At 70.4% G+C, this 107,584-nt stretch carries 135 protein-coding genes and 2 pseudogenes (2 of these 137 running past the window's edge); 43 read left to right on the forward strand and 94 right to left on the reverse strand.

The genetic code is table 11. The features are described from left to right. The 25 genes from AMIS_RS10420 to AMIS_RS42510 all read right to left on the reverse strand — a co-directional run. Positions 1–103: the 5' end (the start) of a hypothetical protein gene (locus AMIS_RS10420; protein WP_157434808.1), read on the reverse strand. The gene continues 734 nt to the left of window position 1, outside the view; the window shows 103 of its 837 coding nt (coding positions 1–103); its start codon is at positions 101–103; the stop codon falls past the left edge of the window. Between the two features lie 190 nt (positions 104–293). After that, on the reverse strand, positions 294–482 hold the full coding sequence (locus tag AMIS_RS10425) for a DUF397 domain-containing protein (RefSeq protein WP_014442216.1): 189 nt from the start codon (positions 480–482) through the stop codon (positions 294–296). An 82-nt stretch (positions 483–564) separates the two neighbouring features. Further along, positions 565–1,170, reverse strand: a complete 606-nt coding sequence (locus AMIS_RS10430) for a hypothetical protein (protein ID WP_014442217.1) — start codon at positions 1,168–1,170, stop codon at positions 565–567. Further along, positions 1,167–1,397 (reverse strand): hypothetical protein, encoded by a 231-nt coding sequence (locus tag AMIS_RS42490; RefSeq protein WP_014442218.1) that lies wholly within the window; start codon positions 1,395–1,397, stop codon positions 1,167–1,169. Before AMIS_RS42490 ends, AMIS_RS10430 begins: the two co-directional genes overlap by 4 nt. Beyond that, positions 1,394–1,585, reverse strand: a complete 192-nt coding sequence (locus tag AMIS_RS10435; RefSeq protein ID WP_014442219.1) for a hypothetical protein — start codon at positions 1,583–1,585, stop codon at positions 1,394–1,396. The genes AMIS_RS42490 and AMIS_RS10435 overlap by 4 nt, the downstream gene beginning before the upstream one ends. Then, positions 1,582–1,812, reverse strand: a complete 231-nt coding sequence (locus tag AMIS_RS42495; protein WP_157434809.1) for a hypothetical protein — start codon at positions 1,810–1,812, stop codon at positions 1,582–1,584. Before AMIS_RS42495 ends, AMIS_RS10435 begins: the two co-directional genes overlap by 4 nt. An 85-nt stretch (positions 1,813–1,897) precedes the next feature. Continuing rightward, entirely contained in the window at positions 1,898–2,689 is a 792-nt protein-coding gene (locus tag AMIS_RS10440; RefSeq protein WP_014442221.1) for a hypothetical protein, read from the reverse strand. After that, entirely contained in the window at positions 2,689–3,999 is a 1,311-nt protein-coding gene (locus tag AMIS_RS10445; protein ID WP_051041895.1) for a replicative DNA helicase, read from the reverse strand. Before AMIS_RS10445 ends, AMIS_RS10440 begins: the two co-directional genes overlap by 1 nt. 71 nt (positions 4,000–4,070) lie before the next feature. Further along, the gene (locus AMIS_RS42500; RefSeq protein ID WP_014442223.1) at positions 4,071–5,096 is read right to left on the reverse strand and encodes a hypothetical protein; all 1,026 of its coding nucleotides are present in this window, start codon (positions 5,094–5,096) and stop codon (positions 4,071–4,073) included. 456 nt (positions 5,097–5,552) lie between these two features. Continuing rightward, positions 5,553–5,930 (reverse strand): hypothetical protein, encoded by a 378-nt coding sequence (locus AMIS_RS10455; protein ID WP_014442225.1) that lies wholly within the window; start codon positions 5,928–5,930, stop codon positions 5,553–5,555. Then, positions 5,927–6,253, reverse strand: a complete 327-nt coding sequence (locus AMIS_RS10460) for a hypothetical protein (RefSeq protein WP_014442226.1) — start codon at positions 6,251–6,253, stop codon at positions 5,927–5,929. The genes AMIS_RS10455 and AMIS_RS10460 overlap by 4 nt, the downstream gene beginning before the upstream one ends. Further along, positions 6,250–6,594, reverse strand: coding sequence for a hypothetical protein (locus tag AMIS_RS10465; protein WP_157434810.1), 345 nt, complete (start codon positions 6,592–6,594; stop codon positions 6,250–6,252). The genes AMIS_RS10460 and AMIS_RS10465 overlap by 4 nt, the downstream gene beginning before the upstream one ends. Positions 6,595–6,629: 35 nt before the next feature. After that, positions 6,630–7,022, reverse strand: coding sequence for a hypothetical protein (locus AMIS_RS10470; RefSeq protein ID WP_041829677.1), 393 nt, complete (start codon positions 7,020–7,022; stop codon positions 6,630–6,632). Positions 7,023–7,081: 59 nt separating this feature from the next. Next, positions 7,082–7,321 carry a response regulator transcription factor gene (locus tag AMIS_RS44030; RefSeq protein WP_014442229.1) on the reverse strand — a complete coding sequence of 80 codons (240 nt, stop codon included), beginning with the start codon at positions 7,319–7,321 and terminating at the stop codon, positions 7,082–7,084. Then, positions 7,318–7,659 carry a hypothetical protein gene (locus AMIS_RS44035; protein ID WP_014442230.1) on the reverse strand — a complete coding sequence of 114 codons (342 nt, stop codon included), beginning with the start codon at positions 7,657–7,659 and terminating at the stop codon, positions 7,318–7,320. The genes AMIS_RS44030 and AMIS_RS44035 overlap by 4 nt, the downstream gene beginning before the upstream one ends. Further along, the gene (locus tag AMIS_RS10485; RefSeq protein WP_157434812.1) at positions 7,656–7,967 is read right to left on the reverse strand and encodes a hypothetical protein; all 312 of its coding nucleotides are present in this window, start codon (positions 7,965–7,967) and stop codon (positions 7,656–7,658) included. Before AMIS_RS10485 ends, AMIS_RS44035 begins: the two co-directional genes overlap by 4 nt. Further along, positions 7,967–8,194 carry a hypothetical protein gene (locus AMIS_RS10490; RefSeq protein WP_014442232.1) on the reverse strand — a complete coding sequence of 76 codons (228 nt, stop codon included), beginning with the start codon at positions 8,192–8,194 and terminating at the stop codon, positions 7,967–7,969. Before AMIS_RS10490 ends, AMIS_RS10485 begins: the two co-directional genes overlap by 1 nt. Then, the gene (locus tag AMIS_RS10495) at positions 8,194–8,517 is read right to left on the reverse strand and encodes a hypothetical protein (protein ID WP_014442233.1); all 324 of its coding nucleotides are present in this window, start codon (positions 8,515–8,517) and stop codon (positions 8,194–8,196) included. Before AMIS_RS10495 ends, AMIS_RS10490 begins: the two co-directional genes overlap by 1 nt. Beyond that, the gene (locus AMIS_RS43630; RefSeq protein ID WP_014442234.1) at positions 8,514–8,927 is read right to left on the reverse strand and encodes a hypothetical protein; all 414 of its coding nucleotides are present in this window, start codon (positions 8,925–8,927) and stop codon (positions 8,514–8,516) included. Before AMIS_RS43630 ends, AMIS_RS10495 begins: the two co-directional genes overlap by 4 nt. Beyond that, positions 8,924–9,115 carry a hypothetical protein gene (locus tag AMIS_RS10505; protein WP_041829678.1) on the reverse strand — a complete coding sequence of 64 codons (192 nt, stop codon included), beginning with the start codon at positions 9,113–9,115 and terminating at the stop codon, positions 8,924–8,926. Before AMIS_RS10505 ends, AMIS_RS43630 begins: the two co-directional genes overlap by 4 nt. Further along, entirely contained in the window at positions 9,115–9,435 is a 321-nt protein-coding gene (locus AMIS_RS10510) for a hypothetical protein (RefSeq protein ID WP_014442236.1), read from the reverse strand. Before AMIS_RS10510 ends, AMIS_RS10505 begins: the two co-directional genes overlap by 1 nt. Further along, a complete protein-coding gene (locus AMIS_RS10515; RefSeq protein WP_014442237.1) occupies positions 9,435–9,632 on the reverse strand; it encodes a hypothetical protein in 198 nt (65 codons plus the stop codon). Before AMIS_RS10515 ends, AMIS_RS10510 begins: the two co-directional genes overlap by 1 nt. Next, positions 9,629–9,877, reverse strand: coding sequence for a hypothetical protein (locus AMIS_RS10520; protein WP_014442238.1), 249 nt, complete (start codon positions 9,875–9,877; stop codon positions 9,629–9,631). Before AMIS_RS10520 ends, AMIS_RS10515 begins: the two co-directional genes overlap by 4 nt. Next, the gene (locus AMIS_RS10525; protein WP_014442239.1) at positions 9,874–10,110 is read right to left on the reverse strand and encodes a hypothetical protein; all 237 of its coding nucleotides are present in this window, start codon (positions 10,108–10,110) and stop codon (positions 9,874–9,876) included. Before AMIS_RS10525 ends, AMIS_RS10520 begins: the two co-directional genes overlap by 4 nt. Then, on the reverse strand, positions 10,110–10,313 hold the full coding sequence (locus AMIS_RS42510; protein WP_014442240.1) for a hypothetical protein: 204 nt from the start codon (positions 10,311–10,313) through the stop codon (positions 10,110–10,112). Before AMIS_RS42510 ends, AMIS_RS10525 begins: the two co-directional genes overlap by 1 nt. A gap of 120 nt (positions 10,314–10,433) precedes the next feature. Here AMIS_RS42510 and AMIS_RS10530 point away from each other — a divergent pair, with 120 nt between their 5' ends. Together AMIS_RS10530 and AMIS_RS44835 are read left to right on the forward strand one after the other, a co-directional pair. After that, positions 10,434–10,670, forward strand: coding sequence for a hypothetical protein (locus AMIS_RS10530; protein ID WP_041830683.1), 237 nt, complete (start codon positions 10,434–10,436; stop codon positions 10,668–10,670). 3 nt (positions 10,671–10,673) lie between these two features. Next, a complete protein-coding gene (locus tag AMIS_RS44835) occupies positions 10,674–11,234 on the forward strand; it encodes a putative regulatory protein (protein WP_014442242.1) in 561 nt (186 codons plus the stop codon). A 2-nt stretch (positions 11,235–11,236) separates the two neighbouring features. Here AMIS_RS44835 and AMIS_RS10540 read toward each other — a convergent pair whose 3' ends face one another. The 16 genes from AMIS_RS10540 to AMIS_RS10610 form a co-directional block, all read right to left on the reverse strand. Next, on the reverse strand, positions 11,237–11,587 hold the full coding sequence (locus AMIS_RS10540) for a hypothetical protein (RefSeq protein WP_014442243.1): 351 nt from the start codon (positions 11,585–11,587) through the stop codon (positions 11,237–11,239). Continuing rightward, positions 11,587–12,018 (reverse strand): helix-turn-helix domain-containing protein, encoded by a 432-nt coding sequence (locus AMIS_RS10545; protein WP_014442244.1) that lies wholly within the window; start codon positions 12,016–12,018, stop codon positions 11,587–11,589. The genes AMIS_RS10540 and AMIS_RS10545 overlap by 1 nt, the downstream gene beginning before the upstream one ends. Further along, positions 12,015–12,260, reverse strand: a complete 246-nt coding sequence (locus AMIS_RS10550) for a LexA family protein (RefSeq protein ID WP_014442245.1) — start codon at positions 12,258–12,260, stop codon at positions 12,015–12,017. The genes AMIS_RS10545 and AMIS_RS10550 overlap by 4 nt, the downstream gene beginning before the upstream one ends. A 55-nt stretch (positions 12,261–12,315) precedes the next feature. Continuing rightward, positions 12,316–12,693, reverse strand: coding sequence for a hypothetical protein (locus AMIS_RS10555; protein ID WP_157434813.1), 378 nt, complete (start codon positions 12,691–12,693; stop codon positions 12,316–12,318). Positions 12,694–12,863: 170 nt separating this feature from the next. Next, a complete protein-coding gene (locus AMIS_RS10560; RefSeq protein ID WP_014442247.1) occupies positions 12,864–13,553 on the reverse strand; it encodes a hypothetical protein in 690 nt (229 codons plus the stop codon). Between the two features lie 190 nt (positions 13,554–13,743). Further along, positions 13,744–14,106 (reverse strand): restriction endonuclease, encoded by a 363-nt coding sequence (locus tag AMIS_RS10565; protein WP_014442248.1) that lies wholly within the window; start codon positions 14,104–14,106, stop codon positions 13,744–13,746. Continuing rightward, a complete protein-coding gene (locus AMIS_RS42515) occupies positions 14,103–14,261 on the reverse strand; it encodes a hypothetical protein (RefSeq protein ID WP_014442249.1) in 159 nt (52 codons plus the stop codon). The genes AMIS_RS10565 and AMIS_RS42515 overlap by 4 nt, the downstream gene beginning before the upstream one ends. After that, complete coding sequence (locus AMIS_RS10570) at positions 14,258–14,470, reverse strand: hypothetical protein (protein WP_014442250.1); 213 nt, start codon at positions 14,468–14,470, stop codon at positions 14,258–14,260. Before AMIS_RS10570 ends, AMIS_RS42515 begins: the two co-directional genes overlap by 4 nt. Then, positions 14,467–14,718, reverse strand: a complete 252-nt coding sequence (locus AMIS_RS10575; RefSeq protein ID WP_041829680.1) for a hypothetical protein — start codon at positions 14,716–14,718, stop codon at positions 14,467–14,469. Before AMIS_RS10575 ends, AMIS_RS10570 begins: the two co-directional genes overlap by 4 nt. After that, positions 14,718–15,200 carry a hypothetical protein gene (locus AMIS_RS42520; protein WP_014442252.1) on the reverse strand — a complete coding sequence of 161 codons (483 nt, stop codon included), beginning with the start codon at positions 15,198–15,200 and terminating at the stop codon, positions 14,718–14,720. Before AMIS_RS42520 ends, AMIS_RS10575 begins: the two co-directional genes overlap by 1 nt. Beyond that, positions 15,197–15,571, reverse strand: coding sequence for a hypothetical protein (locus AMIS_RS10585; RefSeq protein WP_014442253.1), 375 nt, complete (start codon positions 15,569–15,571; stop codon positions 15,197–15,199). Before AMIS_RS10585 ends, AMIS_RS42520 begins: the two co-directional genes overlap by 4 nt. Then, entirely contained in the window at positions 15,568–16,746 is a 1,179-nt protein-coding gene (locus tag AMIS_RS10590) for a recombination directionality factor (protein ID WP_041829681.1), read from the reverse strand. The genes AMIS_RS10585 and AMIS_RS10590 overlap by 4 nt, the downstream gene beginning before the upstream one ends. 11 nt (positions 16,747–16,757) lie before the next feature. Continuing rightward, positions 16,758–17,822, reverse strand: coding sequence for a hypothetical protein (locus AMIS_RS10595; protein WP_014442255.1), 1,065 nt, complete (start codon positions 17,820–17,822; stop codon positions 16,758–16,760). Next, positions 17,809–18,084, reverse strand: coding sequence for a hypothetical protein (locus tag AMIS_RS10600; RefSeq protein ID WP_041829682.1), 276 nt, complete (start codon positions 18,082–18,084; stop codon positions 17,809–17,811). Before AMIS_RS10600 ends, AMIS_RS10595 begins: the two co-directional genes overlap by 14 nt. Continuing rightward, positions 18,078–18,389, reverse strand: a complete 312-nt coding sequence (locus tag AMIS_RS10605) for a hypothetical protein (protein ID WP_014442257.1) — start codon at positions 18,387–18,389, stop codon at positions 18,078–18,080. The genes AMIS_RS10600 and AMIS_RS10605 overlap by 7 nt, the downstream gene beginning before the upstream one ends. After that, the gene (locus tag AMIS_RS10610) at positions 18,386–19,123 is read right to left on the reverse strand and encodes a zinc finger domain-containing protein (RefSeq protein ID WP_014442258.1); all 738 of its coding nucleotides are present in this window, start codon (positions 19,121–19,123) and stop codon (positions 18,386–18,388) included. Before AMIS_RS10610 ends, AMIS_RS10605 begins: the two co-directional genes overlap by 4 nt. Positions 19,124–19,284: 161 nt before the next feature. On the opposite strand from AMIS_RS10610, the gene AMIS_RS10615 reads away from it, so the two are divergent. Beyond that, the gene (locus tag AMIS_RS10615; protein WP_014442259.1) at positions 19,285–19,560 is read left to right on the forward strand and encodes a hypothetical protein; all 276 of its coding nucleotides are present in this window, start codon (positions 19,285–19,287) and stop codon (positions 19,558–19,560) included. A 2-nt stretch (positions 19,561–19,562) separates the two neighbouring features. On the opposite strand, the gene AMIS_RS10620 is transcribed toward AMIS_RS10615, so the two are convergent. From AMIS_RS10620 to AMIS_RS10665, 11 genes are all read right to left on the reverse strand, one after another. Then, positions 19,563–19,859 (reverse strand): hypothetical protein, encoded by a 297-nt coding sequence (locus AMIS_RS10620; protein WP_014442260.1) that lies wholly within the window; start codon positions 19,857–19,859, stop codon positions 19,563–19,565. Next, the gene (locus AMIS_RS10625) at positions 19,856–20,089 is read right to left on the reverse strand and encodes a hypothetical protein (protein WP_014442261.1); all 234 of its coding nucleotides are present in this window, start codon (positions 20,087–20,089) and stop codon (positions 19,856–19,858) included. The genes AMIS_RS10620 and AMIS_RS10625 overlap by 4 nt, the downstream gene beginning before the upstream one ends. After that, positions 20,082–20,618 (reverse strand): hypothetical protein, encoded by a 537-nt coding sequence (locus AMIS_RS10630; RefSeq protein ID WP_014442262.1) that lies wholly within the window; start codon positions 20,616–20,618, stop codon positions 20,082–20,084. Before AMIS_RS10630 ends, AMIS_RS10625 begins: the two co-directional genes overlap by 8 nt. Then, positions 20,615–20,779, reverse strand: coding sequence for a hypothetical protein (locus tag AMIS_RS42525; protein ID WP_014442263.1), 165 nt, complete (start codon positions 20,777–20,779; stop codon positions 20,615–20,617). Before AMIS_RS42525 ends, AMIS_RS10630 begins: the two co-directional genes overlap by 4 nt. A 67-nt stretch (positions 20,780–20,846) precedes the next feature. After that, on the reverse strand, positions 20,847–21,098 hold the full coding sequence (locus tag AMIS_RS10635) for a hypothetical protein (protein WP_014442264.1): 252 nt from the start codon (positions 21,096–21,098) through the stop codon (positions 20,847–20,849). Further along, on the reverse strand, positions 21,095–21,229 hold the full coding sequence (locus tag AMIS_RS44610; protein WP_014442265.1) for a hypothetical protein: 135 nt from the start codon (positions 21,227–21,229) through the stop codon (positions 21,095–21,097). The genes AMIS_RS10635 and AMIS_RS44610 overlap by 4 nt, the downstream gene beginning before the upstream one ends. Continuing rightward, positions 21,226–22,578 (reverse strand): DNA cytosine methyltransferase, encoded by a 1,353-nt coding sequence (locus tag AMIS_RS40385; protein ID WP_014442266.1) that lies wholly within the window; start codon positions 22,576–22,578, stop codon positions 21,226–21,228. Before AMIS_RS40385 ends, AMIS_RS44610 begins: the two co-directional genes overlap by 4 nt. A gap of 281 nt (positions 22,579–22,859) precedes the next feature. Continuing rightward, on the reverse strand, positions 22,860–23,063 hold the full coding sequence (locus AMIS_RS10650) for a hypothetical protein (protein ID WP_014442268.1): 204 nt from the start codon (positions 23,061–23,063) through the stop codon (positions 22,860–22,862). After that, positions 23,060–23,761 carry a helix-turn-helix domain-containing protein gene (locus AMIS_RS40390; RefSeq protein ID WP_014442269.1) on the reverse strand — a complete coding sequence of 234 codons (702 nt, stop codon included), beginning with the start codon at positions 23,759–23,761 and terminating at the stop codon, positions 23,060–23,062. The genes AMIS_RS10650 and AMIS_RS40390 overlap by 4 nt, the downstream gene beginning before the upstream one ends. Continuing rightward, positions 23,758–24,117, reverse strand: a complete 360-nt coding sequence (locus tag AMIS_RS10660) for a hypothetical protein (RefSeq protein ID WP_014442270.1) — start codon at positions 24,115–24,117, stop codon at positions 23,758–23,760. Before AMIS_RS10660 ends, AMIS_RS40390 begins: the two co-directional genes overlap by 4 nt. After that, positions 24,114–24,350: a helix-turn-helix domain-containing protein gene (locus tag AMIS_RS10665; RefSeq protein ID WP_014442271.1), complete on the reverse strand. Its 237-nt coding sequence runs from the start codon at positions 24,348–24,350 to the stop codon at positions 24,114–24,116. The genes AMIS_RS10660 and AMIS_RS10665 overlap by 4 nt, the downstream gene beginning before the upstream one ends. Positions 24,351–24,490: 140 nt before the next feature. Between AMIS_RS10665 and AMIS_RS10670 the strand changes: the two genes are divergently transcribed. Together AMIS_RS10670 and AMIS_RS10675 are read left to right on the forward strand one after the other, a co-directional pair. Beyond that, the gene (locus AMIS_RS10670; protein ID WP_157434814.1) at positions 24,491–25,027 is read left to right on the forward strand and encodes a hypothetical protein; all 537 of its coding nucleotides are present in this window, start codon (positions 24,491–24,493) and stop codon (positions 25,025–25,027) included. A gap of 131 nt (positions 25,028–25,158) precedes the next feature. Further along, complete coding sequence (locus AMIS_RS10675; protein ID WP_014442273.1) at positions 25,159–27,039, forward strand: ABC transporter ATP-binding protein; 1,881 nt, start codon at positions 25,159–25,161, stop codon at positions 27,037–27,039. A 946-nt stretch (positions 27,040–27,985) separates the two neighbouring features. Here the strand turns inward: AMIS_RS10675 and AMIS_RS10680 are convergent. After that, positions 27,986–28,990 carry an alcohol dehydrogenase catalytic domain-containing protein gene (locus AMIS_RS10680; protein ID WP_014442274.1) on the reverse strand — a complete coding sequence of 335 codons (1,005 nt, stop codon included), beginning with the start codon at positions 28,988–28,990 and terminating at the stop codon, positions 27,986–27,988. Positions 28,991–29,069: 79 nt separating this feature from the next. Here AMIS_RS10680 and AMIS_RS10685 point away from each other — a divergent pair, with 79 nt between their 5' ends. The 3 genes from AMIS_RS10685 to AMIS_RS10695 are packed head-to-tail and all read left to right on the forward strand — an operon-like array spanning position 29,070 to position 32,093. Then, positions 29,070–30,197, forward strand: a complete 1,128-nt coding sequence (locus AMIS_RS10685; RefSeq protein WP_014442275.1) for a hypothetical protein — start codon at positions 29,070–29,072, stop codon at positions 30,195–30,197. Between the two features lie 4 nt (positions 30,198–30,201). Continuing rightward, a complete protein-coding gene (locus tag AMIS_RS10690; RefSeq protein ID WP_014442276.1) occupies positions 30,202–30,963 on the forward strand; it encodes an SDR family oxidoreductase in 762 nt (253 codons plus the stop codon). After that, a complete protein-coding gene (locus AMIS_RS10695; RefSeq protein ID WP_051041896.1) occupies positions 30,927–32,093 on the forward strand; it encodes a sulfotransferase family protein in 1,167 nt (388 codons plus the stop codon). The genes AMIS_RS10690 and AMIS_RS10695 overlap by 37 nt, the downstream gene beginning before the upstream one ends. Before the next feature lie 76 nt (positions 32,094–32,169). Here AMIS_RS10695 and AMIS_RS10700 read toward each other — a convergent pair whose 3' ends face one another. The 3 genes and pseudogenes from AMIS_RS10700 to AMIS_RS10710 all read right to left on the reverse strand — a co-directional run bounded on the left by AMIS_RS10700 (position 32,170) and on the right by AMIS_RS10710 (position 34,741). After that, entirely contained in the window at positions 32,170–33,033 is an 864-nt protein-coding gene (locus AMIS_RS10700; protein ID WP_014442278.1) for a TIGR03619 family F420-dependent LLM class oxidoreductase, read from the reverse strand. Beyond that, positions 33,030–33,425 (reverse strand): annotated as a pseudogene (locus AMIS_RS10705) (acyl-CoA dehydrogenase family protein); the annotation flags it as partial. The gene AMIS_RS10700 and the pseudogene AMIS_RS10705, both read right to left, overlap by 4 nt. A 200-nt stretch (positions 33,426–33,625) precedes the next feature. Then, complete coding sequence (locus AMIS_RS10710; protein WP_014442280.1) at positions 33,626–34,741, reverse strand: acyl-CoA dehydrogenase family protein; 1,116 nt, start codon at positions 34,739–34,741, stop codon at positions 33,626–33,628. Between the two features lie 70 nt (positions 34,742–34,811). Here AMIS_RS10710 and AMIS_RS10715 point away from each other — a divergent pair, with 70 nt between their 5' ends. After that, entirely contained in the window at positions 34,812–35,933 is a 1,122-nt protein-coding gene (locus tag AMIS_RS10715) for an acetyl-CoA C-acyltransferase (RefSeq protein WP_014442281.1), read from the forward strand. On the opposite strand, the gene AMIS_RS10720 is transcribed toward AMIS_RS10715, so the two are convergent. From AMIS_RS10720 to AMIS_RS10735, 4 genes are read right to left on the reverse strand one after another with little or no spacing between them, the layout of a single operon-like run. Further along, positions 35,917–36,969, reverse strand: a complete 1,053-nt coding sequence (locus AMIS_RS10720) for an NAD(P)H-dependent flavin oxidoreductase (RefSeq protein WP_014442282.1) — start codon at positions 36,967–36,969, stop codon at positions 35,917–35,919. The genes AMIS_RS10715 and AMIS_RS10720 overlap by 17 nt on opposite strands. Further along, positions 36,966–37,652, reverse strand: coding sequence for a CoA-transferase subunit beta (locus AMIS_RS10725; protein WP_014442283.1), 687 nt, complete (start codon positions 37,650–37,652; stop codon positions 36,966–36,968). Before AMIS_RS10725 ends, AMIS_RS10720 begins: the two co-directional genes overlap by 4 nt. Next, positions 37,649–38,470, reverse strand: a complete 822-nt coding sequence (locus tag AMIS_RS10730; RefSeq protein ID WP_014442284.1) for a CoA transferase subunit A — start codon at positions 38,468–38,470, stop codon at positions 37,649–37,651. The genes AMIS_RS10725 and AMIS_RS10730 overlap by 4 nt, the downstream gene beginning before the upstream one ends. After that, entirely contained in the window at positions 38,467–39,204 is a 738-nt protein-coding gene (locus AMIS_RS10735) for an enoyl-CoA hydratase family protein (RefSeq protein ID WP_014442285.1), read from the reverse strand. Before AMIS_RS10735 ends, AMIS_RS10730 begins: the two co-directional genes overlap by 4 nt. Positions 39,205–39,253: 49 nt before the next feature. Here AMIS_RS10735 and AMIS_RS10740 point away from each other — a divergent pair, with 49 nt between their 5' ends. From AMIS_RS10740 to AMIS_RS10750, 3 genes are read left to right on the forward strand one after another with little or no spacing between them, the layout of a single operon-like run. Beyond that, a complete protein-coding gene (locus AMIS_RS10740) occupies positions 39,254–39,985 on the forward strand; it encodes an SDR family oxidoreductase (protein ID WP_014442286.1) in 732 nt (243 codons plus the stop codon). A gap of 25 nt (positions 39,986–40,010) precedes the next feature. Continuing rightward, positions 40,011–41,519, forward strand: a complete 1,509-nt coding sequence (locus AMIS_RS10745) for an aldehyde dehydrogenase family protein (protein WP_014442287.1) — start codon at positions 40,011–40,013, stop codon at positions 41,517–41,519. Positions 41,520–41,562: 43 nt separating this feature from the next. Further along, positions 41,563–42,567: an MBL fold metallo-hydrolase gene (locus AMIS_RS10750; protein WP_014442288.1), complete on the forward strand. Its 1,005-nt coding sequence runs from the start codon at positions 41,563–41,565 to the stop codon at positions 42,565–42,567. 19 nt (positions 42,568–42,586) lie between these two features. On the opposite strand, the gene AMIS_RS10755 is transcribed toward AMIS_RS10750, so the two are convergent. The 5 genes from AMIS_RS10755 to AMIS_RS10775 all read right to left on the reverse strand — a co-directional run bounded on the left by AMIS_RS10755 (position 42,587) and on the right by AMIS_RS10775 (position 46,503). Beyond that, entirely contained in the window at positions 42,587–43,180 is a 594-nt protein-coding gene (locus tag AMIS_RS10755; RefSeq protein ID WP_014442289.1) for a TetR/AcrR family transcriptional regulator, read from the reverse strand. Between the two features lie 11 nt (positions 43,181–43,191). Further along, positions 43,192–43,647 carry a pyridoxamine 5'-phosphate oxidase family protein gene (locus AMIS_RS10760; protein WP_014442290.1) on the reverse strand — a complete coding sequence of 152 codons (456 nt, stop codon included), beginning with the start codon at positions 43,645–43,647 and terminating at the stop codon, positions 43,192–43,194. Beyond that, complete coding sequence (locus tag AMIS_RS10765) at positions 43,644–44,549, reverse strand: SDR family NAD(P)-dependent oxidoreductase (protein WP_014442291.1); 906 nt, start codon at positions 44,547–44,549, stop codon at positions 43,644–43,646. The genes AMIS_RS10760 and AMIS_RS10765 overlap by 4 nt, the downstream gene beginning before the upstream one ends. Before the next feature lies 1 nt (position 44,550). Continuing rightward, positions 44,551–45,303 (reverse strand): SDR family NAD(P)-dependent oxidoreductase, encoded by a 753-nt coding sequence (locus AMIS_RS10770; protein ID WP_014442292.1) that lies wholly within the window; start codon positions 45,301–45,303, stop codon positions 44,551–44,553. 612 nt (positions 45,304–45,915) lie between these two features. After that, positions 45,916–46,503 (reverse strand): TetR/AcrR family transcriptional regulator, encoded by a 588-nt coding sequence (locus AMIS_RS10775; protein ID WP_014442293.1) that lies wholly within the window; start codon positions 46,501–46,503, stop codon positions 45,916–45,918. A gap of 89 nt (positions 46,504–46,592) precedes the next feature. On the opposite strand from AMIS_RS10775, the gene AMIS_RS10780 reads away from it, so the two are divergent. Next, entirely contained in the window at positions 46,593–47,675 is a 1,083-nt protein-coding gene (locus AMIS_RS10780) for an alcohol dehydrogenase catalytic domain-containing protein (protein ID WP_014442294.1), read from the forward strand. 50 nt (positions 47,676–47,725) lie between these two features. Further along, the gene (locus AMIS_RS10785) at positions 47,726–48,757 is read left to right on the forward strand and encodes an LLM class F420-dependent oxidoreductase (RefSeq protein ID WP_014442295.1); all 1,032 of its coding nucleotides are present in this window, start codon (positions 47,726–47,728) and stop codon (positions 48,755–48,757) included. On the opposite strand, the gene AMIS_RS10790 is transcribed toward AMIS_RS10785, so the two are convergent. Beyond that, a complete protein-coding gene (locus AMIS_RS10790) occupies positions 48,754–49,392 on the reverse strand; it encodes a hypothetical protein (RefSeq protein WP_051041898.1) in 639 nt (212 codons plus the stop codon). The genes AMIS_RS10785 and AMIS_RS10790 overlap by 4 nt on opposite strands. A 112-nt stretch (positions 49,393–49,504) precedes the next feature. Between AMIS_RS10790 and AMIS_RS10795 the strand changes: the two genes are divergently transcribed. The 4 genes from AMIS_RS10795 to AMIS_RS10810 all read left to right on the forward strand — a co-directional run bounded on the left by AMIS_RS10795 (position 49,505) and on the right by AMIS_RS10810 (position 54,802). After that, positions 49,505–50,356, forward strand: a complete 852-nt coding sequence (locus tag AMIS_RS10795) for a hypothetical protein (protein WP_157434815.1) — start codon at positions 49,505–49,507, stop codon at positions 50,354–50,356. Between the two features lie 181 nt (positions 50,357–50,537). Then, positions 50,538–52,694, forward strand: coding sequence for a TerD family protein (locus tag AMIS_RS10800; protein ID WP_014442298.1), 2,157 nt, complete (start codon positions 50,538–50,540; stop codon positions 52,692–52,694). Positions 52,695–53,147: 453 nt separating this feature from the next. Next, a complete protein-coding gene (locus AMIS_RS10805; RefSeq protein WP_014442299.1) occupies positions 53,148–53,783 on the forward strand; it encodes a GntR family transcriptional regulator in 636 nt (211 codons plus the stop codon). An 8-nt stretch (positions 53,784–53,791) separates the two neighbouring features. Beyond that, positions 53,792–54,802, forward strand: coding sequence for a 1-aminocyclopropane-1-carboxylate deaminase (locus AMIS_RS10810; protein ID WP_014442300.1), 1,011 nt, complete (start codon positions 53,792–53,794; stop codon positions 54,800–54,802). 7 nt (positions 54,803–54,809) lie between these two features. Here AMIS_RS10810 and AMIS_RS10815 read toward each other — a convergent pair whose 3' ends face one another. Continuing rightward, the gene (locus AMIS_RS10815; RefSeq protein WP_014442301.1) at positions 54,810–55,187 is read right to left on the reverse strand and encodes a hypothetical protein; all 378 of its coding nucleotides are present in this window, start codon (positions 55,185–55,187) and stop codon (positions 54,810–54,812) included. Positions 55,188–55,393: 206 nt separating this feature from the next. Between AMIS_RS10815 and AMIS_RS10820 the strand changes: the two genes are divergently transcribed. Together AMIS_RS10820 and AMIS_RS10825 are read left to right on the forward strand one after the other, a co-directional pair. Then, positions 55,394–56,389 (forward strand): intradiol ring-cleavage dioxygenase, encoded by a 996-nt coding sequence (locus AMIS_RS10820; RefSeq protein WP_014442302.1) that lies wholly within the window; start codon positions 55,394–55,396, stop codon positions 56,387–56,389. Positions 56,390–56,482: 93 nt separating this feature from the next. Beyond that, positions 56,483–57,832: an SGNH/GDSL hydrolase family protein gene (locus AMIS_RS10825; protein WP_014442303.1), complete on the forward strand. Its 1,350-nt coding sequence runs from the start codon at positions 56,483–56,485 to the stop codon at positions 57,830–57,832. Here AMIS_RS10825 and AMIS_RS44040 read toward each other — a convergent pair. Beyond that, positions 57,829–58,005 carry a VOC family protein gene (locus AMIS_RS44040; RefSeq protein WP_231859272.1) on the reverse strand — a complete coding sequence of 59 codons (177 nt, stop codon included), beginning with the start codon at positions 58,003–58,005 and terminating at the stop codon, positions 57,829–57,831. The two genes, AMIS_RS10825 and AMIS_RS44040, sit on opposite strands and share 4 nt — an antisense overlap. Positions 58,006–58,307: 302 nt before the next feature. Between AMIS_RS44040 and AMIS_RS10835 the strand changes: the two genes are divergently transcribed. Further along, positions 58,308–60,737, forward strand: a complete 2,430-nt coding sequence (locus AMIS_RS10835; RefSeq protein WP_014442305.1) for a GH36-type glycosyl hydrolase domain-containing protein — start codon at positions 58,308–58,310, stop codon at positions 60,735–60,737. Between the two features lie 98 nt (positions 60,738–60,835). On the opposite strand, the gene AMIS_RS10840 is transcribed toward AMIS_RS10835, so the two are convergent. The 5 genes from AMIS_RS10840 to AMIS_RS10860 all read right to left on the reverse strand — a co-directional run bounded on the left by AMIS_RS10840 (position 60,836) and on the right by AMIS_RS10860 (position 65,001). Beyond that, complete coding sequence (locus AMIS_RS10840) at positions 60,836–61,822, reverse strand: aldo/keto reductase (protein ID WP_014442306.1); 987 nt, start codon at positions 61,820–61,822, stop codon at positions 60,836–60,838. Positions 61,823–61,911: 89 nt separating this feature from the next. Beyond that, complete coding sequence (locus AMIS_RS10845) at positions 61,912–62,868, reverse strand: TIGR03885 family FMN-dependent LLM class oxidoreductase (RefSeq protein ID WP_014442307.1); 957 nt, start codon at positions 62,866–62,868, stop codon at positions 61,912–61,914. Between the two features lie 31 nt (positions 62,869–62,899). Continuing rightward, entirely contained in the window at positions 62,900–64,093 is a 1,194-nt protein-coding gene (locus AMIS_RS10850) for a monooxygenase (RefSeq protein ID WP_014442308.1), read from the reverse strand. A gap of 99 nt (positions 64,094–64,192) precedes the next feature. Then, positions 64,193–64,663: an HAAS signaling domain-containing protein gene (locus AMIS_RS40395; protein ID WP_014442309.1), complete on the reverse strand. Its 471-nt coding sequence runs from the start codon at positions 64,661–64,663 to the stop codon at positions 64,193–64,195. After that, entirely contained in the window at positions 64,660–65,001 is a 342-nt protein-coding gene (locus tag AMIS_RS10860) for a PadR family transcriptional regulator (RefSeq protein WP_041830695.1), read from the reverse strand. The genes AMIS_RS40395 and AMIS_RS10860 overlap by 4 nt, the downstream gene beginning before the upstream one ends. A 148-nt stretch (positions 65,002–65,149) precedes the next feature. Between AMIS_RS10860 and AMIS_RS10865 the strand changes: the two genes are divergently transcribed. Beyond that, complete coding sequence (locus AMIS_RS10865; protein WP_014442311.1) at positions 65,150–66,574, forward strand: hypothetical protein; 1,425 nt, start codon at positions 65,150–65,152, stop codon at positions 66,572–66,574. Between the two features lie 135 nt (positions 66,575–66,709). Here AMIS_RS10865 and AMIS_RS10870 read toward each other — a convergent pair whose 3' ends face one another. Continuing rightward, positions 66,710–67,462 (reverse strand): SGNH/GDSL hydrolase family protein, encoded by a 753-nt coding sequence (locus tag AMIS_RS10870; protein WP_014442312.1) that lies wholly within the window; start codon positions 67,460–67,462, stop codon positions 66,710–66,712. Between the two features lie 94 nt (positions 67,463–67,556). Here AMIS_RS10870 and AMIS_RS10875 point away from each other — a divergent pair, with 94 nt between their 5' ends. Continuing rightward, positions 67,557–67,904, forward strand: a complete 348-nt coding sequence (locus tag AMIS_RS10875) for a hypothetical protein (protein WP_014442313.1) — start codon at positions 67,557–67,559, stop codon at positions 67,902–67,904. A gap of 122 nt (positions 67,905–68,026) precedes the next feature. Further along, on the forward strand, positions 68,027–68,719 hold the full coding sequence (locus AMIS_RS44615) for a DivIVA domain-containing protein (protein ID WP_014442314.1): 693 nt from the start codon (positions 68,027–68,029) through the stop codon (positions 68,717–68,719). Positions 68,720–68,764: 45 nt separating this feature from the next. Here the strand turns inward: AMIS_RS44615 and AMIS_RS10885 are convergent, their stop codons facing one another. Further along, positions 68,765–70,465: an acyl-CoA dehydrogenase family protein gene (locus AMIS_RS10885; RefSeq protein WP_014442315.1), complete on the reverse strand. Its 1,701-nt coding sequence runs from the start codon at positions 70,463–70,465 to the stop codon at positions 68,765–68,767. A gap of 11 nt (positions 70,466–70,476) precedes the next feature. Further along, positions 70,477–71,022: a PadR family transcriptional regulator gene (locus AMIS_RS10890; protein WP_014442316.1), complete on the reverse strand. Its 546-nt coding sequence runs from the start codon at positions 71,020–71,022 to the stop codon at positions 70,477–70,479. A gap of 91 nt (positions 71,023–71,113) precedes the next feature. On the opposite strand from AMIS_RS10890, the gene AMIS_RS10895 reads away from it, so the two are divergent. The 4 genes from AMIS_RS10895 to AMIS_RS10910 are packed head-to-tail and all read left to right on the forward strand — an operon-like array spanning position 71,114 to position 75,566. After that, complete coding sequence (locus tag AMIS_RS10895; RefSeq protein ID WP_041830696.1) at positions 71,114–72,601, forward strand: FAD-binding oxidoreductase; 1,488 nt, start codon at positions 71,114–71,116, stop codon at positions 72,599–72,601. Position 72,602: 1 nt separating this feature from the next. Beyond that, the gene (locus AMIS_RS10900; RefSeq protein WP_014442318.1) at positions 72,603–73,424 is read left to right on the forward strand and encodes a carbohydrate kinase family protein; all 822 of its coding nucleotides are present in this window, start codon (positions 72,603–72,605) and stop codon (positions 73,422–73,424) included. 19 nt (positions 73,425–73,443) lie between these two features. Continuing rightward, on the forward strand, positions 73,444–73,938 hold the full coding sequence (locus AMIS_RS10905; protein WP_157434817.1) for a hypothetical protein: 495 nt from the start codon (positions 73,444–73,446) through the stop codon (positions 73,936–73,938). Then, positions 73,893–75,566: a sensor histidine kinase gene (locus tag AMIS_RS10910; protein WP_157434818.1), complete on the forward strand. Its 1,674-nt coding sequence runs from the start codon at positions 73,893–73,895 to the stop codon at positions 75,564–75,566. Before AMIS_RS10905 ends, AMIS_RS10910 begins: the two co-directional genes overlap by 46 nt. A gap of 7 nt (positions 75,567–75,573) precedes the next feature. On the opposite strand, the gene AMIS_RS10915 is transcribed toward AMIS_RS10910, so the two are convergent. Beyond that, positions 75,574–76,227: a response regulator gene (locus tag AMIS_RS10915; protein ID WP_014442321.1), complete on the reverse strand. Its 654-nt coding sequence runs from the start codon at positions 76,225–76,227 to the stop codon at positions 75,574–75,576. 35 nt (positions 76,228–76,262) lie between these two features. Beyond that, positions 76,263–76,682 (reverse strand): nitroreductase family deazaflavin-dependent oxidoreductase, encoded by a 420-nt coding sequence (locus tag AMIS_RS10920; protein ID WP_014442322.1) that lies wholly within the window; start codon positions 76,680–76,682, stop codon positions 76,263–76,265. 158 nt (positions 76,683–76,840) lie between these two features. Between AMIS_RS10920 and AMIS_RS10925 the strand changes: the two genes are divergently transcribed. After that, positions 76,841–78,421 carry an ABC transporter transmembrane domain-containing protein gene (locus AMIS_RS10925; RefSeq protein ID WP_014442323.1) on the forward strand — a complete coding sequence of 527 codons (1,581 nt, stop codon included), beginning with the start codon at positions 76,841–76,843 and terminating at the stop codon, positions 78,419–78,421. Then, positions 78,418–80,151: an ABC transporter ATP-binding protein gene (locus AMIS_RS10930; protein ID WP_014442324.1), complete on the forward strand. Its 1,734-nt coding sequence runs from the start codon at positions 78,418–78,420 to the stop codon at positions 80,149–80,151. The genes AMIS_RS10925 and AMIS_RS10930 overlap by 4 nt, the downstream gene beginning before the upstream one ends. Before the next feature lie 56 nt (positions 80,152–80,207). Here AMIS_RS10930 and AMIS_RS10935 read toward each other — a convergent pair whose 3' ends face one another. Further along, positions 80,208–80,720 (reverse strand): GNAT family N-acetyltransferase, encoded by a 513-nt coding sequence (locus AMIS_RS10935; RefSeq protein WP_014442325.1) that lies wholly within the window; start codon positions 80,718–80,720, stop codon positions 80,208–80,210. Between the two features lie 263 nt (positions 80,721–80,983). On the opposite strand from AMIS_RS10935, the pseudogene AMIS_RS45085 reads away from it, so the two are divergent. Then, positions 80,984–82,436, forward strand: a pseudogene (locus AMIS_RS45085) (transposase). A 406-nt stretch (positions 82,437–82,842) separates the two neighbouring features. Here AMIS_RS45085 and AMIS_RS10945 read toward each other — a convergent pair. The 3 genes from AMIS_RS10945 to AMIS_RS10955 all read right to left on the reverse strand — a co-directional run bounded on the left by AMIS_RS10945 (position 82,843) and on the right by AMIS_RS10955 (position 85,425). After that, positions 82,843–83,829: a permease prefix domain 1-containing protein gene (locus AMIS_RS10945; protein WP_014442327.1), complete on the reverse strand. Its 987-nt coding sequence runs from the start codon at positions 83,827–83,829 to the stop codon at positions 82,843–82,845. Next, the gene (locus AMIS_RS10950; protein WP_014442328.1) at positions 83,826–84,170 is read right to left on the reverse strand and encodes a PadR family transcriptional regulator; all 345 of its coding nucleotides are present in this window, start codon (positions 84,168–84,170) and stop codon (positions 83,826–83,828) included. Before AMIS_RS10950 ends, AMIS_RS10945 begins: the two co-directional genes overlap by 4 nt. 82 nt (positions 84,171–84,252) lie before the next feature. Then, entirely contained in the window at positions 84,253–85,425 is a 1,173-nt protein-coding gene (locus AMIS_RS10955) for a macrolide family glycosyltransferase (RefSeq protein ID WP_014442329.1), read from the reverse strand. Positions 85,426–85,531: 106 nt separating this feature from the next. On the opposite strand from AMIS_RS10955, the gene AMIS_RS10960 reads away from it, so the two are divergent. After that, positions 85,532–86,122 carry a TetR/AcrR family transcriptional regulator gene (locus tag AMIS_RS10960; protein WP_014442330.1) on the forward strand — a complete coding sequence of 197 codons (591 nt, stop codon included), beginning with the start codon at positions 85,532–85,534 and terminating at the stop codon, positions 86,120–86,122. On the opposite strand, the gene AMIS_RS10965 is transcribed toward AMIS_RS10960, so the two are convergent. Beyond that, a complete protein-coding gene (locus tag AMIS_RS10965) occupies positions 86,103–86,786 on the reverse strand; it encodes a carbon-nitrogen hydrolase family protein (RefSeq protein ID WP_041830698.1) in 684 nt (227 codons plus the stop codon). The genes AMIS_RS10960 and AMIS_RS10965 overlap by 20 nt on opposite strands. 87 nt (positions 86,787–86,873) lie before the next feature. Between AMIS_RS10965 and AMIS_RS10970 the strand changes: the two genes are divergently transcribed. The 3 genes from AMIS_RS10970 (at position 86,874) to AMIS_RS42530 (ending at position 90,616) form a co-directional block, all read left to right on the forward strand. Continuing rightward, positions 86,874–87,401, forward strand: a complete 528-nt coding sequence (locus tag AMIS_RS10970) for an RNA polymerase sigma factor (RefSeq protein WP_014442332.1) — start codon at positions 86,874–86,876, stop codon at positions 87,399–87,401. 2 nt (positions 87,402–87,403) lie between these two features. Beyond that, entirely contained in the window at positions 87,404–88,567 is a 1,164-nt protein-coding gene (locus AMIS_RS10975; RefSeq protein WP_014442333.1) for a hypothetical protein, read from the forward strand. An 81-nt stretch (positions 88,568–88,648) separates the two neighbouring features. After that, positions 88,649–90,616: a methyl-accepting chemotaxis protein gene (locus AMIS_RS42530; protein WP_014442334.1), complete on the forward strand. Its 1,968-nt coding sequence runs from the start codon at positions 88,649–88,651 to the stop codon at positions 90,614–90,616. 4 nt (positions 90,617–90,620) lie between these two features. Here the strand turns inward: AMIS_RS42530 and AMIS_RS10985 are convergent, their stop codons facing one another. Next, positions 90,621–92,420 carry a glycoside hydrolase family 15 protein gene (locus AMIS_RS10985; protein WP_014442335.1) on the reverse strand — a complete coding sequence of 600 codons (1,800 nt, stop codon included), beginning with the start codon at positions 92,418–92,420 and terminating at the stop codon, positions 90,621–90,623. A 37-nt stretch (positions 92,421–92,457) separates the two neighbouring features. Here AMIS_RS10985 and AMIS_RS10990 point away from each other — a divergent pair, with 37 nt between their 5' ends. After that, positions 92,458–93,243: an aminotransferase class IV gene (locus AMIS_RS10990; RefSeq protein ID WP_014442336.1), complete on the forward strand. Its 786-nt coding sequence runs from the start codon at positions 92,458–92,460 to the stop codon at positions 93,241–93,243. Positions 93,244–93,311: 68 nt separating this feature from the next. Here AMIS_RS10990 and AMIS_RS10995 read toward each other — a convergent pair whose 3' ends face one another. Continuing rightward, on the reverse strand, positions 93,312–93,734 hold the full coding sequence (locus AMIS_RS10995; protein WP_014442337.1) for a CAP domain-containing protein: 423 nt from the start codon (positions 93,732–93,734) through the stop codon (positions 93,312–93,314). Between the two features lie 228 nt (positions 93,735–93,962). Between AMIS_RS10995 and AMIS_RS11000 the strand changes: the two genes are divergently transcribed. Together AMIS_RS11000 and AMIS_RS11005 are read left to right on the forward strand one after the other, a co-directional pair. Then, the gene (locus AMIS_RS11000; RefSeq protein ID WP_051042444.1) at positions 93,963–94,181 is read left to right on the forward strand and encodes a hypothetical protein; all 219 of its coding nucleotides are present in this window, start codon (positions 93,963–93,965) and stop codon (positions 94,179–94,181) included. 18 nt (positions 94,182–94,199) lie between these two features. Beyond that, complete coding sequence (locus tag AMIS_RS11005) at positions 94,200–95,078, forward strand: cation:proton antiporter domain-containing protein (protein WP_051041907.1); 879 nt, start codon at positions 94,200–94,202, stop codon at positions 95,076–95,078. Here the strand turns inward: AMIS_RS11005 and AMIS_RS11010 are convergent. The 3 genes from AMIS_RS11010 to AMIS_RS43635 all read right to left on the reverse strand — a co-directional run bounded on the left by AMIS_RS11010 (position 95,054) and on the right by AMIS_RS43635 (position 98,063). Further along, positions 95,054–95,662: a TetR/AcrR family transcriptional regulator gene (locus AMIS_RS11010; RefSeq protein WP_014442340.1), complete on the reverse strand. Its 609-nt coding sequence runs from the start codon at positions 95,660–95,662 to the stop codon at positions 95,054–95,056. The two genes, AMIS_RS11005 and AMIS_RS11010, sit on opposite strands and share 25 nt — an antisense overlap. A gap of 11 nt (positions 95,663–95,673) precedes the next feature. Continuing rightward, on the reverse strand, positions 95,674–97,131 hold the full coding sequence (locus tag AMIS_RS11015; protein WP_014442341.1) for an MFS transporter: 1,458 nt from the start codon (positions 97,129–97,131) through the stop codon (positions 95,674–95,676). Positions 97,132–97,199: 68 nt separating this feature from the next. After that, positions 97,200–98,063 carry a LuxR C-terminal-related transcriptional regulator gene (locus AMIS_RS43635; protein WP_231859273.1) on the reverse strand — a complete coding sequence of 288 codons (864 nt, stop codon included), beginning with the start codon at positions 98,061–98,063 and terminating at the stop codon, positions 97,200–97,202. A 373-nt stretch (positions 98,064–98,436) separates the two neighbouring features. Between AMIS_RS43635 and AMIS_RS42535 the strand changes: the two genes are divergently transcribed. From AMIS_RS42535 to AMIS_RS40405, 5 genes are all read left to right on the forward strand, one after another. Continuing rightward, entirely contained in the window at positions 98,437–98,580 is a 144-nt protein-coding gene (locus tag AMIS_RS42535; RefSeq protein ID WP_014442343.1) for a hypothetical protein, read from the forward strand. A gap of 4 nt (positions 98,581–98,584) precedes the next feature. Continuing rightward, complete coding sequence (locus tag AMIS_RS42540) at positions 98,585–98,875, forward strand: hypothetical protein (RefSeq protein WP_014442344.1); 291 nt, start codon at positions 98,585–98,587, stop codon at positions 98,873–98,875. Then, positions 98,872–99,711 (forward strand): DUF4232 domain-containing protein, encoded by an 840-nt coding sequence (locus AMIS_RS11030; RefSeq protein ID WP_014442345.1) that lies wholly within the window; start codon positions 98,872–98,874, stop codon positions 99,709–99,711. Before AMIS_RS42540 ends, AMIS_RS11030 begins: the two co-directional genes overlap by 4 nt. 33 nt (positions 99,712–99,744) lie before the next feature. Continuing rightward, on the forward strand, positions 99,745–101,175 hold the full coding sequence (locus AMIS_RS11035) for a hypothetical protein (RefSeq protein WP_041829689.1): 1,431 nt from the start codon (positions 99,745–99,747) through the stop codon (positions 101,173–101,175). A gap of 68 nt (positions 101,176–101,243) precedes the next feature. After that, positions 101,244–102,953 carry a GH25 family lysozyme gene (locus AMIS_RS40405; RefSeq protein WP_083888797.1) on the forward strand — a complete coding sequence of 570 codons (1,710 nt, stop codon included), beginning with the start codon at positions 101,244–101,246 and terminating at the stop codon, positions 102,951–102,953. Between the two features lies 1 nt (position 102,954). On the opposite strand, the gene AMIS_RS11045 is transcribed toward AMIS_RS40405, so the two are convergent. The 6 genes from AMIS_RS11045 to AMIS_RS11070 form a co-directional block, all read right to left on the reverse strand. After that, on the reverse strand, positions 102,955–103,350 hold the full coding sequence (locus AMIS_RS11045; protein WP_014442348.1) for a hypothetical protein: 396 nt from the start codon (positions 103,348–103,350) through the stop codon (positions 102,955–102,957). A 42-nt stretch (positions 103,351–103,392) separates the two neighbouring features. Next, on the reverse strand, positions 103,393–104,181 hold the full coding sequence (locus AMIS_RS11050; RefSeq protein WP_014442349.1) for an alpha/beta hydrolase: 789 nt from the start codon (positions 104,179–104,181) through the stop codon (positions 103,393–103,395). A gap of 73 nt (positions 104,182–104,254) precedes the next feature. Continuing rightward, positions 104,255–105,073, reverse strand: a complete 819-nt coding sequence (locus AMIS_RS11055; protein ID WP_014442350.1) for an alpha/beta fold hydrolase — start codon at positions 105,071–105,073, stop codon at positions 104,255–104,257. Continuing rightward, a complete protein-coding gene (locus tag AMIS_RS11060) occupies positions 105,070–105,870 on the reverse strand; it encodes an alpha/beta fold hydrolase (protein WP_014442351.1) in 801 nt (266 codons plus the stop codon). Before AMIS_RS11060 ends, AMIS_RS11055 begins: the two co-directional genes overlap by 4 nt. A 102-nt stretch (positions 105,871–105,972) precedes the next feature. Beyond that, positions 105,973–107,265 carry a helix-turn-helix domain-containing protein gene (locus tag AMIS_RS11065; protein ID WP_083888608.1) on the reverse strand — a complete coding sequence of 431 codons (1,293 nt, stop codon included), beginning with the start codon at positions 107,263–107,265 and terminating at the stop codon, positions 105,973–105,975. Between the two features lie 44 nt (positions 107,266–107,309). Next, positions 107,310–107,584: the end of an AAA family ATPase gene (locus AMIS_RS11070; RefSeq protein ID WP_014442353.1), read on the reverse strand. 2,404 nt of this gene lie beyond the right edge of the window; only the last 275 of its 2,679 coding nucleotides appear in the window; the start codon falls outside the window, past its right edge — the gene reads right to left on this strand; it ends in the stop codon at positions 107,310–107,312.

Below are 107,584 nucleotides of genomic sequence, written 5' to 3' on the forward strand. Positions count from 1 at the left end.
TTTCGGCGGCGAGCCGGGTGGCGGGGTTCCAGCCGGGGCAGCGGGCCAGGCTGTGGCAGAAGCCGGCGGTCGGCGTGTCAGCCGACGTCACGGTGTCGTTCATGCGGGTGATCCATTCCGGTCGCTGGTTCAGGTACCGTGCCGGGTGGATCACGTGGTGGTCATCTTCGGGAATGCACGGCACCGGACTTGCCCTCCGGTGCCGTTTCCGTCTCAGGGCCAGACGTCAGCCCATGGGTCGTCGAAGTCGGCGGGGGTTCGGCGCCAGCTGGCGGGCCAGGGTCGGCAGACCATCAGAACCGGAACTCCCCGGCCTCGACACCGGCGGCGAAGGCCCGCCACTCCTCCTCGGTGAACGCGAGCGGCGCCACGTCGGGATTCTTCGAGTCGCGGAGGAGGATCCGGTCGCCGTCGCGGGCCACCTCAACGCAGGTGCTGGTTCCGCAGCGGGATGACTTGAGCCAGGGAAGATCTGGGGTCACGGCGAGAGTGTGACACGAGAATCTGCCAGGTGGCAGGTTGCGACGCCCGAAGGGTGAGCGCGAGGGCGCCCGGGGGTGGACATCACCTTGAGCGGTCCATGGCTTCCGGCGGCGCGGGCGTCCCGCTAACGATACCGATCGGCAGCATGTCGGCACGGCTGAGCGATTCCGGGCCGATCACCATGTCGTCGCGCCACTTCCCGGCCTGCCGGATCGCTTTCACGCAGTGGGCGGTGCCGGCGCTGGTCGGATCCCACACCACGAAGTCGTCCGCGGCGTCGGTCATGAACAGATTCCGGTGAAAGTTGATGTGCAGCCCGTCGACCTTCAGCGCGGTGGTGCCGAGGATCTGCTCCGCCACATACGTCACCTTCCACGCCTGCCCGACTATCTCCCCCGCCTCGGCGAGCCGGTCCCGTTCGAGCAGCGAATTCCGGCCCCAGTAGTGCCGCAGGTAAGACTTCGACGGGATCACGCACCACAGCCGCACACCTTGCCGCAGTGCCACACGCGCCAGGAGCTCATCGAAGCCCTCGGCCATGCCCGACATCACGACCAGCCGGGAACCGTGCTCCAGGACCCGCTGAGCGACCCTCTCGGTGCACAGGTGCATCGCCTCCACCTGCAGGCCACGCGGGGCGGTGCGGAGGCTGCGGGAACCAGTGCCAGCCAGCACGAAGTCGCTCACGCGGCGGCTCCTCGCTGCATCCGGCGTAGGACGGGCGCGAGTTCGCCCCACGCAACATCGGACAGGTACGGCACGCCAGAACACGCGCACGGCCCCGGTGGTGTTCGTGCAGCCTTGCAGGCGGCCACACCGGTGCAGGGATGCCACTCGAACAGGTCGCCAGCCTCGTCACCGCCCGCACGGACCAGGGCCTTCGCGATTTCGATACGCAGTTGCTCGACGGTCACGGCTGTTCCTGGATGCGGTCGCCGTCCTCGGTGTAGCCACACGCCTCGCACCAGGCAGGCAGGCCGTCGCGGCGCTGGACGAGACGGTGCGGGCCAGGGCACTCCTCGGCGAGGGCGTCGGCCAGGTTGTCACGGGCCTCGGCGAACATGGCTCGGGCGGCGGCGATGTTCTCGTGGTCGGCGGTCACCGGATTAACCCCTCAGCGGCATTCATGGCTTGGCGCAGCGACTGGTACAGCGAGCACCCACAGTTCGTGCATGCGCCGAGGGTGCCTTCGAACAGAACGCGATTACCGGGGTCGATGCAGATGGGTCGCACGATCACGGCGTCGTGCCGGTCGGCGGGGCAGCCGCAAGCGCAGGCGCCCCATGTGAGGCGCTTGGGCGGGCTGTTCTGATGGTTGTTGGCTTGCATGTGGCGTTCCTTCCGAGGTTGTGGTGCAGGATGGGCGGCAGGGCAGCGGAGCGTTACCGGCGTTCCGCTGCCCGCCAACGTCAGGTCAACCAGTGGCGATGAACAACTGCGGCAGTTCGGCGAGATCCGCACGAACGTCGCCGTGCCGTTTGCGGCGGGCGGCCTCAGCTTCGACCTCAACCTGCAACTGGGCTTCGGCCTCGGCCAGCGGCGTTGTGGGCAACGTCGTCAGCGCCTTCTCCAACGCATCCTCAAGAAGGGGCACCGCCTCACCGGCCGGAATCCGGCGTGCCGCCGCACGAGCTGCCGCCATCGCCGCAGCCCGGCCGGTCAGCCCGGTACGAGAGTCGCGGCGATCGGCGGGGGCCTGCACCAAGTGGGCCCGACCATGGACGTCGATGTCCCGGCGCACCTCTTCGAGTCGCTGGCGTACCAGCGTGACCATCTGCGCCTCGTGGCTCATCGCCACGCGCACCGGGATGCCGGCAACGGTGCGGAGGAACTCCGCCTTCATCGGCTCCCAGCCGGTCAACGTGCCCGCCGCACCTTCACGGACCTTCGCGTCCAGCCAGGCCGAAGCCGCGTCGGTGTCGATCCACCGCGGGAACGTCGGGTCGAGGTCGACCAACGCCCGGTACAGCACCTTGCCGGCCTGCCAGACCACGTGAAGGTGCTGCTGGTCGGTGCCGCACTTGTCGGGATGGTAGTTGACCCAGCCCCACGGGGTGCCGTTGAGGTGACCGGAGTCGCTGATCAGGTCACGGCTGGGGAGCTGCTTAAACACTGCCTGTGTCACCTGACGGCCGTCGATCGTCAGAGTGCTCAGCTCCACGGTGGCAGTGTGAATCTCCGCGTTGTGGACGTTCAGCACGGACATCAGAAACCCTGGTCCGGGCCGGTGAAGTCAGCGAACCGGGACAGGTGCAACTGGGCTGCCACAGTCACCGTGTCCGTCGGGCCGTTGCGGTGCTTCGCCACGATGAAGTCGGCTTCACCAGCGCGTTCGTGTTCCTTGTCGTAGTAGTCCTCGCGGTGCAGCAGGATCACGATGTCGGCTTCCTGCTCGATTTCGCCCGAATCCCTCATGTCCGACAGCTGCGGCCGCTTGTCGGTGCGGGACTCCGGTCCGCGGTTGAGCTGCGCCGGAACCACCATCGTCGCTTCGAGTTCCTGGCCGAGGGTTTTCAAGTCGGCGGCGTTCCGGCCGACCTCGAGGTCCCGGCGGTCGTGTTTCTGCGTGGACCGCATCCGCTGCAGGTAGTCGACGAACACCACGCCGAGGGATCCGGCCTGCTGCCGGAAGCGGCGGGCGGCGGTGCGGATGTCGTTGACGGTGTTCGACTGGTCGTCGATCAGCAGTGGCCAGCCGGCGACTTCCTTGGATGCCCGCTTGGCTTTGTCCAGCTGGTCCGGGGTCATTCGGCCTGACGTGAACGCGGACAGGTCGATGCCGCCGACAGCGGACAGCAGCCGCCAGGTGAGTTCGCGCCGGGACATCTCCAGGCTGAACACGAGGGCGGGGTTGCCACGGCGGGCGGCGGCGATCGCGAACCCGAGCCCTGCCGTCGATTTGCCCATGCCGGGGCGGCCGGCGGGGATGACGAGCTGGCCGGGCAGGAACCCGCCGATCAGGTCGTCGAGGACTCCGAGGCCGGTGGACATGCCGCGGCGGACTTCACCGTTCATCAGTTTCTCCAGGTGGTCGAGTTCGGCGTCGTGGAAGTCGGCGTAGCGCTGCAGGTTGCCGGGTTTCTGCGAGACGGTTGCCTCATGGATTTCGGCCTGCGCGACGTCGATGACTTCGTCGACGGGCTTGGACAGCGTCTGCGAGGTGTGCACGATGCGCAGGCCGGCTTCGCGAACGCGGCGCCGTTTCGCCCAGTCAGCGACGATCCGGGCGTGGTAGCGGGGGCTGCCGGTCGTGGTGGGGATCTTCTCGGTGAGGGTGTGCAGGTAGGGCACCCCGCCGACATGTTCGAGTTCGTCGTCTTCGTCGAGTTGCCGAGCGACGAGGGTGGGGTCGCTGGGGGTGTTGTCGGCCCACATGAGGATCAGGGTGTGGAACAGGGTGATGTGCCGCGGGTCGGCGAAGTCGCGGGCGGCAACGTGGTCAACCACCTCGTCGATGGCCTTGGCGGAGGTCATCATCATGCCGAGGACGGCCTGTTCGGCGGCGGCATCGGACATGGGGTGCTTTGACCAGTCGACATCCTCGACGGCATGTAGATGACGGCCGGGGGAGGCTTGAGCGGGGATGGTCATGCTGCAGAGTCCGCCTTTCGCGAGATAAGCCCTTCCGACCGGCATGGGCCGCAGGTGGAGGCAGGGAAGCGGGGGTGACGTTCGCAGCGCTCGCCGACGGGAATGGCCTTGGCGCCTGCGGATGGCTCGCGGTTCATGCCGTTCGCAAAGCGTCCGCCCTGCCCGTTGGTCTGGCCGTACCTGGACAGGCGGCGATTGGCCTCCATGATCCAGTTTTGGAAGGTGCGGTACCAGTCGCGTTTCGTGGCGTTCTTGCCGGGTTTGGACAGCCAGTGGTTCATGAACTTCCGAACCTCTTCATCGAGGTTGACGTTCGGGTAGTCCTTGGATGCCCACTCCCGTCCTCGTCGGCATTCCTCCGTCTGGTCCCAGTCTTCGCGGAGTCGGGTGCCGTTTTCTGGCCGCGGCTTCGCTGCGGCGGGCGCTTGCGCCGGGGTATGCGGGTTGTGGGTTGGGGGATCTACTACTAAAGCTTTAGTAACCACAACCCCGTCCGGAGGCGATGCCGCACCGGATAGCCTATTTTCCTGCGGAAACAGCCCGTCGTCAATGTCGTCACAGGATGCGGCGCCCTCCGGTCCGGATAGGCTATCGCCATCCCTATCGCCGACAGCTAGACCATCAGTCGGGAGATCAAGTCGCCGGAATTCGCCAGCCAGCCACTGCCGAAGAAGCTCGGACTCAACCTCACTGGCGGCGCGCAGGATAACCGGGCGCCGCTTGATGTTGCCGTACCCGCCGTCCCATCGGACGAACGATCGGACCAGCAGCTCCTCGGTGTCAGTGTCGAACGCAATGAACCGATGCTCCTGGAGTTCGTTCAGGGCTTCGACAACCTCAGCAGTGGTCGCGCCATGGGTCCGTGTAGACCAGCGCTTGGCGTTCAGCGACAAGACGCCGGCCGCGCTGATGTCTGGCTGGGAGGTCAGTAGCAGGTACATATGCTGGGCCTGCCGGGACAGGTTGCGGAAGCCTTCGTTGCGCCAGATGGCGGTCGAGATGTTCGCGTAGTTGCGGGTCATCAATCCGCCGCCAATAAGGTGATGGCTGGCTCGGCATCGCCGCGCCGGGCGATTGATGCGGCGGTTTTGCCCGTTGTGCCGTAGACTTCAGCCTTAAGCTTCAACATGGCAGGTTCCTTCCGGTCGCTGCGGAACGAATCTTGCAAGCGCGGTCATGGTGTTCCAGCACCTGGCCGCGCGTCTTTTTATTCTAGTCCAGGCGTTCGATTCCACGGCCTTCCCGCGCCTCCTTTCGGGATTGATCCCGAGCATTTTTTATGCGCTGTGGCGGACTAAAAACAGTGCGTTACTGATCGGCAAATTGAGGCAATTTCCGGAGCCCTCGGAACGGCCGGACAACCTCACTGCCGTCCGCCCGACGGATCCACACGTTCCGCGGACCGCCACCCGGACCCCAGCCGCAGATCACCACCACGGGCTCGCCGCGTTCCAGGTAGGTGCGGCCGGCGATCCCGCTCACGACGTCGCCCCGTCCAGCGCCCGCCGCGCCGTGTCGGCGATCGAATCCATTCCGATCACCAGGTCAGCGCGCGGCCCCGCGAACTCGGCGATCACCTCAAGTGCCGTCCGCAGCCGGTCAATGCCGCCATTCGGCGCCTGATACCGGCTGTCGACCACAGCGGTCTTCCCGGCCGCGGTGAGCCGGGCCCGCACGCTGTGCTCCACGATGCCGTTCGTCAGCACCACCAGCCCGGCCTGCTCCAGGGAGCGGAGCGCCGGGCCGGCGCTGGACGGGAACGTCCACCACTGCTCGCCAACCCGGTACCGGGCGGCGAGGACGTCGAGGATCAGGTACTGGGTGGGCGGCAGTCGGTCCACGTCGATCCCGCTCACGAGTCGTCCCCGCTCAGCTCGACCTGTCCGGACTCCTTCGCGGCCCGCCAGGCGAGCGCCGTTGCCACCGCCGTGTCGTGCGCCTGGTCGAACGGCCGGGCCAGGACGCTGTTGGCGTGCCGCGCGCAGCCGCAGGTCCCGTACGGCGGATAGCTCTCGAACTCGACGCCCCGCTTCGCAGCTTCGATCGACAGTTCAGACGATCTGCCGCCCCAGTGGCAGCGGCCCTCCAAGCAGTCGCCGCAGGTGTCGTCGAACCACTCGGCGAGGGCGTCGCCTTCGTCATCGGTGAGGTCCGGCCAGTACGGATGCTTGCCGCTCACTCCGCCCACCACCGCAGGCTGGTCAGTTCGCCGGCCCCGTCGCCGTCGTTGAGCAGGTTGCTGTGCCGCTGCACTGCATCTGCGGCGGCTTCGCGTTCCTCGGTGGTCATGTTGCGGGTCAGCCACCGCCAGTCGCCGTGTAGCCAGACGGAGTGCATGGCGCCGTCGTATGGGTCCGGGCCGAGCTCGCCAGCCCGTGCTTGGGCAACTACCTGGGCGTGGTGCTCTCGGGCGATGCTGAGTCCGTCGGCGATGCCGCGTTCACGGACCGCGCTGATGACGTCGTGGTCGCGCCACAAGGTGTCGGCGCGACTCCGGTGTTCGCGCTCGGCAGCAGTCACGCCCCTCACTAGCGCCCGCCACGGGAACTCGGCCATCACGCCACCGCCCTGCTCGGTGTCCGGAAGTCGCCGGCCCGGTACCGGTCGTCGATGTCGGCCGGGTTGATGCCCAACCGGTCCAGAACCTTGACCAGCCACTCGGTCGGCTCGCCGTTGAGGGCGCCGCCGTCGTAGCTGAGATCCCACAGCACGGTGGTCTGGTCGCCGCCCGCGTACGACAGGGCGACTGCGGCGGAGAGGGACGCGTCGCCGATGAGCGCCAGGTAGCCGAGGTCGGCGCCGCCCTGCCCGGCCTGGTCCCGGAACGCGGCATGCGCGGCGAAGGCCTGGGCGGCGTAGTGCCGGATCCAATCGGCGCGGTCAGCGTCACGGGTGCCAGGGGTGGGTGCGAGTTCGGTGGCCCGGTTGAGCCGGTCGATGGGGGTCATGAAAGCTCCTCGTCTCGTGCAGGGGGTGAACGGCTGGGCCGCGGCGTGGTCTCGCGGCTTCACGTGAGCAGCCCGGCGCGGAAAGCGTTCGCGACAGCGTGTGCACGGTCGCGGGCGCCGAGTTTGCGCATGATCCGCTTTACGTGCGTTCTGACGGTCTCCGAACCGATGTACAGGTGCCGGCCGATCTCAATGTTGGTGCTCCCGGCGGCAACCAGTCGAAGTACCTGAACCTCTCGGGCGGTGAGCGGGCCGTGCAAAACGCTCGGTGCCGGATAGAAGTCGGTCCCGTAGCTCACGCGTCCACCGCCAGCCGGACGCACTCCCGGCACTGGTGCTCGTGGCCCGGCGAGCCCTTCTCGAACGGCAGTGCGCAGGGCGTCGTACCGCAGCACCAGGTGCCGCACGCTCGGGCGTCGAGGTGTGCACCGTCGTCCACCTCGCAGGCGCAGGCGATGCACTGGTTCAGCACCGCTGGCCGGGTGCCTTCCTCATGTCCCTCGTCGCCAGGGAAGGCCACCTGCCGCAGGTAGCGGTGACCGGGCGCGATGACTCGTGTGTCACCGTCATTGGCCCGCCACTGGCAGCTGAAGCAGTAGTGCGGCTTGCGGGCGGTGCGAGCGACTGTCGTGCTCACGAGGTCACCGCCTCGGCGACGGAGAGCGGCACAATCCCGAGCTGCGCAAGGTAGTCCAGCGTCTCGGCCGCACTCATGCCGATCTCGTCGCGGCGGGCGTCACTGTTGCGCGCGGTGAAGTCGGCATCGGTCGAGTCGTGCCCGATCGTCACCGACATGTCCGCGGCCTCGGCCAGCCACGAGTGGACGGTGTAGCCGCGCGGGTTGCCAGGGAGCGGGAACTGGCGGACGGTGTGCTGCACACCGTCCTGGCGGCGAGCCCAGCGCATCGCCGCGCCGGCCTCGCGCCATCCGGGGAAGATGCGCATCATGCCACCGCCGGGTCGTCGTACTGCGCGTCCTGCCAGTCACCGGCGTAACCGTTCGCACCCCACCGGTCCATGCGTTCAGCGACAGCGTTCCAGCCGGCCTCCTCGATGCCGGGGTTGAAGTGGTCGCCGCACACGTTAGGCACGCATTTGGTGCAGCCAGCGGCGGCGGCTTGGTCCAGGGCGGCCCGGACGAGTGTGTCGTGGACGGTCTGGGCTGTCAGCATCACGCCACCGCCGCGAACGGTCCGAGGTCAACGTGGTAGTCACCGAGCACCGTCACCCGTGGGCAGCCGGGGATGCGCGGCTCGTCGTACGCCACGACCAGTTCGATGTCCTCGCGCCGGTTCTGCAGGACGGTGACGATGACGCCCGTCCCGTACCGGTACGCCTGCGGGTACTGCTGGCCGACGTGCCGGATCCGCACACCGGGCGCGAACTCGCGGACGCTGTCCACGGGCTGCCAGCCGCATTCGGCGTAGGCGGCGAGCCGCCGCTGGATCTCGGCGTGGTCATCGTCGGTCAGGGTGTCGAGCGTGATCGCGGTCATCGGGTGGCCTCCGCCGCGCTCAAAGTACAGATGTGCGACAGGGCGATGCACGACCCTTCACCCTCAACCCACACGACAGCGGTGTGCCCGCTCAGCAGCTCGGCCGGCGTCCGCGTGCGAGACACCTTGCCCTCGCCCTGCCGGACGCCGGTCCAGTAGCGGACGGGCGTACCGACCGGCACCGCGTCGTTGAAGTGGCCGACACGGATCCGCTCGCGGTCGTTCTTGATGACCTGCTCGGCCATCTCGTCCGTCATCCCGGCTTCTTGGAGAGTCGCGCACGGCCAGCCCACGTTTTCTTCCGGGAACTCGGCGTCGTCCGGGGTGCAGTGCAGGCAGATGAAGCCGCCGAAGATGAGTTCGTCCCAGTCGTGCAGGGCCAGCAGGGCCGGGCTGATAGCGATGGTCATCGGGCCACCTCCGTGGCGGTCAGGTATTCGGTGATGGCGTCACGTAGCAACGCGAGATCGGCGTTGGTTTCAAGGGTGATGACCTTGTATTTGTCGTCTGTCCGATACGAGATAACGGCGTCGTTGGCACCGGTCACGGCCCGGCGGATACGCCACGGTCCGACGGTGACGAACGCGGAGTCGGTCATCACGCCACCGCCGTCCGCTGCTCGTGCGCAGCAGCTACGTTGAGCAGCAGCCGGGCGAACTCCCGCAACTGCGCCGGGCTAACCTCGCGTTTGACGAAGCCGCGCGCCAGGTCGTCGTCACCGAAATGCGCGCTGATCGTGAGCGGGCTGTGGTCGTCTTCGTGGTCGCACGGCCCGGCGTTGAGGGCGAACCCCCAGCCGATCGCCCAGTGCACGAATTCGGGGAGCGGCTGCTCATCCTCGCCGTACTCGCGGATGATCTCCGGGTCGCTGTGGGCGGGCTTCAACGTCCACGGCGGGGGCCAGGTCGTGTCGGTCATCAGAACGGCTCCTCTCCGTTGCTGCGCAGTTCGTCGGAACGCCGCGCCGCCAGGTATTCGGCGTACTGCCAGGCGGGTACGCCGTTGTCGTGCAGGACGCGCATGGCGGTGGTGATGTCGTGGTCCTGACGCGCTTCAGCAGCGGAGGTGTCGCCATCCCGCAGGGAAGGGCCGGGGTCGAGCGCGTCGAAGTTCATCGGGTCTCCTCCTTCAGTGCGGCGTGGAGTGCATTGCGGGCCACGGCCTCGTCGTACGGGTCGTCGGCGGACTCGATGGCGCGCACGGCAGCCTCGATGCGACGCAGACGCTCCACCTCGGCGAGCAGGGCAGGGACGTCGCCGGCGCTGGCGTGCGCTGAGCAGCAAGGGAAGGCGTGCGGATGATCGTGGGACGCGAGGTATCCGTCGTGGCGGGTGCGGACGGCGTCCAGGTCAAGAATCATCGGTTGTCCCGCTCGATCTCCTCGTCGGTCCACTCCCGGACCCGGACCTGCGTGTCCTGGCCGCCGTGTACCGGGTGGCCCGGTCCGAACGCGCACCAGACGCTCTCGTCGTCGCTGAGCCGGTGGTGGTAGCCGCACCGGGGGTCGGCGATCAGACCGGCGTCACTGGCGCGCTTGGCGGGCTCGAACGGGTGGGCGGGGATCGTGACGATGGCGGGAAGGTTGATGGTCATCAGCTCTCGTCCTCCTCAACCCACACGTCCACGAGCGTGAAGACGTACTCGGTGAGCGCATCGGCTTGCTGGTCGCGCGACATGGCGCGCCATTCACCCCACGTGTAGCCGAGCTCGTCGGCGCCGTTGCGGCTGTTGAACTGGGCGTCGCGGCTGCTGGAGTAGCCAACCTTCACCGGATCACTGTCAGCGTGTTTGGGCACTTGGCCTCCTCGGTTCGGGGATTGGATGCCACACCAGTGTGGCCTACACTGTGTGGCATGACAAGTCAGCTGTTCGTGCCACCGGGTGTAGGCCACCTCCGTGTCTGTCAGAATTTGTCCGTGACGGACAAACAATTGGCCGACGCGCTGCGCTCCTTTAAGCGCGCCGAAAGCGTCCTCGACGAGCGGCGGCAGGAGTTGTTCAAGGCGATCGGCCGCGCCATCGTTGAGAACGGCGAGCGGCAGGCTGCCGTCGTTGAGCAGACCGGCTACACCCGTGAGCACGTCCGGCGCATCTGCGCGGCCTATGTCCGGTGGAAGTCGGGCGAAACCACGACCCTGAAGATTGCGCGGTAGTCGATGTCCGACGGAGATCTGCTCCCCACTGCGGTTTATCGGCTGTTCTCGACCGAAGGTGGGTTGCTCTATGTGGGCATGGGCGACGGCTTCACGCGCATCAAGGCCCATCTCCGCAAGAAGCCCTGGCGTGCCGAGATCGACCCCACGCGCACCCAGGTTGAATGGTTCGGTACGCGCGCCGAAGCGGCCCGGCAAGAAACCCAAGCCATCCGCACAGAAGCGCCCAGGTACAACATCGCTGGCACCTCTCGTGCCCACGCACTGGGCCACACCGCGTATCGACGCAAACATGGCGGCGTTGAGCCGAAACCATTCAAGACGCGGCACTTCGTGGGAGCGGGTGAGATCGGCGACCGACTCGGCGTCTCCCGCCAGCGTGTCCAGCAACTGATCGCCAAACCCGACTTCCCCGCGCCCTACGACGAAATCCAAATGGGCAAGGTCTGGCGCATCGCCGACATCGAAGCCTGGATCCGAGAGCATCGGCCCGCGCTCGCCGACAGTGAGCCTGCGCCCACCGCTACGCCCACCCGCAAAGGACCGCGCAAGCCGCCGAGCTGACCTCACCGCTCACCGTCCGGCAGCTCACCAGCGCCCGAACACGGCGTCTCGGACCGTTCCACCCCGTCCACCGTGCGCACCCACGCCCCGTGCGCCACGATTCGGCCGTCCTCGGTCGCGATGTCACCACCGCACACCGGGCACACGCCATGCAGTCCTGCCAGCAGTGCCACACAGCGGCCGTGGGCCTCGGCAGGCGGGTCGGCCGGCTGAATCACCGGCACAAACCCGTCCTGGCCTTTGCCCGGCGTCAACGGCCAGCCGCACAGCATCAGCCGCGCACCAGCCCGGCGCACACACCACACGTCGCCGCGGGCACCCGGCACCGCCCACTCGAAACCGTCCGGCAGCATCAGGCAGCCACCCCAACCAGAGCGGGCACCAGCACCAGATCACAGCCGACCGCAGCCGCCCAGTCCGCGAGCGCCCGCAGCCCCGGCTGATGCCGGCGCCGCTCCCACAGCGACAGCTGCGGCTGGGTGAACCCGGCCGCCTCAGCGACCTCCGCCTGCGACAGCCTGCGGCGCTGCCGGACCGCCGTGAGCGCCCCCACCGGGTCCACATCCAGGATCGGCAGGCCGGAATGCGGGTGCACGGCCACCACGCTGCGCAGCCCGCCCGCCCACCCCAACAGGCTGTCCATGCCCGGCGCGTACACCCCGGCCTCCCACTGGAGCAGCAGCTGGGTGCGCACACCGATCCGGCCGGCCAGCACCCTGCGGTCGATACCGGCAGCCCGGCGCAGATCGGTCAGCTGCTCCGTGACCGGGTGGGCGTGACTCACCGATCCGTTCCGTCCACCGGATCCAGCACGACCAAGGCGCGCGGCGTGTTCTCCGCCCGGCGAATCCAACCCATCTCGCTCAACCGGCCCACCTGGTACGAGACCGCCGACACCGACAGGCCCGTCGCTTCGGAGATGTCACGGAACGTCGGCGAGAACCCGTTCGCCGTGGCGTACGAGCGGATCGCCTCGAGGACGCGGCGCTGTGTCTTGGTGAGCAGTGATGCGACGGCGGCGGTCATGCCACCTCCTCAGAGTCAGGGTCGGAGACCAGATGCACGGCAGGGTCGGGGCTGGTCATGCGACCCTCCGGTGGGTTGCGCGCCGAGCCCGAGCAGCCATGCGCGCTGGCATTTCACCGCGGGCCATTCGCTGAGCAGCCAAATAGTTGACGCCGAGTCCATTGCTCAGCCGCGAGATCGGAATCCGCCTGGCGCGGGCCGCCTGGAACACCGCGACCAGTTCCGCATCCGTCAAATCGACGCGGTCACCAGCAAGAACCCGCTCCACCACGACCTCGTCCAGGTCGTCACCCGGAGCGACGGGCTCCATGCTGTCGACAACCACAGCCAGGATCTCCGCAGCGGTCGCCCCCGCAAGCCAGCTGCGGTGCCGCAGCCGCTTCAACGTGCTGACGTTCACCCTCGCCGCGGCCGCGATGTCGTCCAGCGTCATCCCAGCGGCCTGAAGGCGAGCGACGTGCTCGCGGACCAGTTGCGGGTCTGCCTTCGGTAGCCAGCTTCCGTCCGCGATAGCAGCCCGGCGCCGACGGTCGTAGACACGCCACACCTGCTGGCAGCCGGCGCATCCGGCAACGCCAGGAGTTTCGTGTCGGGAACAGGCCGTCATGCCGCCGCCCCCGTAGCCCTGCGGAAGGCACTGAACCCCTTCGGCCGTGCCCGCGGGTCGTCAAGGTCGCCGTCGTCGTCCCAGCAGATCGGCGGGGCGTAGCCGAGCGTGCGCGCGTGCACTTGTGCTTTCTCTGACGGGCCGGGCCGGCACTCCAGCTCTCGGTACAAGCGGCAGATGGCTTCGTGATGGCGGTAGGCAATGCGGTCTTGATACCGGTACCGCCACTTACACACCTGCTGCAGGTTCGTGTCTAGCCGGCCGGCGACCGCCGCAGCACTCCACCCGATCGCCATCAACGCCTGCAGTCGCCGTGACACCCCCAGCGAACTGACACGCGTAGCTGCGGACGGCGCGGCGACAACAGCGAGTAAGGCGTGCGCGGTTGCCGCCTGAGCGGAAGCTTGCCGGCCACTGACAACCAGATCGACGGCATTGCGGCTGACGCGGGCGGCGCGGGCGATGTCTCGGCGGCTGAGCCCCGCGTCGAGCAGCGTCTGCAGGTGCCGCCGGATAGGTGTGGCGTCAACGATCCCTTGCCAGGTGCCGTAGGCGACCTGCCGAGTCCGGGCGCGCTTCTGGGTGGCCGCCACCTCCCGGCAGCCTTCGCAGCCCGCAACGTAGCGGGTGTGCCGGCGGCAGATCGTACGAAGCTTCACGGGCTTCGAGGCGAGAGTGCTGGTCACGCGGCCACCTCCGTGCCGGTTCCACGCCGCCAGTAGTTAGGCGAGTCAGGGCACAGCTGGCAGCGCAGCAGGCTCCCCGGCTCCGGGCAAGGCCGGTCAGGAACACCAGCCGCACCCTTGCCCTCGCACTTACTCGGCACATCCGCCGGTGCCTCGGGAGCACGCACAGGGAGCGGGGTCACGGTGGCGGTCACGCTGCCGCTCCAACCTCGTCAAGGAGGAAAGGCTTCACGTCCTGCACCCGCGCCCGCGGCTTCTTCGGCCCGAGCAGCCGGGTGTACTGGATGCCCTGCCCCCGCCCACCTTTTGCGGCGAGAACCGGAATGGCGCCGACCATCGCCGACACCTCGACGAGACGGTCCCATTCGGCCGGGCCGAGCGCCCCGGCGGTGGACTTGCATTGGATGAACAGCAACTGGCCGGGCTTGATGGCGATCAGGTCGACTTTGGCGTCGCCTTTCGACCCGGCGGCCCGGATGACGATGTAGCCGTTGTCGGCGAGGTCGTCACGGCACGCCCACTCGAACCGGCGGCCAGCGGCGTAGTGGCTCACCGAGCACCGTCCCGCTCGTAGTCCGCGTCGTGGTCGCCGTACGCGTCCCGCAGGTCATCCGGGGTCGCCGCCGCAGGCAGGTCGAACGCGCCGTTCAGGAACGCCACCTCGGCTGCGGCATCCCGCTCGTCGAAGTCGGTGGTCAGATCGCTCACGACTGCACCTCCGCCGAGAACTCCGAGGTCAGCTTCCACACGTGCCCGGACGCCTCGTTGATGCCGTCCGCGATCAGGTGGGCACCGGCCAGCGCCGACTCCTCGTCCACGGCGGGGATCGTGAAGAGGAACATGCGCCGGGACTGCCCGGCTGCCATGACGAACGCGACCCGCCACTCGGCGAGAGCCACTGTCTGCAGGGTGCTCACGACGGCACAACCGTGGCGTCCCAGCCGATCGGCTGGCGCTGGGGCGGCAGGGCTTCGATCGCACGGACCAGGTCACGGGCGGCCAGCGCCAGCTGCTCACCCGCGTACTCGGCCGCCGCGTCAGCGTGCCGTTCCTCGTCCCGGTAGTAGTGGCTTGCGGAGATCGAGTCCAGGGCGGCGGACTCCACGCGTTGGCGGGCGCGTGATGCCGCCATCTCAAGGTCGAACAGGTCAGTGGTCGTGGTCATCACGCCTCCTCGGCGGTGGTCTGGTTGGTGGGGGTCACGTCTCCGGCGTCGGTCAGCAGCGACCACACGCCGCGGTACAGCACCGGCACAGAGGTGGGGTCTTCGTGGCTGTGGAGCATCCAGCCGCGCCAGTACGCGGCAGCAGGCATCGCATGGAGCGCCCCCGAATGGCAGCCGCGGCAGGCGTGCAGCAGGTTTGACAGGACGTGATGCCGGGCGGCTGCCGCACCGTGCCGGCCACCCATGCCCGTCGTGATCCGGTGACTCGGGTCCACGGCCCGGCCATCGCAGCCCGGAGCCTGGATTTCGCACACGCCACAGGAACGCTGCTTGAGAGCGGCGCGCACCCGCGCCGGGACTCCCGGCGGCTGGCGCTTCGGCTTCGCCGTCTGCCGGGTGTGCTTCGGTGCCAGCGACGAGGTGCGGGCCAGCGGAGTCCCTGACCGCAGGGGAGTGCGGCGGGCGATCGCGGTGCGCTTCACGACACGCCCGCCAGCGAGAAGGCGCTCTGCACCGATTTACCGAGAGCCATCACGATCATGGACTGGTCGCGGAGCGTCCGCAGGTAGTCCTCGGCGGCCTTCCGGTTCGCCTCCGCCAGATCAAACGTGCGCTCCAGGACGGCGGCCTGCTCAGCAACCCACGCATCCCGCTCCGCCGTCGTGTAGCCGCCGCGGGTCACCTTCGGGCAGTCGTCGGACAGCAGCGCCTTCCGCCGGGCCGACTCGAACGCGTGCTTGGCGTCCACCTCGGCATCGCGGGCCGCGCGAAGACTCGACTGGGCCAGCGTCAGATCGTTGACGAGCCTTCGCAGCTTCGCCTCGATCTGAGCAGGCGTCAGGTCGTCGCTCATGCGACCTCCCCAGCCTTGACCGCGTCAAGGAATCGGGTGAGCTCCAGCCCGTCGGCGACGGTAGACGGCTTGCCCAGGTGCGCGACGACATGCTGCTCAAGCTGCTCGGCGTTCCAGCCGTTCTCGCCGGCCACGCCCTGGATCTGCGCCCACACCTCGTCGGGGTCGGGGATCACCTCGGCGTCCACCACCTCGTCCACGGGCGGCTGCTCCGGTTCGGGCTGCGGTTTGGGCGGGGGAGTTGGCTCGGGTTTCGGCGCGAACTCGGCGGCCTTCGCGTTCAGCGCGGCCTTCACCTCGTCGGTGAGCGCCTCGTCGTCCTTGGCGTCTTTCCACAGTGCCCGCACCTGCTCAACGTTCTTGGTGTCGTCGGCCATCGCGATGTACTCGTCCGCCGTGAACTTGCGTCGGGTCGACTCAACCTTGGCGGCTTCGATGGCGTGCCGCTGCGTCGCCGCCGCGCCGAGCGCTGCCCGCGCCGCCGCGCCGAGTTCACCGCCGAACGCCTGCGCCGGGGTCAGCCAGTCGAAGTGCAGCACCGGCACCATGAACACCTTCGACTCGACCTGCTCGCCGTCACCCTTCGACGGGTCGAAGTCCTTCTTCTCCCGCTTCTGAACCTCCAGCCGGGCCGGGATCGGCTGCGGCGCCGACTCGATCGACGCGGCCAAGGTGGGCAGCTCTGCGGCGGCGTTCCAGCCGTGGCTCTCAAGCTTCCAGGTGCCGAGCGACGGGATATCGGCGAGCATCAGCGCCATCCGCGTCGTCGGCTTGCAGATGTCACGCGGGCCGAACGGACGGCCGGCGAGTTGCGCGGCGGCACAGTGGCACGGCTGCTGACGGATCTTCTCGACGTCGCCGTCACACATGCGGTCCCGGAACCCGTTACCCCAGTGCTCCAGGTTCGGATCGATGCGCTGCGGCGGCACCAGCACCGGGATCTCCTTCGCCCCGGTGATGACCTCCCACTGCACGCCGGTCGGGGAGTCCCACTTCTTCACCTCGCCGCCGTACGCGGCAGCCACCGCGTCGATGAGCGGCTTCGACGGGGACGTGAACCGCAACGTCTCCAGCTTGCTGGGGAACGGCTTGCCACTCTTCTTCGAGATGAGCTGCTGACCGAGCCGGATCACACCGACCTGGGTCAGACGGGCCTGAAGCTGCTTGATGGGCATGGGTGGTCTCCTCACGCTGCCGGGGGAGTGGACTGGGCGGTGGCCTGCTCTTTCGCGGCCTTGCGGGCGCGGGCGGCCAGCGTCTCCGGGAGGACGAAGGTGTGGCTGGACACGGAGGCAGGGCCTTCTTCGGTCAGCCAGCGGTACAGGTTCAGGGCGGGCAGGAACCCGCGCTCGTACACGCCCTGGTCACACAGAACCGGGCGGAGCGCGTACCCGTCGGGACGAAGCTGGATGATGACGCCGCCGTCGACCGGGATCATCGGGGCTTCCTCATCCGAGTTCTTGACCCGGATCGTCGGGAAGTGCCGGTACCCGGACAGCTGTAGCGCGTTCTCTGGGTAGAACTTCGGCTTGTCGTCCTCACGCGTCTTGTAGTCGTCGATCAGGTCGACGGTCAGCTTCCGTTTCGCCGCCTGCTTCCACGACACCGGCTCACCGCGTTTGGTGAGGATCCGCGACACCAGCTTCGCCGCCGCTTCGGTGCGTTCGGCGTGGTAGCGGGTGACGCCGTCGGTCTGCCCGGCCGCACCGATGTCCCGGTGGATGAGCAGTGCTTCGGCAAGGAGGACATCGTCGGGGGTGAGCCCGTAGTCCTCGGTGTATTCGACGAACGACTTCACGTACGGGGCGATGTCGGTGTCGTGGTCGCGGATGACGCCGTGGAACGACCACCACTCGGCGACGTCGTGGACTCGGGTGCCCTCATCGGCGCGTCGCGCGGATTCCCTTTCGTGCCGGTCGGCGAGCCACTTCTGTACGCACAGCCGGCACACCCGGCACGGGCACTTCTCGCACGACTCGTTGCCGTCGTGGTGGCAGCGGGACCAGGTGTTGTCGCACAGCGGGCGCCGTGACGCGGACACCAGCATCGGCAGGTCCGCGAATGCCTGCTCGGCGGTGAGGCCGGCGGCCCACGGGATCAGGCCGCGTTTCGCGATGGCGTTGAACGCGGTGGTGACGGACATGAGCCGCTGGCCGTCGATGATGTACCAGCGGCCGTCGTCGGACTCCTCGACGGAGTGGAACGGCAGGTCCCGGCGGAAGATCTCGGCGGCAGCCTCACTGATCGGCACGGCTCGCCTCCCGCAGCTCGCGGGCGAACCTCACCATTGCGTCGTGGTCGGCGGTGTCTCCGCAGTAGTCGGAACGCTTGCCGAGCTGTTTGCTGAAGTCGGCCATCACCGCGCGGAGCCGTTCGATCTCCTGGACGAGTTCGAGCATCACGGGCCGGTAGTCGCGTTCCGTGCAGACACAGGCGCTCGGTACGCCGAGGTCGCAGGAGCAGCACACCGTCAGGAACTCGGCGCTGATCGCGTTCAGGTCGAGGCTCACCACGAACCGCCCTCCTTGCCGTCGACCGGCTGGAACAGCTCCCGGAACTGGGCGTCCGGGTAGGTGCGGAAGTCGCCGGCGGGGGTCCGGTAGATCCAGTCACCCCAGCTGGCCTTGTTCCGGCCGGTCGGCTCGAACACCGTCAGACCGGTGATCGGCATCGGCTCGCCGTCAGCGGGCGCGGGGCTGAAGAACGGCTTCGAGTCCGCCCACTCGAACACGACGGGCCAGTTGTCCTCAGTGAGCCGGACTGCGGGGACGGTGAGGAAGCCGCGCTTGAACAGCTGGATGTGCTCGTTGATGGTCATGCGGCTTCACCGCCCCGGCGCGCGTCCTGAGCAGCCGAGAACCGCTCCAGGTCGCACAGGTCGCAGCCGGCGGTCACACCGGGCTGGGCACCACATTCCAGGCAGCGCCCGGACTCGGCCCGCGCCACCTGCTCGGCGACCTGCTCATCCGTCAACCGTTTGATGATCAGACGGTGCTGGTGGTACACCTGCCAGCCGAACTCGGTCAGCTTCATCGACCGGCTGTAGCCGTGATCGGCCGTCTCGACGAACTCGACGATGCCTTTCGCTTCGAGCGCGTTCACGGTCTGCCTGTGCGCGGCATCGCCGTGGAAATGGGCGGTCGACACCGAGCCGTAGCCGCCCGACAGCACATACCGTTCGATCTCCTCGGCCTGCGCTTCCGACAGGCGGACGCCCTTCGGCGTGACCGGCTTCGCGGCCGGGACCGGGGCGGCGGCAGCCTCGAACCGGCTCCAATCGGCGGCGGCCCGCGCCTCGTAGGTGGCCCGCAGCCCCGACTTGACGAGGCGGCCGGCCTCAGCGGCGAACGTCTCAGGCCAGTCCTTCACCCGGTCGGTGCGGGCCTTGTGCGTGGGCACGTATGCGAAGTTGCCGCCGCCCGTTGACTGGCATTCGTGGCCGGGCCGGGTCTGGCACTTCGGGCACGTCACGGCGAGCGGGGCACGCAGGACGTCGATCAGGTCGACGGTGTTTGCGGTGGTCAGGGTGGCCTGAATGGTGCTGGAAGTCATGCAGAAACTCCTTCAACGGCGAGAGCCGGAAGCTTGCACCAAGTGTACCTCAGTTCGTGATGTAGCATCACGCTATGAGTTCACGTAGTCAAGTCGCGCCCCAAAAGAGATGTGTGGTCACGAACGCCAGCCGTGATCCAGGACATGCGACAATCCGGCCTATGCCGCGCCGCGCCAGGGCTTACAAAGAGACGCCCACCAGCCAGAAGCTCGACGAAGTCGTCAACCGGTACGACAAAGTTGAGAAGCAACTCGCTGCCCTGAGCGTCGAGCTGAAGACCGTGGTCGTCGAACTCGGCCGCGAAGTGCTGTCCAAAAGCACCAACCTGACGATGGCTGAGATCGGCAGGCGCGTCGGATGGACGCGGGAGTACGTCAGTCGAGTGGTCAGCGAAGCGAATGAACGCGATGGCTGGGTACCGCCCACCGAAAGCTGACTTCACGACGCCTGCCGCCACGACCACGGCATCTCCACCTCACGCCGCGTCCGGCAGGCCACGTGCTGGCAGCCCGACATGCGCACACACGAGCGGCAGTGCGGCAGCTTTGCCATCTCAGCTGCCTGAGCCTGCGAAGCGCCCAGCCATTCCCACGGAGCCCACGGCCGGTGACCGCACGCCGCGACCGCCGAACCCGGCGTCAGCAGATGCCGGCGCTCACCCTCCGGCAGGAACCGCCACACAGGTTCCGCGGTGAGCACGGCCAGCATCGCCGCCACCTCGGCGTGCGCGGTCACCGGTCCTCACCGTCCCGCTGCGTCTCGATGAACTCGGCCCAGAACGGATCCACCGGCTGACGCTGAGCGGGCACCAGACTGGGCACGTGCCGGGCCGTCTCGTCCTCCCACGCGGTCAACACGGCCAGACGCGCCTCCCACGTGCGCCGCCAATGCCGGATCATCAGCCACACCGCAGCCACCACGATCAGGGCGACAACACCGGCGCCGAACAGCTGCCAGTCACTCACCGGGATCACCGCGCTTGATCTCCTGCGTGGTCGCCGCATCCCAGCGGGCCTGACGGGCGGCCTGCGCCTTCAGGAACTGCTCGGTGCTGTCGACAAGCTGCCGACCAAGCTCGGACTGCCGCTGCTCAGTGATCCACTCGGCGTTCGCCTCGTTCGCACGCCGAGAAGCCTCGTCGAAGTAGTCGCCGCGGTTAGCGTTCTTGGTAGGCCAGCGGCTATCGCGCCGCTCGTTCACCGGACGCGCCGGCCGCAGCAGCACGTCCGGGCCGTCCTGCACCACCACACTGCCAGTGGGGTGCTCCTCGGCCACCGCATCGGCGATCGCGGCCAGGTCGGCGTCGTCGTCGGCGGGCACCACCTCATCGTCGCGCATCCAGGACAGCGCCCACGCGATTACGGCGAACAGCGCCAGCCAGCCCAGCATCGAGCCGACCGCCAGGAGCAGGTCACCCCACTCATGCCGGGCCAGGCTGATCAGATCAGCGGTCGTCATCGTCTCCGGGGCATCCCAGAACACGGCCGCGCTCACCGTGGACCCACCATGACCACGCGGGCTGGGGTCCACGGCAGCACGATCCGCCGCGTCTCGGTGTGGAAGTCGGCGAGCGTGTGCGCCCGCAGATCAGCGGTGTCCTCACCGTGCAGGCGGTGCCGGCCGATGTACGGCCGATCCTCGATCTCAGAAGGCATTGCAGCTCCTCAGGTAGGGAGCGGATAAGGACGCGGGGAGTGGGGGAGGGGAGACCGGCAGTGGCGGTCAGTGCGTGATGTGGAAGACCGGGCGGTCGAGCGGCTTCGGCTCACGTGCGGCCTTGCGATCCGGAGATCGGCGGCGCTTCCTGTCCGGCACCGTTGCGGGATTCCGGCCAGCAGGAACCGGCTGATACCAGCCATGCGTAAGCTCGGCCTGCCGTTGGCCCGCCAGCAACCCGCGGCGGTACGCCCAGCGGGTACGGATCAGGAACGACAGCAGCAGCCCAGCCCACAGGGCCAGCAGCACGGCGATCACCGGTCGGCCCTCGCCGCCCGCATCTCACGCAGCTCGTCCAGCCACGCCGACATCACCGGCGCCGGGTACGGCTGCACATCACGGTCGGCCTTACGGATCCGGCGGGCACGACGCCACGCGCGCAGATTCATGCGGCCACCTGCACTTCGGCCGTCAGCTCACGAACAGCGGCCCGGAACGTCGGCAGCAGCTGCAGGGCGTACGCGCACTGCCGGGGGTTCACGCCGTTACCGGCCAGCTTCAGGGCGTCCTTGCGCTCAACGACATCCGTGAGCCAGCCAGGCGGCAAGCCTTGCATGAACTCCGGGAATGCGGGGGAGAGGCGCGGCTTGCCGTTCCGGCCGGGCTCCGTCGGATCAGGGGCCGACAAGCCGTAGGCGAGCTCGTGCCGGCGGACCGCTGCGGCGTACTTCCCGAAGCGTTCCGGCTGCACCGCCGCCGGAAGCATCACGTCACCGGACGAGCCGCGCTGGTTCGGGCCACCCTTCTCGCCGTCGGATGCGCGAGGGGTCGGCAGCATCGGTGCCAGGGCATCGAGTGAGGGTCGTATCGCCGCACCCTGCGAGGGGGACTGGTTGTTGCCGTACGGGGTGGCGGTTGGCGTGGGCAGCATGGCGACGGCGGTCCTGATCTCAGGACCGCCGTCGCCATGCTGCCCGGCCCCGTTCGTGTCCGACACCCGCGGTGTCGGAAGCAGGTTCAACAGCACCTCCGACAGCGGCGGACGCCACCCCTCCGAAGCGCGCCGGCCAGGCGTGCCCGTGTCGGAAGCCTTCGGCGTCGGCAGGATGTGGTCGTTAGCGCCGCACGTATCGGCGGGCATCTCCCATGCCGTGCCGCCCTGCGTGAACCCGGCAGCGGGCCAGCGCAGCGCCTCGAAATCACCGAACAGCACGTCCTGCGCGGGAGCCCAGCCACCCGACAGCGCACCGGGACGGCGGTGCGCGACCGGGTCCGACATCGGCCGGCGCGCCTCGGCCAGGGTGGCGGCGATGAAAACCCTGTGCCGATGGTGACACGCACCCACCTTGCAGGCACCCACCGTCGTCCACGACACCGTGTAGCCCAGCTTGTCCAGGTCGGCGAGGATGGACCCGAACACCTGGCCCTGCTCGATCGTCAGCAGGCCCTGCACGTTCTCGAAGACAGCCAGCGGCGGCATTAGGTCCCTGACAGCGGGCAGCACGCCGGTCGGCCACAAATGCCGCTCGTCCTCCGAGCCACGACGTCGGCCGGCGTGACTGAAGCCTTGACAGGGGAAGCCCGAGGTGAAGATGTCCACCGGCTCGGCTGTCGCCCAGTCGTACGCGGTGATGTCGCCGTGGTTCGGCACATCTGGGTAGTGGTGGGCGAGCACCTTCGATGCACCAGGATCGACCTCGGCGTACCAGGCGTGCTCAACCGGCAGCAGCTCCGACAGGGCCAGGAATATGCCGGCGTAACCCTCGCATTGGCCACCGATTTTCAGCGGGGCCATCATGCGACCGCTTGACCGTTGGCGAGGACCCACCGGGGACGCTTCAGCGCGATCTCACGCCATCCGGTTTCGGAGCCCGCCCAGTCCCGGTAGCAGTCGAGCGTGCCGGGGCAGGCCGGGTCGGAGCAGTACGCGCAGCCGGGCGCGGCGAGTGTGCCAGTATTGCCGGGTTTACTGCCCGCAACCACTGGCGGGCGGATAGTATCGACAGTCATAACGCCTCATCTCGGAGTGAGGTGCAGAAAGCGGACGGCTCCCAGGGCATTGGGGGCCGTTTTCGTGTCTCAGGAACTGGTGAGCGCCGGGCTCGTCGCGACGACCACGACCGGGGTAGGCGCGAACGCCTCCACCTCGACCCGCTCCACCGGAATGCCACGGCGATCCGCCTCCGCCAGGGCGGCGAACACGTCGTCGAATGTGTGCTCGATACCGCGCCACACGAACAGCGCCTGACCGCCAGGCAGTGGGGTGATCGTGGCCGGGCTCATGGGGTCACCCCTGTGAGGTCGGCCTCGGCGAGGTAGCCGAGCGCGATCACGGCCTCCAGCAGGGGAATGCCGAGGTACAGGCACAGGACGCGGACCTGCTCACTGCCGGGGTTATCGGTTTTCCCGTTCTCCCAGCGCGTCAACGACGCCCGCGACACCCCGGTTGCCTGTGCAACTTGATCCTGCGACAGGCCTCTGGCGGTTCTGGCATCGGCGATGAGCCGACCGAATTGGCTGGGCGAGCCGGTTGGTCGCGAAGCTGGCAGGGCGGGTTCCTCGTGGCGCACCACCTGATATCCCGCGGTTCGCCGGCGAAGACCGTTCGCGCGGAGACTGTTAACAAACGGGCCGGTGCCTTCACCGAGTTCAAGTTCACCGCAGAGCTCGACGAGCTTTGCAAAGTCGACGCCCTCGAAATATTCGTGCGTCTTCTTCATTGCCCGGCCAGTAGGCGACAGGGCCTGAGCGAGGGCAATCACCGCACGTTCGGTGAACTGGTAGCCGGAGTGCGCTGGCGACAGCCACCAGTCGGTGAGGGCGACGCCGAACCGGGAGCTGTTGTAGACGTGCACGGTAAGGCGGGTCTTCGGCGACGTCGTCATCCCGACCTTGATCGTGCTGTTGGAGAAGGCGAGGACGTACACGTAGCCGGTGCCGTCCGTGAGAGTTGGAGGGCAGTCCTGCGGCGAGAACATCATGCCGCGGCCTTCTTCGTGCCGCGCCGGCTTTGAGCCTTCGCGGAGGACTCGCGGGCGGCGGCCATCTCATCGACCTCGGGCGTGACGGCCGGGCTGCCGAGTTCGCCGCCGCGGCTGTACTGGGTGAGGAACTTGGAGACCTGCAGCGGGGTCATGCACCGGGCCGTGCCGTAGTTGACGTGCTCCACCTTGTCGGCCCGGCAGTCCCGCAGCAGGCTGATGGAGGAGACTCCGCAGCGCTCGGCGACCTTGTCGATGGGGGTGGCCCCGTCGGGGGTGGCTCCGCTGATGCGCAGGTTGGACAGCATGAGGGCGTAGAAGTCGGTGACCTCGTCGAACGTCCAGGTCTCTTTCATGCGGCGACCTTCGACACGGTGTTCCGGGGTGCCTGGAAGGTGATGCGGGTGAGCGGAACGTTGAGGACGCGGGCCATAGCGAGCCGCGTGGCAGGGGACCCGTTCGCGAGGCCGTTCTCGATGCGCGATACGTAGCCGCGGTCTTTACCGACGCGTTCGGCGAACTGGGTCAGGTTGAGGCCCTGCTCCTCACGGAGGCGGCGGATGGTGTCGCCGTCGGAGTAAGTAGGCATGTCGGCAACAGTAGGCGCGGATTGGCAAGTTTTCAAGCACTGTTCGGCATCTTCGTGCCTAAGTTGCCGAAGTTCGCCCCGCCGGACGTCGTTCATCGACTAACGTCGAGATGTCGCCGTTCTGTTGGGGGAGTGATGACATGACCAGGCCCTTGCTCGATGTTGCCGATCCGTGCCTGTTTAATGAGGGCATGCCCGCCGACTGGGAACAACTCGCACACCACGTCATCCGCCGACGTATCCAACTCGGCTACCCCACACGGCAGGCCTTCCTCACCGTCACCCGGCTCAAAGCCCGCACCCTCGGCGACATCGAAACCGCCCGCAAGACCGGCTACCACGCCGCCACCCTCAACGCCCTTGAACACGACCTGCAGTGGGCGGCCGGCAGCATCGCCGCCATCCTCGACGGCGGCGAACCCCGCATCGCAGCCAGTACACCGCCAGCTGAGCAGGCCGCCCGCGCCACCGATGACGATCTGCCCGACGACCCGATCCTGCGACTCATCGGCGCCAACCTTCCCGAAGACCGCAAGAAGGCTCTCGTCAGGCAGCTGCTCGACGAGCAGCAGCGCTTCGCCCAGCGGCGCGCCGACGAACTGCTGCGCGAGGCGTACGGGCATCACCAGGCGACCCCTTTCGGGGGCGGTGAAACGCCCACCGGAACAGGCCGGTGACCCCACGGTGACCCCAAAGCCAAACGGAGATCAATAAGCGGTGATTTCCCGGCTCCGGTTGATACGACACTGAAAACGCCTTGACCTCTACCTACGTTCAGGTGCAAACCTCCCTGTGAGGGGGAGGCGACATGAGCATGGAGATGGCGGCGTGGAACTCGATGTACCACGCCATGCATCGGCAGGACGACAAGCGGCCGTTCTCGCGGGCCACGCTGCGGCGGATCGCGGGATTCGCGCGGCCGCACCGGCGCGCACTGGCCGGATTCCTTTTAGTGAGCGTGGTGACGGCGGTGCTCGCCGTTGCCACTCCGGTGCTTGCCGGGCGGGTGGTGGACGCGATTGTCGACGGCGAGAACGTCGATCTCGTCATCGGTCTGGCGGTGGCGATCGGCGTGTGCGCGCTTGCCGAATCGGGACTGGGGCTGGTGCAGCGGTGGCTTTCCGCGGGGATCGGTGAGGGGCTGATTCTCGACCTGCGCACGGCCGTTTTCGATCACGTGCAGAAGATGCCGGTGGCGTTTTTCACCCGGACCCGCACGGGCGCGCTGGTGAGCCGGCTCAACAATGACGTGATCGGGGCGCAGCGGGCGTTCAGCGACACGCTTTCCGGCGTGGTCGGCAATCTGGTCGGGCTGATTCTGACGCTGATCGTGATGCTCGGCATCTCCTGGCAGATCACGCTGTTGTCGCTGGTGCTGCTGCCGATTTTCGTGCTGCCGGCCCGGCGGATGGGACGGCGGCTCGCCGGTCTGGAACGGGAGGCGGCCACGCACAACGCCGCCATGAACACGCAGATGACCGAGCGTTTCTCGGCGCCCGGCGCGACGCTGGTGAAACTGTACGGGCGGCCCGGCGCGGAATCCGCGGAATTCGCCGCCCGGGCCCGCCGGGTCCGTGACATCGGGGTGCGCACGGCGATGGCGCAGTGGGTGTTCCTGACCGCGCTGGTCTCGGTCTCCGGGGTGGCGATCGCGCTGGTCTACGGCCTGGGCGGCTTCTACGCGCTGCGCGGCCGGCTGGAACCGGGCGCGGTGGTGGCGCTCGCCATCCTGCTGACCAGGCTCTACGCGCCGCTCACCTCGCTGGCGAGCGCGAGGGTCGAGATGATGAGCGCGCTGGTCAGCTTCGAGCGGGTGTTCGAGGTGCTGGACCTGAAGCCGCTGATCGAGGAGAAGCCCGACGCCCGATCAGTTCCAGACGGGCCAGTGTCGGTGGAATTCGACAACGTGCGGTTCGCGTACCCGTCCGCCGACAAGGTCTCGCTCGCCTCGCTGGAGGAGGTGGCGACGCTCGACACCCGCGGTGGGGTGGAGGTGCTGCACGAGGTGTCGTTCCGGGCCGAACCGGGTCAGATGGTCGCTCTGGTCGGCTCGTCCGGCGCCGGGAAGTCCACGATGGCGTCGCTGCTGCCCCGGCTCTACGACGCCGGTTACGGCGCGGTCCGGCTGGCCGGCGTGGACGTGAAGGATCTGACCGCGGCGTCGCTGCGCGAGACGCTCGGCATGGTCACCCAGGACGGTCACCTGTTCCACGAGTCGGTGCGCGCCAATCTGCTGCTGGCCCGCCCGGAGGCGACCGAGGACGAGTTGTGGGACGCGCTGCGCCGGGCCCGCATCGACGACCTGGTGCGATCGCTGCCGGACGGCCTGGACACGGTGGTCGGTGAACGCGGCTACCGGCTCTCCGGCGGGGAGCGTCAGCGTCTCACCATCGCGCGGCTGCTGCTGGCGAAACCCCGGGTGGTGGTGCTGGACGAGGCGACCGCGCACCTCGACTCGACGTCCGAGCTGGCGGTGCAGGAGGCGCTCGGCGAGGCGCTCGACGGCCGGACCGCGGTGGTGATCGCGCACCGGTTGTCCACGGTCCGCGCCGCCGACCAGATCCTGGTGATCGAAGACGGTCGCGTGATCGAACGCGGCACGCACACCGAGCTGCTCGCGGCCGGCGGTCGCTACCAGGAACTGCACAACACCCAATTCAGCGAGACCGTCAGGACAGCAGCTTCCTGATCACCGGGATCGGTTCCATGAGGGTGGCGAATGCCCGCCGCCACGGATGCCCTGAACAGTTGTCATCCGCGGATCGGACAAATTTCCGATGACGTGCTGCTTCGTTTGACGGAGTGGAGCGGCGTGGATGAGGTCACACGCAACGACTGCGTGGCGTTTCATCAAGGCCAGGGCGGGATGGAAGCACACGAACCGTTTCGGTGCGACCTCATCGCGGCCAGCGTGAATGTCGGTGCGCCGCCACCCCACGCACGGGCCCACCGTGAGTCGCCGCCCGTGCACGGGCCCACCGTGAGTCGCCGCCCGTGCACGGGCCCACCGTGAGTCGCCGCCCGTGCACGGGCCCACCGTGAGTCGCCGCCCGTGCACGGGCCCACCGTGAGTCGCCGCCCGTGCACGGGCCCACCGTGAGCCGCCACCCACGCACGGGCCCACCGTGAGCCACCCTGCCGCTCACCACCTGAACGGGAGATCAACGTGGCCCGAGTGGCGTTCCGCGAGTGCCAGCCGTAGCCGGCGCAGGATTCGCGGCCGTTGTGCCTGCGCCGGCCAGCCACCGTCACAGGCTGACCGAATCCCGCACCCCGCGACGAACAGCCGGAGCTCACCCCGGTCGTCAACTCAAGCTGAGTGGCACTGCACGGGTGGTGGTCGCGTCGCGAGCGACCACCACCCTCTTTCCGACGCGTCGCACGCCCGGCGGGCAGCGCCCAGTGTGAACGCGACCCTCATGTTCTCGGACCCGGTGCCGCTGACGGCAGACTGCGGGTCCGTCGCCTCTCCCGGCCTCCGCAGCGGCGTGCTGCGCTCTTCCTCCCAGGCCTGGCCCGCCTCGCCAAGGATGACCGGACCGCGATCCTGACGGCCGTGCCGGAACAGCGACGCGCCTCGATCGAGACGAAGTTCAACCCAGCGCTGCGGGAGCTACCTCTCTACGGCCCTCCGGTCAGTCCACGGTGACCACGGCCCGGCCGGCCAGGGTGCCGCCGGCGAGCCGCTCGTAGGCCGTGCCGATCTCGTCGAAGCCGAACTCCTCGACCTCGTTACGGATCAGACCGGCCCGGGCCAGCGCGATCACCTCCCGGGCGTCGGCGATCGTGGAGCCCTGGAACGTGAAGACCTCGCCGTCGCGGGGCAGGTTGCCGAACCACGGGCGGCGCAACGTGCCGCCGGCCGAGCCGATCAGGCCGTAGGCGCCGCCGGGCCGGACGGCCGCCACACCCGCGGTGATCGTCTCGTCGGTGCCGGCGAAATCGAGGACCGCGTCCGCGGCGAGCCGGGGCGTCGACACCTCGGCCGCGTGTGCGCCGACCGACGTGGCGTAGGCGCGCCGGGCCGGCAGCGGGTCGACCGCGATCACCGAGGCGGCGGTGAGCGCCCGCAGGAACTGCACGGCGAACGCGCCGAGACCGCCGGCGCCGATCACCACGACGGTTCCGCCCGGGCTGATCCGGGGCAGCGCCCGGCGGACGGCGTGGTAGGCGGTGGCGCCCGCGTCGGTGAGCGGGCCGGCCGTGCGCGGGTCGAGGTCGCCGAGCCGCAAGAGGTCACGGCGACCGGGAACGAGCACGAACGAGGCCAGGCCGCCGTCACGCCCGTACCCCCGGCCGGTCAGCCCGGCGGCGCAGTCGCTGTCCCGGCCGCGCACGCAGAAGTCGCAGGTGCCGCAGGACGTGGGGGAGACCAGCGCGACTGCCTCGCCCACCGTGAAGCCCTCCGCGCCGGCGCCCAGCGCGGCGACGTGCCCGGCTGTCTCGTGTCCGAGAGTGAACGGCATCTGCCAGCCCATCGCCGTGCCCGCGGACTGCGGGATCCGGCGCATCGTGAGGTCCGAACGGCACAGTCCGCAGCCGGCCACCCTGATCAGAATCTGCCCGGGGCCGGGCGCGGGGACCGGGACGGTGGTCGTCTGCGGGGGCTCACCCCAGCCGGTCATCCGATAGGCGCGCATCGAGTCCACGTGGAACACGTTATCGCAGAATGAACTGCGTACATTGCCAGAAGTTAGAACGAGTTCTAGTGTCGAGCACGTGTTGACGAAGCCGTTGGCGGACGCGATCCGCACCGCCGAGCAGATCATCACCAGCGCGCCGCACGTGAGCGGCGAGCGCGACCTCGCCGAGGGCTACGACTATCTGGCCGGCAGCATCCGGGGTGCGCTGCAGATGGCCTGGGCCTACGAGCGGGACCATCCCTATTTCGTACGGTCGACGGGTCCCTACACGAAAATGGGCCTCGACAACCCGGACACCCTCTATTTCCACGCGTGGCTGCGCGACGACGCCGAATACGTCGTCACCGGCGTGCGCGGGTCCACAGCCGACCTCAGTTTCCAGATCCTCGACGGCGACTATTCACCGGTTGACGTGCCCGGCAGCCTGGCCGCATTCGACGACCGGGAACTGGAGATCGGCGCCGACGGGTCGTACACGTTGCGGCTCGCCCCGGCGCCGAAAGCGGCGATGCTGGTGGTCCGCGAAGTCTTCAGCGACTGGTCCACCGAACGACCCGGAACGCTGCGCATCGCCCGAGCCGACCGGGTCGGTTCCGCGCCGCCGCCGGTCACCCTCGACAGGGTCACCAAACGGTACGGGGTAGCCGGCAAGATCCTGATCAGCCGGTTGCGCACCTTCCTCGCTTTCGCCGAACGTTTCTACCTGGGACTGCCGGTGAACACGCTCACCACGCCGCGGTCCACTCCGGGCGGGCTTTCCACGCAGTTCTCGTCGGTGGGGCATTACGACCTGGACGATTCGCAGGCCATGGTGGTGACGGTTCCCGCCTCGGATGCCCCCTATCAGGGAATTCAGCTGGGCAGCATGTGGTACGTGTCGCTGGACTACGTCAACCACCAGACCAGCCTCACCCGGGACCAGGCGCGGATCGACCCGGACGGCATGATGCGATTCGTCATCAGCGAACGCGATCCGGGCGTGGCGAACTGGCTGGAACGGACCGGGCACCGGCGCGGATACGTGCAATTGCGCTGGCAGCGATTGTCCCGGCCGCTGACCGCCGAGGACGGGCCCCGCGTCGACATCATCGCCGTCGACGACCTCGCCGAACAGTTGCCCTATTTCGAGCCGATCAGCGCCGGGGAATGGCGGGCGCGGATCGCCGCCCGGCAGGCCGCCACCGCCGAGCGCATGCTGGGGTGACGTCGTGCTCGCCGGAAAGGTCGTGGTGGTCGCCGGAGTCGGTCCGGGACTGGGTCAGGAGATCGCGCTGCGGGCCGCCGGATACGGCGCCGAGGTGGTGCTGGCGGCCCGCACCGCCTCGTTTCTGAAAGAGGTGGCGGAAAAGATCGGGCGGGCTCTCGTCGTCCCGGTCGACCTCGGCGATTCCGTGGACACGGAACGGCTGGCCGCCGCGGCGACCGACGAGTTCGGCAGGGTCGACGTGCTGGTGCACAACGCGTTCTCGATGCCGCCGATGCGCAGCCTCACGCACGTGGACCTGCCGGACCTGTCCGCGTCGTTCGACGCCAACGTGGTGGCGGCGCTGCGCACGATCCGCGCGTTCACGCCGTCCCTCGCCGCATCCCGCGGCTCGATCGTGGTGGTCAATTCGGCGGTGCTGCGGCACTCCCGGAAACCGTTCGGGCCGTACAAAATCGCGAAGGCCGCCCTGCTCGCCGCCACCCAGAATCTGGCGAGTGAACTCGGGCCGGCGGGGGTGCGGGTCAATTCGGTGGCGCCCGGCTGGATCTGGGCGGACACGTTGCGGGCCTGGTTCGACTATCTCGCCGCGCAACGGGAGGTGCCGGCTCAGCAGATCTACGACGAGACGGCGGCGATGACCGATCTGCGGCGATTGCCGGAGCCGGGCGAGGTCGCCGACGCGGCTCTCTTTCTCGCGTCGGATCTGGCCCGTGGCATCACCGGGCAATGCCTCGACGTGAACTGCGGGGAGTTTCACCATTGACTGACACCGATCGCACTGATGTCGGCACCATGGACGATCTGCATGCGTCCGCGACCCGGATGACCGGACTCGACGACTTCGGCGAGCCGTCCTATCGGGAAGGCCTGGGGAGGCTGCTTTCCGCGTACCGGGAAGAAGCGGGTCTGACGCCCGCCGGAAGCAAACAGACCCGGCGGTTGTTGCGCGGTGCCCTGGTCTCCCGGCTCCTCAGCGAGGCGGCGTGGCGGCGATATCCGGCGGCGGCGCCGGTGACCCGGCCGATATTCGTGACCGGCCTGCCGCGCACCGGAACCACGGCATTGCACCGGCTGCTCGCCGCCGACCCGGACCATCAGGGCCTCGAACTGTGGCTGACCGAGGTCCCGCAACCGCGCCCGCCGCGGAAGACGTGGGATGCGCATCCGGTCTACGCCATGCTGCGCGACGCCTATCGGGCCCATTCCGCATTCGACGGTGTGCACCATCTCGGGCCGGACGAGGTGGAGGAATGCTGGCGGTTGCTCTGCCAGTCGATGACCTCGGTGTCGTTCGAGTGCACGGCGCACATCCCGTCGTATTCGTCCTGGCTGGCCGCGACCGACTGGACCGGCGCCTATCGCCGTCACCGCCGCAATCTGGAACTGATCGGCGGAAACGACCCGGGCCGGCGCTGGGTGCTGAAGAATCCGAGCCATCTGTTCGCGCTGGACGCGCTGCTCGCCGTCTATCCGGACGCCACGATAATCCAGACCCATCGCGACCCGCGCAGCGTGATCGCCTCGGTCTGCAGCCTCAACGCGGTCGCCTCCGACGGCTGGTCGACGGTCTTCTCCGGGCGGGTCCTCGGAACGGATCAGCTCACCCTGTGGTCCCGCGGCCTGCACCGTTTCGCGGCCTCCCGCAAATGCCACGACCCGTCCCGTTTCATCGACGTCCGTTACGAGGATTTCGTCCGCGCCCCGCTCGACACGGTCGACGCGATCTACGCGCGCCTCGGCCTGGAGCTGAGCGGCGCGGCCCGGGCGGCCATGCGGGCTTCCCACGCGGAGAGCCTGCGGGGTACGCGGAGACCGGCGCACGTCTACGACCTGAAGACCTACGGCCTGACCCCGGACGAGGTGGACCGCGCTTTCGAGCCGAGCACGCAGTAGCCGGCGCAGGGGCCGCCCGGCTCGCGTTACCCACATCGAGGCGGCGAGCGCACGCGAACGGAAACCCGGTGGGTGGTCACAGCTTGCTGATCACCTCGTCGGCGAAGCGGCGCAGCGCGTCCTGCTTGACCCGCAGGGGAGCGTCGAAGCCCGCCGAGACCCACGGGACCACTATCGCGTCGGTGACGCCGGCTTCGGCCTGCCGGCGATAGCCCGCCAGCCCGAACTGGTCGACGCAGACGGCCTGGATCTCGAAGGGGCGGTCGGCGCGGCCGGCTGCGGCGCGCAGGGTCGCGAGCCGGTCGATCACCGTGGTCAGTTCGGAGAGGCGCATCATCGCTGACGACCAGCCGTCGCCGACCCGGGCGGCGCGGCGCAGCGCCGGCTCGGTGTGCCCGCCCACGTAGATCGGCACGGGTGCGCTCGGCGCCGGGCTCATCTGCAGTTTCTCGAACGAGAAATGCTTCCCGTGGTACGACACCATGCCGCCCCCGAGGATCAGTTTGAGCACGTCGATCGCCTCGTCGGCGCGGGCGCCCCGGTCGCGGAACGGCGCGCCGCACCAGTGTGACTCCTCCGGCGACCAGCCGAGCCCGACTCCCAGCCCGAAGCGGTTGCCGGTCAGGTTCGCCACCGATCCGACCTGCCGGGCCAGCAGCACCGGGTTACGCGGATCGAGTTTCAGCACCTGGGTGTAGAAGTGGATCCGGCTGGTGACGGCGCCCATCGCGGCCGCGGCGATCAGCGGGTCGGCCCACGGTGTGTCGGCGTCCCAGAAACGGCGGCCGTCCGGCGTGTACGGGTACGACCCCTCGGTCTGCTCGGAGTAGAAGATCGAGTCGGGCAGCGCGATCGACGAGAACCCGCACTCCTCGGCGGTGGCGGCCAGTGCGGTGAGCTGGTCGATCGGGCTCAGGGCGACGCCGAGCGTGAACTTCATGTCAGAACCGTCCCCAGGGTGAGCAGGTGCGCGGTCGCCCCGCCGGATCGGAACTCGTGCTGCTCGGCGGCGAGGAAGTACCGGTGCAGTGGATAGTCGAGGTCGAGTCCGGTCCCGCCGTGCACGTGCACCGCGGTGTGCAGCACGCGATGGCCGGCCTCGGCCGCCCAGAACGCGGCGGTGGCGATCTCAGCGGTCGCCGGCGGGTCGTTCGCGGAGCACCAGACGGCCTGCCAGAGCGCCACCCGGAGCGCCTCGACGTCGATGTACGCGTCGGCGAGCCGCTGCGAGACGGCCTGGAACGAGCCGATCGGCCGGCCGAACTGCACCCGCTCACGGGCGTGGGCGGCGGTCATCTCGAGGGCCTTCTCGACGACGCCGAGCTGGTAGGCGCCCGCGCTGAGGGGGTCGGCGGGAATCGGGACGTCGGCGGCCTGACGACCGAGTTCGATCAGAATGGCGGTGCGCTCGATCACCCCGTACCCGGCGTCGTGGGCCTCTTTGAGAAGATCGCGGCCGGAGGTCGCGAGATCGTGGGCGAGCGCCGCGGCCTCGCGGGCCGAGTCGGGAAGCGTGAAGTCCATCGATGCTCCTATCGCCGGACCGGCAGGCCGAGGGCGGCGGCCGCGATGATGTCGCGCTGCACCTCGTTGGCGCCGCCGCCGAACGTCAGGATCAGGGACGAGCGGCACATGCGCTCGATGCGCCCGGTCACGGCCTCGTCGGGCACGGTCCCCGCCGCGCTCACCACTTCCCGGAGCAGGCGGTATGCCTCGATGGCGAGCTCGGTGCCGTAGACCTTGCCGGCCGACGCGTCGACCGGGGAGAGCGTCCCGGACGCCACCCGCCAGTTGAAGAGCTTCAGCACCTCGACCTTGGCGTGCACCCGCGCGAGGTGCAGCCGGACCCACTCCCTTTCGGTCACGCCGTTCGCTTTCGCCCAGGCCAGAACCTCCGCCAGTGAGCGTTGCAGCGGTGCCGCGGAGGTCAGCGCGACCCGTTCGTGGTTGAGCTGGTCGGTGATCAGCCGCCAGCCCTGGTTCTCCTCGCCGACCAGCGCGGATGCCGGAACCCGCACGTCCGAGTAGTAGGTGGCGCTGGTGGTCGGCCCGGCCACCGTCCGGACCGGCGTCCAGGAGAAGCCGGGCGCGTCGGTGGGCACGATCAGAATCGACAGGCCGCGGTGGCGGGGCGCGTCCGGGTCGGTGCGGCAGGCGAGCCAGACGTAGTCGGCGTAGCGGATCAGGCTGGTCCACATCTTCTGTCCGTTGATCACGTAGGAGTCGCCGTTCCGGACCGCCCGGGTGCGCAGCGACGCCAGATCGGTGCCGGCCTCGGGCTCGGAGTACCCGATCGAGAAGTGCGCCTCACCTGCCGCGATCCGGGGCAGAAGATCTTCCTTCTGTACGGCGGTGCCGTGCCGCGCGATGGTCGGCGCCACGGTGTAGAGCGTCAGGAACGGCACCGGGACCCCGGCCAGCGCCGCCTCGTCGGTGAAGATCAGCTGCTCCATCCGGGACAGCCTGTCCAGCGAGAGCCAGCCGTCGCGGCCCAGTTGCCGGACCACCTCCCGGTAGGCGGCGCCGTCGCCGTACTCGCCTTCCGGGTCGTCGAGCGACTGCCGCAGCGAGGGCGTCATGAGTTCGGCGAAGTAGGACCGTAACGAGAGGCGGAGCTTCTCCTGCTCCGGTGTGTATCCGACGTGCACGAGCCACCCCGCAACCGCTAGATTAGAACGCGTTCTACCAGTAGACCCAGCGAGTGGGGAGGCGTCAACAGTGGACGCGTTTCTGGTCGGGGCGGTGCGCAGCCCGGTCGGCAGGCGTGGCGGCATCCTCGCCGCGGCGCACCCCGCTGACCTGGCGGGTTCGGTCATCACGGCGCTGCTCGAGCGGTCCGGCGCGGATCCGGCAGCGGTCGACGACGTGATCCTCGGCTGTGTCGACACGCTGGGTCCGCAGTCCGGTGACATCGCGCGGACGGCGTGGCTCGCGGCCGGTCTCCCGGAACACGTTCCCGGTGTCACGGTGGACCGGCAGTGCGGGTCGGGCCAGCAGGCGGTGCACTTCGCGGCGCAGGCGGTCGCCAGCGGGAGCGCGGACCTGGTGGTGGCGGGCGGGGTGCAGAGCATGAGCCGGGTGCCGATCGGCAGCGCGATGGGCGCGGACGGTCCCTACCGGGGGTCGGCGGGCTGGGCGGAGCGGTACGGGACGGCGGAGATCTCCCAGTTCCGCAGCGCGGACGAGATCGCCGCGAAGTGGGGTTTGACCCGGTCGGAGCTGGAGGAGTACGCGCTGAAGAGCCATCATCGGGCGATCACCGCGATCGACAGCGGCCGTTTCAAAAATGAAATCGCGGACACCCGCGACGACGAGTGCCCGCGACGGGACACGGATCGAGCCGGGATGGCCGGGTTGAAACCGCTCCGGGACGGCGGCGTCACCACGGCGGCCACCTCCAGCCAGATCGCGGACGGTGCGGCAGCGCTGCTGGTCGCCAGCGCGCGGGGAATGGCAGAGCACGGATTGCGGCCGCGAGCCCGGATCAAGCACCTCTCCGCGCGCGGCGACGATCCGGTGCTCATGCTGACCGCGCCGATCGCGGCGACCGCCCACGCGCTCCGGCGGGCCCGGCTCGACATATCAGACATCTCGGTGTTCGAGGTCAACGAGGCGTTCGCCAGCGTCGCGCTCGCCTGGCTGCGCGAGACAGGCGCCGATCCGGACCGGGTCAACGTCAACGGCGGGGCGATCGCTCTCGGACACCCGCTCGGCGCGACGGGGGCGCGGCTGCTGGTCGGCGTCCTGCACGAACTGGAGCGCCGGGACGGCCGCTACGGACTCGTCACGATGTGCGAGGGCGGCGGCCAGGCCAACGTGACAATCATCGAGCGTCTCTAGGGAGACGGTTCAGGACGGTCTCCGCCTCGGTCATGATCCGGGTGATCAGGGCTGCGCAGGACGGCAGGTCGTCGATCACTCCGGTCACCTGGCCGGCGGACATCACCCCGTACTCGGGATGGCCTTCGACCATCGCGGTGCGCAGGAGGACCGGTGTGCTCGCGGCCCGCAGGGTTTGCGCCCAGCCCATCTCGCGCCCGTGCCGAGCACTGCGGCCCGCCCTGATCAGTTCCGGCCAGCTGAGCCCTGCGAGGCGGCGGAACGCGACCGCGTGCCTGGTCGCGCGCAGCAGCGCGCTCACCCTCCCCGATCTTTCCAGCCCTCGGATGTACGGGGTGAGCAGCACCCGATGCGGCACCCCGTCCACCTCGGTGGTGACGACCGTGTCCGTCACGCCGGCGTCCAGATAGAGCTGTTTCACCGCGAGGTCGACCGGGCTGTCCGTGGTGAGCAGGAACCGGGTGCCCATCGCGATGCCGGCCGCGCCGTAGGCGAGTGCCGCGACCAGCCCGCGACCGTCGAAGAAGCCGCCGGCCGCCACGACCGGGATGTCCACCGCGTCGACGACCTGCGGCAACAGCAGCGTGGTCGGCACCGGACCGGTGTGGCCGCCGCCCTCGCCGCCCTGCACGAGCACCGCGTCGGCGCCCCAGGCGGCCACCTTCTCGGCGTGCCGGCGGGCGCCGACCGAGGGCATGGTCAGCACCCCGTTGTCGGCGCAGCGGCGGATCAGGTCGCGGTCGGGCGCGAGGGCGAACGAGGCGAGACGCACCTTCTCGCTGATCAGCAGGTCGATCCGGTCTCTCGCGTCGGGGGCGTCCGACCGTACGTTGACCCCGAAGGGCGCATCGGAGCGTGCGCGGATCTCCCGGATGGTGTCCCGCAGGGTTTCCAGGGCCATGGTCGCGGAGGCGACGATGCCGAAACCGCCGGCGTTGCCGACCGCCGAGACCAGCCCGGCCCCGGCGACGTATCCCATCCCGGTCTGCACGATCGGGTGCCGGCAGCCGAGCAGATCGGTGAGCGCGGTCCTCATCGGTCCCGCCGGCCGTCGGGGTCGAGGTGGTCGCGGATCAGAGCGAGCTCCTCGGCCGTGGGCATCCGGGTCTGCGGCACCTGACCGGAAACGACCAGGGGGAAGCCTGTCGCGTCGACGACCTGCCGGACGGTGACGCCAGGGTGGGTGGAGCGCAGCCGCATCGTGTGATCCGGCGTGGCGAAGTCGAGGACGGCGAGGTCGGTGACGACGACGCGGATCTCGTGCGCGCCCCGGTCCCCACCGATGCCGGAGACCATGTCGACGTGTTCGACGAAGACGCGGGGGCTGTGCCGGGGCACCCAGTAACTGGTGGTGTGACCGATCGTGTTGCCGGGCGCGCCGCGCACGCCGAGGAGCTGGCGCTTCGGTCGCTCCCAGTCGCCGATGCAGGAGATGTTGGAGTTGCCGTGCCGGTCCAGCTGGCTGGCGCCCATCATGACGTGCCGGGTTCCGGCCGCGACCATGGCGAAGACCTGCCGGTACGGCAGCCAGCCCTCGACCGCGTCGTCCCGCAGCAGCGTCGCCTCCCCGTCGGTGACCAGCAGGTCGGGGGCGAACGTGAGCTGAGCGAGGCGGGCGCCGAGCCCGGGGACGGTCCCGGCGAAGCTCGCCAGGATCGCGCCGTCGCCCCGCCAGGCCTCCGCGCAGGCGGTCACGCAGATCTCCGCACGGGTGGTCATCGGCGGATCGCCTTCTGGTAGTCGCTCTCGTCACCGTCGAGGTAGCGGGCCCGGAACGTGTCCCAGTCGGTGGTCGCGTACTCGCGCTGGAACTCCTCGTCCCGCCCGTAGTCGGGGACGCAGCTGGTGAAGTGCGCGCCGTGCGGGGTCTCGGCCACAGCGTCGATCATGGAACGGTTGGTGAGGAGGGTCTGCGGGGGACCGGCACCGACCAGTTCCGTGGTGGGGACGATGCGCTCGCAGGTGAGGAAGCGGCGTTTCGCCGCTTGGCAGAAGAGGTCGTCGAAATAGGGGTCGGGGCCCAGGTAGCGTCCGTTGCCGCCGTCGTCCGCGAGGTTGAGGTGGATCATGGCGACATCCAGGTCGAGAGCGGGCATCGCGACGAGCAGATCGTCTCCGTAGGGGGATCGGACCGTGCGAAGCTGCGGATTCACTCGCATCACGTCGGAGCCGAGCCCGGCGCGGATGGGCAGGAACGGGAGCCGGTTGGCGGCCGCCAGCAGGCCCCAGTAGAGCATCCCCTCGTCATATTCGGTCAGGGCGACATTCCCGTTCTGGCGGGCGTGGGCGAAATGTGGTTCCAGGGGGATGCTGTCGAGCGAGACGAAACCCGTGACGATCCGGCGCGCACACCCCGACGCCGTCAGCAGGCCCACGTCCGGCCCGCCGTAGGTGACGACCGTGAGATCGCGCCGCCCGGCCCGGAGCAGCGCCCGGACCAGCGCCATCGGCTTGCGCCGCGACCCCCACCCGCCGATCCCGACGGTCATCCCGTCCCGGATCTCGTCCACCATCTCGGTCAGCGTCGCGACGCTCATCTGCCCTCCACGAACCGCTGCCGCGCCCGGTCGCCGGCGCCGTTCAGATTCAGCTCGAAGGTGAAGCCCTGCTCGAACCGGTAGGACCGCTTCACGTCCATCGGATCGATCCCGTTGAGCGACGCCTTGGCCGCCCTGATCACGACCGGGTCCTTGGCCGCGATCTCCGCCGCCACCCGCCGCGCCGCCGCGCGCAGCCCTCTGTCCGGCACCACCTCCAGCACCGTCCCGAACCGCACCAGGTCCCGCGCCGGCACCGTCCGGCACGTGTAGACCATGGTCCGCATCAGCTGGTGCGGGACGAGCCGGGCCAGATGGGTGGCCGCGCCGAGCGCGCCCCGATCGACTTCGGGCAGGCCGAACACCGCGTCGTCGGAGGCGATCACCAGGTCGGCGTTGCCGGCCAGGCCCACCCCGCCGCCGAGGCAGAACCCGTGCACCGCCGCGATGACCGGAACCGGGCACTCGTAGACGGCGGCGAACGCTGCCGCGCACCCCCGGTTCGCCGCGAGCAGCGCCTCGTGACCCTCGGTGCGCTGCATCTCCTTGATGTCGACGCCCGCGCAGAAGCCACGCCCGTCGGCCGCGAGCACCACGGCCCGGGTCCGGGGATCGGCGGCGGCCGTGCCGAGCGCGCGGGCGAGCGTGTGCCAGCCCTCCGCCGGCAGCGCGTTGACCGGTGGGAACTCGATGATCACCTCAGCGACAGCGCCGCTGTGCAGCCGCACGCCCATGGCGGCGAGCGTAACCTAGCGCTTGCTCGGGTAGCTAGGATCGATCCTCATGGACGCCCTCGATTTCACCGGCCGCTCGGTGGTCGTCACCGGCGGCACCCGCGGCCTCGGCGCCGCCATCGCCCGCGCGTTCCGTGCCGCCGGCGCGCGGGTCCTGGTCTGCGGCCGCGCCCAGCCGGACGCGACCGAGGACTTCTTCCGGGCCGACGTGCGCGACCCCTATCAGGCGGCCGCGCTGATCGCCGAGGCGGTGCGTCGGCACGGGCGGCTCGACGTGGTCGTCAACAACGCCGGTGGCAGCCCGCAGGTCTTCGCCGACGTCGCCTCGCCCCGGCTGCACGCCGCGGTCATCGATCTGAACCTGGTCGCGCCGCTGCACGTGGCGCAGGCGGCGAACACGGCGATGCGCGGCCAGCCCGGTGGTGGGGTGATCCTGATGATCAGCAGCGTGAGCGGGATCCGGCCCTCTCCGGGGACCGCCGCCTACGGCGCCGCCAAAGCCGGTCTGCTCCATCTTGCCGCGTCGCTCGCGGTCGAGTGGGGTCCGAGGGTACGGGTGAACAGCCTCATCGTCGGTCCGGTCGGGGACGACGCCACGGCCGCCGGGACGATCCCGCTGGGCCGGGCCGCCGCGCCCGAGGACGTGGCCGGCGCCTGTCTGCTGCTGGCGTCGCCGCTGGCCGGTTACGTGAGCGGGGCGGCGCTCGCGGTGCACGGCGGTGGCGAGTGGCCGGCGTATCTGGCGGAGCTGCGGCCCGGGGCGTACATTCCCGAGAAATAGAACACGTTCCAGTTAGGGGTGCGCGGTGGTTCTCTCGATCAAGTCCAAGCGCGACGAACTCGGCATCTCCACGGGCGAGCTGCTGATCGGCGGAGCCTGGCGCCCGGCCGCCGACGGGCGCACCTGGGTCCACCCGCATCCGGCCACCGGCGAGGAGGTCGGCGCGTTCGCGGTGGCCACCGCCGGGGACGTGGACGCGGCGGTCCGGGCGGCGCGCCGCGCCTTCGACGAGGGGCCGTGGCCGCGTACCCGTGCGAAGGAACGCATCCGGGTGCTGCGCCGGATCGCCGACGCGATCCGCGCCGACGCCGTCGGCCTGCAGTCGACGCAGTCGCTGGACAACGGGGTGCCGATCAGCTTCGGCGAGACCTACGCGATGTCGATCGAGTGCGTGGCGGACGTCTTCGAGCACCACGCCGGCTGGGTCGACAAGCTCGGCGGCGAGACGCTCCCCGGCTATCAGGGCGGCGACCACCTGGTGCTCACCCTGCGCGAGCCGGTCGGCGTGGTGGCCGCGGTCATCCCGTGGAACGGCCCGCTGCTGCTGGCCGCCCAGAAGCTCGCCCCGGCTCTCGCGGCCGGCTGCACGGTGGTGCTCAAGCCGAGTGAGTACGCGACGTTCGCCGCCCTGCGCCTGGCCCGGATCGTCGAGGCGGCCGGCCTGCCGGAGGGTGTGCTCAACGTGGTGACCGGGCCCGGCGAGCCGACCGGCGACGCCCTGATCAACCACCCGCTGGTCGACAAGATCACCTTCACCGGCAGCCGGGCCGTCGGGCAGCGGGTGCTAGCCGCCGCGTCGACCGGGATGAAGCGGACCAGCCTGGAGCTGGGCGGCAAGAGCCCGTCGCTGGTCTTCCCGGACGCCGACGTCTACGCGGCCGCGGCCACCACGATGGGCACGGTGACCCTGGGCCTCTCCGGTCAGGCGTGCGTGGCGCACACCCGCGCGCTGGTCCACCGTGACGTCTACGACGACTTCCTGGCGGTCACCGAGGGGATGGCCGCGCTGGTCAACTACGGCGACCCGTTCCATCCGGAGACCACCGCGTCCCCGCTGATCAACGAGCGGCAGATGAACCGGGTCCTCGGCTACATCGAGCGGGGACAGGCCGAGGGCGGCCGGCTCGTGGTCGGCGGCGGGCGGCCGGACGGGGAGCTGGCGGCCGGCAACTTCGTGATGCCGACGGTGTTCGCCGATGTCAGCAACGACGCCACGATCGCGCGCGAGGAGATCTTCGGGCCGGTGCTGGCGGTCGTGCCGTTCACCGACGAGGAGGAGGCCGTGCGGCTGGCGAACGACACGACGTACGGGCTGGCCGCCACGGTCTGGACCGGTGACGTGAAGCGGGCGATGCGGCTGGCCAAGGCGGTGCGCGCCGGAACCGTCGGGATCAACGGATACCAGCTGGAGCCGCATGTGGCCTTCGGCGGATTCGGGCAGTCCGGGCTGGGCCGGGAGGGCGGGCGCACGTCGATCGAGGCGTACACCGAGCTCAAGACCGTGCTGATCCCGACGACCGACGAGATGATGTAACCTCACCTTCCTAGACGACAGTCGTCTAGGAAGGTGGGTTGACGTGGAGAAGCTGCCCGGTGGGCTCGTGTCGGTGGCCGTCCCGATCCCGGACAACCCGCTGCGCTACACGCTGTCGTACCTGGTCCCCGGCGACCACGGCCTGGTCGTGGTCGACCCGGGCTGGGACAGCGACACCGGCTGGGACGCCCTGGTCGCCGGGCTGGAGTTCGCCGGCGCCACACCCGCCGACGTGACGGGCGTGGTGCTCACCCACGTCCACCCGGACCACCACGGGCTGACCGCCCGGCTGCGCGACGCGTCCGGCGCCTGGGTGGCCATGCACCCGGCCGAGCAGGCCTCGATGCTGCGCAACCGGGAGACCGCGCCGAGCCGCGCCCTCGGCGGGTGGATGCGCGCCTTCAACGTGCCGGAGGCCGAGGCGGGCCGGCTGCTCAGCACGTTCGGCAGCGAGGCCGACCGGCACTTCGCCGGGTTCGCCGATGCCGACGTCCTGCTGGAGGACGGCGACCTGATCCCGCTGCCCGGCCGCACACTGCGGGCGATCTGGACGCCCGGGCACACCCCCGGCCACCTCTGCCTGCTGGAACCGGACGCGCAGCTGCTGCTCACCGGCGACCACGTGCTGCCCCGGATCAGCCCCAACATCGGGCTGACGTTCAGCGATTCCGACCCGCTGGGGCAATACCTGGACTCGCTCGCCAAGGTGTCCGCCTTCGACGACTGCGAGGCGCTGCCCGGTCACGAGCACCGGTTCCGGGGAATCGCGGACCGCTGCGCCGCGCTGACCGCACACCACCACGAGCGGTGCGAGGAGATCGTGGCGACCGTGCGGCGGCTCGGCGCGCCGACGATCTGGGAGGTGGCCGCGGCGCTGACCTGGTCCCGGCCCTGGGAGCGGATCGGGCCGATGAAGGTGGGCGCGGTGGCGGAGACCGCGGCGCACGTGGAGCTGCTGGTGTCCACCGGGCGGCTGACCCGCTCGGCGGACGGTCACGTCACTGATCCGAGCCCTCAGGCGGCCGATCTGAGCCCTCAGCTCAGGTAGCCGGATCTGAGCTCTCAGCTCAGGTAACCGATCTGAGCACGAAGTCGACGAGTTCCTCGGCGTACCTGTCGGCGCCGGCCGCCACCTGATCGCGCAGCCGGGCCGGCGCCACCAGAGCGTGGTTGAGCGCGCCCCCGCTGATCGTGTCGAGCAGCAGGGTCACGCTGGTGTCCGGGCCGAGCTGGCCGCGCTCGATGCCACGGCGCACGATCGCGCGCGCCGCGGCGGCCTGCGACTGCAGGAACCGGTCCAGATGCTCCTGACCGGCCGGGACGCTCGCCGCCTCGACGGTCAGCCGCAGCAGCGCGCCGCCGTCCTCGCCGAGGAACGCGTTCAGCACCTGGCGGGCCAGGGCCACCAGGTCGTCACGGACCGAACCGGTGTCGATGTCCTTCACCCCGGACAGGCGGCCGGCCAGGGCCGCGACCAGCAGCGCCTCCTTGTTCGGCCAGCGCAGATAGATCGAGGCCTTGCCGACGCCGGCGCGCCGGGCCACCGCGTCTACCGAGAAGCCCGACCAGCCGTGCGCGCCGAACAGCTCGGCGGCGGCCCGGGTGATCCGCTCGTCGACCTCCGGGTCGCGCGGCCGCCCGGCCTGGGTTCCAGCAGACATGGGAGATCAGGTTAGTCGAGCAGCTTGCGATGGTCCCAGCTGACGACCCGGAGCGGTTCCACGACGTAGGCGGCACGCTTGCGGGCCGCATGCGCCACGTACGCGTCGAGCGCGTCCCGTGGCACATCCGGCATCCGATCCGCGATCAGCCGGCCGACCTCGGTCACCCCCGGCAGGTCGTCGATCCGGCGCACCACCCCGGACACCTGCACGCCGCGCAGCTCGAAGTAGTCCTCACCGTCCTCGACCAGGCACGTCACGCGCGGATCGCGGGCCAGGTTCAGCGCCTTCTGCGACGACCGGTAGGTCCAGAACGCGATCCCGCCGTCGCCGGCCAGCCCGAAGAACATCGTGACGAGGTGCGGTGTCCCGTCCGGGTTGATTGTGGCGAGCTGCATCTTCCGTGCCCGCGACAGCAGCCCGGTCACCTCGTCGCCGCTCATCGTCACCGTCTCGCGCTGCTTCACCGGGACTCCTCACCGAAGGTCGTATCGGCCAACGGTAATGTCTCCTCGCACACGAAGCCCGGCTGCGGCGGGTCCGCCGTGAAGACCGTGCTGAGCGCGGCGTCCAACTCGTGCGCGGTCCAGTCGCCGGTCGCGGCGTGGAAGCTGGCCCGCACGGTCGGCGGCCCGAGCACCGCGACCACGTCACCGTGCACCACGAACACCTCACCGGTGATCCGCTCACCGGCCGGACCGGCCAGGTGCAGCACCAGCGGGGTGACGTGTCCCGGGTCGAGCGGATCGGGGCCCTCCGGCGGCGGGCCCATCAGCTCGCTCGTCATCGCGGTGCGCGCGCGGGGGCAGATGACGTTCGCCCGGACGCCGTAGCGCGCGCATCCCCGCGCGGTGGCGAGCGTCAGAGCGACGATCCCGCCCTTGGCCGCCGCGTAGTTGGCCTGCCCCGCCGAGCCGAGAAGGAAGGCCTCCGACGCGGTGTTGACGATCCGGGCGTACGCGGGGAAGCCGTTCTTCTTGGTTTTTTCTCGCCAGTACGCGGTGGCGAGCCGGGTCGTCACGAAGTGCCCGCGGAGGTGCACCCGGATCACCGTGTCCCACTCCTGCTCGCTCATCGCGAAGACCATCCGGTCGCGGAGCACGCCGGCGTTGTTGACCAGCACGTCGAGCCCGCCGAACCGCTCGACCGCGGTCGTCACCAGGGACTCGGCGGTCGACCACTCGGCGACGTCGCCGGGACAGGCGACCGCCTCGCCCCCGCTGTCCCGGATCCGCTCCACCGTCGCGTCCAGCGCCGGTCCCGGCAGGTCGTTGAGCACCACGCGATAGCCGGCCGCGGCGAGAGCCGTCGCCTCGGCCGCGCCGAGCCCCTGCCCGGCGCCCGTCACGATGGCCGTCCTGGTGGTCATCTCAGTACCCCGGCCCGCTGAGCAGCCCGCCGTCCGCCAGGAACTCCGCGCCGGTGGTGTAGGACGCGTCGTCCGAGGCGAGGAACGCGACGAGCCGGGAGATCTCCACCGGCTCCGCGAACCGGGCGATCGGCAGCGCCTTGAGGAACCCGCTGCCGTCCACACCGGTCATGGTCTGCGCGGCCGCGAGAGCCATCGACGTCATCACGCCGCCCGGGTGCACCGAATTGACCCGGATGCCGACCGGCCCGAGCTCCTGCGCCGCCGACCGGGTCAGCCCGCGCACCCCGAACTTGCTGGCGCTGTACGCGGAGAGGCCGGCCGCCCCGGCGATCCCCTCGATCGACGAGATGTTCACGATCGAGCCGCCGCCGGCGTCGCGCATCACCGGGACGACCGCGCGGATCCCCAGCCAGGAGCCGACCAGGTTAACGTCGAGCACGTGCCGGAACTCGTCCGGATCCATCTCGGTGACCGGGGCGTGCCGGAGGATCCCGGCGTTGTTGACCAGCACGTCGATCCGGCCGTAGGCGCTGGTCGCGGCGGCGACCGCGGCCGCCCAGTCGTCGGCGCTGGTCACGTCGTGCCGCACGAAGACGCCGCCGATCTCCGCGGCGACGCGCTGTCCCTTCTCCTCCAGGACGTCGCCGATCACGACGCGGGCGCCCTCGGTGGTGAAGTGCCGGGCGTGCGCCTTGCCCATGCCCCGCGCCCCGCCGGTGATCAGCGCAACCTTGCCGTCGAGCCGCCCCATCGCGCCTCCCGAAGGTGAAGTGACCAAACGCTTGCTTGGTTCATACCCTAGCCGGGCAGTCAAGGCGCTCACAGGGCGTCGCGCTGGGCGCTCACGGGCGTCTCGCTGGGCTCTGGCAGGGCGGGCTCGCGGGGCGCGAGGAGGCGTCGGAGCTCTGGCGACCGGCCGGTCCGGCTGGTCGTGAGTGCTGTGCCGGCTGGCGCTCAGTGCTCTTCCGCGCCCGTCCCGGCGACACTGAGCGCCAGCCGGCACCGAACGCTCCAAGATCCGCGGCGGGTGGGGATTCGTGACGAGAGGGGTTCGCGACGGCACGCGGTGGGCGGGAGTTCGGGACGGGCAGCGGTGGGCGGGGGTTCGCGACGGCAGCCGGTGGGCGGGGGTTCACGACGGGCAGCGGTGGGCGGGGTTCGCGACGGGAGTGGGTTGGCCGTGAGCGGGGGTTCGCGACGGCGGCGTGGCAGGAGGGGTCGGGGACGGAAGAGCGTTCGTAGCGGGTCGAGGTGCGGCGCCCGGAGTGAGTTCGGCGACCGGAGGCGGGCGCGCCGCCCGGCAACTGAGGACCGGTCTCACGGCGACGCGACCGTCAGCGCTCCGGGAACCCCGGGAAACCTTCTAACGCGCGGTGATGCCGTCGAAGAGTAGCCGCAGCAGGCCGTCGACTATCTGGTCGTCGGTCCAGGCGTTCTTGGACTGGGCCCATGACGTGGGGATCCAGAGGATGTCGCGGAGCAGGCGGTAGGTCAGCCGGGTGTCCAGGTCGGCTCGGAACAGGCCGCTTTCCCGGCCCCGGTCGAGCTGGTCGATCCAGGTCTGTTCGATCTCCTTCATGGCGGTCCGCAGGTAGGCGAAGCGGGGCTGGGCGCTGAAGTACGTCCAGTCGTTCTGCAGCATGGTCAGTGCCGCCCGGTGGCGGCTCAGGGTGGCGGTGCTGGAGCGCACGATCTGTTCGATGGCGCGTCGCGGGTCCGGTTCGGCGGCGGCCGCGCGGTAGCCGGCCAGGACGTCGTCGAGGAACGCGCTGAGCAGCTCGTCGCCGATCGACTCCTTGGAGTCGAAGTGGTGGTAGAGGCTGCCGGAGAGGATGCCCGCCGCGTCCGCGATCTCCCGGACGGTGGTGGCCCGGAAGCCCTTCTCGGCGAACAGGTCGCCGGCGAGCTGGACCAGGTGTGTCCGCCGCTCGGAATTTCTCGGAGTCGTCACCGGGCCATTATGCGTGCTGCCCAAACGCTTGCTTGGTACACCCCGTATGGTTAGCGTAGAACGCGTTCTCATTTTGAGGGGGTGCCGGGATGCGCGCGGCGGTTCTGCACACGATCGGGGACGAGAAGCTCGACATCCGCGACGACGTGGCGGTCGTCGGGCCCGGCCCCGGTGAGGTGCGCCTGCGGGTGCGCGCCTCCGGCGTCTGCCACTCCGACCTGTCCGCGTTGAACGGCACGCTGCCGCAGCCGGTGCCGGCCGTGCTCGGGCACGAGGCGGCCGGTGACGTCCTCGAGGTCGGCGACGGGGTGGACGACCTGGCGCCCGGCGACCGGGTCGCGGTGAACTGGCTGCCCTCCTGCGGTGTTTGTTCGCACTGCCGGCGCGGCGAGACCTATCTCTGCATGACACACGTGATGGCCGGCTACGTGATGCCCCGCTTCACCGCCGGGGAGCTGCCGATCTTCGGGATGGCCGGTTGCGGCGCGTTCGCCGAGGAGATGGTGGTGCCGCGGGCCGGCGCCGTGCGGATCGGCGATGACGTGCCCTACGAGGTGGCCGCGCTGATCGGCTGCGGTGTCACGACGGGCGTCGGCGCGGTGATCAACACGGCGCGGGTGCGGCCCGGCGACACCGTCGTGGTGATCGGGTGCGGGGGAGTCGGCATCGCCGCGGTGCAGGGCGCGCGGGTGGCCGGCGCGGCCGTGATCGTCGCGGTGGACACGGTGGCCGCGCGGCACGAGACGGCCCGGCGGTTCGGCGCCACCCACAGCTGCGGCCCGGACGGCCTCTCCGATCTGTCCACCGAGGTCACCGGCGGCGAGGGCTTCGACTACGCGTTCGACGTGGTGGCCGTGCCGCAGACGCTGCGCACCGCGTGGACGGCCTGCCGCCGGGGCGGTTCGGTGGTCGTGGTCGGTGCCGGGCGGGCCGACCAGTTCATCGAGCTCAGCCCGTTCGAGCTCCTCTTCGAGGGCAAGACCATCATTCCTTCCCTGTACGGGTCGGCGGACCCGCCCCACGACTTCGGGCGGCTGCTGGCGCTGTGGCGGGCCGGTCGTCTCGACATCGAGGGCATGATCAGCAGGCGGCTGCGGCTCGATCAGGTGGGTGACGCACTGGCGTCGCTCGGCAGCGGCGAGCTGATCCGCCAAGTGATCGTCCACGACTGATGCGACCGGACTTCTGATGCGACTGGACTTCTGATGCGACTGGACTTCTGATGCGACTGGGCATCCAGATCGGCTACAGCGGACAGGGGTTCGCCGACGCGGTCGACGAGGTCGTCGAGTGCGAGGAGGCCGGGGCCGAGCTGGTCGTGGTTCCCGAGGCGTACAGCTTCGACGCGGTCAGCCAGCTGGGCTTTCTGGCGGCCCGGACACGGCGCATGGGGCTCGCCTCCGGGGTGATGCAGCTCTACACGCGGACCCCGACGCTCACGGCGATGACCGCGGCCGGCATCGACTACGTCTCCGGCGGGCGGTTCGCGCTCGGACTGGGTGCGTCAGGTCCCCAAGTGATCGAGGGATTTCACGGGGTACGGTATGACGCTCCGATCGCCCGTACCAGGGAAGTCGTTGAAATCTGTCGCCGGGTGTGGCGGCGGGAGACGCTGGTCTTCGAGGGCGACCACTATCGGGTGCCGCTGCCGGGGGAGTTCGGCAAACCGCTCAAGCTGATCAACCGGCCGGTGCGGCCGAGGATCCCGGTGCTGCTGGCCGCGATGGGGCCGCGCAACGTGGCGCTGGCCGCGGAGATCGCCGAGGGGTGGCAGGCGCTCTTCTTCGATCCGCGCGCGGCCGGCCGGGTGTTCGGCGACGCGCTCGCCGACGGACTCGCGCGGCGTGACCCCTCGCTGGGGCCACTGGACGTCTCCGTCCCCGTACCCTTTGCTCTCGCGGAAGCGACACCCGCGCTGCTCAGCGCGCACCGCGCATCGCTCGCGCTCTATCTCGGCGGGATGGGTGCCCGGGGGCGCAACTTCTCCAACGACCTCATCAAACGGTACGGGTACGCGCGTGAGGCGTCGCTGATCCAGGAGCTGTTCCTGAGCGGACGGAAGGCGGAGGCGGCGGCCGCGGTGCCGGACGATCTCGTGGCGGCGACGTCGCTGGTGGGGCGCCCGGACGAGGTGCGGCGCCGGATCGACGAGCTGGCGGCCGCCGGAGTGACGACGTTGCTGGTGTCGCCGCTGGCCGCGACCCGGGCCGAGCGGGTGAAGGACGTCGCCGCGCTGCGCGCCCTGATCACCTAGAAGAAGTCCCCGTCGAACATCTCCGGGCCCGGGCCGCCGTGGTGGTGTCCGAGAGAGAACAGCGAGTCGAGCAGCAGCATGCCGCCGATCGTGCCCGCGCCCGCCGCCAGCGCCGTCTTCCACCAGGGTGTCGAGTACCAGCCGGCCGGCATGGGACGGCCGTTCTGATAGCCGCCGGGGTAGTAGTAGGGCGTGGCCGACGACGGGCGCGGCCCGACCCGGTACCCGCCGAGCTCGTGCTCCTCGGTGATCGCCCCGGCGCCCGCCGCCGACTCCGGCCGGGGCAGCTCCGGGCCGGGGTCCAGGCCGAGGGCGACCCGGGCGGCCCGCACGTAGGCGAGGCCCTCCAGGGCGCTCTCCCGGGCCAGGCGGTACTGGGTCACCGTCCGGGCCTGGCTGAGCTGGGCGCCGGCGGCCTGGTGCCGTTCGGTCGCGTCGACGAGCGCCTGCCGGGCCAGGTGCCCGTCGTCGCGCAGGTTGAGCAGCTGGCCGCCGAGTCGTTCGTACCAGCGGTAGGCGTCGGCGCGGCCGTCGGCGAGGACCTCGTCCCCGCGCGCCGCGCCGCCACGGCGGTTGCCCGCGATCAGGGCCCCGATGCCGGCGCCCACCAGAAGCAGAAGCAGCAGAATCACCATGTCATCGATGGTGGGGCGCGGTTCTGGGCGGCTCTTGTCGGTTCCCTGTGCGGCGCCCATGAGCCTGCGGATTCTCCGGAATGCCGGGAAACGCCCGCTTAGGGTGAGGCCCATGAGAATTCTGAAGAACAGGACGAAACGGGTTGCCGTGGCCGCGTCGCTCGCCGCCGGTCTCGCCGCGCCGATGACCGCGCCCTTGACGAGCCCGGCGGCTGCCGCGCCGCCGCCGTCGGTCGCCGTGCCGGTGCCGGCCGTCGCGGTTCCGCCACCGCCGGATCCGGCGGCCGCGCACCTCGCCGAGGCGCTGCTGACCGAGAAGGATCTGGGGAAGGGGTGGGCCGCCTTCGACGGGGATCTGATGGACGACGCGCTGCCGGGGGCGCTGGAGCCGGGTACGAAGGGCGGGGATCCGTGCACGATGCCGGAGTCGCCGCCGCTCAAGGACGTGGCCGGCCCGCCGAAGGGCAAGCCCGATCCGGCCGGCCCGCCCCCTGTCAAAGGCCAGCCGCCGGTGAAGGACCAGCCGCCGGTGAAGGGTCAGCCGCCGGTCGGTGGCCGGGCCGGGGGCGAGGTCAGCCTCGAGTACGCGGCGTTCATCCAGGACGCCGAAGGAGCGATGCTCCTGCAGACCATCGCGGGCACCGGCGGGAAGAGGGCCCGCGGGCTCGTCGACGACACCCGGGACATGCTGAAACGCTGCCCCACGATCACCACCACGTCGCTGACGCTGACGATGTCGCCGCTGAAGAAGTTCCCGAAGCTGGGCGACGACTCCCAGGCGATCGACTTCGTGGCCACGGTCAAGGACGGTTCGGTGGAGATCTCCGTACCCGGGAAGATGGCCGTGGTCGCGGCCGACGAGGTCTATCTGACGGTGACCCTGGTCGGCGCGGAGGAGCCCGAGCGCGACGACCTGAAGAAGTTCACCAAGCGTGCCCTGCGCAAGATCGACAAAGTCCTCTGACCGAGCCGCCACCGGCGGGAAATGGGGATGCCCCGTCCAGATCGGATCCGTAGTCTCTGGTGCAGAGGCCTAGCCCGGGCATACTTCGACACTCACTCTCAATGAAAACGCCCGGGCACTTCCCTCATTGTCGGCGTCGCATCGCGGCGCCGATTTCCATTCTTTGCGAGCGGGGGTGCACATGGACGCGCTGGAACGTATCGGATTCGACCGCCTGGGACTGGTCGTGACGCCGAGGGGCGTCACCACCCCCGCGGTCTCCGCGCCGCTGCTCGCCGAGTTCGCGCACGCCGGCGTGCGGTTCGCCAACCCGGAGGAGATCACCGACGGGCTGGCCGGGCCGCACCGCGAGCTGATTGCGCACATCCGGGCCAAGCGCGGCGACAAGGGTACGTACGCCCCGCTGTTCCGTGGCTTCCCGGAGCGGCTGCCGCAGTTCGACGACGCGGCGTTCCGCTTCGTCATGGCGCGGGTCCGTCTCCGCACCGGCGACGAAGACTGGGAGGACGCCCTCGACTTCAGCCGTTTCGGCTGGTGGCCGGCCTCCTCGATCCCGCAGGACGAGGCCCGGGCCGAGGCTGACCGGCGTGCGCAGGCGATGCTGCCCCGGGACAGCCGCATCGAGTGGATCACCGTACGCCTGGTCGAGCGACCGGAGCTGGAGGAGCGGCTGACCACCTGGATGCGGGACTGCTTCACCAGCGCGGCGTCGCTGCGCGAGGACGTGCGCAACGACCTCGGCGTGCTGGTGAACCTGCTCGGCGCGGACGGCATCGAGGTCGGCGACGTCCGGTTCCGGGAGAACCGCACGCTGCTGTTCGAGCTGCTCTGGGCGCTCGACCGGCCGCGGCTGCCGTACACCGGCGCCACGCCGGACGACCTGCTGCGCCTGTTCGCGGCGCTGACCGGCGGCGACGTCAGCCTGGCCGAGCCGATCACGTTCCCGCGCCTGACCCGCGCGGACCGCCGCGTCGTGATCAACACGCTCGAGGCGAGCGACCGGCTCGGTGACGTCTTCCGCCGTCGCGGCCTGTGGCTGGCGATCGACCGTGGGCTGCACGTCGGTGAGTTCCGCGCGCCTCGGGTGCGTGACACGTTCGCGCTGCTGCGGGAGACCCGCCACGACTACACGGCGTTCCCGTCCCGGTTCGAGCGGACGCTTGCCCGTGACCACGCGGCCGCGGTGCGTCTCGCCGCTGCCGAGGCGCCCGGTCTGCTCGGCCGGAGCCTGCGCCGGCTGGCCTCCCTGGCGGAGGACGAGGCCGAACGGGCCGCGCTTGTCGACGCGATCGCCGAAGCCGGCGAGCGGATCCCGCTGCGGGTCCTGCTGGCCGCCCGGGCCCAGCTGGCTGACAACGGACGCACGTACCCCCGTGTGGTTTTCGGCAAGGACGGCTCGGCACTGCCGATCGTGCGCGAGCCGGGCCACCTCGCCGTGCCGAAGGACTTCCGCGCGGCGCTGCTCGCGGCGATCGACGGCACGGTGGACGCGCGGGTCGTGGCGAAGGGCGACTGGTCCGGCGAGACCGTCTGGATCGAGCCGGGCCTGGACCGGCTGCTGCTGCCGGACCAGCTACGGGCCACCGCGCAGGGCCTGGTCCAGGTGGAGCGCGGCAGCCGGCTGCCGGTCGGTGACGCCGCGGTGGTGCGGCTGTTCGTGCACTGGCGCGAAGCGGGCGAGCGCAGCGACCTGGACCTGTCGTGCGTGGCGCTGGACGAGCGGTTCCAGATCGTCGACCAGGTCTCCTGGACGAACCTCGGCAACGGGGTGATGACGCACTCCGGTGACCTCACGTCCGCTGAGAACGGGGCCGAGGAGTTCCTCGACATCGACATGTCCCGGGCGATCGGGATCGGTCGCAAGCGCGGCTGGCGCTACCTCGTGCCGGTGATCTTCCGTTATGCCGGTCCGACGTTCGAGGCGCTCGCCGAGGCGTACACCGGGTGGATGCTGCGCAACGACGCGACCAGCCGCAACCGGGTGTTCGACCCGGCGACGGTGGCGAACGCGTTCCCGCTGACCGGCCGGAAGCGCTACGCCGTGCCGATGCTGCTCGACCTGGAGAGTGGCGAGGTGCTCTATGTGGACGTCTACCTGAACTCGGCGCCGCGCGCCCGGGTCGAGCAGGACGGCCGGGACGTGGCGCTGCTGGTCGCGGCGGTCGCGGGCCGCCGCCGGACGAAGGTGACGATCGCGGAGCTGGCGCTGACCCACGTGTATTCGCGCGGGGCGACGCTTGTCGACGACCCGGCAAAAGCAACGATCACTTTCGGTACGGGGGAGGGGCGCACCTATGACGCGCTGCGCCCCGAGAAGCTGCTGGCCGACTTGCTCTGAGCAGCAGCCGGTCCCGGGCCGCGGCTTGTCCCGGGCGGCGGCCGGTCCCGAGCAGCTGCGGCTCGGACTGCGGCCTGTCCCGGGCGGCAGCGTGTTCCGGGCGGCAGCGTGTTCCGGGCGGCGGCGGGTTCCGGGCGGCGGCGGGTTCCGGGCATCAACCTAGATTCCTAGGACGCTAAGGCCGACGGGGCTGCGGTAACTGCCGCTCGGCTACACCCCAACTCCACACGCTGCGCGGGCATGCGTGCCCGGCCGTGGATCGTGGAACTTCGCGGGCCGGCTGGCGCTGAGCGCGACCACACTGACGACCGGCCGGACCGGCCGGCGTTCAGTGCTGGTCTCGCGTGCAGAACCCGGGCACGGCAGTAACCGCTTGCGCTGGCGAAGCGGGCCCGGGCTCCGCACGCCTGGAGGGTTGCCCCGATCGCACGCTGGTATCTAACATTTCAATTTGTGGAGAGTGTGGGACGGCATCTGCTGCGGGACGCGGCCTACGGGCGTCTGCGCGGCGCCATCGTCGACGGGACGCTGGCGCCCGGCCTCGCGCTGAAACCCGACGACCTCGCCGAGCAACTGGGGCTGTCGCGGGCGCCGATCCGGGACGCGCTGGCCCGGCTCGCCGCGGACGGGCTGGTCGAGACGAAGCCGCAGAGCTACACCCGGGTCACCGAGGTGGTGCCCAAGGAGGTCGAGGACGCGGCCGCCGTGGTCGGGGCGATGCACGCTCTCGCCGTACAGTCAATCGCTCGAAGAATGACCACTGACCAGCTGGAACGGATGCGCGAAGCCAACGCGCGGTTCGCCGCGGCGGTGGCCGCGGGTGATGTGGAGGCGGCTCTGGCGGCCGACGACGACGTGCACGCGATCCCGCTGCACGGTTGCGGCAATGCGGCGGCCGCGGCCACCGCCGAGCGTTACACCCCGCTGGTACGCCGTGCCGAGCGTCTCCTCTTCACCTCTCCGCAAGCGTCCCGTTCGGTGCGTCTGCACGACGAGCTGATCGACGCCCTGGCCGCGCGTGACGCGGCACGGGCGATCGCGGTCAACGCCGAGATCTGGGGTCACCTGCACCACAGCGTCAACCTTTAGGAGTCGTCTTGCCTCTCGCCGATTTTCCCCGTCGTCCGCTGCTGTTCGGCCCGTCGCCGGTGCACCGCCTGGATCGGTTGACCGCGCACCTCGGCGGCGCCGCCGTCTGGGCGAAGCGGGAGGACTGCAACTCCGGCATCGCCTACGGCGGCAACAAGACCCGCAAACTGGAATATCTGGTGGCGGACGCGCTCGCGCAGGGCGCCGACACGCTCGTCTCGATCGGCGGCGTGCAGTCGAACCACACCCGGCAGGTCGCGGCGGTCGCGGCCGCCACCGGGCTGAAGTGTGTGCTGGTGCAGGAGAGCTGGGTGGACTGGCCGGACAGCGTCTACGACAAGGTCGGCAACATCCTGATCAGCCGGCTCGCCGGCGCGGACGTCCGGCTGGTGCGGGCCGGGTTCGGCATCGGCTTCAAGGAGAGCTGGGACGCGGCGATCGCCGACGTCAAGGCCTCCGGGGGTACGCCGTACGCGATCCCGGCCGGCGCGTCGGATCACCGGCTCGGCGGGCTGGGGTTCGCGAACTGGGCCTACGAGGTGATCGAGCAGGAGCGTGAGCTGGGCGTCTTCTTCGACACGATCGTCGTGTGCTCGGTGACCGGGAGCACGCAGGCCGGCATGATCGCCGGGTTCGCGGCGGCCGGTGGGCGTCCGCGCCGGGTGATCGGGATCGATGGGTCGGCGAAACCGGCGGAGACCCGGGAGCAGGTGGCCCGGATCGCCCGGGCGACGGCGTCGCTGATCGGGGTGGAGCGGGAGCTGACCGAGGACGAGATCGTTCTGGACGAGCGGTACCACGCCGGGGTGTACGGGATTCCGGACGACACGACACTGGACGCGATGCGGCTGGCGGCCCGGACCGAGGGGATGGTGACCGATCCGGTCTATGAGGGCAAGTCGATGGCGGGTCTGATCGATCTGGTCGGCCGGGGTGAGATCGGCCGGGATTCCACCGTGCTCTACGCGCACCTGGGCGGGCAGCCGGCGCTCAACGCGTACGCCGGCCTGGCCCTGTGATCTGTGGTCATTCGATCCAGACGACTTCGATGTTGGTGGGGTCGTCGTGGTCGGTGACGCAGCGGAACGTGGCGCCGGGGTGGACGGCGGCGGCCTGCGCGGAGGTGAGCGTGTCGCGCACTGTCGCGTCGTAGCCGGGTGAGCCGTCGTCGGGCTGCACGTGCAGGTCGACCTGGTAGACGTTGTCGTTGTCGAAGGTCACGTTGGTGACCGTGACTGATCGGACTGTCGCGGTGCAGGGCCGGCCGGCCGTGATGTGGCCGTCGCCGATCTCCTCGGCGTCGACGAGCCGGCTCGTCAGCCACGCGATGCCCCCGACGACGCCCAGGGTGAGGGCGAGGATGCTCGCGGGCAGCAGCCAGCTCAGGTAACGCCGTCGCCTCATGCGTCATCTCCCCGTTCGTGCCAGGTTCGTCGCAGCCTTCCACCCGCCGTCGCAGGCGTGTCCGGGGCTCGCAGGTCGGAGCGTAATGGGGTTTCCTGGAGGAAAGCTGCGCCTCCTCTCATGCCGGTCCGACACGGGCGGCACAGGGCATTCATAGACTCCGCTGTTTGCATGGTGCCAGGCAATCGGCACATTGCGGAGGAAACGTGAGTTCAACGTATCAGGGGCGTCGTCTTCCGAATCCGGACGAGGAGGTGTTCGACCAGGGCCTCGGCTTCGACCTCGGCACGCTGCTGGGTCGCCGGCAGGTCCTGCGCGCGTTCGGTGTCGGCGCGGCTGCCTTCGGGCTCGCGGCGTGCGGCACCGAGTCGTCGGATTCCGCCTCTCCGGCGTCGTCGTCGAGCACCTCGTCCGGGGAGATCCCGGACGAGACGGCCGGGCCGTACCCCGGCGACGGGTCGAACGGGCCGGACGTCCTGGAGCAGAGCGGAATCGTCCGCAGTGACATCCGGTCCAGCTTCGGCGATTCGACGACCACTGCCGAAGGCGTACCGATGACCCTCGAGCTGCAGATCAAGGACCTGGCGAACGGCGGGCCGGCGTTCGCCGGGGTGGCCGTCTACGTGTGGCACTGTGACCGGTCCGGCGGGTACTCGATGTACTCCGACGGGCTCACCGGGGAGAACTATCTGCGCGGCGTGCAGGTCGCCGACGACTCCGGGAAGGTGACGTTCACCAGCATCTTCCCGGCCTGCTACACCGGCCGGTGGCCGCACGTGCACTTCGAGGTCTACCCGGGTCAGGCGGACATCACCGACTCGACGAAGGCCATCGCGACCTCGCAGGTGGCGCTGCCGAAGGACACCTGCGACACGGTCTACAAGCAGTCCGGGTACGAGGCGTCGGTCACGAACCTGGCGCAGGTCACGCTGGACAGCGACAACGTGTTCGGCGACGACAACGGCAAGAGTCAGCTGGGAACCGTGACCGGGGACGTGAGCAGCGGTTACACGGTGTCCCTGTCGGTGGGCGTGGACACCCGGACGACGCCTGCCGCGGGCGCGGCGCCGGCCGCTGGCGGCGGTCCCGGCGGTGGCGGGACCCCGCCGTCGGGTGGCCCGGGTGGCACGCCGCCCTCGGGGGCACCGGGTGGCGACGGTCCGGGTGGGACGCCGCCGAGCGGTGCGCCGCCGGCGGCCTGACCCGTCCGTTTCTGACCATCACAGCGCCGCGCGGAGCCGACGCCGCGCGGCGCTGATGTATTGACAATCGTCGCTGAAAACGATCCTCTGGCGGTGGTCATCCACGTCTTGGAGGTGGGCTCGATGCGGCGGCTCAGCACCCTGCTCGTTGCTGCGGTGGTCACGACGGCGGCCCTCACCGGCCCGGCCGGCGCGGGCGGTGGCGGCGCCGGCGGGAGCGGCTCGGCCTGGGTGGGCACCTGGGGCACTGCGGTGACCGGGCCGGCGCTGCCGCCGCAGCCCGCGACCGTCTTCCAGGATCAGACGCTGCGGCAGATCGTGCGCGTCAGCACCGCCGGCAGCGAGCTGCGGGTCCGGCTGTCGAACGAGTACGGCGCCGCGCCGCTCGTGGTCGGCGAGGCGCGGGTCGCCCGCCGCCCGGCCGGGGCCACCGGCTCGGAGATCGTGCCGGGCACCGACCGGGCGCTGAGTTTCGGCGGCCGGTCGTCGGTCTCGATCCCGCCCGGCGCGCCCGCGGTGAGCGACCCGGTGCGCCTCCGGGTGCCGGCGCTCTCCGACCTGGTGATCAGCATCTACCTGCCCGGCCGCACGCCCGCGTCGACGGTGCACGGCTCGGCGTACCAGCGCAACTTCGTCGCCGCCGGCAACGTCACCCGGGCGGCCGCGCTGACCGGGGCGACCGAGACGACGTCCTGGCACTTCCTGTCCGGGGTGAGCGTGGCGGCTCCGGCCCGGTCCGGCGCGGTGGTGGCGTTCGGTGACTCGATCACCGACGGCGCGATCACCACGGTGGACGCGAACCACCGCTGGCCGGACTTGCTGGCGCGGCGGCTGCAGGCCGACCGGTCGCTGCGGCACCTCGGCGTGCTGAACAAGGGCATCGGCGGCAACCGGATCCTGCACGACGGCAACACGCTGCCGGACACCTCGTTCGCCGGGATCGGCCCGCTCTTCGGCGACAGCGCGCTGAGCCGGTTCGACCGGGACGTGGCGGCGCAGCCGGGCGTCCGGTACGTGGTGGTGCTGCTCGGCATCAACGACATCGGCCAGCCCGGATCGACGTCGCCGGTCTCCGAGGCGGTCACCGTCGAGGAGCTGATCGGCGGGTACCGGCAGATGATCGCCCGGGCGCACGAGCGGGGCCTGCTGATCTACGGCGCGACGCTGACGCCGTTCGCGGACACCACGATCCCCGGCTACTACAGCGCCGCGAACGAGGCGAAGCGCCAGGCGGTGAACAGGTGGATCCGGTCCGGCGGCGAGTGGGACGCGGTGATCGACTTCGACCGGGCGGTGCGGGATCCGGCGCAGCCGCTGCGGATGCTGCCGGCCTTCGACAGCGGCGATCACCTGCACCCGAACGACGCCGGGATGCAGGCGATGGCCGAGGCGATCCCGCTGCGGCTCTTCACCCGCGGCGTGACCGCGGTGCGCGCTTCCTAGAGGACCTTCGTGCCGTACATCTCGCCGAGGGGGTCCGCGATCAGCTCGATGCGGGCCCCGTCGGGGTCGGTGAAGTAGACCGAGACGCCGCTGTGGACGGCGTGCTCCACCCCGGCCTCGGCGAGTCGTGCCACCAGTTCGTCCCAGCGGGCGGGGTCGACCGAGATGGCCATGTGGTGCAGGCCGCCGAGCACCTCCGCGTATGGGCCGAGGTCCAGGCCGGGCAGGTCGAAGAAGGCCAGCAGGTTGCCGTTGCCGATGTCGAAGAAGAAGTGTGGCGATCCGCTTCGAGCTTCGCGAGGTCGGTGCCGCTCATGGGTACGAGCTTGCCCTGCTGGGGCCGGTGGACGGAAGCTTTCCCGCCGGGCCGCGACCGTTATCGATGAAGCGCGTTCTCCAAAGGGTTACAGCACGGTAAAATGAGCGGGCTGGGAGCGCTCCCACAACTTCCGACCCGACTCCGCAGGAGGACCTGTTGCGTTACGGGCACTTCGACGACGACCAGCGCGAATACGTGATCGACCGGCCGGACACGCCATTGCCGTGGATCAATTACCTCGGCACCGATGCCTACTTCGGCATCATCTCCAACACCGCCGGTGGGTACTCGTTCTATCGCGACGCCAAACTGCGCCGGCTCACCCGCTACCGGTACAACAACGCTCCACTGGACGTCGGCGGCCGCTACGTCTACGTCCGTGACGACGAGACCGGCGACTACTGGTCACCGTCCTGGCAGCCCACCCCCGAGCGGGAACTGACCGGGTACGAGTGCCGGCACGGCCTGTCCTACACGAAGATCGCCTCGAGCCGGGGCGGGATCCGCGCCGAGACCCTCTACTTCGCGCCGCTGGGGGAGACCCTCGAGGTGTGGCGGGTGCGGGTGACCAACGACCGCGACACCGCGGCCGCGCTGTCGCTCTTCTCTTCGGTGGAGTTCTGCCTCTGGGACGCGCAGGACGACGCCACGAACTTCCAGCGCAACTACTCGATCGGCCAGGTCGAGGTGGCCGACGGCGTGATCTACCACAAGACCGAGTACCGGGAGCGGCGCGACCACTTCGCCTACTTCGCCTGCTCCGAGGAGCTCGCCGGGTTCGACACGTCGCGCGACGCGTTCCTCGGCGCCTACCGGGGGTACGACCGGCCGGCGGCCGTGGAGAACGGCGTGGCCGGCGACTCGATCGCGCACGGCTGGCAGCCGATCGGCAGCCACCACGTGCGGCTGGCCCTCGCACCCGGCGAGACCCGGGAAGTGAACTTCGTGCTGGGTTACGCGGAGAACCCGAAGGACGCGAAGTTCGACCCGCCCGGCTCGCAGACGCTGAACAAGACCGGGGTACGGCCGGTGATCGAGCGGTGGCTGCGGCCGGAGACGGTCGAGCAGGGATTCGCCGGGCTGCGCGCGTACTGGGACGACCTGCTCGAGAAGATCCAGGTACGGACCCCGGACGGGGACACCGATCGGATGGTGAACGTCTGGAACGCGTACCAGTGCCTGGTCACCTTCAACATGAGCCGGTCCGCGTCGCTCTACGAGTCCGGCATCGGCCGCGGCATGGGGTTCCGCGACTCCAACCAGGACCTGCTCGGTTTCGTGCACATGGTCCCGGAGCGCGCCCGGCAGCGGATCCTGGACATCGCCGCGACCCAGAAGGAGACCGGCGGGGCGTACCACCAGTACCAGCCGCTCACCAAGCGCGGCAACAACGACATCGGCGAGGGCTTCAACGACGACCCGCTGTGGCTGGTCCTCGGCGTCGGCGCGTACCTGAAGGAGACCGGTGACACGGCCATCCTCGACCAGCCGGTGCCGTTCGACAACGCGCCGGGCAGCGAGGTCCCGCTCGTCGAGCACCTGCGCCGGTCGTTGCGGTACACCCTGGACCGGCTCGGCCCGCACGGGCTGCCGCTGATCGGCCGGGCCGACTGGAACGACTGCCTCAACCTGAACTGCTTCTCCGACACCCCGGGCGAGCCGTTCCAGACCACCGAGAACGCGCACGGCGGGGTCGCCGAGTCGGTCTTCATCGGCGGGCTGTTCGTGCTGGCCGCCAAGGAGATGGCCGGGATCGCGGCGCTGCACGGCGGGGACGGCGAGAAGTACCGGGTGGCCGCCGAGAAGATGGCGGGCACGGTCGCCGAGCACGGGTGGGACGGCGCCTGGTTCCGGCGCGCGTACGACTTCCACGGCAACGTGATCGGCTCCGGCGAGAACGACGAGGGGCAGATCTTCATCGAGCCGCAGGGCATCTGCGTGCTCGGCGGCGTCGGCCTGGACGACGGCCTGGCGGTGAAGGCCCTGGACAGCGTGGCGGAACGGCTCGCCACGCCGCACGGGATCGTGCTGCAGCAGCCCGCGTACTCGGGGTATCGCATCGAGCTCGGGGAGATCTCCTCGTATCCGCCCGGGTACAAGGAGAACGCCGGCATCTTCTGCCACACCAACCCGTGGATCATGATCGCCGAGGCGATGACCGGCAACGGCGACCGCGCGTTCGACTACTACCGGCGGCTCAACCCGTCGGCGCGGGAGGCGATCAGCGAGGTGCACCGCTGCGAGCCGTACGTCTACGCCCAGATGATCGCCGGCAAGGACGCGCCGACGCACGGTGAGGCCAAGAACTCCTGGCTCTCCGGCACCGCCGCCTGGAACTTCGTGGCTATCACCCAGTGGATCCTGGGCATCCGGCCCGAGTTCACCGGACTGCGGGTCGACCCGGTGCTGCCCGAGGGCTGGACGGGTTTCGAGGCGACCCGGCGGTTCCGTGGCACGACGTACCAGATCAGGGTGGTGGGGGCGGGGCGCGTCACCCACCTGGAGATCGACGGCGCTCGCGTGGAGGGCAACGTGATCCCCCTGGCCGAGCCGGGAGCCGTGGTACGGGTGACCGCTTTCGCCTAGCCCTTGACGACGCTGCTCTGCCTGCCGAGGCCGGCGATTTCGATCTTTACGACGTCGCCGGCCTCGAGGTGGGGGCGTTCGCGGCCGGGCGGCCCCGGTCAGGGGACGGGGATTTCCGGGTCGAGCAGCCAGGCGTCGGACAGGTCGCGCCAGAGGGCGCCGGGGATCGGCAGCCGCGCCATCGCCACCGCGTCCGACGCCTCCGCGGCCGAGCGCATCCCGACCAGCACCGACGCGACCGCCGGGTGGGCGAGCGGGAACTGCAGGGCGGCCGCGCGCAGGGGCACGCCGTGCCGGTTGCAGAGCCGGGCCATCGCCCGGGCGCGGGCCACCACCCGCGACGAGGCGGGCCGGTAGTCGTACGTCGTCCGGCCCCAGGGGTCGGCGAGCACCCCGGAGTTGTAGACGCCGCCGACGATCACCGAGATGCCGCGCCGTTCGCACTCCGGCAGCAGATCGGCGAGGCCGGACTGGTCGAGCAGCGAGTAGCGGCCCGCCAGCAGGACGCTGTCGAGAAGGCCGGTCCGGGCCAGATCGGTCAGCATCCGGGACTGGTTCATGCCCGCGGAGACCGCTCCGACGGCGCCCTCCCGGCGCAGTTCGGCGAGTTCCGGGAGCGCGCAGCTCACCGCCTCGGCATGGTGGTCGTCCGGGTCGTGCAGGTGAAGGACGTCGGTCCGGTCCAGGCCGAGCCTTTCCAGGCTTTCCCGGTACGAGGACCGGATCCCCGCACGGGAGAAGTCGAACTCCACGCCGTCGCCGGTCGGCTCGGCCCAGATGCCGGGCTGCCCGCCGGGCTCGCCGGCGCGGATCCGCCGTCCCGCCTTGGTGGCGATCGTGTACTTGGCCCGCTCCCGCTTGCGCAGGGCGGCGCCGGCCCGCCGTTCGGAGAGGCCGGCGCCGTACAGCGGCGCGGTGTCGAAGAACCGCACACCGAGCCGCCACGCCTCGTCGATCGCCGCGACCGCCGCCTCGTCGCCGACCGGGGCGAAGAGCCCGCCGATCGGGGCCAGACCCATGCCGAGCCGGGTGACCGTGACGCCGGTGGCGCCGAGTTCCACATTCTCGAACGGGTCCACCCGCATTGTTTAACGGTGATCGATGTCCTGGTCAACCGTTTCGGGGCGTTTTCCCGACGCAGAGTGCGCGTCCTGTTGCTCAGGGTCGCCGGGAATCAGCGCAGCCGGGGCAGCACCTTTGCGCCGAAGGTCTCCACGAACGGGCCCAGATCCTGCCCGACGTGGTGCAGGTAGATCCGGTCGAAGCCCAGGTCAGCGTAGCCGTGCAGCCACGCGACGTGCCGCTCCAGGTCCGCCGAGATGTTCACGACCTGGCGCACCTGCTCGACCGTCACCTCGGCCGACACCACGTCGAACTCCTCGGCGGTGGCCATGTCCCAGCAGACCGGCGGCGTGAAGATGTTGCTGCGCCACTGGTCGTGGGCGATCTCCTCGGCCTCCGCCTCGGTCGGCGCCCAGGAGAGGTGCACCTGCAGGCAGACCGGCCCGCGGCCACCGGCGTCCCGGTACGCCGAGATCATCTCCCGCAGCCGCTCCTCCGGGGCGTTCACCGTGACCAGGCCGTCCGCCCAGGACGCGCACCACCGGGCGGTCTCCACGCTGACCGCCGCGCCGATCAGCGGCGGCGGCGTCTGCGGGCGGGTCCACAGCCGCGCCCGGTCCACGGTGATCAGGCCGTCCCGGGACACCTCCTCGCCGGCCAGCAGGTCGCGGATCACGCCGACGCTCTCCAGCAGCCGGGCGTTGCGGACGTCCTTGCGGGGCCAGGCGCCGCCGACGACGTGCTCGTTGCTGTACTCCCCGCTGCCCAGCGCGGCCCAGAACCGCCCCGGATACATCGAGGCGAGCGTGCCGATCGCCTGCGCGATGATCGCCGGGTGGTAGCGGTGCCCGGGCGCGTTCACCACCCCGAACGACAGGTTCGTGGCCTGCAGCGCGGCGCCCAGCCAGGACCAGGCGAAACCGGACTGGCCCTGGCGGGCGCTCCACGGGGAGAAATGGTCGGAGCACATCGCGGCGTCGAAGCCGGCCCGCTCGGCGGCGATCACCGCCTGCAGGAGGTCACCGGGCGGAATCTGCTCGTGGGAGGCGTGGATGCCGTACTCGGTCATGATTTTCATGTACCCACTTCGGCGGCGGATCCTAACCCGGTGCCATCACCATGATGCCGAGGCACATCTCGTCGCTGGTCCCCTCGCCCCACACCACATACCGCGACGGCAGCGTCTTGAGCTGCGGCAGCTGCCTGCGCAGCTGCGCGTCGTGCGTGCAGGTCACCCGGACCACGTCACCCTTGGCGACCTTCATCGGCTCCTTCAGGGGTACGAGGGCCTGGTTGTCGAAGTCGTAGGCGGGAACGTCAAGCACGGTCCGCGCCTTCGCGGTGCCCGGGTTGAGCTCGACCTTGATCGATCGGCCGAGCAGGTGCATGTGCCCGGCGGCCATGTAGATCGTGCCGGCCTGCTCGACCGGCTGGTCGCAGTGCTGGGTGTTGCCCGCCTTGGGCGCGGCCCCGCCGTTGCACCACTGGTTGAGCATCCGGACCATCTCGGCCGACTCCGCGCCGAACCGTTTCGCCACGTCGGCGACCGCGGCGTCCCGGTCGCAGAGCGGACCGCTCGCGCCGGGCTCGCACGGCAGCTCGATCGGCGCCTGCGCCAGCGCCGTCTCCAGCGGCTTGAGCCCCGCGTCACCGCCGGCCAGCCGCATCTGCATGCCGGACTGATCGCTCCCGCTGGTGTTGAGCAGGTTGTAGTGCACCTGCATGATCAATTTGCTGCCCGGCGGCATCGTGAACCCGAAACCGTCCGGCATCAGCGTCTCGCCCGCGCCGGGCGCCCAGTGCGCCACCCACGCGGTCTGCCCCTGCACGCCGGAGTCGCCGAAGCAGGTCCAGCCCTCGCCGTCGGCCGCGGCGTCCACCTTCGCCGCCTCCCCGGCCTGCTCCGGGTCGACCCGGTAGAAGATCGCGTGGTGCACGATCGCCGCGTTCTGCGGCAGGAAGCGGCTGCCGGTCAGATAGGCGGTCTCGGTCAGCTGCGGGTCCACCAGGAAGCACCGGTACTCGTCGGTGCCGCCGTTCGGCGCGGCCGGCGTGTACGGCGTGGCCAGCCCGACGTCGACGAACCGCTCACCCTGCCGCAGCGGCGACGGGGGCGGGGCCGCGGCGCCCGCGCTGTGCCCGGCGTGTGAGGCGGCGCCCGGCACGGTGACGGGTGTGGCGGACCCGGCCGGTGGCGCGGCGGCGGGCTCGGTGGCCGGGCCGGCGCCGCACGCCGCCGTGGCGAGCAGCAGACCGGCCGCCGCGACGGCGAGCGCAGGACGGATGGATCTCATGACGGGCCTCCCCGGGGCCGAGTGCCGAGACCCGTCAATTCTCCCCAGCGCCCGGGTGCCGTGGATCCGTGACAAACCCGGAAAGAGGCCGCCATATGATCATCCGAACGGTGTGGTCTGGACCGGGGCGGGCGCTTCGGCCGGGGCCGGCCCGCTGTCGCTGCGGGCCAGGAAGAGGGCGCTCCCGGCGCAGACCAGCAGGACGAGCACGACCAGCGACCCGGCGAGGACCCAGACCCAGGTGTTCCCCCTACGGGTCGGTGCCGGGCGCGCGGCGGCATGTCCGTGGACGGCATGTCCATAGGCGGCATGGCCCGGAGTGGGGGAGCCGGGGACCGGGATGCTGCCGGTGGGTGTGTCGGCCGCCGCGGCGATCGCCTCCGGGTCGCCGAGGCGCTCCAGCACCGTACGCACATGGGTCTCGGAATCGTCGCCGCTCTCGGCGCGCTCGACGGCGATGTGCTCCCGCAGGTCGCGCAGCAGCTCCTCCCGGCGGTCCGGCCGCAGGCCGGCGGCGGCACGCTCCACCCGAGCGAGATAGTCGGCGACGAGGTTGTCGGTCTGCGTCATGGCTGCTCCGTTCCGAGGATGCGATCGACGCCGGTGCGGAAGCTGACCCACTCGGTGCGGAAGTGGGCGAGGGCGGCCTCGCCGTCGGGGGTGAGGGTGTAGTAGCGCCGTGGCGGGCCGGCCGGGGCCTCACGCCAGGTGGTGGCGATCCGGCCGGCCCGCCGCAGGCGGGAGAGCAACGGGTACATCGTGCCCTCGCTCGTGGTCATGCCCAGCCCGGCGCTGAGCTGCCGCACCAGCTCGACGCCGTAGAGCTCGCGCTTGTCGAGCAGGGCGAGCACACAGAACTCGATGGTGCCCCGGCGCAGGGCGGTGGTCAGTGCCGCATCGTCGCTCACGTCCACAAGGTACCTTGCGCTGCAAGGGTCTGTCGAGCCGTTTGCTTTCCCGAGCGTGATCGGTAAGGTCGTCGTGCGCATTTCCGGCGATTGCCGAGCGCATTTTTTAAGTTTTGATTATGGGCGTCTTAAAAAGGCAAGGAAAAACATGCAAAGGTACGGTCGGAGCCGCCGCCTGATCGCGTCGGCGGTTGCCCTGCTGGCGTTGGGAGCGTGCTCCACGAGTGGCCCGCAGGCGTCCGGCACGGTCGCGCCGGAGACCTCGGCCGATCCAGCGCTGGCGGCTGTGGCCAGCGCGAACGCGTCACCGGGCGGTTCCGTCGCGCCGGGTCTGCCCACCGCGTCGGGCGCCGCCGCGAGCGCGTCGGCCGGCACCAGCCCGTCGGCGACCCCCGGGGCGTCCGCCGCCGTGGCAGCAGGGAAATGCGCACGCCCGGCCGGCAGCGCCCCCAAAGCGAAGGTGACCGAGGTGAAATTGCCGAACGCGGTCATCGGATACGGCTCCGAGGGCGACACCGAAAAGCTGCCGATGGCGATTGCCGCCCGGCCCGACGGCACCTCGTGGATCGCCTGGACGGGCACCAACGGCAAGATCAACCTCGGCCGGCTGGGCTGCGACGACAAACTGACCGGCACACCCACCAGCTTCACCGGCATCGACCTGCAGGACGTGGCCGCCGACGCCACCGGCGGCGTGCTGCTGCTGACCCGCAAGGGCACCTGCGGCGACGGCCCGCTCTGCGGCGGCGAGTCCAGTCCGTGCAACACCATGCACATGGTCCGGTTCGACAACTCCGGCAAGCTGGTCTGGGAACGGCAGGTCACCAACCTGACCGGCGGCCGGCAGGGGTACGACGACGGCGCCCGCTTCATCTGGTGGTACCAGCACCACGGCCGGCTCGCCACCGACGGCACGAACTGGGCGGCGTACTTCGGCGTCGCGATCACGGTCAAGAACGGCAGCTGCGTCGACGTGCACGAGGGCGACCGGATGCAGGTGGTGAGCGCCGGCGGCAAGCTGGTCGGCGGGCACAAGGACGCGTTCGCGGTCGGGTGCAGCCACGCGTGGACGTCCCGGATCGTCTGGGACCCGCGGGCGAAGAAGTTCGTGACGGTCTGCGCCACCGACAACGAGTGCCGGATCGCGCAGCCGGACCCGTACCGGACGGTCGCGGCCGGGACCTGCGACGGCAGCCTCTTCAACGGGGACGTGGTGCTCGCGAAGAACAAGGGGTACTGGGCGGCGTGGAGCCAGGGCGGCTCGGTGCGGCTGGAGAAGTTCACCACCGGCAAGGCGACCAGCACGGTCAAGCCGGGGGTGTCGGCGGCGCATCCGCATCTGGTCGGTTACGGCAGCGGGAAAATGCTGCTGGTCTGGCAGTCCGGGTCGGGGATGGCGGTGCGGGCGTTCGACTCGGGTAGTGGCAAGGCGCTCGGCGGCACGGTGAGCGTGGCGGTGAAGGATCACGCCTATCAGGCCTTCAAGGGGTACGCCGACGGCAGCGCCGCGTATCCGGCCGCCGGCGGTTCGAGCACCAAGGTGAAGATCGCCCGGATCCTCCCGATGGCGTGACGTGACGCCCGCGCGGCTCTCGTGTCGCGCGGGCCCTCGGTGATCCAGCCCCAGCAGAGCCGAGCCGTAGCCGGCGCAGGTCAAAGCGCTTGATCACGTGTCTGGGCTACGGCTCGGTGGGGCCGGGAGTGGGGTTCAGGCGGGGAACGGGGTCCAGGTGACGTATTTGCCGGTTCGGTTGTCGCCGGAGGACTGGCCCCGCAGGCGGCGGTTGATCCACGGCAGGACGTGCTCGCGGTAGTACCGGACCTCGGCCGCGAGGCTCTTCGTGCCGGCCGGGTCGGGGGCGACCACGTGGGCCTCGGTCGGGAAGCCCAGCGCGTCGAGCACCACGCTCGCCACCCGGCGGTGGCCGTTGGCGTTGAGGTGGAGCCGGTCCACCGACCAGTAGTGCGGCTTCTGGATCTCCTGGTCGTGGAACATGTCCACGAACGTGAGGTCGTACTTCTGCGCGAACGGGGCCACCGCCGTGGTCAGCGCCTCGCCCTTGGGTCGCATCCGGCTGCCGAACGGCAGGTGGCCGGAGGGGTCGGCGCCGCTGAGCAGCAGCACCCGCACCCCGGCGTCGAGGCAGCGCCGGACCGCCTGCTCGGTCAGGTCGACGAGCCGTTTCAGGTCGCCGCCCGGACGCATCATGTCGTTGCCGCCGCCGTTGAGCGACAGCAGCGTCGGCAGCGGGTCCAGCGACAGGGCCGCGTCGAGCTGCTGGGTGACGATCGGCTCCAGCAGCCGGCCACGGATCGCCAGGTTGGCGTACGAGATCGGTTTGCCCTCGCCCGCCGCGATGCCGGCGGCGACCAGATCGGCCCAGCCCCGTTCGCTGCCGTCGGGCAGCGTGTCGCCCAGCCCCTCGGTGAAGCTGTCGCCGATCGCGACGTATCTCGTCATTGCCGTTCTCCTACAGTTGTTGATCAGCTCTGACGCTACCGGGCGGGGGACCCGGGGTGATCGGCCAGGACCTGTCCTGGCAAGCTTGGCGGCCGTGGAAGCACTCCGGTTGGTTCTCCTCTTCATTCACCTCGTCGGTTTCGCGCTGCTGCTCGGCGGCGCCGTGGCCCAGCTGGTCTCCGGCACGTACCGGATCAGCAAGCCGGTGCTCTGGGGCGCGATCATCCAGCTGGTCAGCGGCCTGGGACTCGCGGCGCCGCTGCGTGGTGGCGGCGACAACGAGCCGGACCCGATCAAGCTCGGCGTCAAGCTGCTGATCGCGGTGCTCATCTTCATCATGGTCTTCATCCCGCGGAAGCGGGAGCAGGTCAACAAGGGTCACTTCATGGGCATCATCACACTGACAGTGGTGAATGCGGCGGTTGCCGTCTTCTGGCGCTGAGCGCACAGGGGAGGGCAACACCGGCCGGTGGCGCGTACGCTCGATCGCGCAGCCGGCGACCTCGCGTGATCACGTAGGATTTCGGGCCGCACGACCGCAACTGATGGGAGCCAAGGAGCACGATGCCGCTCACTCCAGCTGATATTCACAATGTCGCCTTCAAGAAGCCGCCGATCGGCAAGCGGGGCTACGACGAGGAGGAGGTTGACGCGTTCCTGGACGAGGTGGAGCAGGAGCTGATCCGCCTGCTCGAGGAGAACGGCGCACTGCGTGACCAGGCTCAGCGTGGCGGCGGCGCCCCACCCAGCGCGGCCTCGACGATGGTGCTCAACAACGAGTTCGCCGAGCTGGCCGCCCAGCTCGAGCGTCTGCAGGAGGCGCGGGCCCGCGCCGAGCAGAACGCGCGCAGCATGCAGTCGCAGCTGGAGCGCGCCCGCGCCGAGGCGTCCAGCCAGAGCCAGGCGCTGGTTCCGGCCGGTGACGACGATCGCAATTCGCGGGTGCTGATGATGGCGCAGCGCACCGCCGACGAGCACATGCGCGACGCGCAGCGCGAGTCCGACACGCTGCTGACGAACGCGCAGAACAAGGCCGAGCAGCTGATGAGCGACGCTCAGCTGAAGGCCAGCACGATCGAGAGCGACGCCCGGCGCAACCACGCCGAGGCGATGGACGGGATCGCCGAGAAGCGGTCCGCCCTGCTCGACGAGATCGACCGGCTGGCGCAGCTCGCCCAGAGCTACCAGGAAGCGCTGACCAACCACGTCCAGCAGCAGCTGATGGACCTGACCAGCGCGCCGGACGGCCAGGTCTGAGACGGTGCCCGGGGCCATCCGAGCCCCGGGCGCCACGTCTTTTCTTTAGGGCTTCATCTCGTACGCGCCGACGAGCGCCACCACCTGATCCCAGACCCGCTCGGTGCGGGCGGGGTCGGTGACCGGGCGGAGCACCTGGGACAGCGCCCAGGCGGCCTGCTCCTCGGTGGTCGCCGACTTGCCGTGCAGCTCGGTCGCGTACCCGGAGAAGTCCCGGACCAGGATCCCGAAGATCTCGTCGATGATGTCGGTGCCGGCCTCGGTGAGGCCGGCCTGCTCGAGGATGAGCTGGCCGTAGACGACGAGCGCGAACAGCTGCCCGACGGCGAGCAGGAAGTCCAGGTCGCCCTGCTGGTCGGCGTCGGGCGCGTGCTCGCGCAGCAGGTCGCAGAGGCCGTCGGCCTGCTGCCGGAACCGGGCCACGTTGGGGATCTCCGCGTGCGCGTCGTAGACCTGCCGCCAGTCGTGGAACCGGATCTGCCCGAGGCCGCGCGCCGGGCCCTGCCGGAACAGGAACTCGTCGTCGGCGGCGTCCAGCCGGGTCGGCACCGGTGCGAACGAGGCCGGGTTGAACAGGTAGTTCGGCATGAACTTGAGGATCAGCGCGAGGTTCACGTGGACCGTGCCCTCGAGCTTCGGGAGTCCCCGGATGTCCTTGGCGGCCTTGTCGAAATAGGTGTCCGCCTCGAAGCCCTTCGCGGCGATCACGTCCCAGAGCAGGTCGATGACCTTCTCGCCCTCGGTGGTGACCTTCATCTTGGTCATCGGGTTGAAGAGCAGGTAACGGCGGTCGTCCGGGCCGGCCGAGCGGAAGTAGTCGACGGACCGGTCGGCGAAGAGCTTCATCGCGACGAGCCGGGCGTACGCGTCGGTCAGCTCCCGTCGCACGTGCGGGAACGCGGTGACCGGCTTGCCGTACAGGATCCGCTGGTGTGCGTGGGTGACCGCCTCGTACATGGCGTGTTCGCTGATGCCGATGGCGGCGGTGCACAGGTTGAACTTGCCGACGTTGACCGTGTTGAGCGCGGCGTCGAACGCGGCCTTGCCGGTGTGCAGCACGTCCTGCGGCCGCACCGGATAGTCCTCCAGGCGGAACTCGCTGACGAACATCTGCGAGTTCACCACGTTCTTGACCAGGTGATAGTTCGGGTGGCGGCTGTCGGCGGCGAAGAACACGTACCCCTCGGGGCCCTCGACGTCGGCCCGGCGGCCGAAGACGGAGACCAGCCCGGCGACGTTGCCGTTGCCGATGTAGTACTTGCTGCCGCTCGCCCGGAAGCCGCCGTCGCCGTCCGGGGTGAGGATCATGTCGGTGGCGTAGATGTCCGCGCCGTGGCTGCGCTCGGAGAGCCCGAACGCCATCACGTGCCCCTCGTCGAGCAGCTCGGCGGCGCGCTTGCGGGCGTCGGCGTTGGCGCTCTGCCAGACCGGGCCGAGACCGAGAACGGTCACCTGCCACGTGTACCAGTAGTTGAGGCCGTAGAAGCCGAGGATCTCGCTGAGGGCCACGTTGCGGGCGGTGTCCCACCGGGTGTCGTCGCCATCGGTGGCCGGGGTCAGGAACGTCGCGAAAAGTCCCGTCTCGGCCGAGAACTCCAGGAAATCGGCATACCAGGCCCGATCGATGTACGTGTCGAGCAGCGCCTTCTTGCCGCGCTCCTCGAAGAAGTCGATGGTGGCGCGCAACAGGCGCCGGGTCTCCGGGTCGAAGTGCGCCGGGTCATAGGTGTGCGGGTTGAACAGCACGGTTTCCCTCTCTACAGATGGCGCAGTGTCGTGAGGACGTCGTCGAGCCAGTCGAGCAGCATCCGCTCGTAGGCGATCCCGCCCCGCAGCACCACGTGTTGCAGTCGTTGCCCGGTGTCGAGCGCGGTCTCGTCCGGGAAGTCGCGTCTCTCGCCGGTCAGGTACCGGTTCAGCGTGGTCTCGTGCTCGATCCGGTACCGCACGACCTCGGCGATCAGCGCGGTCCGCCCGGCCTCGTCGTCGAACGCCGCGCCCCGGATCTTGACGGCGAGGTCGTGCCGGACGGCCTCCGGCTGCACCGGCTCGCGGAGCCAGTCGACGAGCGTCGAGCGCCCGATCGCAGTGACCGAATAAGCCCGCTTGTCGGGCCGCCCGTCCTGCCCGATCTCCTCGGCGTCGACGAGGCCGTCCGACTCCATCCGCTTGAGGACGCGATAGATCTGCTGGTGGGTGGCGGTCCAGAACCGCCCGATCGACCGCTCGAACCGCCGGGCCAGCTCATAGCCGGACCCGGGCTGTTCGAGCAGCGAGACGAGAATCGCGTGCTCCAATGCCACGTCCCCATCCTGCTATGCAATTCGTTGCATAACAAGCGCCGTGTGACACGAAATGCCTGGGGTATTTAGCGGCATATGGCACCATATGGCGATGCTGTCACGCCGAGCAGTTCTCGGGGCCGGGGCCGCTGCCCTCACCGGATCCGCCATCGCCGCGGCCGGATCCGACTCAGCCTCGGCTCGCCCCCGGGTCACACCCACGATCGGACGCCGGGCCACACCGAACTGGACGGCGCTCGCCGCCTCGCTCGACGGCACGGTCGCGCTGCCCGGCACCGCCGGATACGACAGCGCCCGGCAACTGGCCGACCCGCGGTTCGACCGCATCCGGCCGCCGGCCGTGGCCCGCTGCGCGCACGCCGCCGACGTCGCCGAGGTGATCCGTTTCGCCCGGCGCGAGCACGTCCCGGTGGTGACCCGGGGCGGCGGGCACTCCTACGTCGGGGCGTCCACCGCCTCCGCCGGGATCGTGCTGGACCTGCGCGGCCTCGCCGGGATCCGGTACGACTGGGGCAGCCAGACCGCCGCGATCGGCGGCGGCGCGCGGCTCATCGACGTCTACAACCGGCTCGGCGCGGCGGGCCGGGCGATCCCGTCCGGCTCGTGCGGGTCGGTCGGGATCAGCGGGATCACGCTGGGCGGCGGGATCGGCATGGCGTCCGGCAGGTACGGGCTGACCTGCGACGCGGTCACCGCGGCGGAGGTGGTGACCGCGGACGGCAGCCGCCGGACCGTGGACGCCGAGCGGGACCGGGATCTGTTCTGGGCGCTGCGCGGCGGCGGGGGCGGTCAGTTCGGGGTGGTCACCGGCTGGCGGATGCGTACCCACCGGGCCACCTCGGTCGGGTCGTTCGTGCTGACCTATCCGTGGCGGGACGCGGCACGTGTCGCGGCCGGCTGGCAGGCACGCCTCTCGGTCGCGCCCGACGAGACCTGGTCGACCTGCCAGTTCGCCTCGGACGCGCGGGGGCGACTGAGCGTACGCATCTCCGGGGTCGTCCTGGAGGGCGACCCGGCCGCCGAGGCCGCGGAGATCGCCCGGGCCACCGGGATCGAGCCCGCCGACGCGAAACTGGAGCGGCGCCCGCACCTCGACGTGGTGCACGACCGGGCCGGGTGCGCGGACGGCGCGGGGTGCGCCGAGCGGTCCACCCAGCTGGCCGGCAGCGAGATCTTCCGTTCCGTGCTGCCCGGTCCGGCGATCACGGCCCTGCTCGCCATCGTCGAGCGCCGGGCGCGTGAGCGTAAACCGGGCATCGCCAAGTTCAAGCGGCTGACCGGCGCGCCGGCCCGGGTCGCGCCGGAGGCCACCGCGTTCCCCTGGCGGGGCGCGCACACCATGCTGCAGTGGCTGGTGCTGCCGGCGGAGAGCGGGAGCGGCAGCGAGAGCGACGGTTACGCCTGGATCGAATCCGGTCACCGGGCGATGAGCCGCTGGTCCGCCGGACGCTACGTCAACTATCTGGAGCCCAGCCCGGCGAGCCTGCCCCGCTATTACGGCGCGAACTTCTCCCGGCTCCGCTGGATCCGGGCGACGGTCGATCCCCAGGCGCTTTTCCGGTCACCGTACGCTCTCTGAGATGCAGCGTGTCCTGATTGCCGGCCCGGTCTCCTGGAACCTGATGATCCACGTGGCGAGCCTGCCGCGCCCGGAGCCGCACACCGTCTTCGCGGAGTGGCACCACGAGGCGGTCGGCGGCACCTCGGCGGGGAAGGCGCTGAACCTGACCCGGCTCGGCGTGCCGGTGACGCTGGCGACGGTGCTCGGCGACGACGAGGCCGGCCGTCGCATCAGGACGGCCCTGGCGGGCGTCGACCTGGTGGTCACGGCGAGCGCCGGCGGCTCCGAGCGGCACACCAACCTGATGGACGGAACCGGTCAGCGGCTGTCGATCTACCTGAACCTGCCGTCGCCCGCCGGGCCGATGACCGTGCCGCCGCTGACGGACGTGGACGTGGTCGTCGCCGACCTGGCCGAATTCAGTCGCCCGGTCCTGCGCGCGGCCCGCGAGGCGGGGAAGCAGATCTGGTGCGACCTGCACGACTGGGACGGTGAGAGCGAGTTCCAGCGTGAGTTCGCCGACACCGCCGACGTGATCTTCGCGAGCGGCGACCGCCTGCCCGACCCGGTGGTCTTCATGCGCGAGCGGATCGACGCCGGCGCCCGCCTGGTGGTCTGCACGTTCGGCGCGGAGGGCGCGATGGCGCTGACCCCGGGCGGCGATCCGGTGCACGTCCCGGCCGAACGGGTCGACGAGATCGTGGACACCAACGGCGCCGGGGACGCGTTCTTCGCCGGCGTCCTCGCCGGTCATCTGCGCGGCGCCGGCCTGGACGAGTCCCTGCGGCTCGGCGCGTCCGCGGGCGCCGCGGCGGTGCGCTCCCGCGAGCTCGCTGGCTGAGGCCTCCTACACTCGCGCCGTGCGATGCGATCGACGCGCGTGGCGCACCGCCGTCGCGGTGGTCACGGCAGGCTGCCTGCTCACGCTTGCCACCATCACGGGGGTACGGTGGCTGGCCGCCGGCGACTCCGTCGTGATCGTCCCGCCCGCCGGGGCGACCGAGCGGCTGCCCGAGGGCGGTTACGAGTCCGTCGTCGACAACGAGACCGCCGACGTCTACCGCATCCTGGACAGTGACCGGGGCAAGCCGGCGGTCGGCGTCTACGCGATGCCGCCGGCCACCACGCCGGACCAGGTGGTCGCGGTGGTGGCCGGTCAGCTCGACGGCTGGCGGCAGCGCGGTGACTGCGCCGACACCGGCAAGCGCGTGATCAGCTGCCGCTGGGAGGAGCAGGCCCGCTGGTGGCCACGGACCGTGCGGGTCGAGCTCATGCGCCCACCCCCCACCGACCTGCAGGAGAACTACCCGTGGCCGGACATCACAGTGCTGATCATCGGCTCCGGGCGGGGCTGAGCACGGTCTGGCGGGCCCTCGCCGGGCGGGGCCGGTGGGTTCTCGGCCGGCGGCTCGCGGTGGCCGCCGCGATGCTGCCGGTGGCCGTCGTCTTCGCGGGCACGCCGCTCACCGCCGCCGGGATCGTGCTGGCGGCCGTGGTGCTGCTGACCCGCTACGCGTACCCGATCGCCTCGCTGGCAATCGGCGCGGCGCTCGGCGTCGCGGCCTCCTTCGCGCCCGGCCCGGCCCTGCTCGTGCTGCCCTGGCCGGTCAGCGTGCTGCTTGCTTACACCGCCGGGCGGCAGGTGCGCGACACCCGCCGGGCCGGCGCCGCGCTGGCCACGGCGGGACTCGTGCAGATCGTGGCGAGTCTGGCGGCGCTGCTCGGGCAGGACCGGTTCACCCCCGCCGGCGCGGCGGTCGAGTTCCTCGCGATCGCCCTCGCGGCCGGCCTGCCGGGCGTCACAGGCATGTTCCACGGGCAGCGGGACCGGACCGTGGAGGCCCTGCACGAGCGCAACCGGTTGCTGGAACGGGCGAACCTGCTCGGCGAGTCCCGGGCCCGGATGCGCGAGCGCGCCCGGATCGCCGGCGAGATGCACGATCTGCTCGGGCACCGGCTCAGCCTGATCGTCCTGCACGCGGGCGCGCTGGAGGTGCGGACCCGGCAGTCGGCGCCGGAGGTCAGCGAACAGGCCGATCTGCTGCGGGTCACGTCGCGAACCGCCCTCGACGAGTTGCGTGCCGTCCTCGGCATCCTGCGGCTGGACGGCAGCGCTGCGCCCGACGGCACGGACTCCGGCGTGGGCACCCGTGTGGACGTGACGCGCCTGGTCGGCGAATCCCGCGACGCCGGCGTGCCGATCTCCCTGAGCTGGGCGGGTGACGATCTCGCGGAGGCGGATCCGGGCGTACGCCGTGCCGTGCACCGGATCGTCCGGGAGGCCCTGGCGAACGTGCACAAGCACGCGCCGGGCGCGACCACGACGGTGACCGTGACGGCCGGCCCGGACCGGGTCGGCCTCGAGGTCCGTAACGACCTGCGCCCACCGGCCGTGCCCGTCCCCGGCAGCGGGCTCGGCCTCACCGGTCTGCGGGAACGGGTCCGGCTGGCCGGCGGCACGCTCACCGCGGGCGCCGACACCGACGCCGATGTCTTCCTGGTCGGCGTCACGCTGCCGCGACACCCCGGACCGGCGGCCCCGGACCCGACGATCGACCGGGTGGCTCTGGAAGATCGGCAGATGCCCGGCGCCGCACCGGGCACGGAAGCTGGGTGCTCACCGGAGGCAGCACGAAGGAGCACACCACCCATGTCGAAAACCACCACGAAGGTCGCCCTCGTCGCCGCCGGGGCCGGCGTCGTGCTCTGCGGCGGCCTCGGGCTGGGCGTCTACCACCTCTTCCAGCGGACCATCACGGCGCAGACCTATCAGGACATCCGGCCCGGCGACCCGCAGGACCAGGTCCGTGAGCTGACCGGCGGTGACACCATGGTCGCCCGCGAGGCGGTCGAGGGACACGGCCCGGACGTGCCCGGCGGCGCGACGTGCGATCACGTGCTGGCAGCCGGGTTCGAGAGCGTCTACCGGTTCTGCTTCACGGACGGCACGCTGCTGCGCAAGGACACGATCGCCGTGCCGTGACCGCCGATCACGCCGGGCGCAGCAGGCCCGCCTCGTGCGCGAGGATCGCGGCCTGCACCCGGTTGGCGCAGCCCAGGCCGGTCAGGATCCGGCTGACGTGCGCTTTCGCGGTGCCCTCGCTGATCATCAGGGCCCTGGCGATGTCCGCGTTCGACGAGCCGTCGCCGAGCAGCGCGAGCACCTCCCGCTCGCGGGCGGTCAGCGTGGCGACCCGGCGGCGGGCGTCGCCGGCGGGATCCCGGTGGTCCACCACGTACGTCTCGATCACGTGCCGGGTGATCCGCGGCGACAGGATCGCCTCGCCGGCGGCGGCGCCCCGGACCGCGCGGATCAAGTCGTCCGGCGGGGTGTCCTTGAGCAGGAAACCCGTCACGCCGCCGCGCAGGGCGCGCGCGACGTACTCCTGCTCGCCGAACGTGGTCAGCACGATGGCCCTGGTCCGGCCGGCCGCGGCGATCCGCTCGGCGGCGGCCAGGCCGTCCATCACCGGCATCCGGATGTCCAGCAACGCCACGTCGACGAGGTGCCGGCGCGTCCGCTCGACGGCGTCCGCGCCGTTCGCCACCTCGGCGACGACCTCGATGTCGCCGGCCGTCTCGAGGACCATCCGGACACCGGCGCGGATCAGCGCCTCGTCGTCGGCGATCAACACCCGGATCACACCGGCACCCTACCAACGGCGCCCGGGGGGTGATCTCAGGCGCGTTCCAGGACCACGACCGGGATCTCCCGGTCGGTCTTCTTCTGGTACTCGTCGTAGTCGGGCCAGACCTCGGTCATCTTCGCCCACATCTCCGGTTTCTCCGCACTCGTGGCGACCCGGGCGGTGGCCCGGAACCGCTCGCCCTTGATCTGGACCTCGACCGACGGGTCGGCCTGCAGGTTCACGAACCAGGCCGGCGGCGCGTCGGTGCCGCCCTTCGACGCCACCACCAGGTACGCGTTGCCGTGCTCGCGGAAGATCAGGGCGTGCGAACGCTCCTCGCCGGACTTACGTCCCGTGGTGAAGAGAATCAGGATCGTGGTGCCGTTGCGCCAGTAGAACCCGTCCTCCCCGTCGGTCTCCAGGTACCGCGCGACATGCGGCGCGCCGTGCAGATCGGTCGCAGAAGTCATGCTCCCGACCCTACCCACGCTGCGACGCGACCCACACAAAATGGGGTGACAGGCCCCAGGGGCCGTGTAGCAGCATCATTGTCGTGGATGCGCGCGGACCGGGACGATATCTCTGGTGGCTGGCGAGACGATGCCGCAGACGTGTCGCGCTCGGGGCGATGTACGGGTCGGTCTGGTTCGCCACGCTGGCGCTCACCCCGTACCTCATCTCGCAGGCCGTGGATCGCGGCCTCGCGCCGCGCAGCCTGAGCGCGCTGATCGGTTGGGTCGCGGCGGTCCTGGTCCTGGGTCTGGCCACGGCCGGGCTCGGCATCATGCGGCACCGGACGATGACCAAGCTGCGGCTGCAGGCCGCGCTGATCACCGCGGACCTGGTGCTGGAGCACGCGACCCGGCTCGGTTCGGCGTTGCCGCGCCGGGTCACCGCGGGCGAGGTGGTGACGATCGGCATCTCCGACGTGTGGACGATCGGCCGGGCGATGAACGTCGGCGGGGTCGGGGTGGCCGCGACGGTGGCGTTCCTGACCGTGGCGACGCTGCTCTTCGGCACGTCACCGACGCTGGCCGTGGTGGTGCTCGTCGGGATGCCGGTGCTCGTGGTGGTCGTCGGGCCGCTGCTCGGACGCACCCAGCGGGCCGGGTCGCGGTACCGGCTCGCCCAGGGCGAGCTGACCGCGCGGCTCGTCGACGTCCTCGGTGGCCTGCGGATCCTCAACGGCCTCGGCGGGAAGGACACCCATCTCGACCGCTACCGGCGGGAGTCGGCGCGGGTCCGGGACCTGGGGTACCGGGTGGGGCGGCCGGCCGGATGGATCGGCGCGCTCGGCGACGGCCTCCCGCTGATCTTCCTGGGGGTGGTGACGTGGCTGGCCGCGCGGCTCACGGCCATGGGCGAGCTCACCGTGGGTGAGCTGATCGCGGTGTACGGGTACACGGCGATGCTGGCCGTGCCGGTGAACGTCCTGATCTTCTGTGGATTCGACGTCACGCACGGGCTGGTGGCCGCGCGGCGGGTCACCGAGTTCCTGCGGCTGCCCGTGGACGACCCGGCCGGCGCGCCGCTGACCGCCGCGGACGTGCTGCACGACCCGGAGTCCGGCGTGTCCGCCGAGCCCGGGCGGCTCACCGCGCTGGTGGCCGACCGGCCGTCCGACGCGATCGCCGTGATCGACCGTCTGGGCCGGTACGGGACGACCCGGGCGACCTGCGGGGACCGCCGTCTCGACACGTTCGCGCTGCCGTCGGTGCGCTCCCGTCTCCTGGTCGCCGAGAACGACGCGAGCCTCTTCGCCGGCTCCCTGCGGACGGTCGTGGCCGGCCCGTCCGAGCCGGACGACACGCGGGTCCGGGCCGCGATCGCCGCGGCGGCCGCCACCGACATCGCCGGCGACCTCGGCCGGGAGGTGGAGTGGGACGGGCGCAACCTCTCCGGCGGCCAGCGGCAGCGGCTGCGGCTGGCCCGCGCGCTGCACGCCGACCCGGAGATGCTTCTCGCGGTCGAGCCCACGTCGGCGGTCGACGCGCACACCGAGGCGGCGATCGCGGAACGGCTCACCGCCGCCCGGTCCGGCCGGGGTACGGTGCTCGCCACCACCTCGCCGGTGCTGCTCGACCGCGCCGACCGGGTGCACTACCTGGTCGGCGGGCGGGTCGAGGCCAGCGGCACGCATCAGCAGCTGCTCACCGGGTCACCGGGGTACCGGGCGCTCGTCACGCGGGCCTTCGGGGAGGCGCTGTGAGCACGGTGCTGCCGATCGCCGGGAACCGCGAAGTGGGCCGGGCCGCGCTGCGGCTGCTCGCCGCCGACCGTCCCGCGGTCGCCGCGCTGATCTCGTTCAGCTCGCTGGCGGCCCTCGCCGGGCTGGGCGCGCCGTGGCTGCTCGGCCGGGTGATCGACACCGTCTCGGCGGGTGGTGGCGTCGCGGCGGTGGACCGGCTCGCCCTTGGTGTGCTGGCCTGCGCGGTCCTGCAGACGCTGCTGGCCCGGGTCGCGCTCGGCATCGGCTACCGGTTCGGGGAGCGCACCGCGGCCCGGATCCGGGAGGGATTCCTGCGGCGGGCACTCGACCTGCCCGCGTCCGTCGTCGAGCGGGTCCCGTCCGGCGACCTGGCCGCCCGCGGCAGCACCGACGTCGACGCGGTCGCCACCACGCTGCGCGACGTCCTGCCGAAGGTGTTCATCGGCTTCGTCCAGGTGGTGTTCATCCTGGTCGCGGTGCTGGCGATCGACCCGCTGCTGGGGTTCTCCGGCCTGCTCGGGCTCTCCGGCATCTGGTTCTGCGTGCGGTGGTACCTGAGCCGGGCACGGGACGCGTACCTCGCCGAGGGCGCGGCGAACTCCCGGCTGGCCGAGGAGCTGTCGGCCACCACCTCGGGGGCCCGGACCGTCGAGGCGTTCGGCCTGGCGCGCCAGCGCCTCGACGCGGGCGCCGCCGCGATCACCGAGACCCGCCGCACCCGGCTCGCCACGCTCGCCCTGCGCACCGTCTTCTTTCCGCTGGTCGAGGCGTCGTACGTGGTGCCGACCGTGCTGACGCTGCTGATCGGCGGCCTGTTCTACATCGACGGGCGGGTCACGCTGGGTGTGGTCGCGGCCACCGTGCTCTATCTGCGGCAGCTGGTGAACCCGCTGGACACCATCCTGCTCTGGGTCGAACAGTTGCAGAGCAGCATCGCGTCGTTCGCCAGGATCGAAGGATTGGGGTCGATCCCCGCTCCGCAGACGGGCGCACCCGTTGCCGTCATGCCGCCCCGCGATGACCGGATCGAGGTCCGTGGGGTGCGATACGCCTACGAGACCGGCCGGGACGTGCTGCACGACGTCGACCTCACCGTGCGGCCCGGCGAGCGGCTCGCCGTCGTCGGACTCTCCGGCGCCGGCAAATCCACCCTGGGCCGGCTGCTGGCCGGGGTCGACCGGCCGTCCGCCGGCTCGGTGACGGTCGGCGGGGTGCCGATCGCCGATCTGCCGCCCGACCAGCTGCGCCGCCAGGTCGTCCTGGTCACCCAGGAGCACCACGTCTTCCGCGAGTCGCTGCGCGCCAACCTGATGGTGGCCGCCCCCGACGACCGGTTGCGGCAGGCGCTCGCCACCGTCGGCGCGGACTGGGCCGACGACCTCGACCGGGACCTGGGGGAGCACCCGCTCGACGGCGCGCAGGCGCAGCAGCTGGCCCTGGCCCGGGTGCTGCTGGCCGACCCGCACACGGTGATCCTCGACGAGGCCACCGCGCTGCTCGACCCGACCGCCGCGCGGACCGCGGAACGGGCCCTGGCGGCGGTGTTGCACGAGCGTACGGTGATCGCGATCGCCCACCGTTTGCAGACCGCGCATGACGCCGACCGGGTAGCGGTGATGGACGACGGCCGGATCATCGAGCTCGGCACCCATGACGAGCTGGTCGCGGCGGGCGGGCCGTACGCCGCGCTGTGGCGCTCCTGGCACCACACCCCGTCGGTACGCGGGTGACGAAGGGTCACGTCGCTTCCCGTCAGTGCGCGGGATACGTGGCTGCGGGGAGCCGGTCAGTGCGCGGGTGACGGGCTCACGTAGACCCAGAGGTGCAGCATCGTGTCGTCGTCGAGCGGTTCGTGCAGCTCACCGACGCGATCCCAGCCCTCGGCCTCGTAGAGCGCCACCGCCGAACGCAGCTCCTGCCCCACGTCGAGCACCGCCCGGCGGTCCCGCGCGGGTGCGTGGGCGGCGGCGTGCCGCAGCAGTCGCCGGCCCAGCCCGGAGCGGCGCAGCTCCGGCGCGACGAACAGCCGGGCCACCAGCGCGAGCCGCTCCACGGGAAGACCGGTGGCCCGCGACGCCACCGTGAGGGTCGGATCCTCCGGCGGGCAGTGCAGGGCGACGTGCCCGACGATCCGACCGGCGTCCTCGGCGACCCAGGCGGCGACCGGGTGCCCGGAGCGGAGAAAGCCCGGCACGGCGTCGGGGGTGATCCTCATGGGGTAGCCGTCGCGGGCGTGCACCCGGAGGAGCAGCTCAAGCGTGGCGTCGTAGTCGGCGTCGGTCTTCTCCCGGATCAGCACGCCCGGATGGTAGGGGATCCCTCCCGTTCCGGGCCTCCCATTTCCGGTTGGTCACCCGCGGGTCTGCTTGTTTCTTGCGGTTCCCGGGTTGCGTCCGGTGGTCCCGGGGTTGCGTCTGGCGGTTCCGGAGCTCGCAGATCTTGGAATCGCCGAGGCCGGCTGGTGCTCAGTGCGGACAATCCGGGCGGCCGGCAGCACTGACCCTGATGGCTTATTCGGTGGGCGTGCCCGTTACCTATGGCCGTCGATGGAGTTATGTGGTCATGTCGATGCAGCCAAGGCCGTGGCCTGAGGTTCCGAAGCAGACTGCGCGGATGGCGCGGGCGGCGTTTCGGAAGGGGAATCTGGCGACGCGGATCCGTGATGAGTTGGGTCAGGTGTATGAGGACGGCCGGTTCACGGCTGTGTTCGGGGTGCGGGGACGGCCGGGGATTTCTCCGGCGCAGTTGATGATCGTCAGTGTGTTGCAGTTCGCGGAGGATCTCACCGATCGGCAGGCCGCTGAGGCGGTCCGGGACCGGATCACCTGGAAATACGCGCTGGGTTTGGAGTTGGACGATCCGGGGTTCGATGCCAGTGTGCTCAGTGAGTTCCGGGCGAGGCTGGTCGATGGTGAGCTGAGCAGTCTGGCGCTGGACGCGTTGTTGCAGCGGCTGGCCGCGTTGAAGCTGGTCAAGGCCGCCGGTCGGCAGCGCACCGATTCCACGCATGTGCTCGCGGCGATCCGCCGGCTCAACCGTCTGGAGCTGGCCGGGGAAACGGTGCGGGCCGCGTTGGAAGCGTTGTCCGCCGCGGCGCCGGACTGGCTGACCACGGTGATCGACGCGTCCTGGCTCGACGTTTACGGCGCCCGGATCGACAATCTGCGGCTACCGGCCAGCCAGACCCGACGCGACGAACTGCTGCTGCAGTACGGCCGCGACGGCTATCACCTGCTCGATGCCGTGCACCAGCCGGACGCCCCGCCCTGGCTGGCCGAGATCCCCGCGGTCCAGGCGTTACGCCGGATCTGGATCCAGCAGTTCTGCGGCGACACCGACAGCAGCGGCCGGCGGGAGGTGCGACGGCGGGACCCCGCCCCCAGCGGGGACGGTGTCCCGCCGGCCAGAGACCGGATCGCCTCGCCGTATGAACACGACGCCCGTTACGCCACCAAACGCGGTAAGGCCTGGACCGGATACAAAGTCCACCTCACCGAAACCTGCGACCCACCCGAACCCCGCACCGCCAGCGGCAGCACCGGACGCGGGGACCACCCGAACCTGATCACCAACGTGGTCACCACCGCAGCCAGCACCGCCGACAACGCGATGACCGCCACCATCCACCAGCAACTCGCCGACAAGAACCTGACCCCCGCCGAACACCTGGTCGACTCCGGCTACCCGTCCGCGCACCAGCGACCGCCGCAAAATCGGCCTGCAACCCCGCGACCTGCACGAAGCCGCCACCACCCACCGCACCCAGCAGAACACCAGCGAATGGAAAACCCGCTACCACACCCGCGCCGGCATCGAAGGCACCATCCGCCAAACCACCCACGTCACCGGCATCCGCACCGCCCGCTACCGCGGCCTGCCCAAAACCACCCTCGAACACACCCTCGCCGCCACCGCCATCAACATCATCCGCCTCGACCACTACTGGACCGGCAAACCCCTCAACCGCACCCGCACCACCCACCTCCAACGCCTCAACTTCACCCTCGCCGCCTAACCACCGAATAAACCAGCAGGGTCAGCACTGTGAACCAGCCGGGCGAGATGAGCTGGTTACCAGTGCTGTCAGCGGTGTCTCGTACAGCACTGTGGACCGGCCGGACCGGCCGGTCCACACTGTCGGCGCGGTGGCAGGGCTCACGGTGGGGCGGTGCGGTGGTGCGGGCTCACGGTGGGGCGGCACGGTGGTGCGGGCTCACGGTGGGCCGGGGCGGTGGTGCGGGCTCACGGTGGGGCGCGGCGATGGGAGCTCACCGTGAGCCCGCACAGTGGTGCGGGCTCACGATGAGCCACCGCGGCGGCCAGGGCTCACCGTGGGCCGCTGTCAGGGCGGCACGCGCGGACGACGGACACGCCGCAGCGCCCGCCCCCACCAGGGGACGGGCGCTCCGACGCGATCAGAATCAGATCGGATTGGTGTACTCAGCCCCGGTGCCCGGGACCCGCGTCGGGACGCCCCGGCGGCTGCGCTGCGCCCGGATCGCCACGTCGATCACGTCGTACACCGAGCCGATCACCGCGATCGCGATCGCGATGCCGGTCAGCCACGACCCCGGGTCCGACACCGAGCCCATATCCAATGTGGACAGCCACTCCGGGTTGAAGAAGCGGTCGGTGCTCAGCAGCCACACCACCGGTGCCGTGAACAGGACCGCGAGCAGCGCGTTCACCAGCGTGACCAGGTGGTTCCAGGTCTCCTTGCGGAACAGCCACACCGCGTACAGCGCCTCGAGGATCAAGACCACGATCAGGTACGGCCACCAGAAGCTCCAGTTGTCCGGGTTGAGGACGGGCACCTCGGTGAATGTGAACTGCTGCAGGACCAGGGCGACGATCAGCAGGACCGGCCACGCGATGCCGGCCGCGAGTTCGCTGATCGTGGTGGCCCGCGGCTCGTACTTCGGGAGGTCGCCGAGGTTCCATTCGCGGCGCGGCAGCTCGGAGCGGCCCAGGCCGGTGCGCTCCATGATCGCGAAGACCAGGGTGACCCAGAAGGCCATGTGCGCGCCGACGGTGATCACGGTGGTGACCGCTGTGCCGATCGCTGTGCCGATCGACGCGTCCTCCAGGAGCTTGATCGTGGTGGTGACCGCGACGACGATCGGCAGCACCGTCGCCAGCAGCACGGTGAGCAGCCTGCGCCACACGTCGAAGAACTCCGGTCCGATCAGGTACTGCCGGCGGTCCGCGTACCCATCGGCGAGCCGGTCGGGATCGCCGAGCTCGAGCAGCGTCTGCTCGACCGCCGCCTCCGGCAGCGAACCACCGGCCACCCGGGCCTCGACCGCGTCCTCGATGGATGTGCGCAGTTCACGGTCGATGTCGGTGCGCTGCTGCTCCGGGACGCGGCGCAGGACGGTGAAGACGTAACGGTCGATGAGCGTGGTCACTGGTGGCTCCCGGGGGTTTCGAGATCGGTCACTGCCTTGTCGAGCCGCGCCCACTCGTCGCGCAGCGCGGACGCGATGGCGTCGCCCTGCTCGGTGGTGCGGTAGAACTTGCGCGGGCGGGCTTCGTCGGTGTTCCACGAACTGGTCAGCAGGCCCTGGGACTCCAGGCGCCGCAGCAGGGGGTAGAGCGTGTTCGCCTCCACCTCGAAACCGGCCGCGCTCAGTGTTTCGAGCAGCGAGTACCCGTATCCCGGCTCCCGGAGGACGGTGAGGCTCGCGACGACGACCGTGCCGCGGCGCAACTCCTGCAGGTGAGTGGAGAGCGTCGCATCCATTGTCATGGCTGAAACGATAGTGTGTGCCACACACTATGGCAAGCCGCACTACATTGGCTCAGCTCATCTGGTGAACCTCGCGAAACGGTCAGATCGCCGCCTCGATCAGGGTTGCTGCCCGGATGGCGCCACCGTTGGCCCGTACCTCGGCCTTGATCTCCGCACTCCGCGCCGGCGCCGGACCGCTGACCAGGGCAAGCAGGGCGGCTCGCAGTTCGCCGGCGGTGACCGTGGCCGAGTCGATGACGGTGGCGACGCCGATGGCGGCGAGCTGTTCGGCGTTCGCGAACTGGTCGGCGGCCTGCGGCGCGGCGATCATCGGGGTCCCGGCCCAGAGTCCCTCGCTGCTGCCGCCCATCCCGGCGTGGGTGAGGAAGACGTCCGCCTGCTCCAGGATCGCCAGCTGTGGCACCCACGGGTGCACCTCGATGCTCTCCGGCACCGCGCCGAGAACCGCCGGGTCGACGTGCTTGCCGATCTGCAGCACGGTGTGCCAGCCGGGCAGGTCGCCGAAGGCCGTGACGCAGCGCCGGTAGAACTCCGGGTGCTCGGTGAACGCGGAGCCCAGCGAGACGAGCAGGACCTTCTTGCCGAGCGCGGCGGCGGGACGGGTCCAGCCGCCCTGGTGCGCGCGGTCGCCGAAGATCGGGCCGACGAAGTCGTAGACCGTCGGGTCCACCCGGTCGGCGTTCGGCTGCAGGGCACGCGGGATGAGGGCGAGGCCGCGCGCCGGCCGGCCCTGCCACGCCATGCTGTCGGTCACCGCCGAGCCGTTCGCGGTGAGCCACTCGGTGAACCGCCGGTAGTAGGCGGCGCCCCGCGGGTCGGCCCGCATCGTCTCGACGACCGGCGCCATCTCCGCCTCGTAGCCGTCCCAGGCGACGAACGTGGGGGAGAGCTGGATCGCCGGGATGCCCCACTCCTCGGCGAGCAGCCGGGCCGGCGCGCCGGCGATGTCGTAGAGGAACAGGTCGGGGCGGTCGTCGTCGTACGCGGCGCGCAGTTGCGGGAGCATCGCGATCGCGTCGTCCAGGAAGATCGTGAGCTGCTCGATCGGATCGCCGCTCCAGGACTCCTCGGTGGTGGGCAGGGTGGATTCGTAGGGCTTCAGGGTGGCCCCGGTGGACTCGATGACCTCGGCGAACGAGGGGGCGTTGGCGTACGTGACCCGGTGACCCCGCTCGACCAGGGTGCGGACGATCTCCAGGCTCGGGTTGACGTGACCGTGTGCCGGGATGCTGACGACGGCGATGTGCGGCAAGGCGTTCTCCTCAGTGGCGCTCGAACTGGCGAGACGAACCGTATCGTCTCGTAACAACGAAAGCAAGACGAGACGTTGCGTCTCGTTCTGCTGTACGATGCCACCCATGACCGCAGACCCCGCCCGCCGCAACGAGCGCTCCCGCCGGGCCATCCTCACCGCCGCCCTCGACCTGCTGGGCGAAACCGGCTACGCCGACCTCACGATCGAGGCCATCGCGGCCCGCGCGGGCGTCGGCAAGCAGACCATCTACCGCTGGTGGCGGAAGAAGGGCGCGATCATCCTGGAAGCGCTGGTCGACGCGATGGCGGCGGCCGAGGCGGTCGCCCTGCCGGACACCGGCGATCTGGCGGCCGACCTGCGCACGGTCATGCGGGCGACGGTCGCCGAGTTCGCCGACCCGAAACTCTCCGCCACCACCCGGGCGATCACCATCGAGACGCTCGGCGACGAGAGCCTCGGCGTCCAGGTCCGCGACCAGCTGCTGCGCCCGCAGCTGGACGCGGTCAAGGATCGGTTACGCGCCGGCCGGGACGCCGGTCAGGTCCGCGACGGCGTCGACCTCGATCAGGCGGTGGAGCTGCTCTTCGGCCCGCTCTACCACCGCTGGCTGCTGCGCACCGGCCCGCTCACCGACGATTACGCCGACGGCATCGTGGAGCTCGCCGTCGCCGCGATCAGACCCGATCGAAAGTGAAGACCGCGACGTCGTCCGGGTCGGGTCCCGCCGCGGCGACGAGTTCCCCCCGAGCGTCCCAAATTCCCGACCTTCCCGACGTACGGTCGAAGCCCCCGCCCGTGGCTCCCGCGAAAGCGGCGGTCACCACCCACACCCCGTGCTCCGCCGCGACCCGCCGGGCCCGCTCACCGTGCACGTGTGCCTCGTGGTCCTGGTGGACCACGCCCGCCACGTACCCGTCGATGCCCAGCTTCGCGGTCCGCGCCGCGTGCTCCGGGATCCCGGTGTCCCGGCAGACCGCGACCCCGAGCCGCCACCCGTCGACCTCGACCACGGCGGGCTCGCCCGGCGCGAACCGGTCCGCCTCGGTGCCGTGCAGATAGGTCTTGCCGTAGGCGATCCGCGCGCCCGAGCCGTCGATCGCGAGCACGCCGATCCACGGGCCGGGGGTGGGCGCGCCGACCAGGGCGAGCGTGCCGGTCGCGGCGCACGCCTCGACGATCGGGGCCAGGCGCGGGTCGTCCGGGGCGATCAGGGGCGCGGTCAGCTCGTACCCGGTCAGTGACATCTCCGGGAAGACCACGACCCGGGCGTTCGCGGCCCGGATCGACGCCGCGTGCGCCACCGCGTTGCCTGCCACGTCGAACGCCGCCGTCGCCGGCTGGGCGGCCGCGATCGTCAGGCCCGGGCTCGTCGAGTTCTGCAAGGATGCATCCACACCCGCGAAAATACCCGGGAACCGTTCCGCCGGGTCGCGCGTGTATCGAGCATGACGGCTTCGACGGGAGCAGCGATCGACGGGGTGACGGTCACGCGGGACGGCGGACCGCCCGCGGAGGACTTCGAGGCGTTCTACCGCGCCAATGTGGACCGCATCTACCGCGCTCTCGCGGTGACCCTGCGGCGGGACGACCTGGCCGGCGAGGCGGTCGCCGAGGCGATGGCCCGCGCCTACACCCGCTGGCCGACGGTGGGCGCCCTGGAGAACCCGGCCGGCTGGGTCTTCCGGGTCGGCCTCAACTGGGCCACCTCATGGTGGCGCAAGGTGCGCCGGGAGCGGCCGCCGTCGGAACGGCCGGAGCCGGCGCAGGGCGGCGTCGCGGAGAACGCGGTGCTGGCCCGCGAGGCGCTGGACCGGCTGCCGCGCCCGCAGCGGGCCGTGGTGACCTGCCGGATCCTGCTGGACCTGAGCACCGCCGAGACCGCCGAGGCGCTGCGGCTCACCGAGGGAACCGTGAAGAGCCGGCTGTCCCGCGCGCTCGCCGACCTGCGCCGCGACCTGACCGAGGAGGCCTGACCATGGACCGGACGGACCGCATCCCGCAGGACGTCGACACGCTGGTCCGCGAGGCGGCCGGGGCCATGCCCGGTTACGGTGGCGACTTCGCCGACCTGCCCCGCATCGCCCGCCGGCAGCGCCGCCGCCGGACGGCCGGCACGTTCGCCGCGGCGGTGGCCGTGCTCGCGGTCGCCGGGATCGGGGTGACGGTGGACCGCGGCCCGGACCGTACGGTGAGCCCGCCGGCCGCGACCACCTCACCGGATCAGCCGCCGACCGTGGCGCCCGGCCCGGCCGGTGCGCAGCGGCTGATGCTGGACGGCGCGAACGGCACCTACCAGACCTTCGAGACCAGCAACACCGACACCACGCTCACCGACACCACGCTCAGCGGCGCCACCCGGGTCGGTGAGATGACCGTGGACGGCACCTGGCGGCTGATCACCCACGAGGTCGCCGACGCCGACGGGTGGGATCGGTTCGTCGGGCTCGCCGACGGCAGGATCGTGGCCCTCGGGCCGGACGACACCCTGCCCGGCGTGCAGCGCGAGGACGGACCGGACGTCGAAGGTCTCAAGATCAATCTGGTGGTGACCGGCCCGGACGGGCGGGTGCTGCAGAGCCGGGACGTCCGCAAGCCGGGCGAGCCGGTCGCGCTTCTCAGCGCCACCGAGCGGTACGCGTACCTGTGGCGTCCCGCCGGTCTGGTGGAACACGACTTGGCGACCGGCGCGGAGCAGGTGCGCGTGACGCCGGGGCAGCTGGGCGTCACCGGTCTCTTCGACGGCCGGATCGCGGCCGCCGACCTGGTCGGCAACCGGCTCGTGATCGTCCGGCAGGAGAGCCCGTGCGTCCTCTTCGTCTTCGACGTCGCGACCGGCGCCGAGCTGACCGGGCACGACCTGGCCGGGAACGCGACATGTGCGCGGATCGTCGGGCTGCGGCTGTCCCCCGACACGTCGGAGATCGCCGTGAGTTACCGCGACGGCGACTCGTTGCAGGTCACCGTCATGAACGCCGCGGACGGCGTGCTCTCCGACAGCACCGGCGTGGACGTGAGCCCCGATCTCAAGCAGGAACCGGCGATCGCGGTGAGCTGGGTCGACGAGCGGACGCTGCGGGGCGCCGCCTACGGGACCGGGGGCGGTCCGACCGTGCTCATCCCGTTCACGCTGACGCGATGAGGACCTGGTCCCTCAGCCGGAGTCGTCGCGTGCCGATCAGGCTGGTGTAGTGGGTTTCGCACCATCGGAGGGGGCTCGTCGGTGCGCTATTCGCAGATCACCATCAAGGTCCGTGTCATCGCCGCGATGGTGCTGATGCTGGTGCTGTCGATGCTGGTGGTGGTCACCTACATCACCAGCCGCAACGCGAGCGAGGCGCGGGAATCCGGGTTCGCCTACGCGGACGAGGTCGCGCTGGAGAGCGGCGCCCAGATCCAGGAGGTGCTGCTCGCCGGGCTCGGCACCGCCCGCGACATGGCACAGGCGATGAGCGCGGCGGCGGAGAACGACGCCACCCGGCAGCTCGCCAACGCCGAGCTGCGCGCGATCCTGGAAGGCCACGAGGACTATCTGGCCACGTGGGTGGGGTTCGAGGCGAACGGGTTCGACGGGCGGGACCGGCGGTACCGCAACGCGACGGCCAGCGGGCACGACGCGACCGGGCGGTTCGTGCCGTACTGGTACCGCGACGGCTCCACGATCAAGGTGACCGCGCTGACCGGGTACACCCAGGCGGGCGCCGGTGACTACTACGTGATCGCCAAGCAGACCGGCAAGGAGAAGGTGGTCGAGCCGTACCTCTACGACGTGGGCGGCGTGCAGACTCTGATCACCTCGGTCGCCGCGCCGGTCGAGGTGGACGGCGCCGTCCAGGGCGTCGCCGGCATCGACATGTCGCTGGCCACGCTCCAGGAGCTGGTCGGCGGGATCACCCCGTTCGGCACCGGGAAGGCGACTCTGATCAGCACCGGTGGGCTGCTGGTCGCAGGCGGCGGCGGCGAGGCCGGCGCGGCCGCGCCGGACGACCTGACCGCGCTCGCCACCGCCGCGACCCAGGCCGGCGCCACCAGCCGGAGCGTCACCGAGGTCGACGGCGAGGAGACCCTGCGGATCGCCGCCCCGCTCGCCATCGGCGACAGCGACACCTGGTCGCTGGTGGTGTCCGTGCCGACCGCGACGGTGCTGTCCGCTGCCAACACCACCAAGTGGATCAGCATCGCGCTGGCCTGCGCGGCGGTGCTGATCGCCGGGATCGTCGCGTCCGTCCTGGCCCGCAACATCGTCCGGCCGATCGATCGCCTCCGGGACCGGATGGCCGAGATCGCCGACGGCGACGGCGACCTGACCCAGCGGGTCACCGCGGCTCGCGACGACGAGGCCGGGCAGCTCGCGAACGCGTTCAACAGATTCGTGGAGAAGGTCGCCACCACGATCCGGGGCATCGCCGGGTCCACCGGCACGCTCTCCACCGCGGCACAGGAGCTCACCGACGTCAGCGCCCGCCTGGAGACCGGCGCCACCAACGCGTCCCACCAGGCGGTCGCCGCCAGCGACGCCAGCCATCAGGTCAATTCCGGCGTGCAGGCCCTCGCCGCGGGCGCCGAGGAGATGAGCGCCTCGATCGCCGAGATCTCCAGCAACGCCACCCAGGCCGCGCAGGTCGCGGCGCAGGCCGTCTCGATCGCCGAGCGCACCAACAGCCAGGTCGCCGAGCTGGGCGTGGCGAGCACCGAGATCGGTGAGGTGGTCCAGCTGATCACGTCCATCGCCGAGCAGACGAACCTGCTCGCGCTGAACGCCACGATCGAGGCGGCCCGCGCCGGTGAGCTGGGCAAGGGCTTCGCGGTGGTGGCCGGTGAGGTGAAGGAGCTCGCACAGCAGACCGCGTCGGCCACCGAGCAGATCACCGCGCGGATCACCGCGATCCAGGCCTCCAGCGGGTCGGCGGCCACCGCGATCAGCGAGATCGCCGAGGTGATCGCGCAGATCGGGGACTACACGACGACCATCGCCTCGGCGGTCGAGGAGCAGACGGCGACGACCGCGGAGATGAGCCGGACCGTCACCGACGCGGCGGCCAGCAGCGGTGAGGTGGCGCAGACCATCAACGGGGTGGCGTCGGTGGCGGCGTCCACGGCGGAGGGCGCGCGCACCACCCAGCAGGCCGCCGCCAACCTGTCCCGCCTGGCCGACGAGCTGACCGGCCTGGTCGGGGCGTTCCGCTACTGACCTCTCAGCGCAGGCCCTCTTTCACCCGGGCCTCGGTCGGCGCCGTCGCGCTGGTCAGCGTGCGGGCGGTGTCGATCAGCGGCACGTGACTGAACGCCTGCGGGAAGTTGCCGACCAGCCGGCCCGCCTCGGTGTCGTACTCCTCGGAGAGCAGGCCCACGTCGTTGCGCAGCGCCAGCAGCCGCGCGAACGTCTCCCGGGCCTCGTCGTGCCGGCCCATCAGCGCGTAGTTGTCCGCCAGCCAGAACGTGCAGGCCAGGAACGCGCCCTCGCCCGGTGGCAGGCCGTCCACGTCGGACTCCGGATGCTGGGTGTACCGCTGTACGAAACCGTCGACCAGCAGGTTCTCCTCGATGGCGGCGACCGTGCCGGCCACCCGCTCGTCGTCGGCCGGCAGGAACCCGACCAGCGGCACCATCAGCAGCGCGGCGTCCAGCTCGTCCGACCCGTAGAACTGGGTGAACGTCTTGCGCCGCGTGTCGTACCCCTTCTCCAGGATGTCGGCGCGGATCTCCTCGCGCAGCCGCGTCCACCTGTCGGCCGGACCGTCCAGATCGAACTCCTCGACCGCCTTGACCGCGCGGTCGGCCGCCACCCAGGCCATCAGTTTCGAGTGCACGAACTGCCGGGGACCGCCGCGGACCTCCCAGATTCCCTCGTCCGGATCACGCCAGTGCTCCTCGACGAACTCCATCAGCTTCACCTGCAGGCCCCAGGCCGGGTCGTCGGCCTTCAGACCGGCACGGCGGCCCTGATGCAGGGCGTCCATCACCTCGCCGTAGACGTCGAGCTGGAACTGCTCGGCTGCCGCGTTGCCGATCCGGACCGGGTTGCCGTCGTATCCGGTCAGCCAGGTCGCCTGGTACTCGTCGAGGCGGCGCTCGCCGGCTACCCCGTACATGATCTGAAGCTCTGCGGGGTTGCCGGCGATCGCCCGGAGCAGCCATTTGCGCCAGGCCGTCGCCTCGCTCTGGAATCCTGAGTAGAGCAGCGACTGCAGGGTGATCGTGGCATCGCGCAGCCAGCAGAACCGGTAGTCCCAGTTGCGCACCCCGCCGAGTTTCTCCGGAAGGCTGGTGGTCGCGGCGGCGACGATGCCGCCGGTGGGAGCGTAGGTGAGGGCTTTCAACGTCAGCAGTGAGCGTACGACGGCGTCGCGCCACTCGCCCTCGTAGGTGCACGCCGACACCCAGCCACGCCAGTACCCCTCGGTGACACCGAGCTGGTGGACCGGGTCGACCGGTTCCGGCATCGGCAGGTGGGACGGCCGCCAGGTCAGGGTGAACGGGATGCGGTCGCCGGCCCGTACCGTGAAATCGGCTTTCGTTGCCAGGTTCTCACCGTGCGTCGGCACCGGGGTGTGCAGCCAGGCCGCGTCCGGGCCGGCGACCGCGACCAGGTGGTCCCGCTCGCGATAGACCCACGGCACCACGTGGCCGTAATCGAAGCGCAGCCGCAGCAGCATGCTCATCGCGACCTCGCCGCGCACACCCTCCACGATCCGCACCACGGACGGCGACTCCGTGCGCGGCGGCATGAAGTCGATCAGCCGGACCACGCCGCCGTCCGTCTCGAACTCGGTCTCCAGCACCAGCGTGTCGTCGCGATAGCGCCGGGTCACCCCGCACTCGCCGGCCGGCGCGATGGTCCAGTGCCCGTTCTCCGGCTCGCCGAGCAGGGCCGCGAAGATGGCGCCCGAGTCGAACCGCGGCACGCACAGCCAGTCGATCGACCCGTTGCGTCCCACCAGGGCGGACGTGTGAGTGTCCGCGATGATCGCGTAGTCCTCGATGGGTAGTGCCATGACCAGTGTCTTTACCCCATGGTGCCAGGATGACACGGTGACGATTGTGGAGACTGACGGCGGCCCGGCCGACCTGGAGGTCGTGCACCGGGCAGCGACCTGGAACTACGGCCACTACACCTCGATGCAGGTCCGTGGCGGCGCCGTCGCCGGACTGGCGTTCCACCTGAGCCGGCTGCGGTCCGGATCGGACACTCTTTTCCCGTCGGCACCCTTCGATGCGACCCGGGTGCCGGGTCTGATCAGCCACGCGATGTCCGGGCGCCCCGACGCTTCCGCGCGGGTCGCGGTTCTGCCGCACCGGGATTTCGGCGGTACGCACGTGATGGTCTCGATCTCCGACCCGGTGCCGGATGCCGCCCGTCCACCGTTGCGCGTCCGGTCGACGGTCTACGAGCGGGAGCTGCCGCACGTCAAGCACATGGCGACGATGGGGTTGACGTACCACCTGCGGGCCGCGCAGCGGGACGGCTTCGACGACGTGGTCTTCGCGAGCCGCGACGGCCGGATCCTGGAGGGCTCGGTATGGAACGCGGTCTTCCTCGACGGGGACACGGTGGTGTGGCCGGCCGGACCGAAACTCGACGGGATCACGCAGCAGGTGCTGCGACTCGCGCTGCGGGACCTGGGGATCCGGTCCGAGGAACGCGACCTGACCCGCGGTGACCTGGCGGGTCTGCGGGGTGCGGCCGCCACCAACTCACACTGCCCGGGGCAGCCGATCGCGTCGATCGACGACGCCGTCTTCCCCGGCACCGACGAGCTGGTGGGGTTGCTGCGGCGCGCGTGGGACACGGTCGTCTGGGACGCGTTGCCCGGGTGAGAACGGCGATGCCCCAGCCGCAGGGGGAGCGGCTGGGACATCGCTGGTCTGTTCGATTCAGTTGGTCCTCAGTAACCGAAGTCCTGGGTGTAGTAGGGGGTGCCGTTGTCGCTGTAGACGGCGCCGACGCCGACGGTCTTGGACGTGCAGTTGAGGATGTTGGTGCGGTGGCCGGGGGAGTGCATCCAGCCGTTGACGACCTGGGCGGCGGTGCGGTAGCCGTAGGCGATGTTCTCGGCGGAGGGTTTGGTGTAGCCGGCGGCCTTGGTGCGGGCGACGAAGTTCGAGCCGGATTTGCCGGTGTGCGAGAAGCTGCCGGTGCGGGCCATCCAGGCGCTGTGGGCGCGGGCGGCGGTGGTGAGCTTCGCGTCGACGGTGAGGGCGTCGCAGCCGTGGTCGGTGCGCTCGATGTTGATGAGGCGGTTGATTTCGGTTTGCAGGGCGGTCTCGGACGTCTTCGCCGGTGCGGCTTCGGCGGGTCCGGCGATCATCGTGGCGGCGCCGATGGCGGCCGGGGCGAGGACGACGGCCAGGGCGAAGCGGCGAAGAACGGTGCGCAAGAGCGGTCCCTTTCGTAGGTGTTTCGCGGTTGCGCTGTTCTGTTCGGCCCGGCGCGGGCGGGCCGGATCACCGGGCCGGTGCGCATCGGTTACCACTCGGTTGCCGCCACCACGGCGGTCCGCTGGACGATCCGGCGAGCCAACTGCGATGGTGAACTCATGTCGGCGGAGCGGCGGGAGCGCGGTGAGGAAGTCGTCCGGGCCGGCGGCCCTGGAGCGCGCGTCATCCCGGTGCGCCGGATGAACCGCACCGCCGTCGCCTCTCTGGCAGGCCAGCTCGACCTGACCGTTGACTGGGACTCTCCGCAGACGAACGCCCAGATCAGCGCCGACTTCGAGGCCGCTGGTGACTCGCGACGCGTCGATCGCGCTTCATGAGATGCAGCTTCTGAAGGTGTGACGAGGACGGCCGGGATCGTTCGGCGGCCGGTGGTCACCCTGCGGGGGTGGTTCGGCGGGGTCGGGAACGTGGTCGGATCGGCTGTGGTCTTCGGCGCGCTTGTCCTGGTCACCGCCGCGGTGTTCGCGTGGGGTGTGTTCTCCGGGCGCCTGGAGCGGCTCTCGGTGACCGCGCCGATGGTTTTCGTGGCGGTCGGTGTCGTGCTCGGGACGGTTGCCGCGCCGGGACTGCGGCCCGCGACGGCCACCGTCACCGCGCTCACCGAGGCCACGCTGGCGTGGGTGCTCTTCTCCGACGCGTCCCGGGTGGGGCTGCGAGAGCTGCGCCACGACGCGGGCGTGTTCGGGCGGCTGCTCGGGGTGGGACTGCCGCTGACGGTGGCGGCGGGCGGGTTCGCGGCGTGGTGGCTGCTCGGTCTGCCGGACCCGTGGCTGGCGTTGCTGGTGGGGGCCGCGCTGGCGCCCACTGACGCGGCGCTCGGCGCGGTGGTGGTCACCAATCCGGTGGTGCCGGCGCGGATCCGGCGGGTCCTGAACGTGGAGAGCGGCCTGAACGACGGCATCGTCACGCCGGTGGTGATGCTCGCGCTGGCCGGCGCGGCGGCCGCCGAGGGGCACAGCGGCAGCGAGCTGGGTGCGCTGGTGCAGCTGGTGGGCGGCACGGCGGTGGGTGCGGCCGCGGGAGCCGGCGGCGGCATCCTTCTGCGTACGGCGGGACGCCGCGGCTGGGCACAGGAGAGTTTCGCCGGGCCGGCCGTGCTGGCGCTGGCGCTCCTCGCCTACGCGGGTGCGCTGGCCGTCCTGCTCAGCGTGGTCGCGCACGGCCTCACCGCGGGCCCGCTGGCCACCCGTTACGGGCGGCGGGAGGTGGCCTGATCCGGCCAGGGGACGGACTGCCACAGCTCCGGCCACCGGGTCAGCTGGATCAGGCGTTTCTCCAGCTCACGGTGCTCGGGGGTGGCGATCGGGCCGCCCCACATCGGCGCGACGCTCACCCCGTCGGCTGCGGCGGTGACGAGCGTGAGCACGTCCGCCGGGAGCCCGTCGGCGGCGAGCTCGGCGTTGAGCTCGGCGGTGTCCGCCGCCACCAGCTCCGCCACGGCCGGAACCGTGGAGAGCTGGCTGGTCAGGGCCATCTCCCGGCGTGCCGCCACCTCGTCCTCGATCGGGGCGAGCAGCGCGCGGATGTAGGCCCGGGTGAACCGGCCCGGCGCGTCGTCGGCCGGGTCGAGGCGGGCCGCGAGGTGGTCGCGGAAGCGGGCCAGCAGGGTGCGGGCGAGCGCGAGCACCAACTCGTCCTTGCTGGCGAAGTGGTAGATCAGGCCGCCCTTGGAGACGCCGGCGTGCCGGGCGATGTCGTCGAGCGAGGCGTTCAACCCCCGGGTACGGATGACCTCGCCCGCCGATTCGAGGATCACCCGCCGGGTGTCCTCGGGTGACCGGCCCGCTGTTCGACCCATGAGGCCAGAGCCTAACGGGACGGGATCAGACGCCACGCCACCACGGCCGCGACCGCGGTGAACCCGGCCGCGACGAGCGACGTCGTCTGCATCGCCGTCACGAACGCGTCCTTCGCGACCTGGGCGAGCGACGGATCGAGCACCCGCAGGGCCGTGCCGAGCGAGTCGGAGGCCTCCGGCGGCGCCGACGCGGGCAGCGCCAGCGTGGACCGGTAGACCGAGGTGAGCAGCGAGCCCAGCACCGCGATGCCGAGCACCACGCCGAGCTCGTTCGCCGTCTCGGTGACCGCGGAGACGGAACCCGCCTTCCGCGGCGGCGCGGCCGAGATGATCGCGTCGCCGGCGAGGGTCATCGACAGGCCCACCCCGAGTCCCACCGGCACGAGGCAGAGCGCTAGCCACCCGTACCAGGGGGAGCTCGCCGCAGGCGCGACGAGAGCGAGACCCGCGGCAGCGACCGCGAGGGAGACGGCGATCGCGCGGCCCCGGCCGAGGCGGGTGATCGCGACGCCGACCAGCGCGACCACCACGATCGAGGCGATCGTCGCGGGCAGTTCGGCGAGGCCGGCCTGCAGCGGGGTGAAGCCGCGGGCGAACTGGAGGTACTGCGAGAAGAAGAAGAGCAGGCCGACCAGCGCGAAGATGGAGATGACGTTGGCCGCGACCGCGCCGGAGAACGCCGGGCTGCGGAACAGGGCGACGTCGATCATCGGGTTGTCCAGGGTGCGCTGGCGACGCACGAAGAGCCAGCCGGCGAGCAGGCCGACGGCCGCGACCGGCAGCGAGGACACGGACATGTGGGTGATCGCGTAGACGATCGGCGCCATCGTCAGCATCGACAGCAGCGCGGACGGCCAGTCGAACCGCCCGGGACTGGGGTCCTTGGACTCGGGAAGCAGCCAGAGACCGGAAACGACCACCACGACCATGACCGGCACGTTGATCAGGAAGACCGAACCCCACCAGAAGTGCTCCAGCAGGAAACCGCCGATCATCGGGCCGGCCGCGGAGCCGGCGCCGAACGCGGCCGACCAGACGGCGATCGCCCGGGTGCGCTCGGAGGCGTCGGTGAACAGGTTGCGGATCAGCGAGAGCGTGGACGGCATCAGCGTGGCGCCGGCGACGCCGAGCACCAGGCGGGCGGCGATCAGCTGTTCCGCGCTCGTCGCGAACGCGGCGAGCAGCGAGACCAGGCCGAACAGTACCGAACCGGTGAGCAGGATGCGTTTGCGGCCGATCCGGTCGGCGAGGTTGCCCATCAGCGCGAGCAGGCCGGCCAGGGCCAGCGAGTAGATGTCGCCGATCCAGATGATCTGCTCGGCGGTGGGGGAGAGGCTCTCGGTCAGGGACGGCACCGCGAGCGCGAGCACCGTCCCGTCGATCGAGAGCAGCAGGACCGCCGCGGAGAGCACGCCCAGGGCGGACCAGCGGCGAGCCTTCGAATAGGTAGGCGCGGCGGTCAGTGTCATGCCGAAACTGTACCGACTGGTCGGTTAAGTATCCCGTGGATGAGGTGGCCATCACTGACCGATGCTGATTACAGCCAGCCGCGCTGGGCGGCCTTCAACCCCGCCTCGAAGCGGCTGCGGGCGTCCAGGCGTTCCATCAGGTCGGCCATCATCCGCCGGGCGGTCCGGTGGGAGACGCCGAGCCGGGTGGCCGCGGCCTCGTCGGTGAGGCCCTGGGCGAGCAGTTGCAGCAGCGCCCGCTCCTGTGCGCTCAGGCCCTCGCGATCCGGGTCGCGCGCGGCGCCCAGCGGTGTGGCGATGTCCCACACCTGCTCGAACAGGGCGAGCATGGCGGCGATCAGCCCGGAGCCGCTGACGAGGAGCGCGCCCTTGCGGGTGTCCGTCGCATCGATCGGCACCAGCGCGGCGCGACGGTCGACGAGGATCATCCGGGGAGGCAGGACCGCCGAGGTACGGAACTCGGCCCCGCTGTCGGTGAGGAAGCGGGCGTGGGCCATCGTGCCCGGGTCGTTGCGGATGCTGTCCAGCCCGATGGTCCGGATCCGCACCTGCCGCTCGAGCAGGCGGCCGTCGTTGCGCCGGGCCCGCTCCAGCGCGGCGGGCGACTGGGCGCCACCGGGCATCAGCGTCAGGACCTCGAACGCCGTCTCGCGGGACAGCCGTTCCAGGCGGTCCTGCACGGCCTCGATGCCGAGCAGCTCGGTCGTGCTGGTGGAGCTCTGCCGCCGGCTCTGGCTGAAGTCGTCGATCAGCCGGGCGAGTGCCGCCTGGTTCTCGGCGACCTCCTGCTGGCGGCGGGCCACCTCGGCCTGCTGTTTGGCGAGCGCCTGCCCCAGGGCGACATCCGGATCCACCACGTGGATCCCGCCCGGATCGTCCGTCGACTCACGGAGAAGGGCGAGGTCGAACAGGCAGTCCAGGGCCTCGCGCACGTCCGCTTCGGTGATGCCGAGGTGGCCGGCCAGATCGGCGACTCCCCAGCCCGTCTCTAGAAGGAGACACCGGTAAACCGACTCCGATGTCGCTGTCAAGCCCAATGTGGCCAGCATCAGATCGAGCCCCCGCAGCGACCTAGATGAGGTAGTTCGAGGATGCTCCCACAGCCGAATCCGATCCCGCAATGACCTTGGTGGATCCGCCGGCGGGGGCTGCCGGTGGCCGGATCGGTCCATGGACGGTTCCGGCCAGGCGCTGACCCTTCCGCCCGCTCCCGGTGGCTCGCAGAATGATTCCAGAACGCCACACCGGACGACACAACGGTACGGCATTCGAAATCTCACCAGTCATTGTAAACGGGGGTCCACCATGTCTGCTCGTGTTCTGATTTCTGCTCTCGCGGCGATTCTCTTCTCCGTCGGAATTGCTTCGCAGAACGACGCCGGATCGTCGAGCGCCGCCGAGAAATCCCCGGTCAGCGTGGACTCCAAGGGGAGCCTCATCTGGGACTGAACCGATGCGGCTGACGCTGGCGAGCATTGCCGCCGCAGGCGAGGCCATCACCGGAAACGATGCGGAAGAAATGATTAGTTCGATTCGGGCGGCATTTGCCGCAGAGTCGGAGATCGAACACGTCTCGGTGCGGATCCGAACGGGCTTCATCGCTGTCGGAATATTCACCGTGGCTGCGGAAACCGCGCGAACGAACAGCTGCATCCGGGGCGTGCTGGAACGCCTGGGATTCGCCAACTACTCCATTCGCAATGTCCCCCTGCCCGAAGTGGTCCTCGAGGAGAACTCTCGGTGAAGAACCTGCGCGCCACTGTGGCGACCATCATTCTGACGGCCGGTGTCCTGGCCGGATGCGGAGCGCCGGACGACCTCGGCGAGGCGGCGCTGCCGGTCGCCGCGCCGGCCGGCCAGGCCGGCGCCCCGGTCGGCGGGGCCGCCCCGGTCCCGGACGCGGCCGGCGCTGGTCAAGCCGGCGTTGCTCAGGCCGGCGCTGGTCAGGCCGGCGCCCCGCAAGCCGGCGCTGGTCAGGCCGGTGTTGCTCCGGGCGGCGCTGGTCAGGCCGCAGCGGTCCCGCCCGGCACGGCCGGTGGCACCGGTGGCTCAGCGACCGACAAAAACGATAAATCCGATGGTGCCGCGCCGGCGAGCACCACGCCCGCCGCGACGACGAAGCCCAAGCCCGCCACCGAGGGGGCCGACCCGGCCACCGCGCCGTGCTCCGGCATCTCCCTCACCGCGCAGCTGCGCACCACGGCGCCGGCCAAGGGCAAGCGCACCGCGTACCTGAGCGTCGTCAACAAGTCCAGCCAGCCGTGCGCCCTCAACGGCCACCCCGACCTGCAGCTGCTCGACGGCGCCGACGACCCGGTCTCCACCGGGACCGAGCGCCTCGGCACGAAGAAGCCGCTGACCCTCACACCCGGCGCCGCCGCCTGGTCGACCCTCGTCTGGAGCACCGTGGCCGGTCCCGACGAGCCCACGACCGGTGACTGCCAGCGCGCGGCCACGATCCTCACCGTCTACGCGCCGCCGGACAACGTCGGCATCGAGATCCCGTACTCCGCCGGACCGGTCTGTCAGTTCGGCCAGATCAACGCAACGCCCTTCAGCGCCACGGCGCCGACCGCCTGACGCGAGCACACCCCTCTTATGACAAGGAGTTCCATGCGCACCAAACTCGGACTCGTCGCATCGATGGCCTTCGCCCTGACGGCGGGCACGGTCGTCGCCGGCGCCCAGCCCGCGGCAGCGGCCAGCGAGCTCGGCGGCACGATCAGCCGTGCCGAGGTGCTCGCCCGGGCCAAGTACTGGTACGACCGCGGCGACACCTGGTACAGCCAGAATCAGTCGGACGCGATCTCGGACGGGGACGGTCACTCGTACCGTCCGGACTGCTCCGGCTTCGTCTCCATGGCGTGGCACCTGAAGAAGAAGTCGGACGGGTGGGACTTCAACACCGGTGACTTCGCGGACACCAGCCTGAAGACGAACATCGCGCTGACGGCGCTGAAGCCGGGCGACGCCATCCTCAAGTCCGGCCACATCGAGCTGTTCGCGAAGTGGGAGAACACCGGCGACCCGACCGCCGGTGTCTGGAACTACGCCGAGCGCGACTACGGACGCAAGACCGAGTACAGCCGGCTGAGCTGGTCGTACGTGACCGAGAACTTCAGCGGCATCCGATACAAGAACATCGTCGACAGCGCCGCGGAGCGGGAGGACACGCGGGGTGATTTTGATGGTGATGGTAAGGCGGATCTGGCGTTGTATCGGACGACGAACGGGTTCTGGAATGTCAAGGGTTTGACGGCGACGACGCAGATTTTGGCGAGTCATCCGTATGGTGGTGATCCGAGTGATGTTCCGGTGTCGACTGATTTGAATGGTGATGGTGTCGCGGAGGTCGGTGTTTATCGTAAGGGTGTCGGTCAGTGGCATGTCTTCGATCAGAAGAACAAGAAGCAGTTGCTGGCGCAGTATTCGTACGGTGGTGACCCGAGTGACATCCCGGTGACCGGTGATTTCGACGGTGACGGGTACGGCGATTTCGGTGTGTACCGCAAGGGTAATGGTCAGTGGCACATCGCGAGTTACGCGAAGAACACGCAGATCCTGGCGAGTTTTGCTTACGGTGGTGACCCGAGTGACGAGCCGGTGGTGACTGATCTCAACGGTGATGGTGTTGATGAGATCGGTGTTTACCGTAAGGGTGCCGGTCAGTGGCACGTGTACGACCCGAAGAACAAGAAGCAGTTGCTGGCGCAGTATTCGTACGGTGGTGACCCGAGTGACATCCCGGTGACCGGTGATTTCGACGGTGACGGGTACGGCGATTTCGGTGTGTATCGCAAGGGTAATGGTCAGTGGCACATCGCGAGTTATGCCAAGGGGACGCAGATCCTGGCGAGTCACGCGTATGGCGGTGACCCGAGTGACATTCCGGCGCCGGCTGACTACGACGGTGACGGTGCGGCTGACATCGCGGTGTTCCGTAAGGGCAACGGTCAGTGGCACGTGAAGAGCGTGAAGACCGGTAAGCAGCTCGTCGGCAGCCACCAGTACGGCGGCGGCAACGACATCCCCGTCCTGGGCTGACCCCCGTTCCGGCGCCGCCGCGGCAGACCCCCGCCGTGGCGGCGCCACTTTTCCTCCTGGAGTCCGTCATGCGTCCTCTCGTCATATCGTCCGCTCTCGCCCTCGCCCTTCTCGCCGGCTCGGCCACGCCGGCGGCTGCCGCCGACACCCCCGGTGACGGCCAGGCCCACGCCGGGTACGGCGTCCCCTACGACCAGGCCGTCACCACGAACGCCGTGGCAGCCGCCGCCGCGCCGGGCGACTACAGCGTCCGCGGCATCGACATCTCCCACCACCAGGGCTCGATCGCCTGGTCCTCGGTCGGCGCGGCCGGCGAGAAGTTCTCCTACGCCAAGGCCACCGAGGGCACCCACTTCGTCGACTCCTCGTTCGCCGCGAACAACGCCGGCGCCAAGGGCGCGGGCCTGTACGCCGGCGCCTACCACTTCGCCCGCCCGGACCGGAACACCGGCGTCGCCGAGGCGAACTTCTTCATCGACAACGCGAAGTACACCAAGGACGGGCGCACGCTGCCGCCGATGCTGGACATCGAGTGGCCGTGGGAGGGCTCCGGCGCTCCGTCACCCTGTTACGGGCTGAGCACGGCCGAGATGGTGAACTGGATCCGCGCGTTCACGAATCAGGTGAAGGCCCGGACCGGCGTCAACCCGGTGATCTACACGAACCCGAACTGGTGGAACCCGTGCACCGGCAACACCACCGCGTTCGGGTCGTTGCCGCTGTTCCACTCCGCCTACTCCGACGCGCCCGGCGCGCTGCCGTCCGGCTGGAGCAAGTGGACGTTCTGGCAGTACACCAGCAAGGGCTCGGTCTCCGGCGTCAGTGGCAACGTGGACCGCGACGTGTTCAACGGCTCGCTCAGCGGGCTTGCCGCGCTCGCCGGCCAGGCCGCGGAGCGGGAGGACACGCGGGGTGATTTTGATGGTGATGGTAAGGCGGATCTGGCGTTGTATCGGACGACGAACGGGTTCTGGAATGTCAAGGGTTTGACGGCGACGACGCAGATTTTGGCGAGTCATCCGTATGGTGGTGATCCGAGTGATGTTCCGGTGTCGACTGATTTGAATGGTGATGGTGTCGCGGAGGTCGGTGTTTATCGTAAGGGTGTCGGTCAGTGGCATGTCTTCGATCAGAAGAACAAGAAGCAGTTGCTGGCGCAGTATTCGTACGGTGGTGACCCGAGTGACATCCCGGTGACCGGTGATTTCGACGGTGACGGGTACGGCGATTTCGGTGTGTACCGCAAGGGTAATGGTCAGTGGCACATCGCGAGTTACGCGAAGAACACGCAGATCCTGGCGAGTTTTGCTTACGGTGGTGACCCGAGTGACGAGCCGGTGGTGACTGATCTCAACGGTGATGGTGTTGATGAGATCGGTGTTTACCGTAAGGGTGCCGGTCAGTGGCACGTGTACGACCCGAAGAACAAGAAGCAGTTGCTGGCGCAGTATTCGTACGGTGGTGACCCGAGTGACATCCCGGTGACCGGTGATTTCGACGGTGACGGGTACGGCGATTTCGGTGTGTATCGCAAGGGTAATGGTCAGTGGCACATCGCGAGTTATGCCAAGGGGACGCAGATCCTGGCGAGTCACGCGTATGGCGGTGACCCGAGTGACATTCCGGCGCCGGCTGACTACGACGGTGATGGTGCGGCTGACATCGCGGTGTTCCGTAAGGGCAACGGTCAGTGGCACGTGAAGAGCGTGAAGACCGGTAAGCAGCTCGTCGGCAGCCACCAGTACGGCGGCGGCAACGACATCCCCGTCCTGGGCTGACTCAGTTCGGGGTGAAGAGCCCCTGCAGGCCGACGAGGACGGCGATCACGCCGAAGACGGCGAGCACCAGAGCCCGGCCGGACAGCACCCCAGGTCCGGCCGGGTTCTCGCCGCCCGCGGTCAGCGCCCGGCGGCCGGTGAGGCGGTCCCAGAGCAGGATCACGCCGACCGCGATGCCGACCACCTCGAAGTGGAACAGCTGCGGGCCGGAGACCAGGTGGACGATCAGGTAGTAACCGCCGGCGACGAGGGCGAGGACGCCGACCAGCCAGGCCCAGGGCGCGATCCGGTCAGTGAACCGGCCCAGCGGCTCGCCGATCTTCGGCAGGCCGCGGACCAGCGGCACCGCCAGGAGCAGGCCACCCAGGATGTTCGCGATGTCGAGCAGGAGAGCCATCACGGTTTGGGAGCGTACCCATGGCGGTGTCCCGGAAAACGATCAGTGGCGTTGCGCCCAGTCGAGAGCGTAGTCGGCGACCGCCTCCCAGCCCGGTTCCCCGCAGGTCCAGTGCGACCTGTCGGGGAACTCGTGGTACTCGGTGATCGTTCCGGGCGCCTTGTAGTGCTGGGCGTTCGACTTGTTCACCGCAGGCGGCATGATGTGGTCCCGGCCGCCGCCGATGAAGAGCAGCGGCGCCCGGTTCGCGTTGTGGAAGTCGACCCAGGTCTCCTGCTTGCCCGGCTTGAAGTTGGCGATCAGCCCGTAGGACCAGACCCAGCTGCCGGGCGCGGGGATGGCGTACCGCTCGTAGACCGCGAACGCCCGGTTTTCCGGGAGCGTGTTGGTGAACGCGTAGTGGAACTGCTCCGCGGTGAAACCGGCCGCCTCATGACGGGTGCCCGGGTGGCCCAGGATCGGGAAGAGTGACTTGAGCTGCGACGGCGGGGTGACCCGGATGCCCTCCGGCGGCGCCGAGTCGATCACCACGCCGGCCCGGCCGTGTCCCCGGTCGAGCAGCAGCTGGGTGAGCGTCCCGCCGAAGGAGTGCCCGATCAGGATCGGTTTCTCCGGCAGATCCGTGATCACCTTCTCCAGATGGGCGACGGTCTCCGGCACGGTCAGCGACGCGATCACCGACGGATCCGCCCGCAGCGCCTCCACCTCGACCTCGAAGCCGGGGTAGGCGGGCGCGACGACGGTGTGCCCCTTCGCCTCCAGGTACGGGATCCACTGCTCCCAGCTGCGCGGGGTCACCCAGAGGCCGTGGATCAGAACGATCGTGCTCATGCCGCCCCCTCCGCTGCGCTCCGGCGTCGGCCTGAGTTTTCTCCTGAGCTGACTGATTCGCTCGCAAGCTCGCTCATGCCACGTATCCGTTCAGGAAGGTGAGCAGGTCGTTGCCGAGCTGCTCCTTGTGGGTGTCGGTGATGCCGTGCGGCGCGTCCGGGTAGACGATCAGCTGGGAGTCCTTGACCAGCGCCGCCGACGCCTTGCCGCCGACCTCGAACGGCACGATCTGGTCGGCGTCGCCGTGGATCACGAGCGTGGGCACGTCGAACTTCGCGAGGTCGTCGCGGAAGTCGGTGGCCGAGAACGCGGCGATCGACTCGTACGCGTTGCGGTGCCCGGCGGCCATCGACTGAAGCCAGAACGCCCGCTGAATCCCCTCCGAGGCGGCCCCGTTGAAGAACGGCCCGGCGGCGAGATCGCGGTAGAGCTGCGACCGGTCGGCGAGCGAACCGGCGCGGATGCCGTCGAAGACCTCGATCGGCACGCCGCCCGGGTTGTCGTCGCGGAGCACCATCAGCGGCGGCACGGCCGAGACCAGCACGGCCTGCGCGACCCGGGCGGTGCCGTGCCGCCCGATGTACCGGGTGATTTCCCCGCCACCGGTGGAGAAACCGACGAGCGTCACCTCGCTGAGATCGAGAGCGTCGATCAGGGAGGCGAGATCATCGGCGTACGTGTCCATCTCGTTGCCGTGCCACGTCTGCGTCGACCTGCCGTGCCCGCGGCGGTCGTGCGCGATGACCCGGTACCCGTTGTCGGCGAGGAACAGCTGCTGCGCCTCCCAGCTGTCCGAGTTGAGCGGCCAGCCGTGGCTGAGCACGACCGGGCGGCCGGCGCCCCAGTCCTTGTAGAAGATCCGCGTGCCGTCGGACGTCGTCACGAAGCTCATCGGGCTGCCTTCCGGATCAAGTCGGCGGTGACGCGGGGCTGGGAGATCATCGCGACGTGCGAGGCCTTCACCTCGACGGTGTGCGCGCCGGCCCGGTGGGCCATGAACCGCTGCACGGCCGGCGGGATCAGCTTGTCCTCGCGGGCGACCAGGTAGAACGACGGGATCGTCTGCCAGGCCGGCTCGCCGGACGCGGTTTGCAGGGTGGAGGAGTGACCGGGCCGCTGGGTCGCCCACATGACATCGGTGGTGGAGCGCGGCAGGTCACCGGCGAAGATGGCCCGGAACACGTCCTTCTTGACGTAACCGTCGTAGCCGCCGTCCACCGGCCGGAAATCGATCGCGGTCGCCGGGTCCAGCAGGGTGCCGGGGAACCGCGCGGTCAGGTGGGCCACGTCGTCGCCGACGGCCGGCGCGAACGCGGCGATGTAGACGAGCGCCTTCACGTTCGGGTTGCCGAGCGCCGCGTTGGTGATCACGAAACCGCCGTAGGAGTGCCCCACCAGCACGATCGGCCCGCTGATCGTGGACAGGAAGCTCGCCAGGTACGCGGCGTCGCCGGTGACGCTGCGCAGCGGGTTCGCCGGGGCGAGGACGGTGTATCCGTCCGCGGTCAGTCGCTTGATCACGTCGGACCAGCCGGTGGCGTCCGCGAACGCGCCGTGCACCAGCACGATCGTCGGCTTCGGTCCCTTGCCGTGCGCGGCAGCGGGTGAACCGGAGGTGGCGACAGCGGCGCCGGCGGCGACCACCGCCGCGGTGCCCAGGACGGCTCGCCGGGAAACGGGAGAAGACATAAAGATCAAAAACCTTTCCCTGGTACGGCCGGAGTGGCCGCACTGGAAATGCAATCAACGCCGGGTGTCCGGGGCCATGCGAGACGACCTGCAGAACTTCGGTCAGCTCGCCGCGAGCCAGCGAACCATCCGTTCCCGGGTCGCGGCCCGGCTCCCGGCCGGCTCCTCGACCACGAGCCGCTCCCGGGCGAACAGCCTGATCAGGTCGTGGAATCGGTACCGGTCGGCGCCCTCGTGCTGGAGCAGCCCCAGCTCGACCAGCTCGTCGAGCCGGTCCGACGCGTCGTCCGGGTCGTATCCGGCCAGCACCCCGGCGAGGGGCGCGGTGAAGCCGGCCTCCGGGACGTGCGCGAGCCGCCGGAACAGCGCCCGGCCCTCCCGGGAGAGCTGCGCGTGCGACAGCGCGAACGCGGCCGCCACCCCGGTGTCGCCGGTGTGCAGGTTCGCGAGCCGCCGGTCGGCGTCGGCGAGCCGCGCCACCAGGGTGCCGACGGTCCAGGCCGGCCGGTTCGCCAGCCGGGTGCCGGCGATCCGCAGGGCCAGCGGGAGATGGCCGCAGAGCCGGGCCAGCGCGGCCACGTCGCCGGCCGCGGCCGGATCGGCGGCCTGCCCGGCGATGGCCCGCAGCAGCGCGGCGGACTCGGCCGGCGCAAACGGCGCGAGCGCGATCCGCAGCACGCCCTCCAGGCCGCCCAGCATCCGGCGGCTGGTCACCAGGACCAGTCCGGGCCCGGCACCGGGCAGCAGCGGGCGCAGCTGCGCCTCGTCCGCGACGTTGTCGAGCACCAGCAGGCAGCGCCGGTCCCGCAGGATCGCGCGCAGCTGGCTGCACCGCTCGCCGACGCCGGCGGCGATCCGGCGCGGGTTCACCGCGAGGGCCCGCAGCAGCAGACCGGCCACTTCGCCGGCGTCCGGCGGCTCCGGGTCGACGCCGCGCAGGTCCAGGTGGAGACAGCCGTCCGGGAAGCCGTCCCGCAGCAGCTCGGCGGAGCGGACCGCCAGCGCGGTCTTGCCGATGCCGGGCTCCCCGTGCACCAGCACGATCGGCACCGGGCCGGGCCGTCCGACGGCCGAGGCAACCCGCCGGACCAGGTCGAGTTCCGACGCCCGGCCGACGAAATCGGTCACCGCCCGGGGCGGCTCGCCCAGGCGCGGGCGGGCGCCGGCGGTGTGCATCCGCAGCGCGCGCGCATCGCCGGCGAGCCGCTCGTGCTCGGCGGCGGTCATGCCGAGAGCGACCGACAGCGCGGTGAGCGTCCGCGGCTGCGGCGCCCGGATGTGTCCCCGTTCCAGGTCGCTGATCGCCCGGACGCTGACGCCGGACGACTCCGACAGCTGTTCCATGGTCAGCCCGGCGGTCTGCCGAGCCTGACGGAGCCGCTTCCCCAAAGGCATACCTGAAACCTAGGAAAAGCGGTGCGACGCTCGCGTACGTAGAACTATGTATTCCGCAACGCCCGGGCCAGCTCGGCACGCGACCGGATGCCCAGTTTCGGGTAGATCCGGGAGAGATGGGTGCTCACCGTCCGCGGCGACAGGAACAGCCGCTCGCCGATCTCCTGGTTGCTCAGCCCCTCGGCGGCCAGCCGCGCGATCTGCGTCTCCTGCGGGGTCAGACCGGTGGTGGCGTCGGACGGCTTGCGCAACGACTCGCCGGAGGCGCGCAGCTCGGCCCGGGAACGGTCGGCCCACGCCGTCGCGCCCAGCGCGTCGA

Origin of the sequence: Actinoplanes missouriensis 431 (assembly GCF_000284295.1) — a bacterium.
In the GTDB taxonomy this organism is placed as follows: domain Bacteria; phylum Actinomycetota; class Actinomycetes; order Mycobacteriales; family Micromonosporaceae; genus Actinoplanes; species Actinoplanes missouriensis.

Bases quoted from the DNA above. Each gene is read 5' to 3' on its own strand.
- AMIS_RS42495 (WP_157434809.1), bottom strand. From the start codon at position 1,812: ATGCAAGCCAACAACCATCAGAACAGCCCGCCCAAGCGCCTCACATGG.
- AMIS_RS10440 (WP_014442221.1), bottom strand. From the start codon at position 2,689: ATGTCCGTGCTGAACGTCCACAACGCGGAGATTCACACTGCCACCGTG.
- AMIS_RS10445 (WP_051041895.1), bottom strand. From the start codon at position 3,999: ATGTCCGATGCCGCCGCCGAACAGGCCGTCCTCGGCATGATGATGACC.
- AMIS_RS42500 (WP_014442223.1), bottom strand. From the start codon at position 5,096: ATGACCCGCAACTACGCGAACATCTCGACCGCCATCTGGCGCAACGAA.
- AMIS_RS10470 (WP_041829677.1), bottom strand. From the start codon at position 7,022: ATGACCCCCATCGACCGGCTCAACCGGGCCACCGAACTCGCACCCACC.
- AMIS_RS10485 (WP_157434812.1), bottom strand. From the start codon at position 7,967: ATGCGCATCTTCCCCGGATGGCGCGAGGCCGGCGCGGCGATGCGCTGG.
- AMIS_RS10490 (WP_014442232.1), bottom strand. From the start codon at position 8,194: ATGCTGACAGCCCAGACCGTCCACGACACACTCGTCCGGGCCGCCCTG.
- AMIS_RS10495 (WP_014442233.1), bottom strand. From the start codon at position 8,517: ATGACCGCGATCACGCTCGACACCCTGACCGACGATGACCACGCCGAG.
- AMIS_RS43630 (WP_014442234.1), bottom strand. From the start codon at position 8,927: ATGACCATCGCTATCAGCCCGGCCCTGCTGGCCCTGCACGACTGGGAC.
- AMIS_RS10505 (WP_041829678.1), bottom strand. From the start codon at position 9,115: ATGACCGACTCCGCGTTCGTCACCGTCGGACCGTGGCGTATCCGCCGG.
- AMIS_RS10510 (WP_014442236.1), bottom strand. From the start codon at position 9,435: ATGACCGACACGACCTGGCCCCCGCCGTGGACGTTGAAGCCCGCCCAC.
- AMIS_RS10515 (WP_014442237.1), bottom strand. From the start codon at position 9,632: ATGAACTTCGACGCGCTCGACCCCGGCCCTTCCCTGCGGGATGGCGAC.
- AMIS_RS10520 (WP_014442238.1), bottom strand. From the start codon at position 9,877: ATGATTCTTGACCTGGACGCCGTCCGCACCCGCCACGACGGATACCTC.
- AMIS_RS10525 (WP_014442239.1), bottom strand. From the start codon at position 10,110: ATGACCATCAACCTTCCCGCCATCGTCACGATCCCCGCCCACCCGTTC.
- AMIS_RS44835 (WP_014442242.1), top strand. From the start codon at position 10,674: ATGTCCGACGGAGATCTGCTCCCCACTGCGGTTTATCGGCTGTTCTCG.
- AMIS_RS10540 (WP_014442243.1), bottom strand. From the start codon at position 11,587: ATGCTGCCGGACGGTTTCGAGTGGGCGGTGCCGGGTGCCCGCGGCGAC.
- AMIS_RS10550 (WP_014442245.1), bottom strand. From the start codon at position 12,260: ATGACCGCCGCCGTCGCATCACTGCTCACCAAGACACAGCGCCGCGTC.
- AMIS_RS10555 (WP_157434813.1), bottom strand. From the start codon at position 12,693: ATGACGCTGGACGACATCGCGGCCGCGGCGAGGGTGAACGTCAGCACG.
- AMIS_RS10575 (WP_041829680.1), bottom strand. From the start codon at position 14,718: ATGACCACGACCACTGACCTGTTCGACCTTGAGATGGCGGCATCACGC.
- AMIS_RS10585 (WP_014442253.1), bottom strand. From the start codon at position 15,571: ATGAGCGACGACCTGACGCCTGCTCAGATCGAGGCGAAGCTGCGAAGG.
- AMIS_RS10590 (WP_041829681.1), bottom strand. From the start codon at position 16,746: ATGCCCATCAAGCAGCTTCAGGCCCGTCTGACCCAGGTCGGTGTGATC.
- AMIS_RS10605 (WP_014442257.1), bottom strand. From the start codon at position 18,389: ATGACCATCAACGAGCACATCCAGCTGTTCAAGCGCGGCTTCCTCACC.
- AMIS_RS10610 (WP_014442258.1), bottom strand. From the start codon at position 19,123: ATGACTTCCAGCACCATTCAGGCCACCCTGACCACCGCAAACACCGTC.
- AMIS_RS10615 (WP_014442259.1), top strand. From the start codon at position 19,285: ATGCCGCGCCGCGCCAGGGCTTACAAAGAGACGCCCACCAGCCAGAAG.
- AMIS_RS42525 (WP_014442263.1), bottom strand. From the start codon at position 20,779: ATGCCTTCTGAGATCGAGGATCGGCCGTACATCGGCCGGCACCGCCTG.
- AMIS_RS44610 (WP_014442265.1), bottom strand. From the start codon at position 21,229: ATGAATCTGCGCGCGTGGCGTCGTGCCCGCCGGATCCGTAAGGCCGAC.
- AMIS_RS40385 (WP_014442266.1), bottom strand. From the start codon at position 22,578: ATGATGGCCCCGCTGAAAATCGGTGGCCAATGCGAGGGTTACGCCGGC.
- AMIS_RS10650 (WP_014442268.1), bottom strand. From the start codon at position 23,063: ATGAGCCCGGCCACGATCACCCCACTGCCTGGCGGTCAGGCGCTGTTC.
- AMIS_RS40390 (WP_014442269.1), bottom strand. From the start codon at position 23,761: ATGATGTTCTCGCCGCAGGACTGCCCTCCAACTCTCACGGACGGCACC.
- AMIS_RS10660 (WP_014442270.1), bottom strand. From the start codon at position 24,117: ATGAAAGAGACCTGGACGTTCGACGAGGTCACCGACTTCTACGCCCTC.
- AMIS_RS10665 (WP_014442271.1), bottom strand. From the start codon at position 24,350: ATGCCTACTTACTCCGACGGCGACACCATCCGCCGCCTCCGTGAGGAG.
- AMIS_RS10670 (WP_157434814.1), top strand. From the start codon at position 24,491: ATGACCAGGCCCTTGCTCGATGTTGCCGATCCGTGCCTGTTTAATGAG.
- AMIS_RS10675 (WP_014442273.1), top strand. From the start codon at position 25,159: ATGAGCATGGAGATGGCGGCGTGGAACTCGATGTACCACGCCATGCAT.
- AMIS_RS10680 (WP_014442274.1), bottom strand. From the start codon at position 28,990: ATGCGCGCCTATCGGATGACCGGCTGGGGTGAGCCCCCGCAGACGACC.
- AMIS_RS10695 (WP_051041896.1), top strand. From the start codon at position 30,927: ATGCCTCGACGTGAACTGCGGGGAGTTTCACCATTGACTGACACCGAT.
- AMIS_RS10700 (WP_014442278.1), bottom strand. From the start codon at position 33,033: ATGAAGTTCACGCTCGGCGTCGCCCTGAGCCCGATCGACCAGCTCACC.
- AMIS_RS10720 (WP_014442282.1), bottom strand. From the start codon at position 36,969: ATGAGGACCGCGCTCACCGATCTGCTCGGCTGCCGGCACCCGATCGTG.
- AMIS_RS10725 (WP_014442283.1), bottom strand. From the start codon at position 37,652: ATGACCACCCGTGCGGAGATCTGCGTGACCGCCTGCGCGGAGGCCTGG.
- AMIS_RS10730 (WP_014442284.1), bottom strand. From the start codon at position 38,470: ATGAGCGTCGCGACGCTGACCGAGATGGTGGACGAGATCCGGGACGGG.
- AMIS_RS10735 (WP_014442285.1), bottom strand. From the start codon at position 39,204: ATGGGCGTGCGGCTGCACAGCGGCGCTGTCGCTGAGGTGATCATCGAG.
- AMIS_RS10740 (WP_014442286.1), top strand. From the start codon at position 39,254: ATGGACGCCCTCGATTTCACCGGCCGCTCGGTGGTCGTCACCGGCGGC.
- AMIS_RS10755 (WP_014442289.1), bottom strand. From the start codon at position 43,180: ATGTCTGCTGGAACCCAGGCCGGGCGGCCGCGCGACCCGGAGGTCGAC.
- AMIS_RS10765 (WP_014442291.1), bottom strand. From the start codon at position 44,549: ATGACCACCAGGACGGCCATCGTGACGGGCGCCGGGCAGGGGCTCGGC.
- AMIS_RS10770 (WP_014442292.1), bottom strand. From the start codon at position 45,303: ATGGGGCGGCTCGACGGCAAGGTTGCGCTGATCACCGGCGGGGCGCGG.
- AMIS_RS10780 (WP_014442294.1), top strand. From the start codon at position 46,593: ATGCGCGCGGCGGTTCTGCACACGATCGGGGACGAGAAGCTCGACATC.
- AMIS_RS10785 (WP_014442295.1), top strand. From the start codon at position 47,726: ATGCGACTGGGCATCCAGATCGGCTACAGCGGACAGGGGTTCGCCGAC.
- AMIS_RS10790 (WP_051041898.1), bottom strand. From the start codon at position 49,392: ATGGTGATTCTGCTGCTTCTGCTTCTGGTGGGCGCCGGCATCGGGGCC.
- AMIS_RS10795 (WP_157434815.1), top strand. From the start codon at position 49,505: ATGAGAATTCTGAAGAACAGGACGAAACGGGTTGCCGTGGCCGCGTCG.
- AMIS_RS10800 (WP_014442298.1), top strand. From the start codon at position 50,538: ATGGACGCGCTGGAACGTATCGGATTCGACCGCCTGGGACTGGTCGTG.
- AMIS_RS10815 (WP_014442301.1), bottom strand. From the start codon at position 55,187: ATGAGGCGACGGCGTTACCTGAGCTGGCTGCTGCCCGCGAGCATCCTC.
- AMIS_RS44040 (WP_231859272.1), bottom strand. From the start codon at position 58,005: ATGGCCATCTCGGTCGACCCCGCCCGCTGGGACGAACTGGTGGCACGA.
- AMIS_RS10840 (WP_014442306.1), bottom strand. From the start codon at position 61,822: ATGCGGGTGGACCCGTTCGAGAATGTGGAACTCGGCGCCACCGGCGTC.
- AMIS_RS10845 (WP_014442307.1), bottom strand. From the start codon at position 62,868: ATGACCGAGTACGGCATCCACGCCTCCCACGAGCAGATTCCGCCCGGT.
- AMIS_RS10850 (WP_014442308.1), bottom strand. From the start codon at position 64,093: ATGAGATCCATCCGTCCTGCGCTCGCCGTCGCGGCGGCCGGTCTGCTG.
- AMIS_RS40395 (WP_014442309.1), bottom strand. From the start codon at position 64,663: ATGACGCAGACCGACAACCTCGTCGCCGACTATCTCGCTCGGGTGGAG.
- AMIS_RS10865 (WP_014442311.1), top strand. From the start codon at position 65,150: ATGCAAAGGTACGGTCGGAGCCGCCGCCTGATCGCGTCGGCGGTTGCC.
- AMIS_RS10870 (WP_014442312.1), bottom strand. From the start codon at position 67,462: ATGACGAGATACGTCGCGATCGGCGACAGCTTCACCGAGGGGCTGGGC.
- AMIS_RS44615 (WP_014442314.1), top strand. From the start codon at position 68,027: ATGCCGCTCACTCCAGCTGATATTCACAATGTCGCCTTCAAGAAGCCG.
- AMIS_RS10895 (WP_041830696.1), top strand. From the start codon at position 71,114: ATGCTGTCACGCCGAGCAGTTCTCGGGGCCGGGGCCGCTGCCCTCACC.
- AMIS_RS10900 (WP_014442318.1), top strand. From the start codon at position 72,603: ATGCAGCGTGTCCTGATTGCCGGCCCGGTCTCCTGGAACCTGATGATC.
- AMIS_RS10920 (WP_014442322.1), bottom strand. From the start codon at position 76,682: ATGACTTCTGCGACCGATCTGCACGGCGCGCCGCATGTCGCGCGGTAC.
- AMIS_RS10925 (WP_014442323.1), top strand. From the start codon at position 76,841: ATGTACGGGTCGGTCTGGTTCGCCACGCTGGCGCTCACCCCGTACCTC.
- AMIS_RS10950 (WP_014442328.1), bottom strand. From the start codon at position 84,170: ATGACAATGGATGCGACGCTCTCCACTCACCTGCAGGAGTTGCGCCGC.
- AMIS_RS10960 (WP_014442330.1), top strand. From the start codon at position 85,532: ATGACCGCAGACCCCGCCCGCCGCAACGAGCGCTCCCGCCGGGCCATC.
- AMIS_RS10970 (WP_014442332.1), top strand. From the start codon at position 86,874: ATGACGGCTTCGACGGGAGCAGCGATCGACGGGGTGACGGTCACGCGG.
- AMIS_RS10975 (WP_014442333.1), top strand. From the start codon at position 87,404: ATGGACCGGACGGACCGCATCCCGCAGGACGTCGACACGCTGGTCCGC.
- AMIS_RS10985 (WP_014442335.1), bottom strand. From the start codon at position 92,420: ATGGCACTACCCATCGAGGACTACGCGATCATCGCGGACACTCACACG.
- AMIS_RS10995 (WP_014442337.1), bottom strand. From the start codon at position 93,734: ATGATCGCCGGACCCGCCGAAGCCGCACCGGCGAAGACGTCCGAGACC.
- AMIS_RS11000 (WP_051042444.1), top strand. From the start codon at position 93,963: ATGTCGGCGGAGCGGCGGGAGCGCGGTGAGGAAGTCGTCCGGGCCGGC.
- AMIS_RS11010 (WP_014442340.1), bottom strand. From the start codon at position 95,662: ATGGGTCGAACAGCGGGCCGGTCACCCGAGGACACCCGGCGGGTGATC.
- AMIS_RS11015 (WP_014442341.1), bottom strand. From the start codon at position 97,131: ATGACACTGACCGCCGCGCCTACCTATTCGAAGGCTCGCCGCTGGTCC.
- AMIS_RS42535 (WP_014442343.1), top strand. From the start codon at position 98,437: ATGTCTGCTCGTGTTCTGATTTCTGCTCTCGCGGCGATTCTCTTCTCC.
- AMIS_RS42540 (WP_014442344.1), top strand. From the start codon at position 98,585: ATGCGGCTGACGCTGGCGAGCATTGCCGCCGCAGGCGAGGCCATCACC.
- AMIS_RS11035 (WP_041829689.1), top strand. From the start codon at position 99,745: ATGCGCACCAAACTCGGACTCGTCGCATCGATGGCCTTCGCCCTGACG.
- AMIS_RS40405 (WP_083888797.1), top strand. From the start codon at position 101,244: ATGCGTCCTCTCGTCATATCGTCCGCTCTCGCCCTCGCCCTTCTCGCC.
- AMIS_RS11045 (WP_014442348.1), bottom strand. From the start codon at position 103,350: ATGGCTCTCCTGCTCGACATCGCGAACATCCTGGGTGGCCTGCTCCTG.
- AMIS_RS11050 (WP_014442349.1), bottom strand. From the start codon at position 104,181: ATGAGCACGATCGTTCTGATCCACGGCCTCTGGGTGACCCCGCGCAGC.
- AMIS_RS11055 (WP_014442350.1), bottom strand. From the start codon at position 105,073: ATGAGCTTCGTGACGACGTCCGACGGCACGCGGATCTTCTACAAGGAC.
- AMIS_RS11060 (WP_014442351.1), bottom strand. From the start codon at position 105,870: ATGTCTTCTCCCGTTTCCCGGCGAGCCGTCCTGGGCACCGCGGCGGTG.
- AMIS_RS11065 (WP_083888608.1), bottom strand. From the start codon at position 107,265: ATGCCTTTGGGGAAGCGGCTCCGTCAGGCTCGGCAGACCGCCGGGCTG.